Annotated in this window: 141 protein-coding genes, 2 tRNA genes and 1 pseudogene (1 of these 144 cut by a window edge); 90 read left to right on the forward strand and 54 right to left on the reverse strand. The window is 37.6% G+C overall.

The features are described 5' to 3' along the window. Positions 1-92: 92 nt before the first annotated feature. Complete coding sequence (locus O2942_00005; GenBank protein MDA0780630.1) at positions 93-746, reverse strand: OmpA family protein; 654 nt, start codon at positions 744-746, stop codon at positions 93-95. Between the two features lie 94 nt (positions 747-840). On the opposite strand from O2942_00005, the gene O2942_00010 reads away from it, so the two are divergent. Genes O2942_00010 through O2942_00025 form a run of 4 tightly spaced genes read left to right on the forward strand, consistent with a single transcriptional unit; the run spans position 841 to position 5,471 of the window. Beyond that, positions 841-3,246: an ATP-binding protein gene (locus O2942_00010; protein ID MDA0780631.1), complete on the forward strand. Its 2,406-nt coding sequence runs from the start codon at positions 841-843 to the stop codon at positions 3,244-3,246. Continuing rightward, a complete protein-coding gene (gene tsaE, locus O2942_00015) occupies positions 3,236-3,682 on the forward strand; it encodes a tRNA (adenosine(37)-N6)-threonylcarbamoyltransferase complex ATPase subunit type 1 TsaE (protein MDA0780632.1) in 447 nt (148 codons plus the stop codon). The genes O2942_00010 and tsaE overlap by 11 nt, the downstream gene beginning before the upstream one ends. A gap of 18 nt (positions 3,683-3,700) precedes the next feature. Next, positions 3,701-4,738 (forward strand): phosphotransferase, encoded by a 1,038-nt coding sequence (locus O2942_00020; protein MDA0780633.1) that lies wholly within the window; start codon positions 3,701-3,703, stop codon positions 4,736-4,738. After that, positions 4,731-5,471, forward strand: a complete 741-nt coding sequence (locus tag O2942_00025; GenBank protein ID MDA0780634.1) for a nucleotidyltransferase family protein — start codon at positions 4,731-4,733, stop codon at positions 5,469-5,471. The genes O2942_00020 and O2942_00025 overlap by 8 nt, the downstream gene beginning before the upstream one ends. 204 nt (positions 5,472-5,675) lie before the next feature. On the opposite strand, the pseudogene rpoZ reads toward O2942_00025, so the two are convergent. After that, positions 5,676-5,912, reverse strand: a pseudogene (gene rpoZ, locus O2942_00030) (DNA-directed RNA polymerase subunit omega). A 184-nt stretch (positions 5,913-6,096) separates the two neighbouring features. Here rpoZ and O2942_00035 point away from each other — a divergent pair. Then, on the forward strand, positions 6,097-6,912 hold the full coding sequence (locus O2942_00035; protein MDA0780635.1) for an alpha/beta hydrolase: 816 nt from the start codon (positions 6,097-6,099) through the stop codon (positions 6,910-6,912). On the opposite strand, the gene O2942_00040 is transcribed toward O2942_00035, so the two are convergent. Then, positions 6,909-7,544, reverse strand: coding sequence for a 1-acyl-sn-glycerol-3-phosphate acyltransferase (locus O2942_00040; GenBank protein ID MDA0780636.1), 636 nt, complete (start codon positions 7,542-7,544; stop codon positions 6,909-6,911). The genes O2942_00035 and O2942_00040 overlap by 4 nt on opposite strands. A 159-nt stretch (positions 7,545-7,703) precedes the next feature. On the opposite strand from O2942_00040, the gene O2942_00045 reads away from it, so the two are divergent. After that, positions 7,704-7,779, forward strand: a tRNA-Thr gene (locus tag O2942_00045). A gap of 71 nt (positions 7,780-7,850) precedes the next feature. On the opposite strand, the gene O2942_00050 is transcribed toward O2942_00045, so the two are convergent. From O2942_00050 to O2942_00090, 9 genes are all read right to left on the reverse strand, one after another. Further along, positions 7,851-8,885 carry a tyrosine-type recombinase/integrase gene (locus tag O2942_00050; protein ID MDA0780637.1) on the reverse strand — a complete coding sequence of 345 codons (1,035 nt, stop codon included), beginning with the start codon at positions 8,883-8,885 and terminating at the stop codon, positions 7,851-7,853. Next, a complete protein-coding gene (locus tag O2942_00055; protein ID MDA0780638.1) occupies positions 8,878-9,108 on the reverse strand; it encodes a DUF4224 domain-containing protein in 231 nt (76 codons plus the stop codon). Before O2942_00055 ends, O2942_00050 begins: the two co-directional genes overlap by 8 nt. Positions 9,109-9,114: 6 nt before the next feature. After that, positions 9,115-9,387 carry a hypothetical protein gene (locus tag O2942_00060; protein ID MDA0780639.1) on the reverse strand — a complete coding sequence of 91 codons (273 nt, stop codon included), beginning with the start codon at positions 9,385-9,387 and terminating at the stop codon, positions 9,115-9,117. 87 nt (positions 9,388-9,474) lie between these two features. Then, positions 9,475-9,603 carry a hypothetical protein gene (locus O2942_00065; protein ID MDA0780640.1) on the reverse strand — a complete coding sequence of 43 codons (129 nt, stop codon included), beginning with the start codon at positions 9,601-9,603 and terminating at the stop codon, positions 9,475-9,477. A 134-nt stretch (positions 9,604-9,737) separates the two neighbouring features. Further along, entirely contained in the window at positions 9,738-10,643 is a 906-nt protein-coding gene (locus O2942_00070; protein ID MDA0780641.1) for a DUF2303 family protein, read from the reverse strand. Positions 10,644-10,688: 45 nt separating this feature from the next. Then, on the reverse strand, positions 10,689-11,081 hold the full coding sequence (locus O2942_00075; GenBank protein ID MDA0780642.1) for a hypothetical protein: 393 nt from the start codon (positions 11,079-11,081) through the stop codon (positions 10,689-10,691). Position 11,082: 1 nt separating this feature from the next. After that, positions 11,083-11,322: an acyl carrier protein gene (locus O2942_00080; protein MDA0780643.1), complete on the reverse strand. Its 240-nt coding sequence runs from the start codon at positions 11,320-11,322 to the stop codon at positions 11,083-11,085. Between the two features lie 11 nt (positions 11,323-11,333). Then, entirely contained in the window at positions 11,334-11,456 is a 123-nt protein-coding gene (locus O2942_00085; GenBank protein MDA0780644.1) for a hypothetical protein, read from the reverse strand. An 11-nt stretch (positions 11,457-11,467) separates the two neighbouring features. Then, entirely contained in the window at positions 11,468-11,698 is a 231-nt protein-coding gene (locus O2942_00090; protein ID MDA0780645.1) for a hypothetical protein, read from the reverse strand. Positions 11,699-12,265: 567 nt separating this feature from the next. Here O2942_00090 and O2942_00095 point away from each other — a divergent pair. Next, positions 12,266-12,790, forward strand: coding sequence for a hypothetical protein (locus O2942_00095; GenBank protein MDA0780646.1), 525 nt, complete (start codon positions 12,266-12,268; stop codon positions 12,788-12,790). Here the strand turns inward: O2942_00095 and O2942_00100 are convergent. The 3 genes from O2942_00100 to O2942_00110 all read right to left on the reverse strand — a co-directional run bounded on the left by O2942_00100 (position 12,771) and on the right by O2942_00110 (position 13,931). After that, on the reverse strand, positions 12,771-12,926 hold the full coding sequence (locus O2942_00100; protein MDA0780647.1) for a hypothetical protein: 156 nt from the start codon (positions 12,924-12,926) through the stop codon (positions 12,771-12,773). The two genes, O2942_00095 and O2942_00100, sit on opposite strands and share 20 nt — an antisense overlap. 82 nt (positions 12,927-13,008) lie before the next feature. Continuing rightward, positions 13,009-13,548, reverse strand: coding sequence for a hypothetical protein (locus tag O2942_00105; GenBank protein MDA0780648.1), 540 nt, complete (start codon positions 13,546-13,548; stop codon positions 13,009-13,011). Next, on the reverse strand, positions 13,545-13,931 hold the full coding sequence (locus O2942_00110; protein MDA0780649.1) for a helix-turn-helix transcriptional regulator: 387 nt from the start codon (positions 13,929-13,931) through the stop codon (positions 13,545-13,547). The genes O2942_00105 and O2942_00110 overlap by 4 nt, the downstream gene beginning before the upstream one ends. Before the next feature lie 99 nt (positions 13,932-14,030). On the opposite strand from O2942_00110, the gene O2942_00115 reads away from it, so the two are divergent. After that, on the forward strand, positions 14,031-14,273 hold the full coding sequence (locus O2942_00115; GenBank protein MDA0780650.1) for a hypothetical protein: 243 nt from the start codon (positions 14,031-14,033) through the stop codon (positions 14,271-14,273). A 59-nt stretch (positions 14,274-14,332) separates the two neighbouring features. Here O2942_00115 and O2942_00120 read toward each other — a convergent pair whose 3' ends face one another. After that, a complete protein-coding gene (locus O2942_00120) occupies positions 14,333-14,608 on the reverse strand; it encodes a hypothetical protein (GenBank protein MDA0780651.1) in 276 nt (91 codons plus the stop codon). Between the two features lie 105 nt (positions 14,609-14,713). On the opposite strand from O2942_00120, the gene O2942_00125 reads away from it, so the two are divergent. From O2942_00125 to O2942_00155, 7 genes are all read left to right on the forward strand, one after another. Beyond that, complete coding sequence (locus O2942_00125) at positions 14,714-14,953, forward strand: hypothetical protein (protein MDA0780652.1); 240 nt, start codon at positions 14,714-14,716, stop codon at positions 14,951-14,953. A 40-nt stretch (positions 14,954-14,993) separates the two neighbouring features. Continuing rightward, complete coding sequence (locus tag O2942_00130) at positions 14,994-15,329, forward strand: helix-turn-helix transcriptional regulator (protein ID MDA0780653.1); 336 nt, start codon at positions 14,994-14,996, stop codon at positions 15,327-15,329. 27 nt (positions 15,330-15,356) lie between these two features. Next, positions 15,357-15,761 carry a hypothetical protein gene (locus O2942_00135; protein ID MDA0780654.1) on the forward strand — a complete coding sequence of 135 codons (405 nt, stop codon included), beginning with the start codon at positions 15,357-15,359 and terminating at the stop codon, positions 15,759-15,761. Between the two features lie 2 nt (positions 15,762-15,763). Further along, positions 15,764-16,690, forward strand: coding sequence for a helix-turn-helix domain-containing protein (locus tag O2942_00140; protein MDA0780655.1), 927 nt, complete (start codon positions 15,764-15,766; stop codon positions 16,688-16,690). Next, positions 16,683-17,183, forward strand: a complete 501-nt coding sequence (locus O2942_00145) for a hypothetical protein (protein MDA0780656.1) — start codon at positions 16,683-16,685, stop codon at positions 17,181-17,183. The genes O2942_00140 and O2942_00145 overlap by 8 nt, the downstream gene beginning before the upstream one ends. Before the next feature lie 15 nt (positions 17,184-17,198). Next, the gene (locus O2942_00150) at positions 17,199-17,375 is read left to right on the forward strand and encodes a hypothetical protein (protein MDA0780657.1); all 177 of its coding nucleotides are present in this window, start codon (positions 17,199-17,201) and stop codon (positions 17,373-17,375) included. Positions 17,376-17,496: 121 nt separating this feature from the next. Next, positions 17,497-18,546, forward strand: coding sequence for a site-specific integrase (locus O2942_00155; GenBank protein MDA0780658.1), 1,050 nt, complete (start codon positions 17,497-17,499; stop codon positions 18,544-18,546). Positions 18,547-19,125: 579 nt separating this feature from the next. On the opposite strand, the gene O2942_00160 is transcribed toward O2942_00155, so the two are convergent. After that, positions 19,126-19,569: a hypothetical protein gene (locus O2942_00160; GenBank protein MDA0780659.1), complete on the reverse strand. Its 444-nt coding sequence runs from the start codon at positions 19,567-19,569 to the stop codon at positions 19,126-19,128. Between the two features lie 66 nt (positions 19,570-19,635). Further along, entirely contained in the window at positions 19,636-20,523 is an 888-nt protein-coding gene (locus O2942_00165) for an IS1595 family transposase (protein ID MDA0780660.1), read from the reverse strand. Between the two features lie 391 nt (positions 20,524-20,914). Between O2942_00165 and O2942_00170 the strand changes: the two genes are divergently transcribed. The 29 genes from O2942_00170 (at position 20,915) to O2942_00310 (ending at position 44,684) form a co-directional block, all read left to right on the forward strand. Continuing rightward, positions 20,915-21,277: an HNH endonuclease signature motif containing protein gene (locus tag O2942_00170; protein MDA0780661.1), complete on the forward strand. Its 363-nt coding sequence runs from the start codon at positions 20,915-20,917 to the stop codon at positions 21,275-21,277. A 62-nt stretch (positions 21,278-21,339) separates the two neighbouring features. Further along, positions 21,340-22,095, forward strand: a complete 756-nt coding sequence (locus O2942_00175; GenBank protein ID MDA0780662.1) for a site-specific DNA-methyltransferase — start codon at positions 21,340-21,342, stop codon at positions 22,093-22,095. Between the two features lie 78 nt (positions 22,096-22,173). Next, on the forward strand, positions 22,174-22,662 hold the full coding sequence (locus O2942_00180) for a phage terminase small subunit P27 family (protein MDA0780663.1): 489 nt from the start codon (positions 22,174-22,176) through the stop codon (positions 22,660-22,662). Further along, complete coding sequence (locus O2942_00185; protein ID MDA0780664.1) at positions 22,643-24,310, forward strand: terminase large subunit; 1,668 nt, start codon at positions 22,643-22,645, stop codon at positions 24,308-24,310. Before O2942_00180 ends, O2942_00185 begins: the two co-directional genes overlap by 20 nt. Continuing rightward, positions 24,307-26,313: a phage portal protein gene (locus O2942_00190; protein MDA0780665.1), complete on the forward strand. Its 2,007-nt coding sequence runs from the start codon at positions 24,307-24,309 to the stop codon at positions 26,311-26,313. Before O2942_00185 ends, O2942_00190 begins: the two co-directional genes overlap by 4 nt. Before the next feature lie 21 nt (positions 26,314-26,334). After that, a complete protein-coding gene (locus O2942_00195) occupies positions 26,335-26,919 on the forward strand; it encodes an HK97 family phage prohead protease (protein MDA0780666.1) in 585 nt (194 codons plus the stop codon). Between the two features lie 135 nt (positions 26,920-27,054). Beyond that, positions 27,055-28,251: a phage major capsid protein gene (locus O2942_00200; GenBank protein ID MDA0780667.1), complete on the forward strand. Its 1,197-nt coding sequence runs from the start codon at positions 27,055-27,057 to the stop codon at positions 28,249-28,251. Positions 28,252-28,432: 181 nt separating this feature from the next. Next, positions 28,433-28,879, forward strand: a complete 447-nt coding sequence (locus tag O2942_00205) for a hypothetical protein (GenBank protein ID MDA0780668.1) — start codon at positions 28,433-28,435, stop codon at positions 28,877-28,879. Between the two features lie 80 nt (positions 28,880-28,959). Then, the gene (locus O2942_00210; GenBank protein MDA0780669.1) at positions 28,960-29,478 is read left to right on the forward strand and encodes a hypothetical protein; all 519 of its coding nucleotides are present in this window, start codon (positions 28,960-28,962) and stop codon (positions 29,476-29,478) included. A 12-nt stretch (positions 29,479-29,490) separates the two neighbouring features. Beyond that, entirely contained in the window at positions 29,491-29,865 is a 375-nt protein-coding gene (locus O2942_00215; protein MDA0780670.1) for a hypothetical protein, read from the forward strand. Positions 29,866-29,870: 5 nt separating this feature from the next. Further along, positions 29,871-30,263 carry a hypothetical protein gene (locus tag O2942_00220; protein MDA0780671.1) on the forward strand — a complete coding sequence of 131 codons (393 nt, stop codon included), beginning with the start codon at positions 29,871-29,873 and terminating at the stop codon, positions 30,261-30,263. A 2-nt stretch (positions 30,264-30,265) separates the two neighbouring features. Then, a complete protein-coding gene (locus O2942_00225) occupies positions 30,266-30,844 on the forward strand; it encodes a head-tail connector protein (GenBank protein MDA0780672.1) in 579 nt (192 codons plus the stop codon). Further along, a complete protein-coding gene (locus O2942_00230) occupies positions 30,841-31,161 on the forward strand; it encodes a phage head closure protein (protein MDA0780673.1) in 321 nt (106 codons plus the stop codon). The genes O2942_00225 and O2942_00230 overlap by 4 nt, the downstream gene beginning before the upstream one ends. Continuing rightward, the gene (locus O2942_00235) at positions 31,158-31,682 is read left to right on the forward strand and encodes a hypothetical protein (protein ID MDA0780674.1); all 525 of its coding nucleotides are present in this window, start codon (positions 31,158-31,160) and stop codon (positions 31,680-31,682) included. Before O2942_00230 ends, O2942_00235 begins: the two co-directional genes overlap by 4 nt. Further along, the gene (locus tag O2942_00240; GenBank protein MDA0780675.1) at positions 31,679-32,083 is read left to right on the forward strand and encodes a DUF3168 domain-containing protein; all 405 of its coding nucleotides are present in this window, start codon (positions 31,679-31,681) and stop codon (positions 32,081-32,083) included. The genes O2942_00235 and O2942_00240 overlap by 4 nt, the downstream gene beginning before the upstream one ends. A 20-nt stretch (positions 32,084-32,103) precedes the next feature. Then, positions 32,104-32,523, forward strand: coding sequence for a phage tail tube protein (locus O2942_00245; protein MDA0780676.1), 420 nt, complete (start codon positions 32,104-32,106; stop codon positions 32,521-32,523). Between the two features lie 31 nt (positions 32,524-32,554). Next, positions 32,555-32,875 (forward strand): hypothetical protein, encoded by a 321-nt coding sequence (locus O2942_00250; GenBank protein ID MDA0780677.1) that lies wholly within the window; start codon positions 32,555-32,557, stop codon positions 32,873-32,875. A gap of 220 nt (positions 32,876-33,095) precedes the next feature. Continuing rightward, on the forward strand, positions 33,096-34,832 hold the full coding sequence (locus O2942_00255; protein MDA0780678.1) for a tape measure protein: 1,737 nt from the start codon (positions 33,096-33,098) through the stop codon (positions 34,830-34,832). After that, on the forward strand, positions 34,829-35,608 hold the full coding sequence (locus tag O2942_00260) for a discoidin domain-containing protein (protein MDA0780679.1): 780 nt from the start codon (positions 34,829-34,831) through the stop codon (positions 35,606-35,608). The genes O2942_00255 and O2942_00260 overlap by 4 nt, the downstream gene beginning before the upstream one ends. Continuing rightward, the gene (locus tag O2942_00265; GenBank protein MDA0780680.1) at positions 35,608-37,371 is read left to right on the forward strand and encodes a hypothetical protein; all 1,764 of its coding nucleotides are present in this window, start codon (positions 35,608-35,610) and stop codon (positions 37,369-37,371) included. The genes O2942_00260 and O2942_00265 overlap by 1 nt, the downstream gene beginning before the upstream one ends. Beyond that, on the forward strand, positions 37,368-37,949 hold the full coding sequence (locus O2942_00270; GenBank protein MDA0780681.1) for a hypothetical protein: 582 nt from the start codon (positions 37,368-37,370) through the stop codon (positions 37,947-37,949). Before O2942_00265 ends, O2942_00270 begins: the two co-directional genes overlap by 4 nt. A 4-nt stretch (positions 37,950-37,953) precedes the next feature. Continuing rightward, entirely contained in the window at positions 37,954-38,772 is an 819-nt protein-coding gene (locus O2942_00275) for a hypothetical protein (protein ID MDA0780682.1), read from the forward strand. Positions 38,773-38,801: 29 nt separating this feature from the next. Further along, positions 38,802-39,146, forward strand: a complete 345-nt coding sequence (locus tag O2942_00280; protein MDA0780683.1) for a hypothetical protein — start codon at positions 38,802-38,804, stop codon at positions 39,144-39,146. A gap of 8 nt (positions 39,147-39,154) precedes the next feature. Beyond that, the gene (locus O2942_00285; protein ID MDA0780684.1) at positions 39,155-40,447 is read left to right on the forward strand and encodes a hypothetical protein; all 1,293 of its coding nucleotides are present in this window, start codon (positions 39,155-39,157) and stop codon (positions 40,445-40,447) included. Positions 40,448-40,491: 44 nt separating this feature from the next. After that, positions 40,492-41,181: a hypothetical protein gene (locus O2942_00290; GenBank protein MDA0780685.1), complete on the forward strand. Its 690-nt coding sequence runs from the start codon at positions 40,492-40,494 to the stop codon at positions 41,179-41,181. Between the two features lie 2 nt (positions 41,182-41,183). After that, entirely contained in the window at positions 41,184-41,447 is a 264-nt protein-coding gene (locus O2942_00295; GenBank protein ID MDA0780686.1) for a hypothetical protein, read from the forward strand. A 3-nt stretch (positions 41,448-41,450) separates the two neighbouring features. Then, positions 41,451-41,873, forward strand: coding sequence for a DUF5675 family protein (locus O2942_00300; GenBank protein MDA0780687.1), 423 nt, complete (start codon positions 41,451-41,453; stop codon positions 41,871-41,873). Beyond that, a complete protein-coding gene (locus O2942_00305) occupies positions 41,866-42,444 on the forward strand; it encodes a hypothetical protein (protein ID MDA0780688.1) in 579 nt (192 codons plus the stop codon). The genes O2942_00300 and O2942_00305 overlap by 8 nt, the downstream gene beginning before the upstream one ends. 923 nt (positions 42,445-43,367) lie before the next feature. Further along, the gene (locus tag O2942_00310) at positions 43,368-44,684 is read left to right on the forward strand and encodes a tetratricopeptide repeat protein (GenBank protein MDA0780689.1); all 1,317 of its coding nucleotides are present in this window, start codon (positions 43,368-43,370) and stop codon (positions 44,682-44,684) included. 223 nt (positions 44,685-44,907) lie between these two features. Here O2942_00310 and O2942_00315 read toward each other — a convergent pair whose 3' ends face one another. Continuing rightward, a complete protein-coding gene (locus O2942_00315) occupies positions 44,908-45,798 on the reverse strand; it encodes an IS982 family transposase (protein ID MDA0780690.1) in 891 nt (296 codons plus the stop codon). Between the two features lie 148 nt (positions 45,799-45,946). Here O2942_00315 and O2942_00320 point away from each other — a divergent pair, with 148 nt between their 5' ends. After that, positions 45,947-47,779: a hypothetical protein gene (locus O2942_00320; GenBank protein MDA0780691.1), complete on the forward strand. Its 1,833-nt coding sequence runs from the start codon at positions 45,947-45,949 to the stop codon at positions 47,777-47,779. A 49-nt stretch (positions 47,780-47,828) separates the two neighbouring features. Beyond that, positions 47,829-48,140, forward strand: coding sequence for an IS630 transposase-related protein (locus O2942_00325; GenBank protein MDA0780692.1), 312 nt, complete (start codon positions 47,829-47,831; stop codon positions 48,138-48,140). Positions 48,141-48,209: 69 nt separating this feature from the next. On the opposite strand, the gene O2942_00330 is transcribed toward O2942_00325, so the two are convergent. Both O2942_00330 and O2942_00335 read right to left on the reverse strand, forming a co-directional pair. Next, the gene (locus O2942_00330) at positions 48,210-48,377 is read right to left on the reverse strand and encodes a hypothetical protein (GenBank protein MDA0780693.1); all 168 of its coding nucleotides are present in this window, start codon (positions 48,375-48,377) and stop codon (positions 48,210-48,212) included. Then, positions 48,370-48,657, reverse strand: coding sequence for a hypothetical protein (locus O2942_00335; GenBank protein MDA0780694.1), 288 nt, complete (start codon positions 48,655-48,657; stop codon positions 48,370-48,372). Before O2942_00335 ends, O2942_00330 begins: the two co-directional genes overlap by 8 nt. A gap of 312 nt (positions 48,658-48,969) precedes the next feature. Here O2942_00335 and O2942_00340 point away from each other — a divergent pair, with 312 nt between their 5' ends. The 9 genes from O2942_00340 to O2942_00380 all read left to right on the forward strand — a co-directional run bounded on the left by O2942_00340 (position 48,970) and on the right by O2942_00380 (position 57,453). Further along, a complete protein-coding gene (locus O2942_00340) occupies positions 48,970-50,511 on the forward strand; it encodes an AAA family ATPase (protein ID MDA0780695.1) in 1,542 nt (513 codons plus the stop codon). A gap of 736 nt (positions 50,512-51,247) precedes the next feature. Beyond that, the gene (locus O2942_00345; protein MDA0780696.1) at positions 51,248-52,435 is read left to right on the forward strand and encodes a site-specific integrase; all 1,188 of its coding nucleotides are present in this window, start codon (positions 51,248-51,250) and stop codon (positions 52,433-52,435) included. Continuing rightward, the gene (locus O2942_00350) at positions 52,428-53,267 is read left to right on the forward strand and encodes a hypothetical protein (protein MDA0780697.1); all 840 of its coding nucleotides are present in this window, start codon (positions 52,428-52,430) and stop codon (positions 53,265-53,267) included. The genes O2942_00345 and O2942_00350 overlap by 8 nt, the downstream gene beginning before the upstream one ends. A gap of 133 nt (positions 53,268-53,400) precedes the next feature. After that, complete coding sequence (locus O2942_00355) at positions 53,401-53,607, forward strand: helix-turn-helix domain-containing protein (protein ID MDA0780698.1); 207 nt, start codon at positions 53,401-53,403, stop codon at positions 53,605-53,607. Beyond that, on the forward strand, positions 53,591-53,857 hold the full coding sequence (locus O2942_00360; GenBank protein ID MDA0780699.1) for a hypothetical protein: 267 nt from the start codon (positions 53,591-53,593) through the stop codon (positions 53,855-53,857). Before O2942_00355 ends, O2942_00360 begins: the two co-directional genes overlap by 17 nt. After that, positions 53,854-54,804, forward strand: a complete 951-nt coding sequence (locus tag O2942_00365) for a toprim domain-containing protein (GenBank protein ID MDA0780700.1) — start codon at positions 53,854-53,856, stop codon at positions 54,802-54,804. Before O2942_00360 ends, O2942_00365 begins: the two co-directional genes overlap by 4 nt. Then, complete coding sequence (locus O2942_00370) at positions 54,783-56,351, forward strand: YfjI family protein (GenBank protein ID MDA0780701.1); 1,569 nt, start codon at positions 54,783-54,785, stop codon at positions 56,349-56,351. The genes O2942_00365 and O2942_00370 overlap by 22 nt, the downstream gene beginning before the upstream one ends. A gap of 92 nt (positions 56,352-56,443) precedes the next feature. Next, a complete protein-coding gene (locus O2942_00375; GenBank protein MDA0780702.1) occupies positions 56,444-56,992 on the forward strand; it encodes a hypothetical protein in 549 nt (182 codons plus the stop codon). 200 nt (positions 56,993-57,192) lie between these two features. Next, positions 57,193-57,453, forward strand: coding sequence for a hypothetical protein (locus tag O2942_00380; GenBank protein ID MDA0780703.1), 261 nt, complete (start codon positions 57,193-57,195; stop codon positions 57,451-57,453). Positions 57,454-57,479: 26 nt separating this feature from the next. Here the strand turns inward: O2942_00380 and O2942_00385 are convergent, their stop codons facing one another. The 5 genes from O2942_00385 to phaZ all read right to left on the reverse strand — a co-directional run bounded on the left by O2942_00385 (position 57,480) and on the right by phaZ (position 62,293). Then, positions 57,480-59,330 (reverse strand): AIPR family protein, encoded by a 1,851-nt coding sequence (locus O2942_00385; protein MDA0780704.1) that lies wholly within the window; start codon positions 59,328-59,330, stop codon positions 57,480-57,482. Positions 59,331-59,520: 190 nt separating this feature from the next. Continuing rightward, positions 59,521-59,596, reverse strand: a tRNA-Lys gene (locus O2942_00390). 88 nt (positions 59,597-59,684) lie between these two features. Beyond that, positions 59,685-60,116 (reverse strand): Rrf2 family transcriptional regulator, encoded by a 432-nt coding sequence (locus tag O2942_00395; protein ID MDA0780705.1) that lies wholly within the window; start codon positions 60,114-60,116, stop codon positions 59,685-59,687. Positions 60,117-60,119: 3 nt separating this feature from the next. Then, a complete protein-coding gene (dut, locus tag O2942_00400) occupies positions 60,120-60,578 on the reverse strand; it encodes a dUTP diphosphatase (GenBank protein ID MDA0780706.1) in 459 nt (152 codons plus the stop codon). An 11-nt stretch (positions 60,579-60,589) separates the two neighbouring features. Further along, positions 60,590-62,293, reverse strand: a complete 1,704-nt coding sequence (phaZ, locus tag O2942_00405; protein ID MDA0780707.1) for a polyhydroxyalkanoate depolymerase — start codon at positions 62,291-62,293, stop codon at positions 60,590-60,592. A 159-nt stretch (positions 62,294-62,452) separates the two neighbouring features. Here phaZ and O2942_00410 point away from each other — a divergent pair, with 159 nt between their 5' ends. Beyond that, positions 62,453-63,220, forward strand: coding sequence for a serine protease (locus tag O2942_00410; GenBank protein ID MDA0780708.1), 768 nt, complete (start codon positions 62,453-62,455; stop codon positions 63,218-63,220). Here the strand turns inward: O2942_00410 and O2942_00415 are convergent. After that, entirely contained in the window at positions 63,207-64,949 is a 1,743-nt protein-coding gene (locus O2942_00415) for an aminopeptidase family protein P (GenBank protein MDA0780709.1), read from the reverse strand. The genes O2942_00410 and O2942_00415 overlap by 14 nt on opposite strands. A 145-nt stretch (positions 64,950-65,094) precedes the next feature. Here O2942_00415 and O2942_00420 point away from each other — a divergent pair, with 145 nt between their 5' ends. The 3 genes from O2942_00420 to O2942_00430 all read left to right on the forward strand — a co-directional run bounded on the left by O2942_00420 (position 65,095) and on the right by O2942_00430 (position 68,962). Continuing rightward, the gene (locus tag O2942_00420) at positions 65,095-65,853 is read left to right on the forward strand and encodes a prepilin-type N-terminal cleavage/methylation domain-containing protein (GenBank protein MDA0780710.1); all 759 of its coding nucleotides are present in this window, start codon (positions 65,095-65,097) and stop codon (positions 65,851-65,853) included. A gap of 233 nt (positions 65,854-66,086) precedes the next feature. Further along, the gene (gene htpG, locus O2942_00425) at positions 66,087-67,964 is read left to right on the forward strand and encodes a molecular chaperone HtpG (GenBank protein ID MDA0780711.1); all 1,878 of its coding nucleotides are present in this window, start codon (positions 66,087-66,089) and stop codon (positions 67,962-67,964) included. Positions 67,965-68,068: 104 nt separating this feature from the next. Next, on the forward strand, positions 68,069-68,962 hold the full coding sequence (locus O2942_00430) for a J domain-containing protein (GenBank protein MDA0780712.1): 894 nt from the start codon (positions 68,069-68,071) through the stop codon (positions 68,960-68,962). Positions 68,963-69,003: 41 nt separating this feature from the next. Here O2942_00430 and pilM read toward each other — a convergent pair whose 3' ends face one another. After that, the gene (gene pilM / locus O2942_00435; protein ID MDA0780713.1) at positions 69,004-71,115 is read right to left on the reverse strand and encodes a pilus assembly protein PilM; all 2,112 of its coding nucleotides are present in this window, start codon (positions 71,113-71,115) and stop codon (positions 69,004-69,006) included. 129 nt (positions 71,116-71,244) lie between these two features. Between pilM and O2942_00440 the strand changes: the two genes are divergently transcribed. Continuing rightward, positions 71,245-72,081 (forward strand): MBL fold metallo-hydrolase, encoded by an 837-nt coding sequence (locus O2942_00440; GenBank protein ID MDA0780714.1) that lies wholly within the window; start codon positions 71,245-71,247, stop codon positions 72,079-72,081. A 16-nt stretch (positions 72,082-72,097) separates the two neighbouring features. Here O2942_00440 and O2942_00445 read toward each other — a convergent pair whose 3' ends face one another. Together O2942_00445 and O2942_00450 are read right to left on the reverse strand one after the other, a co-directional pair. Continuing rightward, complete coding sequence (locus tag O2942_00445; protein MDA0780715.1) at positions 72,098-72,661, reverse strand: cyclic nucleotide-binding domain-containing protein; 564 nt, start codon at positions 72,659-72,661, stop codon at positions 72,098-72,100. A 24-nt stretch (positions 72,662-72,685) separates the two neighbouring features. After that, positions 72,686-73,207, reverse strand: a complete 522-nt coding sequence (locus O2942_00450; GenBank protein ID MDA0780716.1) for a cyclic nucleotide-binding domain-containing protein — start codon at positions 73,205-73,207, stop codon at positions 72,686-72,688. 171 nt (positions 73,208-73,378) lie between these two features. On the opposite strand from O2942_00450, the gene O2942_00455 reads away from it, so the two are divergent. Beyond that, the gene (locus O2942_00455) at positions 73,379-73,801 is read left to right on the forward strand and encodes a tetratricopeptide repeat protein (GenBank protein ID MDA0780717.1); all 423 of its coding nucleotides are present in this window, start codon (positions 73,379-73,381) and stop codon (positions 73,799-73,801) included. Positions 73,802-73,820: 19 nt separating this feature from the next. Continuing rightward, on the forward strand, positions 73,821-77,084 hold the full coding sequence (locus O2942_00460; GenBank protein ID MDA0780718.1) for a FecR domain-containing protein: 3,264 nt from the start codon (positions 73,821-73,823) through the stop codon (positions 77,082-77,084). A 50-nt stretch (positions 77,085-77,134) separates the two neighbouring features. Here O2942_00460 and rpsD read toward each other — a convergent pair whose 3' ends face one another. From rpsD to O2942_00495, 7 genes are all read right to left on the reverse strand, one after another. Next, on the reverse strand, positions 77,135-77,755 hold the full coding sequence (gene rpsD, locus O2942_00465; protein ID MDA0780719.1) for a 30S ribosomal protein S4: 621 nt from the start codon (positions 77,753-77,755) through the stop codon (positions 77,135-77,137). Positions 77,756-77,921: 166 nt separating this feature from the next. Further along, positions 77,922-78,632: an RNA methyltransferase gene (locus O2942_00470; protein ID MDA0780720.1), complete on the reverse strand. Its 711-nt coding sequence runs from the start codon at positions 78,630-78,632 to the stop codon at positions 77,922-77,924. Between the two features lies 1 nt (position 78,633). Continuing rightward, the gene (gene cimA / locus O2942_00475) at positions 78,634-80,217 is read right to left on the reverse strand and encodes a citramalate synthase (protein MDA0780721.1); all 1,584 of its coding nucleotides are present in this window, start codon (positions 80,215-80,217) and stop codon (positions 78,634-78,636) included. 167 nt (positions 80,218-80,384) lie between these two features. Next, the gene (locus O2942_00480) at positions 80,385-82,436 is read right to left on the reverse strand and encodes a ComEC/Rec2 family competence protein (GenBank protein ID MDA0780722.1); all 2,052 of its coding nucleotides are present in this window, start codon (positions 82,434-82,436) and stop codon (positions 80,385-80,387) included. Beyond that, on the reverse strand, positions 82,420-83,313 hold the full coding sequence (locus O2942_00485; GenBank protein ID MDA0780723.1) for a TIGR01459 family HAD-type hydrolase: 894 nt from the start codon (positions 83,311-83,313) through the stop codon (positions 82,420-82,422). The genes O2942_00480 and O2942_00485 overlap by 17 nt, the downstream gene beginning before the upstream one ends. After that, complete coding sequence (locus tag O2942_00490) at positions 83,303-84,886, reverse strand: lysine--tRNA ligase (protein ID MDA0780724.1); 1,584 nt, start codon at positions 84,884-84,886, stop codon at positions 83,303-83,305. The genes O2942_00485 and O2942_00490 overlap by 11 nt, the downstream gene beginning before the upstream one ends. A 125-nt stretch (positions 84,887-85,011) precedes the next feature. After that, a complete protein-coding gene (locus O2942_00495) occupies positions 85,012-86,025 on the reverse strand; it encodes a zeta toxin family protein (protein ID MDA0780725.1) in 1,014 nt (337 codons plus the stop codon). Positions 86,026-86,119: 94 nt separating this feature from the next. Between O2942_00495 and O2942_00500 the strand changes: the two genes are divergently transcribed. The 3 genes from O2942_00500 (at position 86,120) to O2942_00510 (ending at position 88,559) form a co-directional block, all read left to right on the forward strand. After that, positions 86,120-86,542: a YcgN family cysteine cluster protein gene (locus O2942_00500; protein ID MDA0780726.1), complete on the forward strand. Its 423-nt coding sequence runs from the start codon at positions 86,120-86,122 to the stop codon at positions 86,540-86,542. Positions 86,543-86,622: 80 nt separating this feature from the next. Next, a complete protein-coding gene (locus tag O2942_00505) occupies positions 86,623-87,654 on the forward strand; it encodes a HAMP domain-containing sensor histidine kinase (GenBank protein ID MDA0780727.1) in 1,032 nt (343 codons plus the stop codon). After that, positions 87,654-88,559: a response regulator gene (locus tag O2942_00510; protein ID MDA0780728.1), complete on the forward strand. Its 906-nt coding sequence runs from the start codon at positions 87,654-87,656 to the stop codon at positions 88,557-88,559. Before O2942_00505 ends, O2942_00510 begins: the two co-directional genes overlap by 1 nt. On the opposite strand, the gene thiE is transcribed toward O2942_00510, so the two are convergent. The 5 genes from thiE to O2942_00535 form a co-directional block, all read right to left on the reverse strand. After that, positions 88,546-89,172 (reverse strand): thiamine phosphate synthase, encoded by a 627-nt coding sequence (gene thiE / locus O2942_00515; GenBank protein ID MDA0780729.1) that lies wholly within the window; start codon positions 89,170-89,172, stop codon positions 88,546-88,548. The genes O2942_00510 and thiE overlap by 14 nt on opposite strands. Next, positions 89,173-89,793, reverse strand: coding sequence for a heme exporter protein CcmB (gene ccmB, locus O2942_00520; protein ID MDA0780730.1), 621 nt, complete (start codon positions 89,791-89,793; stop codon positions 89,173-89,175). It abuts the gene before it with no gap. Between the two features lie 5 nt (positions 89,794-89,798). After that, a complete protein-coding gene (gene ccmA / locus O2942_00525) occupies positions 89,799-90,413 on the reverse strand; it encodes a cytochrome c biogenesis heme-transporting ATPase CcmA (protein ID MDA0780731.1) in 615 nt (204 codons plus the stop codon). Between the two features lie 215 nt (positions 90,414-90,628). After that, a complete protein-coding gene (locus O2942_00530) occupies positions 90,629-91,141 on the reverse strand; it encodes a response regulator (GenBank protein ID MDA0780732.1) in 513 nt (170 codons plus the stop codon). Next, a complete protein-coding gene (locus O2942_00535) occupies positions 91,107-91,595 on the reverse strand; it encodes a response regulator (protein MDA0780733.1) in 489 nt (162 codons plus the stop codon). Before O2942_00535 ends, O2942_00530 begins: the two co-directional genes overlap by 35 nt. A gap of 131 nt (positions 91,596-91,726) precedes the next feature. Between O2942_00535 and acnA the strand changes: the two genes are divergently transcribed. Both acnA and O2942_00545 read left to right on the forward strand, forming a co-directional pair. After that, positions 91,727-94,504 carry an aconitate hydratase AcnA gene (gene acnA, locus O2942_00540; GenBank protein ID MDA0780734.1) on the forward strand — a complete coding sequence of 926 codons (2,778 nt, stop codon included), beginning with the start codon at positions 91,727-91,729 and terminating at the stop codon, positions 94,502-94,504. 3 nt (positions 94,505-94,507) lie between these two features. Next, complete coding sequence (locus O2942_00545) at positions 94,508-94,849, forward strand: hypothetical protein (GenBank protein ID MDA0780735.1); 342 nt, start codon at positions 94,508-94,510, stop codon at positions 94,847-94,849. A 2-nt stretch (positions 94,850-94,851) separates the two neighbouring features. On the opposite strand, the gene pyrB is transcribed toward O2942_00545, so the two are convergent. Beyond that, a complete protein-coding gene (gene pyrB / locus O2942_00550) occupies positions 94,852-95,913 on the reverse strand; it encodes an aspartate carbamoyltransferase (protein MDA0780736.1) in 1,062 nt (353 codons plus the stop codon). A 128-nt stretch (positions 95,914-96,041) separates the two neighbouring features. Further along, positions 96,042-96,401 carry an iron-sulfur cluster insertion protein ErpA gene (erpA, locus tag O2942_00555; GenBank protein ID MDA0780737.1) on the reverse strand — a complete coding sequence of 120 codons (360 nt, stop codon included), beginning with the start codon at positions 96,399-96,401 and terminating at the stop codon, positions 96,042-96,044. 295 nt (positions 96,402-96,696) lie between these two features. Between erpA and O2942_00560 the strand changes: the two genes are divergently transcribed. From O2942_00560 to O2942_00575, 4 genes are all read left to right on the forward strand, one after another. Beyond that, complete coding sequence (locus O2942_00560) at positions 96,697-97,926, forward strand: deoxyguanosinetriphosphate triphosphohydrolase (GenBank protein MDA0780738.1); 1,230 nt, start codon at positions 96,697-96,699, stop codon at positions 97,924-97,926. After that, a complete protein-coding gene (ligA, locus tag O2942_00565; protein ID MDA0780739.1) occupies positions 97,926-100,043 on the forward strand; it encodes an NAD-dependent DNA ligase LigA in 2,118 nt (705 codons plus the stop codon). The genes O2942_00560 and ligA overlap by 1 nt, the downstream gene beginning before the upstream one ends. Then, positions 100,013-100,462, forward strand: coding sequence for a flagellar assembly protein FliX (locus tag O2942_00570; GenBank protein MDA0780740.1), 450 nt, complete (start codon positions 100,013-100,015; stop codon positions 100,460-100,462). Before ligA ends, O2942_00570 begins: the two co-directional genes overlap by 31 nt. 241 nt (positions 100,463-100,703) lie before the next feature. Then, complete coding sequence (locus O2942_00575) at positions 100,704-101,099, forward strand: hypothetical protein (GenBank protein MDA0780741.1); 396 nt, start codon at positions 100,704-100,706, stop codon at positions 101,097-101,099. A 146-nt stretch (positions 101,100-101,245) separates the two neighbouring features. On the opposite strand, the gene O2942_00580 is transcribed toward O2942_00575, so the two are convergent. The 3 genes from O2942_00580 to O2942_00590 form a co-directional block, all read right to left on the reverse strand. Continuing rightward, positions 101,246-101,713, reverse strand: a complete 468-nt coding sequence (locus O2942_00580) for a hypothetical protein (protein MDA0780742.1) — start codon at positions 101,711-101,713, stop codon at positions 101,246-101,248. Further along, complete coding sequence (locus O2942_00585; GenBank protein MDA0780743.1) at positions 101,706-101,984, reverse strand: hypothetical protein; 279 nt, start codon at positions 101,982-101,984, stop codon at positions 101,706-101,708. The genes O2942_00580 and O2942_00585 overlap by 8 nt, the downstream gene beginning before the upstream one ends. 424 nt (positions 101,985-102,408) lie before the next feature. Next, on the reverse strand, positions 102,409-102,756 hold the full coding sequence (locus O2942_00590) for a hypothetical protein (GenBank protein ID MDA0780744.1): 348 nt from the start codon (positions 102,754-102,756) through the stop codon (positions 102,409-102,411). Positions 102,757-102,936: 180 nt separating this feature from the next. Here O2942_00590 and O2942_00595 point away from each other — a divergent pair, with 180 nt between their 5' ends. From O2942_00595 to O2942_00680, 18 genes are all read left to right on the forward strand, one after another. Continuing rightward, on the forward strand, positions 102,937-103,185 hold the full coding sequence (locus tag O2942_00595) for a hypothetical protein (protein MDA0780745.1): 249 nt from the start codon (positions 102,937-102,939) through the stop codon (positions 103,183-103,185). Continuing rightward, positions 103,151-103,594 (forward strand): DUF2335 domain-containing protein, encoded by a 444-nt coding sequence (locus tag O2942_00600; GenBank protein MDA0780746.1) that lies wholly within the window; start codon positions 103,151-103,153, stop codon positions 103,592-103,594. Before O2942_00595 ends, O2942_00600 begins: the two co-directional genes overlap by 35 nt. A gap of 80 nt (positions 103,595-103,674) precedes the next feature. Beyond that, positions 103,675-103,926, forward strand: a complete 252-nt coding sequence (locus O2942_00605; GenBank protein ID MDA0780747.1) for a hypothetical protein — start codon at positions 103,675-103,677, stop codon at positions 103,924-103,926. 184 nt (positions 103,927-104,110) lie between these two features. Next, positions 104,111-104,662 (forward strand): hypothetical protein, encoded by a 552-nt coding sequence (locus O2942_00610; protein MDA0780748.1) that lies wholly within the window; start codon positions 104,111-104,113, stop codon positions 104,660-104,662. After that, positions 104,622-104,894 carry a hypothetical protein gene (locus O2942_00615; GenBank protein ID MDA0780749.1) on the forward strand — a complete coding sequence of 91 codons (273 nt, stop codon included), beginning with the start codon at positions 104,622-104,624 and terminating at the stop codon, positions 104,892-104,894. Before O2942_00610 ends, O2942_00615 begins: the two co-directional genes overlap by 41 nt. A 35-nt stretch (positions 104,895-104,929) precedes the next feature. After that, on the forward strand, positions 104,930-105,460 hold the full coding sequence (locus tag O2942_00620; GenBank protein MDA0780750.1) for a hypothetical protein: 531 nt from the start codon (positions 104,930-104,932) through the stop codon (positions 105,458-105,460). A gap of 91 nt (positions 105,461-105,551) precedes the next feature. Then, positions 105,552-105,821 carry a hypothetical protein gene (locus tag O2942_00625; protein ID MDA0780751.1) on the forward strand — a complete coding sequence of 90 codons (270 nt, stop codon included), beginning with the start codon at positions 105,552-105,554 and terminating at the stop codon, positions 105,819-105,821. Positions 105,822-105,878: 57 nt separating this feature from the next. Further along, positions 105,879-106,952: a hypothetical protein gene (locus O2942_00630; GenBank protein MDA0780752.1), complete on the forward strand. Its 1,074-nt coding sequence runs from the start codon at positions 105,879-105,881 to the stop codon at positions 106,950-106,952. 10 nt (positions 106,953-106,962) lie between these two features. Further along, positions 106,963-107,253 carry a hypothetical protein gene (locus O2942_00635; protein ID MDA0780753.1) on the forward strand — a complete coding sequence of 97 codons (291 nt, stop codon included), beginning with the start codon at positions 106,963-106,965 and terminating at the stop codon, positions 107,251-107,253. After that, entirely contained in the window at positions 107,253-107,690 is a 438-nt protein-coding gene (locus O2942_00640; protein MDA0780754.1) for a hypothetical protein, read from the forward strand. Before O2942_00635 ends, O2942_00640 begins: the two co-directional genes overlap by 1 nt. A 4-nt stretch (positions 107,691-107,694) precedes the next feature. Next, positions 107,695-107,940 (forward strand): hypothetical protein, encoded by a 246-nt coding sequence (locus O2942_00645; protein ID MDA0780755.1) that lies wholly within the window; start codon positions 107,695-107,697, stop codon positions 107,938-107,940. Positions 107,941-107,944: 4 nt separating this feature from the next. Continuing rightward, positions 107,945-108,319 carry a hypothetical protein gene (locus O2942_00650; protein MDA0780756.1) on the forward strand — a complete coding sequence of 125 codons (375 nt, stop codon included), beginning with the start codon at positions 107,945-107,947 and terminating at the stop codon, positions 108,317-108,319. Positions 108,320-108,321: 2 nt separating this feature from the next. Further along, positions 108,322-108,963: a hypothetical protein gene (locus O2942_00655; GenBank protein MDA0780757.1), complete on the forward strand. Its 642-nt coding sequence runs from the start codon at positions 108,322-108,324 to the stop codon at positions 108,961-108,963. After that, positions 108,963-109,481, forward strand: a complete 519-nt coding sequence (locus tag O2942_00660) for a hypothetical protein (GenBank protein MDA0780758.1) — start codon at positions 108,963-108,965, stop codon at positions 109,479-109,481. Before O2942_00655 ends, O2942_00660 begins: the two co-directional genes overlap by 1 nt. Position 109,482: 1 nt before the next feature. Beyond that, on the forward strand, positions 109,483-109,848 hold the full coding sequence (locus tag O2942_00665; protein ID MDA0780759.1) for a hypothetical protein: 366 nt from the start codon (positions 109,483-109,485) through the stop codon (positions 109,846-109,848). Continuing rightward, entirely contained in the window at positions 109,849-110,454 is a 606-nt protein-coding gene (locus tag O2942_00670; GenBank protein ID MDA0780760.1) for a transglycosylase SLT domain-containing protein, read from the forward strand. Then, on the forward strand, positions 110,454-110,594 hold the full coding sequence (locus O2942_00675) for a hypothetical protein (GenBank protein ID MDA0780761.1): 141 nt from the start codon (positions 110,454-110,456) through the stop codon (positions 110,592-110,594). The genes O2942_00670 and O2942_00675 overlap by 1 nt, the downstream gene beginning before the upstream one ends. Positions 110,595-110,654: 60 nt before the next feature. Then, positions 110,655-111,032, forward strand: coding sequence for a DUF1353 domain-containing protein (locus O2942_00680; GenBank protein ID MDA0780762.1), 378 nt, complete (start codon positions 110,655-110,657; stop codon positions 111,030-111,032). Here O2942_00680 and O2942_00685 read toward each other — a convergent pair. From O2942_00685 to O2942_00715, 7 genes are all read right to left on the reverse strand, one after another. Next, positions 111,029-111,274 carry a hypothetical protein gene (locus O2942_00685; GenBank protein MDA0780763.1) on the reverse strand — a complete coding sequence of 82 codons (246 nt, stop codon included), beginning with the start codon at positions 111,272-111,274 and terminating at the stop codon, positions 111,029-111,031. The two genes, O2942_00680 and O2942_00685, sit on opposite strands and share 4 nt — an antisense overlap. A 35-nt stretch (positions 111,275-111,309) precedes the next feature. Next, complete coding sequence (locus O2942_00690) at positions 111,310-111,528, reverse strand: hypothetical protein (GenBank protein MDA0780764.1); 219 nt, start codon at positions 111,526-111,528, stop codon at positions 111,310-111,312. Beyond that, positions 111,515-111,790, reverse strand: coding sequence for a hypothetical protein (locus O2942_00695; protein MDA0780765.1), 276 nt, complete (start codon positions 111,788-111,790; stop codon positions 111,515-111,517). Before O2942_00695 ends, O2942_00690 begins: the two co-directional genes overlap by 14 nt. Beyond that, complete coding sequence (locus O2942_00700) at positions 111,783-112,352, reverse strand: hypothetical protein (GenBank protein ID MDA0780766.1); 570 nt, start codon at positions 112,350-112,352, stop codon at positions 111,783-111,785. The genes O2942_00695 and O2942_00700 overlap by 8 nt, the downstream gene beginning before the upstream one ends. A gap of 112 nt (positions 112,353-112,464) precedes the next feature. Further along, complete coding sequence (locus tag O2942_00705) at positions 112,465-112,641, reverse strand: hypothetical protein (protein ID MDA0780767.1); 177 nt, start codon at positions 112,639-112,641, stop codon at positions 112,465-112,467. A gap of 126 nt (positions 112,642-112,767) precedes the next feature. Continuing rightward, positions 112,768-113,286: a mechanosensitive ion channel gene (locus O2942_00710; protein ID MDA0780768.1), complete on the reverse strand. Its 519-nt coding sequence runs from the start codon at positions 113,284-113,286 to the stop codon at positions 112,768-112,770. A 4-nt stretch (positions 113,287-113,290) separates the two neighbouring features. Beyond that, a complete protein-coding gene (locus tag O2942_00715) occupies positions 113,291-114,160 on the reverse strand; it encodes a hypothetical protein (protein ID MDA0780769.1) in 870 nt (289 codons plus the stop codon). Positions 114,161-114,216: 56 nt separating this feature from the next. Here O2942_00715 and O2942_00720 point away from each other — a divergent pair, with 56 nt between their 5' ends. Then, positions 114,217-114,331, forward strand: the beginning of a protein-coding gene (locus O2942_00720) for a glycosyltransferase family 2 protein (GenBank protein MDA0780770.1). It continues 761 nt past the right edge of the window; 115 of the gene's 876 nt are visible here — the first part of the coding sequence; the start codon lies at positions 114,217-114,219; its stop codon lies off the right edge, out of view.

Raw genomic sequence — 114,331 nt, forward strand, 5'->3', positions numbered from 1 at the left:
AGGGAGGGAGGGAGGGAGGGAGGGAGGGAGTGGAGGGAATAATGAGACTAAAAGCCCTCTCCCAAAGGGAGAGGGTATATTAAGTGGGATTTTTATAGAGGGAATAGTTGAATTTCAACTCTTCTATTGGCAGACCTTCCGGCGTCACTATTATTTGCAGCAATAGGAGAAGACTCACCAAAGCCCTGTGATGACAATCTGTTATAACCGATACCCTGACTTGCAAGATACTGAGCTACAGATGAAGCCCTATCCTGAGAAAGTTTCAGGTTATGTGAATCAGAGCCGGTACTGTCGGTGTGACCGTCAACCCTTACACCTGTTTGGTTGAATTTTTTCAAGACGATAGCTATAGAATTTAAAGTGCCGTAAAATTCCGGTTTTATATTACTTTGGTTAGTATCAAATGTGATATTTCCCGGCATGTTAAGGGTAATGTTTTTACCGTTTCTTGTTACGCTAACGCCTGTATTTTGAAGGGTTTGACGCAACTCAGCTTCCTGCCTGTCCATAAAATACCCCGCACCGCCTCCGGCAGCGGCTCCTATACCAGCACCTATCAATGCATTCTTACGCCTGTCTTTGGCGTTATCGGCACTAAGAACGCCAGCAAGAACGCCTACTCCGGCTCCGATGCCTGCTCCTATTGAAGTTTTACTTGCCTGTGACTGTCCCGTATAAGCGTTTTGCGTACATCCCTGTAACAACAAAGATAATCCGGCAAATATAATTATTAAATATTTCATTTTGTAATCCTGATTTATGGTTAATTGTCCCTATTCTTTATATTTATATAATCAATTGTCAATTTGTTTTAAAGATTGTTTGTAGAAAATAAGTATGCTAGTTCTTAAATCAAGTAAATATAATATTTTATTACCTTTTATGATGGAAATATACAGAATTGTCATTGTTACTTTGCTCACAACGACGAGTGTTCTGTTCTTTTTGATATGGAGGGTGGAATTTAAAAGGTCGTTAAGGCTAAAATCAACCATAGAAAAGAATAATATAATTGAAAGTGCATCACTAGGCGGATATTACTACTTTGACAATATTGATAAAATCGAATTCTTTTCCCTAAATCTATTTACTATCTTTAATTATAAAAGTGAGATTCAGAATTTCGAACAATTAGCGGATTTTTTCGGTAGTGATAAGGATAAATTAATAGAAATACGAAAAAAACTATTAAGTTTCGAACAAAGTACATTTGCCGCCGATTTCAACTTTAACACGGAAAATGACGTTAAGATAATACACTGCTACGGAAATGCTATAGAAAACGAATCGAACGAAATTGCGGGCATAGTAATCTGGTTTTATAACATTTCGGAATACTGCAATGAAATAAAACGCCTAAACCACGAAAACTCAAGATTGATAAAAGAATCCAAGGATTATATTAATATATTCAATACTATTCCATTACCGATATGGTGGAGAGATAAAAAATTCGATATCAAGCATTGTAACCTTTCATACAGTAAAATAGCAAATGATAGCCTTGAAGACACGCTTAGAATAAACGAGATACCTGAACTTGACGATAATCTTCAGGAACTTTCCAAAATGGCTGTAAAAAAACACCGCACTCTTCGGATGAAAAAACATATGATAGTCGGCGGGGAACGAAGGTTTTTTGAAATAATCGAACAGGAAACGGAACATTGTGAAGCTATAATAGGTTATGCCGTAGATATAACCAAACAAGAAGAGGTGGAACAAGAACTATCACGGCATATATCGGCACACTCCGACCTGCTTGAAAGCTCATCAAGTGCCATGGCAATCTATGGTGCAAATATGAAATTGAAGTTTTTTAACAATGCTTTTGTAAAATTATGGAATTTCGAGGAAAAGTGGCTTAATACCCACCCGACATATGCCGAGATAATGGAAAAACTGCGTGAAAAAAGAATGCTGCCGGAGCAGGCTGATTTTGCCAAGTTCAGAACCGAGCAACTAAAATTATTTCAGGATTTGATAAGTACACGTGATGAGTTTTTCTACTTGCCTGACGGAAAGGCCTTGCGTGTCATTGTTATACCGCACGCTCTTGGAGGGCTTTTATTCGCATATGAGGATATGACTGACCGCTTTGCTATGGAACGCTCATACAATACGCTTATTGAGGTGCAAAAAGAAACTCTGGATAATTTGAGCGAGGGTATAGCCGTGTTTGGTCGTGACGGTACATTAAAGCTTTATAACCCCAAATATGAAGAAATGTGGCCCTACGAAGCTTCAATGCTTGATAAAAAGCCGAAGAACTATGACCTTATAGAAGTTTCCAAGCCTCTATTCAATTACGGAGATGATTGGGAGGGCTATAAAAAAGAAGTAATGGAAAGACCTACTACTAAAACACCTATTAAAAAACGTATCGAAAGAACCGACGGTAAGGTGATTGATAAAACGATAGTATCTCTTCCTGACGGGAACTATCTGTTGTCATATCAGGATATAACGTCAACTTTTCAGGCACAAAGGAATTTAAAAGAAAGAAATGCGGCACTAGAGGAAGTGGACAAATTAAAAACCGAATTTTTGGCAAGTGTGTCTTACCAGTTAAGAACTCCGCTTACATCTATTATGGGCTTTTCGGAAATGCTGGAGGAAGAATATCTGGGTAAACTGAACCTAAAACAAAAAGACTATGTAAAATCAATCATCAATTCGTCAAGTGAATTAATGACGTTGATTAATGACGTATTAGACCTCGCCTCAATGGAAGCGGGATATATGACTCTTGATGTGAAGGAATTCGATATATGTTCAATGTTAAATTCCATTTCTAAAATCGTTTCCTTAAAATGCAAAAAAGAGGGCATTTCTCTTTCTGTAAAATGCCCTAAAAATATCGGGAAGCTGTTAGGTGATGAAAAACGCTTAAAACAGGTTGTATTTAACTTACTGAGTAATTCTATCAAGTTCACCGATAAAGGTGGTGAAATAATAATATCGGCAGAAAGAGGAGCAAAAGAGGGGCTGGTATTCTCAGTTGCGGATAATGGAATCGGAATAAGTAAAAAAATAAAGAATAAAGTATTCGATAGGTTCTTTACTAGCGACAATAGCTTAAAGTCCAAGAACTCAGGCACAGGGCTTGGACTTTCAGTAGCAAAAAGCATTGTAGAATTACATGGCGGTAAGATAAAAATAGAATCTAAAGAAGGTGAGGGAACAAAAGTTACCTTCACATTAAAAAGGAACAATAAAAAACTACTGATACATGCAAATTGAAATAGACAGCCTTGAACAAACAAAGGCATTGGCAGAAAAAATTGCAAACCACGTCCAAACAGGCGACGTTATCGAGTTAAACGGCGACCTAGGCACAGGCAAAACCACTTTTGCACGCTATTTTATCAATAGCCTGCTTGAAAATGAAGAAGACATACTTAGCCCGACATTCAATATAGTCCACCCATATAATACGAAAAACTTTACTATATGGCACTTTGACCTTTATCGCATAGAAGATATAAACGAAGTAGAGGAAATCGGCATTTATGATGCATTTGATGAGGGCGTATGCCTTATAGAATGGTCTCAAATTATAAGTAGCATAGTTCCTGAAAATAGGTTATTACTGAACCTTGTTGAAACAAACGGTAGGCGTTCGGTGACGGTGGAAGGTTTTGGCAACTGGCGAGAAAAAATGCATAACATTATATAATATAACGGTTTTTTAGTAATGAAGAATAGAGAAAGATTAATATCTGATTATATAGAAAAACATAAACTTAATAATGCTAAAAGAATAAAACTTTCAAGTGACGCTTCTTTCCGCAGTTACGAAAGGTTGGTAGACGGCAATAAAACCATAATGCTGATGGACGCTCCCCCTGAAAAAGAAAATATATCCTCATTTGTAAACATAGATAATTATCTGAGAAGGAGAGGGCTAAGTGCCCCTGAAATATTCGATTTTGATGAAAAAAATGGACTTATGCTGCTTGAAGATTTCGGAAATGATAGCTTTACCAATGTTCTGTCGGGTAAGTCTGATATATCATCGGAATATAACGAGCTTGAACTATATCAGGCAGCGATTGATGTTCTTATCCAGTTGGATAGGTCTACATTACCTCATAAAACCCCTGATTATGACGGCGAATTATTAATGAAAGAGGTCATGCTGCTACCGGACTGGTATCTTCCGCATACCAATCCTGAAGAAAATACAAATACCGTTGTTGAAGAATATATCGCCATTTGGGATAAATTGTTGAGCTTTACCAAGGTGAGTGATGATGTGGTGGTTTTACGTGATTATCATGCCGACAATTTAATGTGGCTGCCTGAAAGGCTCGGTGTAAATAATGTGGGGCTGCTTGACTTCCAAGATGCGGTTATAGGTTCTCCTGTATATGATATCGTTTCGCTTTTGGAAGATGCAAGGCGTGATGTTTCGGAGCAAACCGTAGAGCATTGCACAAACCATTATTTAACAAACAGAAAATCAATTGATAAACATACGTTTGAATCTGTTTATTCGATACTTGCCGCACAAAGAAATTGTAAAATCGTAGGTATATTTGCAAGGCTTGCCGTTAGGGATAATAAGCCCAGATACTTAAATTATCTGCCCAGAGTGTGGAAACATCTTGAAAAAGGGATAAAACACCCTGTGCTTGAGCCTCTTAATAAATGGTTTGAGAGTGTTCTTCCGGCTGATATCAGAAAGCCGAGTGCCTTTATTATAAGCCGCAAGGAGGCTGTAGTTGGCTGATAGCTCTTTTTTCCCCGATACTGCAATGATATTTGCTGCCGGTTTCGGTAAGAGAATGAAGCCTATTACAAATAAGATTCCAAAGTCTTTGGTTAAGGTGAACGGTAAATGCCTGTTAGATTACGCTCTTGATAATGTTGCGGAAGCAGGAATCCAAAAAGCCGTAGTAAACACCCATTATCTTGCCGAACAAATAGAAGAGCATTTGAATAGCAGGGATAAATTGCCCAATGTCCTTATATCGCATGAAGAGGTTATCCTTGAAACCGGTGGTGGCATTGTAAAAGCATTGCTTAGATTAGGCGATAAACCTTTTTTTACAATCAATAGCGATGTGATTATAACAAGCGGGCAAACGCACCTGTTTAAAAGAATGGCAGACAAATGGAATCCTGAAATAATGGACGCACTAATGTTACTTCAGGATACGAAAAAAGCAGTGGGATATGATGGGCAAGGGGACTTCAACCTTGCCGATGACGGACATTTGATAAAACCCGAAAATGATAAATGTGATTATGTGTTTACCGGTGTTATGCTTATAAAGCCGGATATATTCAAGGATGTGGAAGAAAAGCCGTTCTCGGTTTACCGTGATTTTCTGCATCAAAAATACCACCATAATGACGGTAGCCTATCAAGGGTTTTCGGTCTGGCTCATGACGCAAAGTGGCTGCATGTAGGAACGCCTGAAAATATAAAAGAAGCTGAAAAAGCTCTTGTAAAATCATAAAAAAAGGAAGCTGAGAGCTTCCCTTTTTAAATTAATATTCTACTTAACTTCCTAGTCTTCAAAATCTATATCGTCACCACCATATATATTGTCTTCAGACTGAGCCGCAGCTCCTTTTTGAGGTTGCATTGCCGCTAATTCTTCGGTAGCCTCTGAAACAAAACCGCCACTTTCATTATCGATAGAAACTTCTTCAACACCATATTGGTCAACATTAACTTTTTCCTGAGAGCCTTTTATCAATTCTTCTCTTAAAGCATCAATATTAACAGACTCGTTAGCTATTTCCCTTAGGGCTACAACCGGATTTTTATCGTTGTTCCTTGAAACGGTAATCTCCGCACCTGACGATATAGCCTTAGCCCTTTGTGCTGCCAATGCAACCAATTCAAAACGACTATGAACGACCTCTGCACAATCTTCAACCGTAACTCTTGCCATATTGTTTCCCTAATATATTGATTAAAGCACGTAAATATACCGAATTTATATGATATTGCAAGATGAAATCTGTAATAAATAATTTAAAAAATTGCTTTTTAGCTACTTATAAACTTAAATAACATATAATTTTCATAACAAGGTTTAACGAATGAGTAACTTTAATAAGGTAAAATCGTATATTATGGATACACTTATACAAGTTTCGATAGGTCTGGCAATCGGATACGCAATATTGATGGCGGGAATGTTCTTTTTCCAACGCTCATTGCTATATCACCCCGTAAAACAAATGGCGTACCCTAAAAATTACGGCATGGACGTTTATAACACCGAAATAATAACACTCAAAACAGAAGATGACAATGCAACAATAGCATGGTTTACACCTCCCAAGAAAAATAAGCCTATCATGGTTTATTACCATGGAAATGCCGGAAATTTGGGTGATAGGGCGGAGAAGCTGAAAGCGTTCCTTAACAATACCGGCGGCTACGGTCAATTAGCCGTTAGCTGGAGAGGATACGGGGGGAGTAGCGGTAGCCCGACAGAGCAGGGGCTATATAGTGATGCAAGGGCGGCAATTGATTATCTGATAAACAAGGGCTATAAAGCCGAAGATATATTTCTGTACGGTGAATCATTGGGAACGGGTGCTGCTGTGCAAATGGCAACCGAATATCCTGTAAAAGCCCTCATATTAGAAGCACCGTTCACATCTGTATCTAACAGAGCTGCCGAGTTGTATCCGTATATTCCGGCACGTCTTTTATTGAGGGATAAATACTTATCAATTGATAAAATTGACTCGGTAAAAGCTCCGGTGCTTATATTTCACGGCTATTTAGATAATATTATGCCGATTGCACACGGTAGAAAAATGCTGGAAGCTGCCAACGAGCCTAAAGAAGCAAGGTTCTATGAAAATATAGGTCATACAAATTTTAATTTTAATGAGATATCGACAGTTACATACGAATTTATCGAAAATATAAATTAATTATTCAAATCAATTTCATTTTTCAAATTCAGTATAACCCTTTGCAGGTGATCAACCCTTACATTACCGGGATGTATAACATCTCCGCATTTTAATTTTACCTTCCCTCGGATTCCTTTTGGAAGCCATCTAAAGTTGGAATGCCTGTATTTTCTGCTGAACATACTATTCCACAAACCTTTTATAGCTACGGGGTATATAGGTACGGGGTCACGCTCGATTATCCATTCTATACCGGGTTTAAAACGCCCTAAATTACCCGTATATGTTAATTGCCCTTCAGGGAATATACATATTGCATCGCCTGCTTCCAGCCCTTCCGATATTTTATTAAGGGCTTCTTCGACACTATCTTTTTTTGCAAGGATAGGTATTGCTTTGTTAACGGTCATAAAGTAATTAATTATAGGCATTTCATATATAAACTGATCTATAACAAATCTTACAGGGCGTTTTAAAGCCGACTGCAAAACCACGCCGTCAACGTATGAAACATGGTTTGAAATAATTAATATAGGTCCTCTTTCCGGTATTTTTTCAAAGCCCTGATGACTAATGTCATACATCATATTTGTGAGTAAATTCGAGCCTTTACGATATAGCGGCTCAATCTTGGAATATTCTTGTTTCAATTTAAAATACCGTTTGGTTGTACTACTTTTAATTACCTTTATATTATGATGTTTATTAGATTAAAAGATAAATTAAAAATATGTATTTTTAATATTGATATTTTAAAATTTGCCTGTATAAAACTTACTCACACAGCAAATGTGTACTTCTTGCACAGTGCCGCTTTAGCTCAATTGGTAGAGCAACTGATTTGTAATCAGTAGGTTGTCAGTTCAAGTCCGACAAGCGGCACCATTTTTCAATAACTTACAGCTAATTTTAAAAACTCCTTGTCCCATAAAATTGTTGTTGTCCCATAAAATTAATTATCTCGTAGGCATTATTGTAACAAGTTTCCTACGATAAACTTTTTTAGTTAAAAGCACATTTGAGTGGCCGAGTAGCTCTTGAGCTCGTTCATCAGTTTCCAGATCACTTGCAGCTTTTGCTCTTAGATCGTGCTCTGTGAAAGTTTCATTTACATCGGTTTCTACTATCAATCTTTTCATAAATCTTTGCCACATACTATCAAAACCACTGGTAGTGCCATCTTCATTTAGGTAGCTTTTTCCATATTTAGTACAGAATAAATATTTTGAGATATCAACCGGACGCACTGTTTTTGCAGTTTTTATTGCTGCTCGAAAATCATCGGTCCATAAATATAACGCCTTTTTAGAAGTTTTGCTAGTTTGGACATATAGACCGTCATTTGTAATATCGGATAACTCTATTTTCAATAGATCCGTTTTTCTAAGACCGGTAAGTAGTTTTAAGTTGATATATGCCTGTATCATCAAAACACCCCCTCTTTGAGCTCTTTGTGTTAATTTTGAGCATTGTTCTATTTCCCAATCCTCAATATATCTGTCTCTTGGTGCATTGTTTTTAAGAGTAACTTGCCCTTTAAAAGGGTGACGGCTAAGATATCCCCATTCAACTGCAACTGTGAATGCGTGTGATAGTAATGCTATTTCTCTTTTTGCGGCTACCTTAGCAGCTCTTTCATTATAATAACGATAAATGTGCATAGGCTTGATATCAATAAGGTGAGCCTCTCCAAAAACTAACTTCAACCTCTTAAGCTGAGCGTAGTTATCTTTTCTTGTTTTTGGGGCTTTAAACGGAATTATCTTAATGGCATATTCATCAAGTAGATCACCTATGGTATTTGCATTATGTTTTATTTCTACTTTGTTAGCATACTCTCTGTGTGCCTCTGACAGAGTTTTCCCCAACCTATAAATAGTCTTCCAATCCCATAAATGTTCTTGCCCGACAGGAACTCGGTAGTAATAGGCATTGTGTTTGTATTGCCATCTTTTCGGCAGACCTTTATTTTCTTTATTTCTCTTAGGCATTTACCATATTCCAGTTTGCCTGAAATTTATCAGGGTTATTAGATTGTTTTATATCACCGCCCATTACATTATTAAAATGCTTTCGTAAAATAACTATACTTCCGTCAGGTCTACGTTTAAAATCCACCCCCATTTGTGATAAAGCCGTAATCTGGCAATCCCTACGCTTCCTGTTGGTTATCTGTTGTATTTCATTTTCTGTAAGGCAGATGCTGTTTTGCATTTTAATTTACCTCATGGCTTTTTTTAATTTTACTTTTGACATACCAATTACTTTGGCACCTTCTTCAGTTACCCAAAAAACTGTTGAACCAAGTGCTTTGCCTCTTTTCATAAAGCCTTTTTTCACTAAGTTAATACAATGAGGGAAGTCAACCGTATTTTCATCAGTCACAAAATGATTTCTATAAGCTCTTTGCCCTTTTTTATGAGCGTGTCCTACGGAATGTTTTAGTATGTGTTCCTCTTCTTTAGATAGTAGTTCTTTTTTGTTGCGTTCCACGTGTCTTTTCTCCTGTATTTTCTTCCCTATGTTTGGTCGAGGAGCAAGGATGGATACGAAACTTGCCCCCCGATAATAAGAAGTTACTTACTTCTTATTGTATTGCTGATATTTAGCAGTACATTTTTTAATATCGTTATATCCGTCTTTCTCACATTTGGCAGATCCGAATGTGAATACTAAGCCGAATATTGCTGCTATTGCTACTGCGGTCATTTTTGCCTCCATAGTTATTATTTTAAACGCCGTCTCTCCGTGCTGTCACCAATGTTTTTCGGCTATAAGGTCTACCATTTCCCTACACCCCGATTTTTCATCGATATATATTTAAATATACCGACCTTTTAGATTTATTCGGGACAACCTAAAAACAACGGCAGCCCTGTTTCTCGCTTGGCTTTTTCACAGGCACCTTCAAAGGCATCTTCAAAAACATTTTCAATTCGAAATAAATTATAGAACCACGATATAGAGCCGCTGCGAATTCTGTATCTAAGCCTTACCGCAACCCTGTATATGTCGCCGCCAACAAATATCGGCAGTCCTATCAAAAACATGTTGGGAACTTTCACCGGAGCACCTTGGCTGTCGACATGCTCGGTTTCGTATATTAAAGCTCCTTCTCCGGAAGATAAATTATTTGAATTTCTAACTTTTGAGTTCTCATTTACCTCGAGATTTTTACTAAAAGCTACTAATGTAGACGGACCTGCAAACTTTCCGCCCAATAATTCGGCAAGTTCTTTTAATTTCTCATCAGATTCCAAGTCACCGTCATAGGTATGTAGTACATCACCTATTCTATCTTCAATAAAAGCCGCAAAATCGGCTTGTGAAAGCTGTTTTCCATCAAAAGCAAGCCAGCTTTTCCACTCTTTCGATAAAGGGAATTGGTAATGTGTTCTATGCTCACCGAATCTAGGCTCGCCTTCATAGGTTGATTTGTGATAGTCGATTACCGCAGTAAGGCTGGGGTTGCTCATTTCGTTATTCGCAAATATGACGCTGTCATCATCTTTGAAGCGATTCACGTGGTCAATAAAGCTATTTAACTGTGTTACAAATGCCGTGCCTTTTCTTCTTTCGGGAGCCGTCAAATATTTGTCTAAAAACGGTTTTATGTCGCAAGCCTTTTTACCTTCGGGTAATATTAAAACTTCAGCAGATTTGTCACCGTGGGTAACTGTTTTTAGTTCCGGATTATAAAGCTGCTTTACAGATTCTAATATGTCTGCGTATTGATTGTTTTCGGACATTGTTTTTTTCCTTATTTTAATTTAAAAAGTTGAACTTAATATTTATTAAATAGTTTTAATTTTACGGACGTTTACATCACGAAACATGTCGTTTTGTCGAGGATTGTTAGGCAAAAGATTGTAGCTTTTGTCAGCCCACGCTATCGAACGCAATCTTGGAGCTTCAGGCTCGGTGACCTTGAACTTACTACGGATATCGAAGCAACCTTTCTCAAGAATCAAATCAATTTCAATCTTGATTTTTCCTTTTGCCTTACTGCCGTAATTTATACAATGCTCGTTCATCTTTTTTGACAGTTGTCTTAAGCCCTGCGAAAGCTCGCTATTTAATTCCCCGTCTTCAAGAGTTGCCAGAAAGAGTGTGAAACTTCTGGCACTATCATTTGATTCGTTATCGTCAGATTTAACCTCTCCGGTTATTTCGTCAATTTTAGACATTTTAATTATCCCCTTTTTTAGATTGAATTATATTGACCAGATCCTGCATTGTAACCAGACGGTTCATTTCTCTATCTGATATACTAATATTGAATTTTTCTTCCGCTATCATGACTATTTCAACAAGGTCTATTTCGTCGGCACCCAGATCATCAATTATTCTTGATTGAAGCTCAATTACCGGCGGTGTGATTACCAAATGGTCTTTAATTATTTGCTTTACTTCCTGTTCGATTTCCATGTTTATATCCGTTATTTAATACAAAAATCGGCGGTGCATATATCAGCCGCATTATAATGATAGGCAACCATTATGGCGGTCATAAAAAGTGCTAATAAAAAATAGCGAATCTGTATTTCTTGATGTGCTTTCATCGTTACATTCCCTAGATATGATTGCTGTTAATGTTATCGGTGCTTAGGATTACGGATATTGCCGCTTTGCGATTTTCAATTGCGGAAGCATCCCTATTTTCCATTATGCGGACTAATTCATTTTGAGTTTGCTCGGATAGTACGCATGATTCGAAAATTCGATTAACTATGTTCATCTCAAGCGATCTAAGTGCCTGATCGGTTTTTTTTGAGATTCTTTCAAATTCTTTTTTATTACCCATTTTTTATATCCATCTTGTGTTGATGAATATAATTATATATAGGAAAATATTCCTAGTCAATAGTAAAGTAGGAAAGTATTCCTACTTTTTTAAAAGCGAGGGAAAGCCTTTGATATGCTTAAGATTAGCGTATTAGGTTTTTATAAAAAAAGTTTTAAAGTGTTTTTTTTACCTTCGCATTTAAAATAATATTTGCAAGAATAGGGATTTGTTTTATTTGCAAAAAGGCAAGACTTGGTTTTGAGGCAGTAGGTTAGATTATGACGTTTTCTTACATCGTGTATTACAATGTTGTTTGCATAATCTATAATTTGGGCAGGTTTGGGGAAGGTAAGAATATTAGACATTAATCGACCCTTTCTTGTCATAAGTAACTACCTGAAAAGGTTAAGAGGCTAGCTGCCAAGCTCGCTTATAAGTAGAAAAGATTAATAAATCGTTAAACTTTCGAGTGATCTTGGTTGGATTGCTTAGCTTTGTTCGTAATGACGAAAAAATTATACATATTTTTGCACAAATATAAATTTTGTGATAATGGTTTTATATATAAAATATATTGAGGTTTATATGAATTTAGATGAAGAAAAACCGTTTAAAGATTTAGACTGGTCCAAAGTTACAAGAGAATATTCCGAATATGCACTGGAAGAGGCAAAGATTTGTTTAAAAACAGGATTGGAGGCTTGCGGAGAGTTAGATAAGAAAGCCTTTTTTATTATCACAGGTGCAATAGGTTATATTTCTGTGTTGTTTCCATTTGTTTTAAAATCTGATCAGCCTTTGTTTATTATCCCTTCTATTGTAATGATTTTAGGCTTTTTAATTGCCGTATTTATTCTTTCTCATTCAATAAAGCCACAAATATATCTATCATCGGGAAATGAACCGGATAAAACTTTATTACCTGTTAGCTTGAACAAAGATTTTAATCATTTTTTGCATTGGGAGTTATACACACAGCAAGAGCTGATAAAACATAATGCAAAACTAAACGCCAAAAAAGGAAAGCATATTAATCTGGCAATAATCGTAATGCAAATAAGCCTTGTGGTAGCGGTTGGGATTTATATTGTTAGCTATTTCCCTTCGTGACTCCTGTTCCCCCTTTTGAGCCGATTTCTTCCTGACTTGCTATCCCTTCGTTAAGCTTTTCTATCATTTGATTAGTTGTTTGTGGTTTTTCGGCTTTTGTGTTTTGGTTATCATTATCTTGTTTTTCGTCGGTCATATTTTGATTCCTTTTATTTTGTGATTATGATTGACTAATTAATCAAACATTTAATTAGTTTTTTATACAAAAATAAAGAATGTTATTTATTTTGTTCTTCTTGAATTGTATTTAAAAATTTAACCAGTGCAGGTTTTAATCTCATTGCAGAATTTGAATTTATTTCACCTTCACGATAGCCGTCGGCTGTAATTAATTTGACTTTCACGTCATGGGCATCAACAAGACTTTTTAACAACTGAATATCCGTTACAAAATGCTTTTTTGATTGTTTGTAAGAGGCACCATTGATTAAATCACTTTCAAAGTTAGTACTAATATCGGGTGAGCTTAATTTAGTTATTTTATCATCTATGTTAAATTGCAATCCGCCATCAGATTCAATATGTACAATAGATTGAGTTATTTCGCCAACTAGATTAACTTGATCAGGATTCTTTGAATTCCAAAAACCGCCTATTTTAAACCAACCTTTTTCTACAAATACAGGCTCCAGTTTAATTTCTTTTGAACCGTCAAAACTTGACTCATGAACTTTAACTTGCCCCGGTAATGTCATTCCCGGAATATTTGCACATGAGGTGTTAATTAAAATAGCAATAATGCATAATATTTTCTTCATTTTATTGACTCATTATTTATTGATTTAAGATTCTTTTTAATTTTAGTTTTATACAAATCCGCAATATCCCCTGCCATTTGTGAGGGAGTGCTTTTTGTTTTATTTTGTTGATCAGCTGTTAAAATATCTGTAATTGCAGATTCTAATATTATGGTATCTATGTCACTTGGCTTTTGCCATTCAAGCGGTAGTAGTTCTACAGGTTGAACATTTAAAGCTAAACTAAGTTTATAAAGAGTCTCGACTTTTATGCTTCGTGAACTACCGTCAAGAAACTTTCTTACGGTACTAGATTCAAGATTTGCAGAATCAGAAAGGGTTTTCATTCCTGTAACCCCTTTTTCTTGCATTACTTTCTTTAGTCGGTTTCTAAGTATTTTCATAATGGGAATTATTTACCATCTAAAGATTTATAAGTCGCTAGGAAAGATTTCCTACAAAATTATTGACACTAGGAAAGTATTCCTACTATAGTGGGGTTTATGAAAAAATTTATAGAAATTGAACAAATATTATTAAAAGAAATTCACGTCTTTTTGACTGAAAGCAAAATGACACCCTCTGCTTTCGGGGGGCAAGCTTGCAACGACCCTAAAATTGTCATGCGTCTTAAAGAGGGTAGAGAACTCCGTTCCGGAACGATCAATAAAATTCGTAAATATATCGCTGATAACACCCCACTCAAGGAGGATTCGGCAACAAAAGAAGGGGAAGTTTATGAGTAAAGCAAAATCTTTTGATGGCAAACAAATGGATAAAATTATTAAGGATATTAATGATAGAATTAGTCAACCTTGCCTCCCTGTAAAACTTCTACAACCCACTCACCCTTTTGACCTATATTACCCTTTAGCGTGCTTAACGTACTTCTCAAAGCAATACATATCTGTTGAGATTGAGCGCTTTCAGATTCTTTTAGATGATTTATCGCACTTATCAGATGCTTGGAATAGGAATCTAAATCAATTTTATCGGTTATGGATAAGTGACGGATAAGTGATGTTAATACAAATTCTTGAGCAGCCAATTCTGCTTTTATTTTATTATTGGAACTGTTCATAACCAGATACTCCTGTTTTGGATTAAATTTGTGGTGAATTTTTACAATACGGGAGTTGGGGCGTTTTGCAAGATTCGCCCCTGATGTAGGTAGATAGAGGTGTGAATGGTAGTCGACACTGACGGAATGGTTGAATTGTGGCAAGCGGTTATTCTTCAGGCGGTGCTTGATGCCCGAGCCAAGGTGGGGGATTCCAAGCGAGAGGCTAAGAGGTTTGAGCAAAAAAAAGAAGCAATAGGTTGGCTTACCCAAAATAGTGACGATTTCAAGTTGGTTTGTATGTACGCACAACTTGATTCTGTTTGGATAAGAAAAAGGGCAAAAACCATGTTTTTTTTTAAATAAATTTTTCATAACGCTAATTTTTAGCATAGGAGGTAGGTAAGTGTCCTATAACAATTCAAAAGACCTTATAGAAAGGTTTACCAAGGAAGCCTTTAGCAGGTGCATTAGTTTTGCCCATATTAATTCGAAATTATCGGAAGAAAAATTTGCGTCAATTATCGGTGTAAGCAAGGCACAGCTTAGGGATTATAAGAGCGGTATGAGTCTTCCTAGGGTGGATAATTATTTCTATATCTGCTCCGTTTTAGGTGCTGATTTCTTTTGTGACGTATTACCCGCAGCATGTTTGGGTGATGAAGTTTCAATCGTCAGTAATGCAAATGAATCAAAATATCATATATCAGAAGTTGCAATTAAGGAGGGCAATCAATCGTGACCAATAAATTATCAGGAGGATAAAGTTTTGTCTTTAATAGATTTTAAAAGAAAAAAACACCGAGCATTAGACAACATTAAATGCTTGCAAAAGAAAAATAAGCCGGGAACCGAGAGGGATTTAAAAAAGTTCCTTAAAAGCAGCCTGATTGATGACCGGGTTTTCTGGCAGATAGTCGGTACATTGAACAATAGACCGTATCAGCCTGATTTTTATCATATATTGATAACGTATAATCCTGATTTGAGGGCACATTTGAATTTTGTATTACATATAAAATTCGGAAGTCGAGCCGTAAATATAGATTCGATATCCGATAATATAAAATTTTCATCGCTCATTAAAAAGGGGCATTTTGTTGAAAATGCAAATTCAGTTGAGGATATCGCAAAAATTTTACAAACCTACGAAATACCGTTTGTAAGGGGGTGAAAATGAGGATTTGGAGTTGGCGAGATGCCGTTATACAAAGTAGCGAGTTGAAGTCGTACTCAAAGCATATTTTATTAACCTTAAGCGTTTATATGAACGATAAAGGGCAGGGGTGTTATCCGTCAATAGAACGCCTGATTGAAGATACCGGATTAGCAAGGTCAACCCTGATAAAATATCTAAAAGAAGCAGAAACATTAGGTTTTATACAAAAGAAAATCCACGGCTTTTCGGGTCAGGGTTGGAAACAAAATGAATATATCGCTATTTATCCGGAAAATATACAGCAAACATCACCGGAATATAACAAAAAGGTAGTTCGCCAGACGAACCGCCTTAATGAAAAAGGTAGTTTGCCAGACGAACCACGTCACGAAAAAGGTAGTCCGTCTGACGTGCAAAAGGTGGTTCGCCACACGGACACTAACTCTCCACTTAACTCTGATGATGATAATGCGAAAAATGATTTTTCAGAAGTTGAAAAAAATGATGATGATGACTTAAATAAAATTGTCAAAGTTTTGGGATACGAACCTGCAAATCCTCTTAGGGTTGATGAGTGGAAGGTAAAAGGTGCGGATATCGACAAGCACATCATTCCGGCTATACGGGAAGCCATGCGTCGCAATGGAGGCAAGACCGCAAGTTCTTTGAAGTATTTTGACAAGATCGTTGAAGAGTTTTTGGAAAAGAACAAACCGATATCTTACAAAAAATCTAAAAAACAGCCTGAACTAACAGCATTAGAAAAACAAATTGCTAAAATGGGCAGTATCAACTGGTGCATAAAAAATAAAATGTTCGTGACACAATCAGATTTACTTGATTATCAGAGATTTGAGGCCACTCACGGCAAGGTAACGTGGAATAACCTTCAGGATTATTATCAGCAAAACAAACCGCAAAATCAGAGGACGACGAATGTCTAAAAAAAAGCAGGGAGCTAACGTAACACGGGTAAAGGTAAAAGATTTGATACCCGAACATCGTCTTAAAAAAAATGACATAAAATTCAACCGAAATAAGAGCAAAGCAAAAATGCGGGACGAGAATGTTTTTGATTGGTGCTACAACAAAAAAATAATTGACGGGCCTCAATGGGAGGCAGGGCAGGACTTTTATTTTGTGTGGTATAACGGCGTTGTAAAGTTGTACGGCTCGTCGGTGACAGCCGGTTATGAAAGTACGTCCGGCGGTGCCGGTGATAACATCACCGAATTCAGATTAAACTGCTCGGAAGCATATCGTAATTTAGGCTCGTTACTTGAGCCTGAAGGACGTACTCTTTTGGTAGCGGTATGCGAAGGAAAAAAGCCTATTGAACACATACCGGCCCCTAAATATTACGCAAATGAAAGGTTGAGGCGAGCGTTGGACGTTATTGCTATTCATAAAGGATACAAATCTAAACCAAAAATTTAATTAATGGAAACTATCATGAGTTATATGGCTTATCAAAATACAAAAAATAATATCATAAAAATGAATCAGATTTATTCAGAGTATCAAAAGCTCAATCAAGAGGTTAATACCGCTCTTGAATCAGGTGACCTAAGTGACGAAGAGATTGAAAAACTTAGTGATTTAATAAGCCGCTTCAATAAAAGGGATTAGTTTTTAATATCAGATTACATGACATACCGAAAAACAAGGGGAAAGTTAGGCAAGATATAGAATATTCATAATAAAACTTAACAAAAAGGACAAATAAAGGACAATTTATTTTGATTAAATTATGGCAGATTTTGAAAAGAAAATATTAGTTAGCGGCAGGGCTGTTTATCGGGCAAGGGTTAGAATCAAGGGATATCCTGTAGCGTCAGCAACTTTTGACAAAAAAAGAGATGCCGTCGCATGGGCGGCTAAGATAGAAACTGAAATACGTGAGGGGAGATATGACAAGAATTCTGCTGCGAAGAAATATACTATGGCGGATGCGATTGACCGTTATATTAATGACGTATTGCCTATAAAATCAAAGAAAACTCGCTACATATCGCAACAAAAAGGGCAGTTATTATGGTGGAGAGCCAGAATAGGGGCGTACACGCTTATTAATATTACTCCTGCAGTTGTTACTAAGGAGCGTGATTTGCTCAGAAGGAGAGTTGCATCTGCGACCGCAAATAGATATTTAGCTGCACTTAGTCACGTAATGACAAAGGCTTACAAAGAATGGGATTGGATAACGGAGAACCCGATGAAAAAAGCAACAAAATTTAAAGAGCCACGAGGACGTGTGAGGTTTTTGAACGAATCCGAGCGTGATGCGTTGCTAATTGCTTGCCGGCAAAGCTCATGTAAATACCTGCATCTGATTGTTTTAATAGCAATCAGTACCGGAGCTAGAAAGGGTGAAATATTAAACCTCAGATGGGAAGATTATGATTGCATGAGACGGCAAATAGTTGTTCAGGAAACAAAGAACGATGAGCGTAGGACATTATACCTTAGAGGCAGAGCAGCCGAACATTTTAAGGGGCTGTACGTCAGCTTGAAGCAGCCGAAAGAAGGGTGGGTTTTTGCGTCTAGAAACAAAGGACAGCCAATAGAAATAGATCTTTATTGGAGAGCTGCCGTTAAACAAGCCAAGTTAAAGGATTTTAGATTCCATGACCTTCGGCATACCGCTGCGAGTTATTTGGCTATGAATGGAACGTCGCTTGCAGCTATTGCGGAGCTACTGGGGCATAAGACTTTAAATATGGTAAAGAGATATGCACATTTGAGTGAATCACATTCGGCGGAGCAGATTGAGGCGATGAATAAGAAGGTGTTTGGGTGATGAGTGATAAAAAAAAGAAGAAGTTTAAAATACCTAGTCCTGTATAGGCTTTAGTAGGAGTTTTAGTTGGTTCTATTTTAACACCATATGTTAGCGCTAAAATGGCGTACTCCACCCAAAGAGCAGCAATGATAGAAAGGAATAGATCTGATGCAATTAATTCATTGTATGCGCTGGACATTAGTTTAAATAATGATTCGGAATGTCCCATTAATTGGTTGAAGGTTTGACAATATACACTATCCTGTATTTGACAGGGCAGCGTTAAAAGGGCAAGGAGTACGGTAGCCGACACAACTTGCCCTTACATTATTTCAAACTATCCGTTAAGACGGACGGCTTCTGAAATGTTGACAAACATGCTCGAAGCGTTTCATTCTATAACGAATGTACGCATGAACATATACGTCCTTGATGTGCATAACGCACCTCATTTATTACATTTCGGTGAATTTGATTGACTTAGCCAGTAAACACTGTTACACTACGAATCTACGACTCGTAGTGTTTTACTGGTGTGCATAGGTGTCACCGTATCACTGCACTAAAACCCCTCAAAACCGCAAGTAATGAGGGGTTTTATCCGAAAAGTTGTTTAATTCCCCCCTCTGAAATTTCTTGTATAGCTTCAGAGTTATCTGCCCACTTAGATAATAACCACTTATCATCAGTTGCATTATATGTGAATCTTTTATCATGCGATAAATGCGCTGCAAAAACTCGTTTAGGGTCTTTATTATCTAAAGTAACACCAATTGAATCAAAATAGTCGAACAACTCTTTCTTGCTTGCACCTTTGTTTTGTTCAATAAAGTTTTCAGCTATATCTCTTAATTCATATGGTTTTACAAATTTGTGCATCATAACATTTGAATTATCAGACTCTTTTTTGCTCTCTATTTTAACAGTGCTTTGATATGAGTTAATGAGTGCATTTATATGCTCAAGCCTTACATCATGAAGCTTTTTCTCTTCAATTATTTGATTTCTTACTTTGTATAAATCATTTAAGACAGGGTTCATTACGACCTCAAAAATTAATTTAAGGTATATTACTAACGCAATGCAAACATGTCAACAACAAATGCGTTAAGCACGCAACATGCCGTTAAGAACACCGTTAAACACTGCGTTAACATCTTGTTTTCTATTGTTATAGCGATAGCAAAATTCATTTAGATATTTATCAAGATGCTTTGCAGATACTTTATGGAATTGACCAATTATACCACGCTTTAAGATAGCCCAGAACGATTCTATTGTATTAGTATGAATCTGACCGTTAACATAGCCTGATTGGTGATTGATTCTATAGTGCTTAAGGATTGTATGTGCTTTGTTATAACCTCTGTACTCGTCTGTAAGAAGTACAGAACCTTTAGCATTGATGTTTTTTCTTATAAGTTCGTTCAAATCTTTAGATTTAAGGCTATTTTTATCTGCTTTAGATGCTTTCACATTACCTTTACGCTCAACCATGCCGACAACAGGAGTTTTCTTAGTACCACGCCCACGCTTTGAAGGTGGGTTTAAATCGTCATCATCTTTCTTATTGCTTTTACGTGGTTTGCCACCAACGTAAGTTTCGTCCATTTCGATAATGCCAGTTAACATTTGACCATCATCTTTCATTGCTTCACGAATACGCATGTCCATTGACCACGCTGTATCTTTGTTTACCTCTAAGTCACGTGCTAATTGACGTGCTGATATACCTTTCTTTGCATTTAATATAAGTGATATTGCTAAAAACCATTTCTGCAAAGGTAAGCGTGTATCGTGGAATATAGTTCCAACTGTTACAGAAAAAGATTTACGACAACCATTGCAGTGGTGACGCATTTCTTTAGTTAATGGGTTGGTATTCTCTGATTTGCAATAAGGGCAAGTCGGAACGCCACGCCATCTAGCAACCTCTAAATGTTTAATGCAAGATTCTTGTGTTGGAAATTGTCTAGAAACTTGTATAATATTCATCGGTCTAACCTTAGTTATTGTTATGTGGTAATATCAATATACTATGGTTAGGCTTTTGCGTCAACCAATTAATGGGACATTCCGTAATATTATAAGAAAAGATTTGGGGTTAAAAAAGGCTCATGTAGATGATTTGAAAATTATTTTAGGGCCTAGATATCAAAACATACAAAAAACAATTAATAATCTTAATAAAGAGTACGGTATCATCAATAACTTAAAATAAAAAAACTCTTGACTACTGGCACCAGTAAAGCTATGGTTGTAAACATAATCAAATTACTGAATCTATAGCCTGTTTCTAAGCGGGCTTTTTTTATACCATTTTTAAGTTATCAATCGATTGAAATACTTCTGTGTAGCAAGTAGTTATGCAGAAGACGATGAGAATATGCCTTATAAACATAAGAAACCATGTTGTAAGTCGGGATGTCCGGAACTTACGCATAACCGATACTGTCAGCTGCATACAAAAGAAATAGAAGGAAATAGAAAGTCTAAGGTTAATAAAGAACGTCCGGCAGGTTATAATAAACAATATGGTAGAAAGTGGAGAAAGCTTAGGCTTTGGTTCTTAAAGCAAAATCCTCTATGTGTTGTTTGTGGAACTGCAGGAACTGATGTCGACCATATATTGCCGCTTTCTAAAGGAGGCACAAACGAACTTAGCAACCTGCAAACACTTTGCCATAGCTGTCACTCAAGAAAAACTGTGAGTGAGGACGGAGGTTTTGGAAATAAAAAGAAAGTATAGCCTTAAATATTAAGGTTCTTAGTCCATCAGGACATTAGATATAATTCATTAGAATTAGCAACATGAATGAACCTATTAAAAATAACACCATTATCAATGGTGATTGTCTATCTATATTACCCGGCATAGAAGATAAATCAATTGATATGGTTCTATGTGATCTGCCTTATGGCATTACATCGTGCGAATGGGATAAGGTGATTAATCCTAAAGAATTATGGGATAATTATTGGAGAATTACAAAAAACAATGCTCCTGTTGTGTTGACTGCTACGCAACCTTTTGCAACGGACTTGGTCAATGCCGCACGTAAGTTCTTCAGATATGAGATTATATGGTCAAAGACCAGAAGCACAGGCTTTCTCAATGCTAAGAAGATGCCTCTTAGAAAGCATGAGAATATATTAGTTTTCTATAAAGCTCTACCAACATATAACCCGCAGTTTACTGAGGGTAAGGCTTACAAAACTAAATCAAGAAGTGTTAGCCGGATATATCGTAACGCTAAAAGAATTGAAACAGTTAATGAAGGTAAGCGTTACCCTGTTAGCATACAACAGTTTAACCATGATAAGGGTGGCATGCATCCCACACAAAAACCTGTGGCAATGTTTGAATGGTTAATAAATACCTACACAAATGTTGGTGATGTTGTTCTTGATAACTGCTCAGGCAGCGGAACCACAGCTATTGCCTGTATCAACACGCAGCGTAATTATATCTGCATAGAGCAGGATGAAAAATATTTTAACTCCTCCCTTGAAAGAGTTTCTCAACATCTTTCAAAACAAAGGGAGGGGGGGGGCGAATCTCTATAATTAAAGGCGCGGACAGCGCTATGTACAGTAGTGAGTGTGTGATGTCAAAATGAAAGTAAAATGTGGTAATAAAAAATTATGGCAGGTAGGAAAAAAAAACCGACGAATCTTAAGGTAGTTCAAGGGACTTTTCGCAAAGATAGATCTAATCCTAACGAACCAAAACCAGAGCCTGTCAAAAAAGTTCCTCCACCCCCGGCTTGGCTTGATGAAGAAGGTCGTAAGGAATGGAAAAGGGTTGCGAAAGAATTATTTAACATGGGTCTGTTGACCCCTGTTGATATGACTGCTCTTGAAGCGTATTGCACTGTTTACAGTCGTTGGAAAAAAGCTGAAGAGGATATCGACAAAACCGGAATAACCTTTACTTACATCAATCGTGAGGGGGTGGAGATGAGAAGGAAAAATCCTTCAATCGCAATAGCAGATGAATCAATGAAATTAATGAGGTCGTTTTTATCAGAGTTTGGAATGACACCAAGCTCACGAAGTAAAGTCAGCTCAACTTCATCAGGTGACAATGACCCGCTGGACGTATTTTTAAACCGTGGCAAGAAAAAAACCTGATCATGTTGTTACTCGTTATGCAAAGGAAATAGTTAACGGTAAAAGACCTGCATGCAAACTTCATATTTTGGCATGTCAGCGTCATTTAGATGACTTAAAATTAGGAAAAAAACGAGGCATCTATTTTGATGAAAATGCCGCTGATCATGCTATTGATTTTTTTCGATTTCTTAACCACTCAAAAGGTAAGTGGGCAGGAACACCGTTCCAGTTAGAAGATTGGCAGAAATTCGTTATCGGATGTATATTTGGTTGGCTTCGCACAGACGGACTTCGAAGATTTAGAACCGTTTACGAAGAGATACCGAGAAAAAACGGAAAAAGTACGAAATTAGCGGGTGTTGGACTATATTTATTTATCGCTGACGGTGAAGGTGGAGCAGAAATATATGCCGTTGCTACTAAAAAAGACCAAGCTAAAATTGTATTTTTAGAATCTAAGAGGATGGTTCAATCGTCGCCATCGCTTAGAAAAAAGATAAATATTCTAAATTCAAACCTTAATATTGCAGGAACAGCTAATAAATTTGAACCGTTGGGATCTGACGAAGATACAATGGATGGACTTAACACCCACGGTGCTATAATTGACGAAGTTCACGCACATAAGACACGTGGTGTCGTCGACGTAATGCAAACATCAACTGGTGCGAGGGAACAACCTCTAATTTATGAAATAACAACGTCCGGCTTTAACAAGCTGAGTGTTTGTTGGGAACATCATGAATATAGTGAGAAAGTTTTAGAAGGAATAATAACAGACGATTCGTGGTTTGCATTTATTACATCTATCGATAAAGACGACGATTGGACAAGCGTAGATTCTTTTAAGAAGGCTAACCCGAATTATGGCATTTCAGTTAATCCGGAAGACCTTTTAAATAAGTGCAAAAGGGCTCAAGAGATCCTCGGCGAGCAGAATTCATTTAAAAGGTTACACTTAAATGTTTGGACGGAGCAAGCAAGTCGCTGGATTGATATGGACATCTGGAACGAGTGTCCGGCAGTTTTAAATCCTTCGGAGCTTAGAGGTCTTGATTGTTACGGCGGGCTTGACTTGGCAAGTAGAGAAGATGTGGCGGCGTTTGTTTTGTTTTTTCCGGAACTATGTGCATTATTATGTACATTTTGGGTTCCGGAAGAAAATATACATAAAAGGGCAAAAAGAGATAGAGTACCATACGATATTTGGGCAGATGAGGGATATATAACTGCAACCGAAGGAAATGTTGTTGACTATGATCAGATACGCTTGGATATAAATGAGGCATCAAACTTTTTTAATATAAAAGAAATAGCATACGACCGGTGGAATGCTACGCAAATAACAACTCAATTAGAGGGTGACGGACTTACTATGGTTCCGTTCGGACAAGGTTTCGGCAGTTTGTCTGCTCCGACAAAAGAATTTGGTAAAATAATAACAGCCAGACGCTTAAATCATGGCGGCAACCCTGTTTTGAAGTGGATGGCAAGCAATGTTGCCGTAAAAGAAGATCCGGCAGGTAATTTAAAGCCTGATAAAGGTAAATCTGCGGAAAAAATTGACGGTATTATGGCAGGCGTTATGGCGATCGGACGTGCTATTGTTCAAACGGATGATGCCGAAGAGTCCGTTTATGAGCAAAGAGGTTTAATAGTACTATGAGGTTTTGGTTTTCTAAGTCTAAACGCTCAAATAGCAAAAGTTTAGGACACCCAAGAGATCCTGCTTTGGTTAAATGGTTATTTGCCGGAATGCCGAATTCATCGGCAGGAATTAGCGTTACGGCTGATTCTGCTATGACTTTAACGGCTGTTAGTAACTGCGTGAGAGTTATCGCAGAGGATATAGCAACGATACCGCTGATATTATATGAAAGATTGGTAAATGAAGGTAAAGAAAGGGCTGTTAATCACCCTATATATGACCTTTTACATAACAAGCCCAATAGATGGCAAACCAGTTCAGATTTTAGAAGAATGATGCTTGGACATTATCTTCTTCGTGGCAATTGTTATGCAGAAAAAATATATTTAAACAGCGGCAAGTTAAGTGAACTAATACCTCTTCATCCCGATAGAGTTTTTCCTTTTAAAGCTCCGGACGGACATATTGCGTATAAATATACACCTATTAACGGCAAAAGCAGAATTCTTTTGCAGCATGAAATGCATCATTTTGCCGATATTAGTAATGACGGTATCAAAGGTCAGTCAAGAATTGAGCAGGCGAGTGAGGCTCTGGGATTCTCGCTTGCGACAAATCAATATGGCTCCAAAATATTCGCAAACGGGGCTGTTCCCGGATTTTTGTTAAAGCATCCTGCAAAGCTTTCTGAAGAAGCCGCAACCAGATTAATAAAATCGTGGGAAAAACGCCATAAAGGTTCTGAAAATGCGAATAGACCTGCGGTTTTAGAAGAAGGAATGGACTATAAAGAAGTCGGGATAAGTCCTGATGACGCACAGTTTCTTGACAGTAAGAAATTTAGCAGAAGCGAAATTTGCGGAATGTTTAGAGTTCCACCGCATAAAATCGGAGATTTAGAGCGTTCAACTTTTAAAAATATTGAGAGTCAAGCAATTGAATATGTTGTAGATGCTCTGCGACCGATAGCCGTTTCGTGGGAGCAGGCTTATGCAAGAGATTTGTTGTCAGAAAACGATAGACAAAAATATTTTATCGAACATTTGCTTGACGGTCTTCTTCGTGGTGATATAAAAAGTCGTTACGAAGCCTATGCAATCGGACGTGAGAAAGGCTGGCTGTCTGCAAATGACATTCGCAGAAAAGAAAACATGAATCCTATCGGAGAAAGCGGCGATATATATTTAGTGCCGCTTAATATGATACCGGCTGATAAAGTCGGGAATTTTTATGATAGTGATGATACTCCGCCATCAAAAGATGAAAGGAGTTTTGAAAATAGAAAAGCTATATTTCGTGAAAAAAGATCCGTTGAAGAGATTAGCAGAACAAAGGCTGCTTTTAAGCCTATATTCAACGATTCTGCAAGCCGTATTGTTCGTTTTGAAATAAAAGCGTTGCAACGAGCTGTTAATAAATACCTAACAAAAGGTTCTGATATTGAATTTAAAAGCCGGCTTAATGAATTTTACAAGAATTTCGATGTTGATATTGAAAAGAATATGTTGCCGTCACTAACGACATTTGCAGCAAGTATATACGCTATTGCTGCTGATGAAATAGGCTTGGCTTCAAAAACCATATCGCCTGAAATAACGAGGTTTATTAACAAATATTCCAGTAATATGGCTAAAAGATATATATTATCTTCGCAAGAACAAATCGGCAGCATAATAAACTCTAACCCTGATAACTTAGTGCAGTCATTAAATGGCCGCTTTGACGAGTGGAGAGAAAAAAGACCATCAAAAATTGCATTGCGGGAAGTTGTGCAAGGTTCTTCTGCTATTCAAAAAGAAACATACAAGAAAAACGGTATAAGGCAATTGAAGTGGAAAACAATAGGCGATAATTGTCCTTTGTGCAGTTCCTTAGACGGTAAAGTTGTATCTATAGAATCAAACTTCGTTCAAAAAGGCGATGAGATTAATATAGATGGGTCGGCTCCATTAAAAATAAAAAGAAGCATCGGTCACCCTCAGCTACATGAGGGATGTGACTGTCAAATAGTTGCTGCTTAATAATAATTAATAGGTAGAAAAATGAAAGGTGTTGAAAGAAGAGCTTTTAATGTCAGTAATATCGAACTTAGAGCTGAAGGAGAAGGTGAAGATTTAACTAAAAAAATAGTAGGTCATGCTGCCATATTTAATCAACTTTCTGAAGATTTGGGTGGTTTCCAAGAAAAAATCGAACCCGGTGCGTTTAGTAAGTCATTAAAAAATGCAGATGTTAGAGCCTTATGGAATCATGATGCTAATTTTATTTTGGGGCGTAATAAGGCGGGAACTTTAACTTTGAGTGAAGATAAAACAGGTCTTGCTATTGAAATTTTACCACCTGACACACAATTTGCCCGAGACCTAATGGTATCAATGGAAAGAGGCGATGTTACTCAAATGTCCTTTGGATTCAGAACTATAAAAGATAAATGGGAAACCGAAGCGGGAAAGGATATCAGGACTTTATTAGAAGTGGAGATATTTGACGTATCGCCTGTTACATATCCTGCATATACCCAAACTGACGTAGCTTTAAGGTCGTTAGATGTCTGGAAAAAAGACAACAAACCATTTACACCTTCTTTGAAAAGTTACAAAAGAAAACTTGCTTTAGCCAATCTCTAAACACAGTAGGTATGTTAACGTTTGCCAACGGGCCATCGGATTAAATCCGAATTCGTTAACGAATGTCCGTATCTGCTCATCAGATGATGTTTTTAGGACAACAAGTAAAATAAATAATAATTTTAGGAGAAAATAATGTCCCGTATAAATCAACTACGTGAAAAACGTCAATCCATTCTAAATAAATTAGATGAGATGACAAAGACTGCTGACAAAGAAAAAAGAGAATTTGATCAAGAAGAGTCTAATAAATTTGATAAGTTATTTGCAGACAGTGAAAATATAAAATCTGACATACAACGTGAAGAAAAACGTGAGGCTTTGCAGCGTGAAATGGCACAACAGGCTTCAAGTTCTAATAACAATTCTTCGGAAGATTCTAATAATGCAGAGGCTCGGAATAAAAAAATCATCGAATCATTTAGATCGTGGGTTGCATCGGGTCAAGAGAGCCAAGAAATTAGAGCGTTACAAGCTGACTCTGATACACAAGGTGGTTATCTTGTAGCTCCTGAACAATTTGTAATGCAGCTTATAAAAGCTGTTGATGATGTTGTGTCGATAAGAAGGATTGCAAATGTTTTTTCGGTTCCAAATGCAGATAGTCTTGGTGCGGCTTCGCTAGATAATGACCCTGATGACGCAGACTGGACATCGGAGATAGCTACTGGAAGTGAAGACGGTTCAATGAGCTTTGGCAAAAGAGAGCTAAAACCGCATCCGGTTGCTAAAAGGATAAAAGTTTCTAAATCGCTCCTTAGAAAAAGCATGATGAATGTTGAAAGTATAGTGATGGAACGTCTGGCTTATAAATTTGGCGTAACTGAAGAAAAGGCTTTTCTGACAGGTAACGGAAGCCAGCAACCGCTGGGTATATTTGTTGCTTCAAACAACGGAATTCCAACGTCACGTGATGTAAGTAGTCAAAATACTACGACATCAGTGTCGGCGGACGGTTTAATTAATGCGGAAATGTCTTTAAAAGACCAACATAGGGCTAAATCCACGTGGATTTTTCATAGAGACGGAATTAAACAAATTCGTCAATTAAAAGATGGCGAGGGTCGTTATTTGTTGGATCTTAAAAACGGCACAATAAACGGGATTCCATTTGTAACGTCGGAATATGCACCTAACACATTCACTACCGGTCAATATGTAGGAATTATCGGTAATTTTGAATATTACTGGATAGCCGATGCTTTGGATATGGAAATGCAGCGTTTGAATGAGCTTTATGCCGAGACAAATCAAGTTGGGTTCATAGGACGCAAAGAAACGGACGGTATGCCTGTACTTGCCGAAGCATTTGCTCGTGTCAAACTAGCGTAATTCTATAGTATTTCCAAAATTTATTGATAATTGTCATCCCCGACTTGTTCGGGGATCTTCTGTCAATTAAAACAGATCCCCCTATAATTTTCTACGAAAATTCACAGGGATGACATTATTATTAAAAATTAGAAACACTATAGTTTGATTATTTTTTAAATTTTATTACGGAGATTTATCCATGAACTTATTAAAAAATGTGGAATTTCAAGAAGTTCTAGCACCTATAGCAGCCGGAAGTAGTATTAATTCTGACAGCGATATCATTGATATGGAGGGCTTTGAGGGAGTAACTTTTATAACGCCTATTACCGATAGTGCCGATACCGGTGTTGCAACTATGAATATTGAGCAAAATAGTGCTAACTCGGCTTCCGGAATGGCGGCATTATCAGGAGCGATAGCGACAGTTACATCGGCGGCCAATGATGACATTAACGGTCAGTTACTTATTGTTGATGTTTATAGACCAAAAGAGCGTTATTTGAGAGCAAATCTGACAAGTGCTACGGCAAATATTGCCTATGGTAATACTATAGCCGTTAAGTATGGTGCAAAGAAGAAGCCTATTACTCAAGGATCTACGGTAGCAGCATCAACGCAAGTTGTTAGTCCTGCAGAAGCATAATCTTTAATGGTGCCTTATTTAATCGAAGGGCATTAATTTGTCCTTCGTTTTTTTTGATAATATAAAAAACGAGAAGTATTATGTCTAATACAAAAGTATATATGGAACAGGGCGGCAATAAACAGGTTGTAGCCGCCGGTGGTGAGATTAACATTGAAACTGGCGGGGCTTTGAAAATAAACGGCACCGATGTAAGCTCGGAGTTGGCGGAAGCTGCCGGCAAGGCAACAAATGTTACATTTTCATATGCAGCAGCTGCTGCAAATGTGTCCGAGGTAACAATCACGGTTAAAAATGCAGCGGGCACTACAATAGAATCCCCGCACAGCTTAGATGTATATCTGTCTGATGCTGCCACAGGTGCAGGACTGACGGCAACTACTGCAAGCGGTACTGTTACGGCTAAAGCTGCAAGCGGTACTGTTTTGGGTACACTTACGGCTAAAAAGGCTTTACGAGTGCAGACCTTGGCAACCGGTGTTTTTATATTGGAAATAACCGATACTGCTAAAACCGGATTCTATCCGGTAGTATCACTTCCAAATACGGGAGAAACTATTGTCGGTTCTCAAATGGTCACCGGTGATTACGGTGCTTAGAAAGGGTTAATTATGACTTACGCTAAAAAACATATTGTTGAAATTGTTACAAACTCAAGCGGAGATGCTGTTGCTTACACAGAAAAACCACTCAACGGCAAAATCATAAATGCTATTTACGATAAAACAGATTTTGCGGACGGTGTTGATTTTACAATTACATCAGAAACAACCGGACAAAATATATGGACGGAAAGTAATGTAAATGCGTCTAAAACAATATCACCGAAACAACCGGTGCATGATACCGCCGGAGTCGCCGCTTTGTATGCATCCGGAGGAGAGGCGGTTTTGCACGAAATATATGTTGTTGATGAGCGTATTAAGTGCGTAATAGCAAATGGTGGTGACACAAAAACCGGCACAATAACATTTATTGAAGGGTAATTATAATGAAAATCAAATTAAGAACGATGATGTCCGGTCCCCAAGGAACTTTTAACCCGGGATCTGTTTTAGATATTCCGGCTTGCGGCGTTACCGAAAACCAAGCCAATGAGCTGATTGCCTGTAAATATGCAGAACTTATAAGTAATACAGGTGAAAATTTGGCAAGCACATCGGCTAATAACTTAGCAAAAAGCGTTAAAAATATTGAAACTGCAACGATAAATGCTCCTGAAAATACATCAAAAATAAATAATAAAGCAAGTGGTGCCTTTGAAATAAAACATATAGGCGGCGGTTATTACCACGTTTTTGACAGTCAAAATAAACAGGTTACCGAGCAGGCAATAAAAAAATCCGAAGCGATGAAAATACTTAAAGAGCTAACTAAAGGTTAAAAATGATTTATACGGTTGTTACGCCTCCGGAATCCGAGCCTATTTCTATTTCAAAGGCTAAAGATCATCTCCGTGTGGATCACTCCGACGAAGATGATTATATTTTGTCTTTGATAGGTTCCGCAAGGGAATTTGCAGAAAGGTTTACCAGACGGGCTTTAATGACCAAAACCGTTGATTTTAAGATAGATGAATTTCCTATTGATGTAATAGAAGTATCAATGCCTCCTTTGCAGTCGGTTAGTTCTATAACCTATATTGATCCTAACGGAGAATTACAAACATGGGGTTCTTCAAATTATATTGTCGATACAATTAGTCAGCCGGCAAGAATTGCCCCTGCTTATGGCAAAGTTTTTCCGTCAACCAGATGCCAGATGAATGCAGTAACTATTCGGGCTATAATCGGCTACGGAGGAAGTAGCGATATCCCGAAAGAAATTATTCAAGCGATGCTGCAAATGATAGGGCATTTGTACGAACATAGGGAGTCCGTAGATATAGGACGACCGCTTAATGAAGTTCCGATGACAACGAAATATTTGTTAGAGCCTTATAGGGATTTGAGGTTCTTTTCATGATTGCAAATATGAGGGAAAGAGTAAAGTTTCAGACAGAATCTGATGTTGCAGACGGAGGCGGTGGTTTTACAGCCACATGGATTAACCATGTAACGGTTTGGGGGAAAGTTAGTCCCGTTAAAATCGACGAAGAAGCCCAAGCAGACCAGTTGCAAGCCGAAGTTTTGTATAAAATAAAAATAAGATATAGAAGCGATTTAAGTGAAAAAATGCGGATTGTTTGGCAAGGGAAAAACTTGAATATCCGTTCAATTACGAATCCTGACGAAAGAAAAAGATATAATGAGATAATTGCGGAACAGGGAGTAGCAATTTGAAACCGTCAATAGTCGGTATTAGCCGTTTGAAGCAAAGAATAATGAGGATTTCGGCAACGCATGATAGGATAGTAAACGAAATTTTAGAGCAGGCGGCTTTACAGGTTCGCAATAATGCAGTTCATAACGTTCAAAACCGTGCAAAATCAGGCAAGCTTTATGATTGGAGAGCTTTAAGAAAAGGAGAAAAAGCGGATAGATTTGTCAAAGTTAAAGGGCAGATGATACCCGTAAAAGACAGAAAAACGCCGCATAGAGCATCAGCTCCCGGTCAGTCACCTGCCGAGGATGAAGGTGATATGACTAAACATATTGCCTATTTTGTTTCTAAAAAAGGCATGGAAAGAAGGGTTGCAACGATTCGGGGCGGGTATGGAGCTGCTAAGAACCTTGAGTTCGGCTCAAGGGGAATTAAAGCCAGACCGTTTTTGCTGCCGGCGTTTTATAAAGAAAAAAGAAAGTTCCGATTGGAGCTTACAAGGGACGTAAAAAGAAACATCAAAAAATATAGTAAAAAATGACCGGTTATGCTTCTTGGGACATGCAAAAGGCTCTTTATGATGCCTTAACAGGTGATGCAACATTAACGGGTCTTATTACAGGTGTATATGATCATGTCGAGCAGGAAACCGCATTTCCATATGTAACAATCGGGGAGTCGTCAATTAATGCTTTTGATACGAAAGATACTGACGGAATGGAGCATATACTTACTATCAATAGCTGGTCGAGAAAGCGTGGTCGCAAAGAAATAAAACAGATTCATGCGGAAATATATCGAATATTACAAAATCAAAATATAAGTATTTCTAATCAACATATTATTTTGATTCAGTTTGATTTTGAAGAAATTTATTTAGACCCCGACGGTCTGACATATCACGGTGTGTTGCGTTTTCGTTGTTTAACTCAATCTAATTAATTAATTTAGGAGAAATTATCATGGGTGGAATTGCCGGAAGAGGAATGTTGTTTAAAGTCGGTGACGGAGGAAATCCTTCTGAAACATTCACAACATTTGGTGGAGTTCAGAGTGTTTCAGCATCACATTCGAATGGAACGGTTGATGTAACCAATAATGATGATGCAGGGGTTAGGGAGTTGCTTGAGGGCAAGTTCGGTATGGCATCTAGTTTTTCTATATCAGGCGTGACAAAAGATGAGGCTGCGTATGATAGTTTGTTCACTGACTTTCAAGCAGGGACTAAACGAAACTTTCAGATAGTTGTACCCGGCTCAAACGCCGGCGGAACACTTGACTTTGCAGGTATTATAACGGGCTTTGAAGAGAGCGGTGGAACCGATGACCCGTTAGGTTTTAGCTTAACAATTGAGAGCTCCGGAGCCGTAACTAAATCTTAAGGATTAATATAAGGATTAAATATTAAATATTATGAAAATTACTCTTGCAGGTGAAGAAATAGAGTTAAACCCGACATTTGAAAATATCAAGAAAGCTGAGTCAGAAATGGGTACATTTGTAGGTTATGGTACTAGATGCGTCAAAGAAACTGTAACAGTTTCAGATATTGTTAATGCATATTATCATCTTCAATCGACACCATATTCAAAGCCTCAATTATTTGAAAAGATAACGAATGACGGACTAATCAAGCATATGATAAACCTTCGTAATTTAATTGTTCCTCTTTTAACCGGAAAAGAGCCTGAAGAATATGAAAAGGAGGTAGAAGGGCAAGCGGAAAAAAAGTAACTAACGACAGCTATGAAGAGGAACCTTTTCATGCGTATTTTTATGCTGTTGCAATTTTGAACTTTAATATTCAGCCAAGCGAATTTTGGAAAATGCACCCAAAAGAATTTTGGCTTATTTACACCCACGCTACCCGCAAAAAAGAAAACAAAATGAATATCAAAGAGCTTCGAGCACTTATGGATCTTCCTGAAGCACGTCCTTTTGTGAGAAAGAAATAATGGCTACAACAATTGATTCGTTATTAGTAAAATTTGAGGTTAATAACCGACAGCTTAAGGAAGGTTTTGCCGAAGCTAATAACCAAATAACAGGTTTTAGTAATAAGGCTAAGGCTAGTTTTGCATTGATTGCAGGGGCATATAGTGCGGCATTTGCCTTAAAAGGCATGACCGATGTTATTACGAAATTTGAAAAATTAGAAGCCTCACTAATTACAGTGACCGGCAGCTCTGAAAAGGCTGCTAAAGAATTTGAAAAATTACAGGATTTTGCATCTACAACACCTTTTCAATTAGCGGAAGTTGTCGACTCATTCATCAAAATGAAAGCACTCGGTCTTGACCCGAGCGAAAAGGCTTTAAATTCGTACGGAAATACGGCTAGTGCAATGGGTAAGGGCCTTAATCAAATGATTGAGGCGGTTGCAGATGCCTCTACCGGAGAGTTTGAACGGCTAAAAGAATTCGGTATAAAAGCAAAACAAGAAGGAGATAATGTTACATTCACCTTTCAAGGTGTTAGTACTACGATAAGAAAAAACGCAGATGAAATATCAAGTTATCTGCAAAGTATCGGCGATAATCAGTTTGCAGGTGCAATGGAAAGACAGGCAGATACATTAAATGTCGCCTTGTCCAATATGAATGATTCTTTTGACAAATTAATAAAAGCCATCGGAGATGCGGGTCTTACTAACTTGCTGATTAACTCAGCCGATGCTATGAAAGAGCTTGCCGACAACACCCGTGAAAATATACCGTTGATTCAGGAATGGGGAGATAGAATATTATCGACAATGCCTCAAACGGGTGCCGTTTGGAATATGCTCAAATCTTTAAATTCGGAACAGCAAACAAATAATATGCTGGTTAAAGAGGGGATAGATTTACAAACGATGATGGCGGGCAGCGGTATGGGAGGGATTGATCCTAACGCACCGGTTCCTGTTGGTAAGCCTGAAGAAGAGGCGGCTAAAGCGGTAGAAGAGGCTGAAAGAAAAAGAGAATTACTCCAACGGGATTTGGAGATGTTCCAGCAATCTTTAATGACTAAATCTGAATTAGAAGATGAGAATTATGCCGCTAGAATGGAGAAACTTCAAATATTCAAAGAAAATGAATTAATTTCAGAACAGGAATATAATTCATTATTTGAAAATGAGATGATACGGCACCAAGATAAGGCTGAAGAAATTCGCAAGCAAGGTTTAAGCCGATTAGAAAAATTCCAAGAAATGTCATACAAGGATCAGGCTAAAACCGTGTTTGGGGAGCTTGAGAATATAACAGCAGGTGTTGCACAGCATAACAGAGCTTTTTTTGAAGCAAATAAAGTTGCAGCAATAGCAAATGCAACTATAAAAGCATATGACGGTATTAATACGACATGGAACTCATACCCATTTCCAGTTAATGTAGGTATGGCAGCGGCACATGCGGCGGTTGCTTTTCAGCATATTCGGTCTATTAAAAATACATCCTTTTCAGGTGGCGGGGGAGGATCGGCTCCATCAATATCAGGTTCAACACCTGCAGCACCTGTAACGCCAACTACTGGAGCCGGTTCAGGCTCCGGGGGGACGGGTTCGGGCAATGCATCGAGCATATTAGATTTGGTAATAAGCGGAATAACCGAAGATGAATTGTATAGCGGTCGGCAAATCGATAATATTATTAAGGGAATTAATGAAAGAATCGGTGACGGTGCTAGTTTGGGAAGTGTGAGGTTATCGTGAGCGTAGTTATTGACGGAAGTCTTGTCAATCCTGACTATCCGAGGGTCTGTTATAACAATCTTTCTGCTGCAGCTGCTATAACTGCAAGCAGTGAGGCTACCGATTTTGATAAAGAGAATGTTCAGGACGGTTTAACTTCCACATTTTGGAAGCCGACAAGTCAGGATTCTTACCTTGAGTTTGATATGGGCAGTGCCACCACAATAGACTATATAGGCATTGCAGGGCATAACTGTGGAACTCAAGGAAATACTATTAATATACAATATTGGGACGGGGCTTCATGGCAAACTATAGATACGATAACACCGACAGATGATTCGGTTATACTTTTCTTATTTGAAAGCCAAAACAGACAGATTTTTAAAATTGAATTCACAGGCGGAAGCGTACCATCTGTTGCAAGTATATTTATGGGCGTTCAGCTTGTTATGGAAAGGCAGCTTTATGGCGGTCATACACCGATAATATTTGCAAAGCAGCATGTAATAAGACCGAATATTAGTGAGACAGGTCAGTATCTGGGGCGGTCGGTAGTAAGGGAGGGTGCTTTTTTAAGGGCAGACTTTCCGAATTTAACGGCAGCTTGGGTGAGGACAAATATATTGCCGTTTATCGAAGATGCGGTTGACAACCCTTTCTTTTTTGCTTGGAGACCCACAAGTTATCCTGATGAGGTTTGTTATTGTTGGACTGACGGAGACCTTTCGGCTTCAAACATGGGGCAGCGTGATTTGATGCAATTTTCAATTAATGCGAATGCGAAGTTATTATAATGGTTGATGAAAATACTTTAGGTAGAGAGCCTATAACTATTGTAGAAATAGATCAGGATTTTTGCAGCAGAACATATGGGACTTCCCCTTGTACGGCTTCTGTCGGCGTTACGGGTGATTTTAAGTGCTACAATACGTTTGCGACTTGTCAGGATAGTGCGAATTATGAAAAAGGCACGGCTTTAACTTTGAGATTTTGTACTAAGTCGGCAAGCTTCCCCGGTCCTTCGGAAAGTGAGCAATATATATCTATAGTTGAGAGTGTCAGTAGTAATCCTACCGAAATAAATTTAGCAAACGGAAATCCTAATCTAAGCCCTTTAGGCAAAAGAGCAAGTGTTACTATACGCATGAAGGATATCCCTTATAATGATTCGAGGGTTGATCAGTATAAAAGCGATAGGGGGTTTAACCCTTCGGAAAAAAGCACATTTTGGAGGAAGTGGTTAAAAAGGAATCCTTATTTTCAAAACCGATCTTTAAGGGTTCGTGAGGGGTATGTAGGACAAAGTGTTGCAAGCATGAGAACCCGGCATTATATCATCGATAAGATTACAGGTGTTGATAGTAACGACAGGGTGACTATCGTTGCAAAGGATATTTTAAAATTAGCCGATGATAAGAAAGCACAAATCCCGACATCTAACACCGGGTCATTAAATGCAGATATAACGGACGTTGCTACATCTGCCACCCTTTCACCAAGCGGAATCGGTGATGAGGAATATCCGGCTTCAGGCAAATTAAGAATAGGTGACGAGGTAATGAGTTTTACACGTTCCGGGGATAATTTGACATTAACAAGAGCCGTTAATAATACCGAAGCAGATGACCATAGCGAAGGGGATTTAGTTCAGGTTTGTGTTGAATTTGTCGATGAACGGATAGATTCGATCCTTGAAACGCTGCTAAATACTTACGGTAACGTGTCATCTAGCTATTTGCCGACTACAGATTGGGCGGCGGAAGCTGATTCTTGGTTGTCTGATGCAATTTTATCGGCACTTATAACCAAGCCTACCGGTGTAACCACTTTGATAGGTGAGCTTTTGGAGCAAACAGGAAGTGTTTTATGGTGGGACGAGGTAAATCAGGAGGTTAAATTTCAAGCGGTACGACCTGTTCAAGATGAATCAATAACAGATATCACCGAAGAAAATCATATTATAGCTAACAGTTTTAGTATTACCAGAGAGCCGGCTCAAAGGGTGTCGCAGTTATGGTTCTTTTATGATGTTAACGACCCTACGAAAGATTTAAAAGACGAGTCTAATTATAAGAAAGCTCAATTATCTGTTGCTTTGGATAAAGAATCTGAAAATCAATATGACGGTCCAAGTATCCGATCGGTATATAGCAGGTGGCTTACCGAAGACGATGCTGCACTGGCATTATCTACCGCAAGTAAAATTGTTTTGTCATACAAGGATAACCCTGTATATGTGCAGTTTTCGGTAGATGCGAAAGACCGTTCTATCGATGTAGGCGGGGTGTTAAGAATAAGCCACAGGTCGCTGGTTGACCCGCAGGGTGATGAGCTTTCAACTTTATTTTTTGTTATATCTCGGCATGAGGTCGAGAGCGGTCATAAAGTAACATATAAGTGCATTAAGTTCGGCTATATCGGGCGATTCGGGTTTGTTATGGACAACTCGGCAAATGATTATGGCAGTGCGACTCAGGCGGAACTTGATAAGGGGTGTTATATTACAAATGATTCAGGATTGATGTCTGATAGCACCGAGGGTTGGAAAATAATATGACAACTTATACTACTATAAACAACACGGATATTGATGTTGATAGCCCTGTTACAACTAGCTTGATGAATAAACTGCGTGACAATCCTATTGCTATTACTGAAGGTGCGAGCGGTGCTCCTAAAATTCAAGCTGCGGCGTTAGACACCGACAGCGTTACAGCTAATGCCATTGCTGCCGGTGCTGTGGGTTCATCGGAACTTGGAAGTAATGCTGTAAATACGGCAAATATAAATAATGGTGCTATAACGCAAGCGAAGTTAGCATCTGATGTTCAGACTGTTAAGGCGTGGGTTAAATGGAATTCGTCTGAAACGATAGTTGACGATTTCGGAGTAAGTTCTGTCGCGATAGTGACTGGCACAGAGTTGCGTGTTACTTTTGATAGTGCGTTTTCCAACGCTAATTACGTTGGTTCAGGGATACCTTCTCAGCAAGCCGGAGGACAAGGTAATATGCTGAGCATTGGGACTAACAACAGTCAAACGACAACTCAATATTACGTTACTGTGCATCAGGATGATGGCACTGAAAATACCGGTAATACAGAAGTTCACATGATGTTTGCGGGAGATAATTAAGACTATGAATAAGTTAACAAATCAAACTATAATAACTTATAAAAACGATTTTTCCGTTAGTTCCATAATATTTCCTTCAAAAAGTCAAGAAAGATACGGCAAAAGCATTTTTGAAGTTGCCGTAAAGAGTATCGAGGACATAAGGATATTACTAGACAGGATTATGTTGGGCGTATCAGATATAAACGAACTTATAACTTATGAAATTGTTGATGAAAAGGTAGAGCCTACTCAAGAACTGGTTAGAAAAAAAATTAACGGCATTTTTACAGAGGTAATAGTTTACGATAATTTAAATAAAATAATAAAAGTTCAGAAGCCGAACTATAGCAAAATAAGTTCAATACAAGAACAAGTCGACAAAGGTAATATTACTGTAAACTATTTGATAAATCCGGAAAATCAAAAGAAAGAATATTACACTGAAGAAACGGCACTTGCATTTTTAAATAGAAATTCGATAGAAGAATTAAAAAACAAATTCAACTTTGCAATCATAAATCGGTGCGATTTACCAAAAGACTATGCATATTATTTTGATTCACTTTTTTATAATAAAGAAAATAACGTTGTTTTGGTTGATATAAGTAAAGCGAGAGCTATAAAACTGGAAAAAATTCGATTAATCAGAAACCGTAAGTTAGAAGAATTAGACAAGGATTTGATCGTAGCCGAGCGTGATAAAAACAAAGCCAAAATTAAAGAGCTTATGAAAAAGAGGCAGATATTGCTTGATGTTCCTCAAGAATGTCAGATTGAATTGAATAATCTTAGCGATTTTGAAGAGATAAAAAAATTGTCGCATCCGGTATTAGAAAATTAATTTTTATAGATATTAAAACAGTATCAATTATGACAACGAAGCATATCGGTGAACATAGCTTTTCGCTTAAAAAAGGAAGTTTAACTAATAAAAACTTTACGATTTATGATGATTACGCCAATGGTGTAAAAAGGGATTTATCAATTTATAATACCGCTGAAATGTTTGTTACCGATAAAAGGGGAGGTGAATCTTTATTTACCCTTGCAGGCACTATAACACAAGGAACAAGCAATGTTTCTTTCGATATCCCGAAAAGTGACACGGTTAATATAACCCATGATGCGGCTTTTTACACCACGGTTCTTTCTGACAGCGATGATGGTTCGCTTGATTGGAAGTTTTTGGAAGGGACTATTGAGTTTATTGATTAGGGTAGTAAATGTCTAATATTACAATTGTAGTAAATGGTGGTATTGTTGTTGAGGAAGATAGCGATACGATAAATGTTGTTGTCGGTGGATTCAATAACTCAACGACTCTGGTTGATTATAATGCTGTAGGTTCTTATCAAGCGGGTAAAAAGCAAACCTTCAGTCCTGACTCTGATAACGCAGGAATGAATGCAGGTTCTTATGCCGGAAACCCGGCAACATTAGCTAATGCGGATATTTGGTATAATAGCTCGACTAATCAATTATTTGGAAGAATAGGTGGCACTAATGTTGATTTGGGTGCCGGTGGCGGCGATTCTTGGAGTGATGCTGTTGATTCAAATGTTGTACCTGATACGGATAGTGCCTACAATATTGGAAGTGCCTCGTTTAGATTTGCAAACGTTTATAGTGATGCAATAGATATCGGCGGTAATATAACCGTAGGTGGTACGGTAGACGGTCGTGACGTTGCCGCAGACGGCACTAAATTAGATTATATCACCGTAACACAGGCGGTTGATTTAGATGCTATAGAATCAAGAGTTAATGAGCTTGATGCTTCGGTGGTTTTGAAAGGATCGTGGGACGCTTCGGCAGGAAGCTTTCCCGGAGGCGGAACTGCTCAGGCAGGTGATAGCTATATAGTATCAACGGATGGAACGGTCGATAGCGTAGAATTTACGGCAAATGACCGTATAGTTGCTATTACCGATAATGCCTCAACTTCAACATATGCAGCTAACTGGCTAAAACTTGATTATACAGACGCTGTGTTGTCGGTTGCCGGCAAGACCGGAGCCGTAATTTTAGCGGCATCAGATGTCGCAAGCGGAACATTTGCAGATGAGAGGATATCCGAATCAAGTGTTACTCAGCATCAGGCTGCTTTATCTATTGCAGAAAGTCAAGTTTCAGGTCTGGGAACCCTTGCTACCCAAGATTCTGATAACGTATCTATAACAGGTGGCAATGTTGCTGTTAGCGGATTTTTAAATATCGGTGCAGCAATAAATAAGACTATTTCTTCGGGAGCTATATCAATAAGCAGCTCAAATATTATAGTCGATACGGAGAGTGCAGCCGCCTCTGACGATCTTGACACTATAACCGGCGGAACCGAGGGTGACACAGTTTGTTTGCGAGCTTTATCAAGTGCAAGGACTGTTGTTGTAAAAAATGGCACCGGCAATATTTGGTTAGGTGCGGACTTCTCATTAGATAATTTGTTAGACTCTATTAAGTTAATCAAACAAGGTTCCATTTGGCTAAGATATTCCAGTGCAAATAACGGATTGTAAGTAAATTAAGCCGTATTAGAAATTCATTTTTATAGGAGATAATTATGTCAATATTAACATTGCAAGATGCCAATGGTGTTAACCGTGAGAATGTGATTGTAGAGCCTGTCAATCCTAACGGTAAGTGGATTTTATCCCTACACGGAGGCTATGGAAGTCCTGACCAAATGAAGGCTACAACAGCCTTACAAACTTTATTTCCGGAGCATTATATTTGTTTTGCACAAGGAGATAAAATCCTTGCGGACGCAAACGGCAATTTAGTTCACAGAGGTTGGCGGCTTAAAGACGAGGAGAAGGTTGATAACAGATTCTTGAGTGATTTGCTTGAAGAATTTTTAAAACAGTACGGATTGTCATACAAAAACGGGGGTATTATAAGTGCTTCTAACGGTGCTATGGCGGCGATGAGGTTGCTTTCTCATATTGATGAAATGAGTGTTGATTTTCTTGTCAGCGTATCAGGAACTTATAATAGCCCTGAAGATTTTGATTTTACAGGTAGAATTCTGACGATTAACCATCAATTAGATTCTATAGTTCCATATAGCGGAAGTGCTATTTATGAGGCTTTAGATGTGACTATAGAAAAATTTAAAGATTCTGCCGAAGTTTTGGAATCTATTTTGCTAAATAAAAAATTGCAGGATCCGAATTCTACATATCATACTTGGGACGAGCTAAAGTCAATATACCCGAATTTTGACCAAAGGCTTAAATTATTTGTGGGTTAGTAATGAGCGATGAACCTACAAATGCACAACTTCATATATTAATGACGGAAGTAAAAGGTGATATGAAGCTTGTGCTGTCAAAACTTGATGAAATAAATAAATGGCGTGATAACCATGAAAAAAGTGATAAATCCGAACACAATGCAATTCATAAGCGAATATCAGATATGCGTTCGACTATGAGCCATATTGCAATTGTTTCAATCGTTATAGGCTTTGTTGCCGGAGCATTCTCAAAATTAAAAAACATAATATTAGGCGGTTGATTGGTGGAAACATTAATTATTGAAAGGTCGTATTTTAAAGATGCGACAATGGGGCTTATGTACGTGAAAGGTAGGGATAATCCTGTATGGAATACGATAGAAAGGCCTGATTTAAATAATCAGCCTTTTGAAAGCTGCATACCTGAAGGTGAGTATGTTGTTAAGCCTTACTCATCCGATAAATATCCCGATGTTTGGGAGGTTCAGAATGTGAAGAATCGGAGTAAAATACTATTTCATCACGGCAACTGGGCGTTAGATGTAAAAGGTTGTATTGCCGTGGGTCTAGGTTGTGGCTATATGCATCTAAACGGCAATCCTGAAAAGGCAGTATATAGCTCTAAAAATGCCATTAGGCAGATTAAAGACGTAATCGGATATCCTAGTAATTTTAAATTAATAATCAAAGGTAAAAATTATGTATGAAAACGTAAGAAGCAGGATGAAAACCGGTGACGTTATATCTTTTTCCGGAAAAAGTGATATTTCAAATATTATAAAAGCCAAAACCGACAGTGATATTTCACATGTTGCAATGGTCTTAAAAAAACAATTGCTAGACGGCAAGGAAAGAGTTTTAATAATCGAAAGCACATCTTTAAACAACTTGCCCGATATATACACAGGAAAGCTATTCAAGGGCGTTCAGATTCAATATTTAAGTGACCGCATGAATGATTATAGCGGTCAAGTGTATTGGCGAAGGGTACGCAATCCATTATCCGAAGGAGAGAAAGCCAAGCTTGTAATATTCTTGATGATGTTGCATAAAATGCAGATAGAATATGATACACTTGGAGCGATAGGGGCAGGGTGTGACTTATTCGATATATTGTTCGCTAACGTGGAAAATCACGAAAAACTCTTTTGCAGTGAGCTTGTAGCAGCGGCATTTGAACATATCGGGTTATTGCCGAGGGATTATAATACGAGCGAGGCAACCCCTGCTGATGTAATTAAATATCCGTTCTTGGGTGATAGGGTGCAGATTAAATAATTAATCGTTGTTTCTTTTTGATATGTCAACGAAATACATTTCACCGACATGCTAAATAATTACATATAACAAACGGTTACTTATTTGACGGTTATTTGATTGCCTACTTCCTTACTTGCTCAATCAAACCTGACAAAAAATTCTATAGCATTTCAAGATTGAAATGCTATAGGCGTATTGTTACGGAGGCTCGGACTGGCTGGGATTTCTACGCCATACAAGAACAATTCACGCTCTCGCTTATAGGAGGATTCCAGCCCAAGAACGCAAACGGGGCGTTTATCAACTTCGTGAAAAAGAAGGTGGCAACGTCCCCCTGATTTCTTCCTAAGTTTAAGGGCTATTCCTTCAATACTTGGGCTGTTAGAATCCAGTCTTTTCGTGGTTTCAGAAACGCCATGCACAAAAACACTAGGTTTTATGCGGCTTTACACGAGATAAATCCGCGTCAAAAACTCCCCAACTATTACCCATTTGTTGGGGAGTTACACATATTTATTTGCTAATAGTTTTTTTTTCGACTATTTTCTTTACTTCAAGTTATAGCCTCCTCCCCCACCACGAAAGGGAGGGAAATACTTTAAGATAATTTTACGGGGAAAATGAGTTTTATAACTAACATACTAAATTGGTTTTTAGGATTATCCAAAGGGAATAAGGTTGTGCTTATTGCAGCAATTATTTCTGCTTTAGCTACTATCATGGCTCCTTTAGTGGCTGACGATAAGCCTACAATTAAGGCGGAAAAAGGTGGTATTGCAGTTGGTGGTGATATAATTGGCAGTACTATTAACAGTCATAATGGTCTTAAATCAGAGGGCGTTGAAACATTATTAAAACAACAAGAAGACGCCATCAAAACCAAGGATATTGTCATAAACTACAAAGATAAAGAAATCCAAGATATTAGTCAGAAGTATAATGTGTCTGTTGATGCGGTTAAGAGCTTCTTTAAAATTTTGCAAGAGCAGAATGTACCGCCAGAGCAGCATGGGGTAAAATTACAGGAAATTGCTGCTAAATATCTGGAATTAAAGAATCAGCTGGCAAATCTTCCTGCCGATACTTCCACTGCCGTAAGGGCTTTATATAAACAGGCGGAAGAAGCTTTTGAGGCAGGCAGATATGATGAAGCAAAGGAGATTCTAAAACAGGCAGATGATATTGACATTGCCGATATTGAAAAACGCCAGTTGCAATCAGCAGCAAATCTTTCCCGCATTGCCGATATCAGCCTTGTACAACTGCGTTATTTGGAAGCAGCAGACTATTTTGCACAAGCACAAAAACGTGTGCCTGCCAGCAATAATTATATGCGTTGGAGCTATCTTATTGATCAAGCTAATGCTTTACAACAACATGGAGAATATAAAGCTGATAATCAGGCACTGGTTGATGCTATAGCGGTTTATAAGCAAGCTTTGGCACTCGCCCCACAGGCTGACTTTCCCTATGATTGGGCGGAGACGCAAAATAATCTGGGTAATGCACTGCAAACCATTGGAAAGCGTCAAAGCGACAATAAGATGTTAGAGGAGGCGGTCACGGCCTATCGTGAAGCCTTAAAAGAACGTACCCAAGAAGAAGTGCCGCTTCAGTGGGCGAGGACGCAAAATAATCTGGGTGGTGCACTGCAAACCATTGGAGAGCGTCAAAGCGACAATAAGATGTTAGAGGAGGCGGTCACGGCCTATCGTGAAGCTTTAAAAGAACGTACCCAAGAAGAAGTGCCGCTTCAGTGGGCGGGGACGCAAAATAATCTGGGTAATGCACTGCAAAGCATTGGAAAGCGTCAAAGCGACAATAAGATGTTCAATAAGATGTTAGAGGAGGCGGTCACGGCCTATCTTGAAGCCTTAAAAGAATATACCCAAGAAAAAGTGCCGCTTGATTGGGCGATGACGCAAAATAATCTGGGTAGTGCACTGCGAACCATTGGAGAGCGTCAAAGCGACAATAAGATGTTAGAGGAGGCGGTCACGGCCTATCGTGAAGCTTTAAAAGAACGTACCCAAGAAAAAGTGCCGCTTCAGTGGGCGGGGACGCAAAATAATCTGGGTAGTGTTCTTGAGATTATTGGCAAACGTAAGCATGAACCTGCTCTCCTAAAGGAGGCATTACAAGCAACTAATAATACCTATGATGTATATGTTAAAGAGTCTGGGCAGGTGCAGTATGAAGAATATTTCCAGATACGCATCCGCCGATTGGAAGAAGCAATTGCTGAATTTAAGAAATAATTCTTCAAGACTCCCCAACAAATAGGCAGAAGTTGGGGAGTCTGCTATACCGTTTCTGGTGCTTCCGCCTTGGTCTTCTCTTGCGCGGCTCTGGCTTCTTTCTGTGCTTCTTCCTCGGCTTGCTGCGTGTATATAGCATTTCAATCTTAAAATGATTGATTTAAATTGTATTATATAGTTTTAACCAAGTAGGTTTTTATAATGTCATACGCGATGCTCGAGTTTAAGCTGCAATAATATTCTCAAACTGTAACGGAGGCAAACCAAGATTTTTGGCGCATGCCATAGCCACAGTATGGCTGAGGATTTTTCTTGCGATTCTATTGGTCTGGTGCCAGGCATCCCTAGCCCAGACTTTGCTTATATTAAAGCGCTCAGTCAACTGTCCAATGACGGTTTCCACCAGGCGCCTTGTCGATAGTAGCATTTTTACAAATTTTGGATCGCGCTCATCCTGCATGTTGGCTCTGAGGGGCGTTTGCAGGTTTATGCCGATCCCAGCCAGATATTCCTGCAAAGAGGGGCGTATATATCCTTTATCTCCAAGCAGTAGGCCTTTGATATTATTTGTTATTTCAAGCATTGCATCCCGCTCGTCAACATTTGCCGCCGTAAATGTAAATCCAGTTATGCAGCCCTGGCCGCTAATCATAACATGACCGGAAAAACCATAGTATTTTTCCTTCTTACTGGCACAATAGCTATATGCTGCCTCACCTTTAAAGCTTTTGCTCCGCCTAGAGCGGGCATAATGGCAAATGGGCATCGGCACACCATCAACCATGTGCAAATTATCTGCAAATCCGCCAATCTTATGGGCTAATTGTTCCTGAATCATTTGTTTCACAACCCATAAACCAGATGCTTGTTTACCAAATTGTGACCGTGAACCAAGCTTCGGAAACCAGTCATTCCAATGGATTTTAAAGTATTTCCATATTTGTTTATCAGTATCATAACCTAAATATTCTCCTACGATTTCCAGTGTTATTGCCTCAGCATCAGATAATTTAGGCTGTGGGCCGCAACTTCGCAGCCGCTTGCCTGCTAAACAAATTTCTAAATTTTCCGCTACACATAGGTAAACCCATATGATAAAATCCTCTAGTGGCATACTTTGCCTCCTTATTTGTGATGAAATAAGGCTGGAGCACACCACATTCCCTCATTTGTTCAAATTCCATTAGGTATACACAGTATTGTAAAGATTATTTAATATTTAATGTGTATAATAAACTTTACATGATTTTCATGGGGTACATGTGTCTAAAGAAGCAAAAGAACCTCAATTACCTTTAGTGCCGAAGAAAAACGCTGTTTTTCTTAGTTTGGCCAATGGTGCAGCTGATTGGACGCAAGGTTATGTTGCTAGTGTAGCAGAGCATTATGATTTTAACCTCCTTAACAAACCAAATCAGCATCCAGGTTTAGAAAATAGAAGTATTAGTGCTGCGCCAGAAGCTCCTTTTACATTATCCCATACCCATAGCGATAAGGAGAGAGCAGACCAACTTATCCAGTTTTTTAACGACCCAAGTATAAGGATTGGCTTTGATACTGGCGGTGAAGGCATTACCGGCGTATTATATTGGTTTAATAAATATAGGGAAAACCCAGAAGAATATATAGCGGGAAGGAAGGCTGAGGGAAGCAAAATTGATTACTTTACACCCAGACCAGAAACCAAATGGATTACGGATAACAAAATTCTTATTGTATCCAGTGATTCAGAGGAGCTTGGGCCTTATTTCCATAGCAGCGGCATTGCTAATGTGATTCATGCAACAGCTAAAACTCCTACCCATCCGGCAAAGGAGGCTCTCAAGCTGGCGCTTGATGCGCTGTATAATGGCGGCACTTATACTATGGAAAGCAAGCTGGAAGTTGTTGCAGGCGAGCCACTTGCAGCCGTGACCAGTGAGATTGATGTTGCTTCTAGCCGCATGATGGCTAATCAGGATAGGACTGCAACCGGAGCCTTTCAAAAAAGGCAAGGCCATATGTCAATTATTGCTACCGAACTTTATTCTTTTCAAGATTCTTTTATTGGCGGCACTTCCTCTCTTGAGCTTATGCCTGATAAATTAAAGGCCGCGTCCGTTCTAATAATTAATGATGATTATGCAAACCCAAAAGATCCAAAATTACAAGCTGCTAACCCTTCTACTATTGAACAATTATCAAAAAAATATCCTCATTTAACTATTTGCAGCGCTAATTTTGCCCCTTCGCATGGTGATCGCACAGCTTATTCTGTAGGGTTTCCATGCTTATATGGTGCAACCACAGAAATTGGGGTGGATGGTAGCTATAAAATGGAAATTAAGTCCGAGGCTTTAGAAGCGCGGCTTGTGCGAAATACCGAATATCACACATTTATGGAAATATGTAGCCTTGCCAAGGAAAGAGCTCCAAATACAACAGAAGAAGCGCTTTACAAAACCTCACTAGTTGATTATTTAAAGACTTGGCATGGTTGTACGGCCGTTAACCTAGCTGGTAAAGATGTGGTGCTGGATTTAGATAATATACCCAAAACCGCCCCATGGAATAATATAGATATATCATCAGATAACAGAAATTTAGGAAACTTGCTTCTGTCTGGTGGCTTGGATGGTGCAAAATCAATTTCACTAAATGTTAATCTTGAAAATTGGTGGGATGAAAAAACAAAGGCAAAATACCTTGACGGCAAGTATGGCGATGCTGCAAAATCATTCTATACAAAATATCCAACATATGACAATTACGTAATGAGTCCAGATTCCTTATTTAACTCCCCACACAGCCCACTAGTCAAAAGAATCGCCGAACTACAAAAGGACTATGGGCTGAAAGTTAGATTAACTACAGAAATTGGAAGAAAATTAGTAGATGTACAAGAATTTGCAAAGCTAAATACTGATATTAGTGAAGAAAAAAGCCAAAGTGTTACTAAATTATCTGAAGCCAGCCAAGATTCTAAGATAGAAATTGCACATGTAAAGCAAAAATCTGCCACAACTCCCAGTTATATGGCTCCGACCGAATCATGGACTAACAAGATAAATGCTCCACCAGACCCAAAGCCTTTTGCAGATACATTTCGGAGATAGCAACATTTAGCAACAATGACTTTAGATATTCAAACTCGAGCATCGCGTAATGTCATATAGTTTAGATTTGCGCCAAAAAGTAGTTTTATATGTCAACTCTGGTTACAGTCAAGTTTCGGCAGCTAAAGTTTTTGGCCTTGGTGAAAGCACTGTCCGCCGCTGGATTTCAAGGAATAAAGAAACAGGAGATGTCCGCCCTCTGCCGCATGGTGGAGGATTTTCAAGCAAAATAAACGCTGCTGATTTTAAGCAATATGTTGCAGATAATCCTGATAAAACTTTGCATGAAATGGGAGAGTTTTTTGGAATCTCTCACGAAGGTGTCGCATATAACCTACGAAAACATGGTTATCTCTTTTAGTGTCGAAGGGCGGCTCAATAGCCGGAATCATATCCCTCAAACAAAACGGACAATAAGTAACCTTTCCCATCACCTATTCCTTTTTCTTGCTTGCTTTTGCATTTTCCTTTTTTTAGCACGCTTCTTTTGTTCTGCGTTTGTCAGAGTTGACTCATTTGCTTGTCGTGGTGCCGGATCTTTTTGTGGGAGTGATAGTGCCATTATTGTCGATAAAGCCCAAGGGTTCAGTTTATCCATTATCTTTTGCCTCTTTATATGGTATTGAGTTTTCACAGCAGTATTGAGCTATGTTGGTCCAATTATCTGGGCTTAATACCTTTTCATCATCTATAAATTCCATCAAGCCATGTATTTTGCTTTCAGAAATATTTTTATTAAAAACATCTGTTTGGATAGCCTCGATTAGATAATGAAGCTGTCCTAGTGACAGCACATAGTTACCATCTTTGTTTGGTGCATGTTGGTTATCAATCAGTTTCTGTACTTCGTCTATCGGGTAGTATTTGTTGTTTGACATAATTATCCTCATAATTTCTTATTAATATCAAGGACAAGTTTGTTATAGAATTAGAACTGTAAATTTATGAATATTTGTATCATAGAAGATAATCTGATTTATATTAATCAGGCGGTTAATATAAATCAGATTTAATATATAGTGATACAATTTATTTTATTATTTTATTGTATTATAAAACAAATTTAAGTTATACGCTCCTTTTTTGTAATCAGTAGGTTGTCAGTTCAAGTCCGACAAGCGGCACCATTTTTTCTTTTTATATTTCAATGCATTGCTAGCCTTTGTGGTTTTTTCTATAAAAGGTGAGAGATGCTTAGTACCCTTTTTGTGTCTTTTAAAAAACGTAATAATGATTTCAGGAAATATATTATTTATATTAAAAATAAATTTTCTGCATCATTGCAAAAAATGCCTTTTGGAGTTTATTTTATGTCAAATGATAATAAAAAATTTAATATTTGCTTCCCGCAGTCTGATTATATAAATGAATTTAGCGATTTAGAGTTAGAATGGGGTGGCTCAATTGTATTAATTGGCTCTAACGGCTCTGGCAAAAGTCGTTTGGGTTGGTGGTTAGAACAAGATCTTTACAAAAAGCGTGGAATACATACATATAGAATATTAGCTCAAAAAAGTCTTTTTTATAACAGCAGTAATATTAATGTAGATAACTCTAAAAATACCAGTACAAGGTTGATGTATGGCTTAAATAGTTTTATGCCTGAAATATTAGAAAATAAGGAAAACGCTTTTCAGTATCGTATAAGTCATAAATACAAAAATAATCCTATTACAACTTATAGTGATGATTTTATTTTTTCAATAACTAACTTATTAAGTGTAGTGGCAAATGAAAAAGAAAAATTTATTTCTGATCATAAGGCAAAGTACGAGTTAGGAATTAATCTTGAACCAATACAAACATCAGCAGACAATTTAATTGAAATATGGGATTCTATTATGCCACACCGGCAAATACAATTTAAGGAGCAATGCGTATATGCTAAATCTTCAGAAAATGGAAGTATAGAGTATGATGCATCTGCCATGAGTGATGGTGAGAGGGTAGCATTATATTACCTATGTGCATGTTTAAGTATGCCCTCTAATACTGTTATAATTGTTGATGAACCTGAGAGCCATTTGCATAAATCATTAAATGAAAAATTATGGCAAAGTATAATGCGGAAGAGAAAAGATTGTTTTTTTATATTCATTTCTCATGATTTGGATTTTGCAAGCAGCTTTAATCAGGATACAAAGAAAATATGGATAAAAGGCTGCAAAATTAATAAAGAAAACATTAAGGAGCCATTATATGACTGGCAAGAAATAAATAGTGATGAAAATGAGATACCAGAGGATCTTTTACTAAAAATATTGGGTTCAAGAAAGAAAGTTCTATTTTGTGAGGCTGAAGATAAAAATTCATTAGATTACAAGACTTTTTCTAATGTATATGAAGATTTTTTAGTTGTTCCGGTCGGTGGTTGTGAACAAGTAAAGAGATACAATGATAAGAGAGGGTTTTTAAAAAAATTTAATTATGAATCATTCTGTATAATTGATAGAGATTATATGGATAAAGACGAAATATCCTCTTTAGAATCAAAAGGAATTAAGATTACGGACGTATCTGAAATAGAAAATGTTTTCTTAAAAGAGCCAGTCTTAGATTTTGTATGTAAGCAGCTACATATACAAAATATCCAACAAGCTATCAATAAAGTAAAAGAAAATGTATTCCAACTAATAAATGGAGAAATTGAGAGTCAAGCTCTTAAAAGGACTAAAACGCAAGTATTGCATGATTATCAAGATATGAAGTGTCGCAAGATGCTAAAGCGTTAGAAACTAATTACAATGACTTCGTAAAGATTGATATAAGTAAAATCTACAAAGAAAATGAGAAGATATACAATGATATATGTAATAGTAAAAATTATGATAATGCACTAATGTATTTTAAGAATAAAGGTTTATACAAAACATGTGCAAAAAACATTAATACAGACTATTGCACTATTATAGAAAATCTTTTATCAAGTCAAAATAAAGAGTTTATTGATGTACTGAAGGGGATAATTCCAAACCTCTAAGTATTAAATTTTTCTTCGCTTTATAGCACTTCTTTTGCCCATTTCAGACATAACCTTGCGAATGCTTTCTTGGTCAACTGATGAAGTATGGTTATTATTATAGCAGATTCATTTTCAGCATCTAAAACCAACGAGGTCAATAATCAGGCAGTAGTAACTTCGATTATGAAGCAAGCCGGTCAGGAAATGACATAGCTTATCGAGAACTTATCTTTTTCAGAGTAGTTGAATCAAATAGCGATTCTGTTTTATTGGGTACAAACTTCCGAGCTAGGATATTATAGATGGTGATCCCGGCGCGATTCGAACGTGCGACCCACTGATTAAAAGTGAATTTTAATATCAATTTATATTTATTTATTACCATTAATATTTATATATAACACAACAAGTTAATTCACTTTATTGAAATTATTTATTTACATTTATTACTTAATATTTATATCATCAAGGGCACATTTTGGGCACTTTAGATATTTGGTATATAAATGCAAGCTAACAATAAATTTAACTTTACTGTAAATAAAATTAAAAATATACCCATACCACTAGATGGAAAAAGAGGAGTATATTTTGATGAAAGAGTACAGGGACTAAACATTATAATCACAGACAAAGGCAGAAAATCTTATTATGTACGTAGGGTTATAAAAGGACGCTCAAAAAGAATAAGGCTTGGCTTGGTTGAAAACCTTTCTATTGAAAATGCACGTGAAATGGCTAGAAAAATCAATCATAGAATTGATAGAGGAGAAGATCCATTTCAAGAAAAGGTAGATGAAAGAAATGAGCTTACATTAAGGAAATTCTTTCATAACAAATATATTCCGAATCATGCCAAAATTCATAAGAAAACATATCAATATGATGAAAGACAATTCAGTTTATATATTGATAAACAATTAGCACATAAGAAATTATCAGAATTATCTAGCGAAGGTGTGAGAGCATTACATTCAAATCTTGGGGTAAAACGTCCTTACGCCGCCAACAGAGCATTAGCACTTATAAGGTGCTTATATAACAAGGCTTCAGAATGGAAGCTATATAACGGTGTAAACCCTGCTGTTAATATTAAAAAATTTAAAGAAAAGTCCAGAGCTCGCTTTTTGCAGCGTGACGAACTACCTAAATTCTTTGAGTCTTTAGAATTTGAAGAAAACCAAGATATAAAAGATTATATCTGGCTAAGCTTACTTACAGGTGCAAGACGAACAAACATTCTTTCTATGGAATGGAAAGATATAAATTTTGAACGTCAAGAGTGGTTAATACCAGAAACAAAAAATGGTGATTCTCAAATCATATCTTTAGTTGATCGTGCTATAATTATTCTTAAACAGCGTAATAATATCAATCAACAAATTGGAAGTAAGTTTGTATTTTTTGGATGTGGTAAAACCGGACATATGGTTGAACCCAAAAAGGGATGGAAACGGATTCTTGATAGAGCTGAAATAGAAAATTTACGATTACATGACTTAAGGCGTACAGTAGCAAGTTATCAGGCTATATCAGGAGTTGATATAAGCACAATAGGTCAATGCTTAGGGCATAAGAGCTTAGCAGCAACACAAGTATATGCTAGAAGTGATAGAAAGGCTCAAACAGAGGCTATGAACATATCATCTAATGTTATTATTAATTTAGGTAAAGCAGGGGGAATTAATGCCTAGAAAAATTGAAGTTAAATGGAATAAAAAATTACCTGACCTAGTTTATCAGCCTACAATTTTAGGTGATAAACAAAAATTCTATAGTGAGGAGTTTTATGTAGAATTATCAAAAAAGTATGGTTTTGAACTACCCAAAAATAAAAAGGATTTAAAATACTTTAAAAGTAAATTCGAATATGCTGCTAAAGAGTATTTTTCAATGAAACGGCTTATTGATGCCCCTGTAAAAGCAAGGCATGTTGTGGCTGCATTAAATGAGTTATGCAAAGAAAACGATAGTTACATTGACCTTTATAATAGCTTAGATTATCGAACTAAATCATTGTTTGATAAGAAAGTAAATGAAATTGAAAATCTAGCATTATTTAATTTATCAGATAGCAAACGTCTAAAAAACTTTAAGCCTAAGAACGATAATGAAAGGTTATTAAAACAAGCTATAGATGTAGGTATATATACCTCTGCACCAGATAATAAATATATTGTATTTAATTACAACATAGATAATTTATTAGCCATGTTTGAAATGGCTAAGATTGTTTCTAATAATATAATTAAAAACTTACCTCAAGATGTGGGTGGAGCTCCCAGAATTGCAGATGCTATAAGGCGATGGCGAAGGTTAGTAGGCAAAATTTGGGAACAAGATTTGAAAAAAGGTAAAGTAACTTTTGATTATGAGCATATAGTATCAACTGATAATAAAACTTCACAAATAATATTTTTGACCAAATCAGCAGAATTTCTATCCGATGTTCTCATTTCAATAGATAAAGATTCTACAAAGCATTTACCTAGTAGCTTTATGAAGAAAAAAATATCAATTAACTGATAAATACAGTCACTTTTAACAACCCTAACCAAAATGGGGAGAGGTTATTAAAAGCGAGTTAGTTTGAAAAATTAATATTAATTCATCAATAATAATTCCTGTTTTTAATTATTAATTTAACAGGATCATTATTATGACTGAATTACTAACACCCAAAGAAGTTTCTAAGATGTTAGGGGTAACTGAAAGCACCCTTAATGTATGGCGTTGTACTAAACGCTATCCCCTAAATTACGTTAAGATCGGCTTTCATGTTCGTTACAGAAAAGACGATGTAATGAACTTTATTGAATCGCTGCAAAGAAAAGAGGGGAGGAGTGCCGATGCCGATAACTTCTAATAAAGAGGGCACTGTTGAAGCGGATAACAAAAACAGTGCCTTTAAAAACGATTGCGAAATTCAAATTAATGATTCTCACACATTTAATCAAGCATTCAATGAAGTAAGACCACTTAGTGAATTTGTTGATAAGCACTTTCAGAAGGTTGTTAGTAAGATGTCCGAGGGATGTATTGCGTGCAGTGTTATTGATGAATGTTTTTTTTCTATACCTGATTCCAGAATTGAAAAAAAGTGGTGGTTAAAATGAAAAAAACTAAAAATGACTTGCAGCAATTATCATTATTACTAATTAACCGTCTTGATTCTGTACTCGCTAATCTATTTCCGAATAAGCCGATTGTTACCAATGGAGGTCAAATAAGAATAGGCTCAAAGGGAAGTATATCCATCCAGAGAAATTCTAATCACCTTGTATGGCATTGTTTTGAAACAGGAGAAGGAGGAGATATTTTTAAGCTGATACAGCACTCTTTAAGTTGCGACTTCAAATCTGCTGTTGCATGGGCGAAAAGTATTGTAGGCGGTTTAAAACCAGTTTTAGAGCCAGTTAATAAGAAGGAAGTGAGAGATAAATATAAGAATAACAAGTTATACAAAGTTAGTATGGCTCGTTCATTATGGAAATCATCTAATGCACCTAAAAATACTATTGCTGAAAGTTACCTTAAAAACAGAGGGATAAATATTACTCTACCTGAAACTATAAGATTTCATGATAATATTATCAATCCAACAACCGGCATGTATCATCCTTCACTTGTTGCAGCTATTCAAGATATTGCAGGAAAAATAACAGCAATTCAGACTATTTCTTTAAATCCTCATAATGGAGAAAAAATAACAGGAAAAGGAATTAGATCAAAGAGCTTTAAGGGAGCGATAAAAGGAGCTGCTATAAGGCTATCACCTTTATCGGATAAACTTGTTATCACAGAAGGACTAGAGGACGCTCTATCGATATTACAATGCTGTCCTGATCTAACAGTATGGTCTGGATTAGGTGGTAATATTCGAACTGTGCAAATACCTATCAAAATTAGAAATGTTGTTATTGCAGCAGATAATGACGAGGCAGGTGGAAAGCTAGCGGAGAAATTGAAAGAACGGCTTTTAAATGAAGGTAGGTTTGTTTCAATAATTAAACCTCCGTTTGGTTGTAAGGACTTTAACGAATGTTTGAAAAAGGTGTATTAAAAATGACAAGCAATTTACATGTAGTAGACGAAAAAAAGGAAATGGAAAATGCAATTGCGGATTCTGTTAATACAGCAGGTTGGGAACAGCCGATTTTTCCATTTGAGAATCTTAACGCACCTGAAATATCAACCGTATTTTTACCTGATAATTTAAGACAATATGGTAAAGCTTTATCTGATGATCTGGAAGTTCCTGAAAGCATGGTAGTTATGAGCATCTTTGGAGTTCTAAGCTCTATATTTTCAGGAAATTTTGTAGTTTCGCCAAAATCTGGATATAACGAATCAATAAATATTTATGCTATTATAGCACTTCCCCCAGGTAATACAAAAAGTGCAGTTTTTAAAAATGTTACTGCACCATTAAAACGATGGGAAGAGGATATTAAAATTGAAAAAGTCCCTGAAATAAGGAAGCAACATTCAAAGAGAAAGTCAGAAGAAAAAATTATTGAAGGCTTAAGAGGTAAATTAAATAAATCCAACATTAAAGAAGATGAACAATATCGTTTAATTGAGGAAATCGCAGAAAAAGAAGCAAACTTAACCAAACCTGAATATTTACCAGAATTATGGGCAAATAATGCAACACCAGAAGCTATAGCAGATAGGCTATATGAACAGAAAGGGCGTTATGCTGTATTATCTGATGAAGGTGGAATAATTGAGGTAATGTCTGGTCTTTATTCCGGCGGAAAAGCAAATATTGATGTTTTTCTACAAGGTATTGATGGAGGAGATGTAAAAATCCTTCGTAAAAATATGGGGCTTGTAAGTTTTAAAGCTTACCTAACCTTTCTTTTGATTATACAGCCTAAAATAATTAAGAACATGGCAGGCAAGCACGCTTTTCATGGCAAAGGCTTATATGAACGTTTCTTTTATGTAATACCATCAAGTAAGGTTGGTTATAGAAGCTTTAAGAATCAAACAATATCCGACTCATGCAAAAAGACTTATGATTTTATAATAAGAGGTCTACTTGATAAAAGTTACTCTATATCGGATTCAGAGAAACCAGTTACCCTAAAGCTTTCTAAAGACGCTTTAAACGAATGGGAAAAGTTCAGAAATGAAATTGAAATAGAACTCCGTCCAAACGGTAAGTTTGATTCTTGTACTGGTTGGGGTGCAAAAATATGTGGTTACACTCTACGTTTAGCAGGTTTAATTCATTTATGTGAAAATATGGCAGATGATTATGAGATCAGCCTTATATCTATGCAAAAGGCAATTGAACTTGCAAAACTTCTTATTGTGCACGCTTTATACGCTTTTGATGAAATGAAAGAAAATGAAAATGTTGCTAACTCAAAAAGGTTACTCAAATGGATTGTTAACCAAGATTCTGATGAGTTTACAAGAACAGAATTATTGAAGGGAAATAGGAGCGGACCATTTAAAGAAGCAAAAGACCTTGATAAACCTATTCAAACATTAATTGACTGGCATTGTATAAGTTCTCATGAACGAGAAAGTTGTAACACTAACAAGCCGACAACTTACTTTAAAAGAAGTCCTTATATAAAAGATATGAATTTTTAGAACATGTGTTTTTTATGGAATTTATGCAATTTACGAAGTCGAAAAAGCAATAAATTCCTTAAAATACATAAATTACACAGGTGTAAGTTAAAATGAAAAAGAACGAAGTTTCAACGCTACTATATTTAAATAAATTGCCGTTTGTTAGTCTTGATTCTGTACCAGATGAAAAGGGTGAGAACTGTACAATTTCAATTAATATCAGTTGGGAAATGGCTGAAAAAATAGCCATTATGGCAGCTCCATTTTTATCTGCTATTTCTGAATCAGTTGATTGCCGAAGCGATAAGCAAAGAAAACGAGATAACTACATTGCCGAATTAAAAGAAAGGCATAGGCAAAATAATATAATAATTAAAAGATGTTATTATAACTGTTTAAAGTGGATTCACTATAATAATCTTAATTATCATCAATTCTGCGATACGCTTGATACTGAAATTAAGAAACATCCTCTTTATCACTCTGTAAATGGTAAGCAAAGACAATTAATGTATAGGCGTATCAAGATATGGAGTATTCAAAGGTTGCGTAATGAGGGTTTAACCAACGCTCAAATAGCAAAGATTTATAATACATCAAAAACTAATATTTCTGGTTATTATAATAAAAACCGTAGAGCGATAAAGTTATCAGTTTGAACGGTTTTATATATACATTATAGAAATTTTGAACTGTTGGATGTGTAACACTTTTACTGTTAAATGCCTGCCTATACATATAAGGAGAGTTTGTCCGTTAAAGTGTTACACATTGCTTCAACATTTAATATACATATATTTACTGTATAATATTCCCTATATGTATATATAAGGAGCATTATATATAGGGGGGACGTAAGATGCTTAATATAACGAAAGCTTTTATTGCAATTGGAACATTGGGAACACTTCTTTTTTTGACTAAGCACAAAGAAGAAAATAAAATCACAGATGAAACTGTTGATACTGTTATTGATGAACCAGATAGTCTTATTATTGAAAATGAGGCTCAAACAGATAACAAAGATAAATCTACTGTTGACCAAGAAAGCATACGCAAAGTTATGTCTGAAATGGGCAAAAGGAGTGCAGAGAAAAGAAGAACAAATAAAAGCAGCTGATATTTTTATAATAAATATTTCCTATATTATTTTTGTGATTTAACAAATTTTACAATTCTATTATCTAAGTCGGCTTTTCTAACAGAACTTGCTATTGTTTCTTTTTTATTTCCTCCGAAGGTTTTTATTATTTTTTCAAAGTTTTCTAAAGCCTCCATAAAATGACGCTCTAAGTTATTAGATAGCTCACTCTTAATCTTTTGTTCATTTTCAATTATCCCTTTTTTATTATAATCATTTTTTAAAATAGAGCTTAGCAAAAAACAGCCCATATGAAACTTTCCATATGCTAAAATCGTCTTTTTATATGGATCTATAGCATCTGTATTAAACTCTTTTATTGCTTTGTTTAGATGAATATCAACATAAATTGGTATGAAGTATAATATATAATTAATATTTATAACGTTTGGTTCAGGAAAAACTTCATCATAAGTGGAAATAAATAATGTCTTTGGAGATGTTCTTGCTTGAGAGGGTTTAAATAAAATATGCGAGGTAAATAACTGAAATAACTTTTGTATACTATATATGTTCTTTTTTCCTTTATTTCTTAACTCATTTACTCTTCTTTCGTAAGATATATCGTAATCAGAAAGGAATGTTTCAATTAATTTTTGAATGTTATCGTTTGCCCTTAATGAAAAAGCTTTAATTGGAGTTTGGGAATTTGTTGTTTCAGTGATTCTATATATTAAATCATCATCTTTAGTTTCAATTATTTTAACTAATAGAGTAGTATCATCATTAAATTGTTGTTTATCCTTTTTTTTAAGCTCCTCTTGTTCTTTAACTGTTAGTATGACTCCAGAACTCTCTTTTAATTTCAATTCTTGTACTTTTTCTTTATTCTTTACTGCGTTATAAATAGAGTTTGAAGTTTGACATCCATTAACTATTTGAAGATTATGTAACTTATATTTATTGCTTGGCAATTCTTCTACCTTACTACAAGTCATTGTTAAGCCATTATTAAAACTCCAGAAATATTTAGCTTCACTATCATTTGAACTTGTTTCAATTATTTTTGAATTTAAATCACTTCTTTTAAAATAGTCACGAATATTAGCTTCAAATATAGAAGATTGATGTTTTCTAACCAATTCCGCAATTTCCGAACCCTTTATAATACTGATATAACCGTTAAGCTTTTTTGACTGCTCCGTATCAGTAATATACTTAAATGTTTTTTCGTATTCAATAGAATCAACAATGTTTTGATTTTTAGATGGATCTCTTATTAAAAATTGGCAATCCATAACTTTTATTTGTGATTGAACATATCCACCACTTTCTAATTCATTTTTAATGTTATCTAGTTCACCAGAAACGATTGTATCGTTTAGTAAAGTATTTTCCATTCCACCAAAAACTATGTTACAGACTACAGATATATTATCTGTTGGAAAATTTGAAAAAATTTGTTCCTTTATCTCATTTAGAACCCCTATTCGATTATAAAAATAAAGATTATCACGGTCTGACATTTCGCAATCAATTAAAACTTTCTTAATTCCAGCTTTTAATTTTAGTATATCCCCATGAGAAATACCAGTACCACGTTTAAATTGAAAAATCTGTATTTCAAACTTTGTATCATCGTTACATTCCTCCAGATCTTCTGGATTCTCTACAAAACTCTTTGATGCTGTAATGTATATTGCGTCAATACCATGGTCATAAGTTGCCTCTCTATAAGAAGAGTCAACTATACCTGCTTCTATATCTGCAATATCTTTGTCATAAAATATTTTTGACAATGCAAATAACATAAACTTAGAGCCTCTTAATATATCGCCATTAAATTTTGAAAGAAGTTCAGAAACAGAATCAGCATTCTTTTCAATACTCTTATCTAATATCTTATATATACTCATATTACACCCACTCGTTATTTAAAAATGTGATAGAACCTTGCTTTATAGCTCATTTTATCAATAAGTTTACCTTTATCTAAACAATAGTAAAGAGAGATAGAAAAGACAATATTTAGATAAAACAAAAGGCACAAAAAGGGCACTGACTAAATAAAAGTTTTTGATGATTTTTGTAAGAGATTGTATAAGATGGTGATCCCGGCGCGATTCGAACGCGCGACCCACTGATTAAAAGTCAGTTGCTCTACCGGCTGAGCTACGGGATCATATTAAAAATAAACGAGCGGGAAATATAGTGTTTCAATCGTTATAGGTCAAGGCAAAAGTTTCATATATTAACAATAAAATCCCAAATTAGATGTTAAACTCTCCCGAACTATCACTAACAAAGCCTGACTCGGTTATGTTACCGCATAACTGGTCAATCGTTACTGCATTTAATTTTTTATTCAAGCAGTCGTTAATATTATTTGAAAAAGGCACAATTATTTTGTTTTTAAGCATTTTTCCTGAGCCGCACTGAATGCCGTTATCACAAATAGCGGCTTTATAAACGTCCAAACAGGTAAGCTTCCTCTTCTCTTTCGCCAGAGTATAACCGCCCTTTGGCCCTTTTGTGCCTTTCAATATGCCGTGTTTTACTAATTGCTGCATCAAAGGCTCAAGGTGTCTGGGTTTAACCCCCATATAATCACATATATCTTTACTTATAACGGGATTCGCACCGGATTTAACGGCTATGTATAAGACCACCTCAAGACATTCGTAAAACTTAGCAAAAGCCACAGGCTAACTCGCTTCTTTTAGACCTGTCGAGCCAAAACCACCCGCACCACGAACAGTTTCAGAAAGTTCGGTTACCACTTGCAAATCCGCTTTTATATATGGGGCGATAATCATTTGTGCAATACGGTCACCACGACTTATAGTAAATGACTCCTCGCCAAGATTTACCAGTATAACACCGACTTCGCCTCTATAATCGGCATCAATAGTACCCGGAGCATTCAATACGGTAATGCCGTTTTTGTACGCAAGACCGGAACGAGGTCTTATTTGTGCCTCGTATCCGTCAGGTAGGGCTATACTGATGCCACACTTGATAATAGCCCTTTGATTGGGCTTTAACGTTATATCTTCGGCTATAGCCGCCTGTAAGTCCATTCCGGCACTATGCTCGGTTGCATAATAAGGTAGGTCAAGCCCTTGGGCATTTTCAAGCTGTTTTATCTCAACAATTATAGTCATTATTACTCCATTTATTTTTTTGTGCCACCGGTCTTGCCGTTAAAAGGTGTTGGCTTTGCCGTGCTATTCTCTTTACCGGAATTGTTGATAGGAACAACTTTCGGCGAAGAAGATTTAACCTGCACAACAGCTGACGAAACAGAACCCGAAGAAGTTTTTGCGGATTCCGTCCTTTTTCCATAAAGTTTCTTATCGGAGGTTTTTGCAGCAGATACTTTTTTTACCTCTTTTAGAACTTCTTTTTTTGGTGCAGCATCAGAAATTTTGTCAATTTTTGAAGAAGGCTTTGTTTTTCCGCTTTTATTCGCAGTTTTATCATTTTCATTTGCTTGCTTAGGTTTAAGCTTCGGAGCGGGAGCCTTTTTTTGTGAAATAGGCTTTATAGACTCCTCGCTTTTACTAGCGGGATTAACGGAAGGTGAGGCAGTTATAGCCTTTTTTATCTCAACTTTCGCAGAAACGGTTTTAGGCTCAGACTTGTTCAGTGCGTTTTTTTCGACAAAATCAACTATTATAGGAACTATATACTCTCTATATCTTCTGCCGTTAAATATACCGTAATGCCCTACATTTTTTTGCAAGTGATACTTCTTACGAGCGTTAGGGATAGAGGTGCATAAATCAATAGCGGCTTTTGTCTGACCACGCCCGGATATATCGTCTTTTTCACCCTCAATACATAAAAGTGCGGTTTTGTCTATATCGGAAAGCTGAACTTTTTCACCATCTATAACTAACTTACCTCTAGGCAGTAAGTGTTTTTTAAACACCAGATTGACGGTTTCTAAGTAAAATTCGGCATGAAGATCCATAACCGACATATATTCATTATAGAAGTTTGTGTGAGATTCGGCACTGTCACCGTCACCTTCAACCAGATGATTAAAGAAATCCCAATGAGCTTCTACATGCGTTTGAAGGTTCATTGCCAAAAATCCATAAAGCTGCATAAAGCCCGGATATACGGAACGCCCCGCTCCCGCATAGTTAACAGGGACTTTAGTGATAACATTGCTTTCAAACCAGCGTATAGTCCTGTCGGCGGCATAGTCATTTACCTCCGTAGGGTTTTTTCTGGTGTCTATAGGTCCTCCCATCAGTATCATGCTATCGGGAACACACTTATCCTTAGCCTTTGACATCATAGAAACAGCTACCGAAACAGGTACGGAAGGCTGGCAAACAGCCATAATATTAGTATGAGGTCCCAGCTTCCTTAAATAGTTGATTACATAGCTTACAAAATCATCGAAAGTGAAAAAACCTTCTTCAACGGAAATGTCTCTGGCATTAACCCAATCCGTTATATAAACATCAAAATGCGGCAGAAGACCTTTAACCGTTCCCCTTAGCAAGGTGGCATAATGACCGGACATGGGAGCAACCACCAACATTTTAGGCAAATCGAAGTTACCTTCTTTTTCAAAATGCAGTAAATTACAAAATGTATTTGTTGAAACGGTTTTCTGTTTTATTTTTACTTTTTTACCGCCTACCGATGTTTCTTCGATACCGAATTCAGGCTTCGGATAGTTTCTGGTAGCTCTTTCAAATAACTCAAATGAAGCGGATAATGTACGCCCATATTTGTTACCTGAACAATATTTATTTAAAAGTTCTTTGTTTTTTAGAGCGATTTGCCTGTAAGGTTCAAGAGCAAAACGCTGCATTTCTACAATAGAATATAGGTAGTTGTTATGAAAATATGTGTACATTTTTTGACTTCCATTTGTTTAAATATAGAATATAAACGCAGTTCTATTTTATAAACTACAATAAAACTTATTGCAATTAATGGTTTATTTTTTTTGCCTTGCAAATAACTAATTAACCTGTTTAATAAAAAATTAACTAAGTTATATTAAAATCGTTTTATGCAAATAAACAACGATAACAAGAATTTGAAAGTATTAACTTCATGTGTCGCTTTAGCTTTATCAATCGGGCTAGGCTCATATACATTTGCACAAGATAATGAAGACAAAAAACGTTTCACACACTTTACAAGCGGTACGGGGTTTTTTGTCAATCAACATAACATTATTACAAACGATCACGTAGTACAAAACTGCAAATATATTAAAGTGCGAGGTGCTATAGAACCTGATTACGCAACTATTGTTTTAAGGGATAAGGCAAACGATCTTGCACTTTTGCAAACTTCATCGTCTTCAAAGCGTGTCGCTATGCTAAGAGGGGAAGGGCTGCCTGTAAAAGTTGGGGAAAGCGTAACTGTTATGGGATATCCTTTAGAACACGGTATCAAGGGTGATTATATCATTAAAAAGGGGAAAATAACCGACACCGAAGATATCTATCAGGGAATAAAAAGGCTGCAATTTACCGATTCTGTAGAAAAAGGAAATAGTGGAGGTCCTCTGCTAGATGAAAACGGTAGCGTTATCGGGGTGGTGGTCGGAAAAATGAGTTTTTACCTTGCCGATTCGGATATGACGGGTGAGAATTCAAAGCCTGTAAAAACCTCCAGCATGGCAATCAGTCTCGACAGTTTACGGGAGTTTCTAGATAGCAACAGAATAGTACACCGCAGTAGCGGAATTAGAAATACTATGGCAGATAAGTGGATGGAACGCAAAGCTAAAGAATATATAGTTAACGTTCACTGCATTAAAGATGAGTAGTATCTTTTAACCATCTTTTTACATCATCATCTAAACTCTTAGATAAATCATTAATAACCATCTTATGGTAATTATTTAGCCAGCTTATCTCTTCGTCACTTAGCATTTTTTTATCTACGAGTTTCAGGTCAATAGGGGCTTTTGTTAGTGTTTTGAATCCTAAAAATTTCTGCTTTCCTTTACTTAATTCCTCTTTTTTCTCAACAATCACGAGGTTTTCGATGCGGATACCGTATTCCCCTTCTTTATAGAAACCCGGTTCGTTAGAAAGTATCATTCCTTCTTGCAGCGGAACGTTGTTAATTGCTTTACTTATTCTTTGCGGCCCTTCATGAACACTCAAATAACTTCCAACACCATGACCCGTACCATGCTCATAATCAAGACCGTTTTGCCATAAATACTGACGAGCCAGAACGTCAAGCTGAGTTCCCGTAGTACCTTCGGGGAAAACAATGCGTGAAAGTGCAATATGCCCTTTTAACACGAGTGTAAAATGAGTTATCTGCTCTTTTGTAGGCTTTCCTATGGCAATTGTTCTTGTTACATCGGTAGTGCCGCCCAAATACTGCCCGCCCGAATCAAGAAGCAACAGTCCGTTTCCTTTTATCTCTTTGTCGGTATCGTCCGTCGGTCTGTAATGAATAATTGCACCGTTGGAGCCAAAGCCTGCTATCGTATCGAAACTTACCCCTCGAAAATCCTGATGTTCTCTGCGGTAATTCAATAAACGCCTTGATACGGATACCTCCGTAACCCTATTCTTACCTACTTCACATTCCAGCCAGTGTATAAATCTGGTAAGTGCCAGACCGTCTATATTATGTACTTCCTCAGCACATTTTATTTCAACTTTATTCTTAATAGCCTTCGGTAGTTCACAAGGATCTTTGTATCGGACTATTTTTTTCTTACTAAGCAACTCAAAGAAAGCATAAGGCACTGTTTCAGGGTCAAGCATAATGCTGCCCTTATCAAGGGATTTTACTTCTTTTACTAATGCATCTCGCTGGTATATCTGCACTTTTGTATCAAAATGAGACAAAACCTGCTGCCTGACTCGCTCTTTATCAATAAATAGCTTAACCGTCCCGTTTTGAAACACTATTGCAAAGGTAAGAACCGAAGGAGTGGTAGGTATATCCGTACCACGTATGTTTAAAAGCCAGCAAATTGATTCGGGAACTGCTAAAATACACGCACCTGCATCATGTTTTTTCAATATAGCGGTAAAGTCATTTATCTTATCTTCAAACTTTTGCCCCGCATATTTTTGCGGGTAAAGCTTTACAGTTCCGTCAGGCAGGGCAGGGGCATCTTTCCATATAAGATTAATATAATTTTCTTTAGCCAAATGCACCTCGACAGAGGCGGTATATTTTTTTACATTTACCTCAGTATGTAACCAAGGGTCAATAGCAAGCTTGCCCTTCTTTATATTCTCGCTCGCCCATTCCCAAGGTTTTTTATCAGCTATATTATATACCTCAAAGCCTTTGATAAGCTCGTTCCTAGCTTGTATCATATATCTACCGTCCGTGAAAAAGGCGGCTTTTTTTTCAGCTATAACGGCAACACCGGCAGAACCTGAAAAACCGCTTATCCACTCCAGCCTTCCGGCGTGAGCAGGGCAAAATTCGCTCTGGAACTCATCTGACGACGGAACAACGAAACCACACACCTTCTTCTTTTTGAAGATACTTCTTAACTCAACTAACCTGCTTTGCATAAATGTACTTTTAAGTTTTAATTTGTTCAGTGATATAATACCCTAAATATAAGCAATTTCATTAAAAATAAAGTTTTTGTTCCTAAAAATTTATTATTCCTGTATAATAAGATAATTAACTAATTGTTAAACCTATATTTTATAGATGAAAAAAACACAGCATGGCTTCAGTTTAATCGAATTATCAATAGTGATTTTAATAACGGCACTCATTACTGCCGGAGTTATTTCAGGTAGGACTATTCTGTTTCATTCTAAGGTTGTTGCACAGGTTTCGGATCTTACAAGGTATAAGCTGGCTTACAAGACTTTCAAAGAACAGTTTAATGCGGTTTCCGGTGATATGAGAAATGCCTCCGCTTACTGGAACGGCGTGCCGGACGGAAACGGCGACGGATATATTTCGCATGCTGTTGATAATGCTTATATTGTCAGTAACGAAAATATAAAATTCTTTCAACATCTTTCGGCGGCAAAATTAATACCTGAACGCTTTGAAAATGTCTGGGCAATTAATATAGGATATCCCTCACTAAAGATAAACCCTGAATTCGGCATGGTTGCAGGTGGGTTTATCGCTACTAATGCAGTACCTACACAATATCAACTTAGTGTCGAAAATATTTTAAAGCGTTATAATGCCTTGCTGGTAATGGAGGTAACTCGTCCCGACCTACATAGTGTGCTTCATAATGATTACCAAGGAACCGGAAGTGCTAAAACTTATTATGCGGTTGATATGAAAATTGATGACGGTCTGGCAGTAAGGGGGCTTTTTAAAGCTTATAGGGCATGGGATTTGCAAAGAGGCAATATCAACGGAAACTGTCTTGACGGCATAGACGGGCAATATGATTTGACAAACCATAATCCGGCATGTCATGCAATTTATGTAATGGAATAATTAATACCAATATAAGACCTCTGCATAATACGTCATCGCCTGAATTTGTGAAACAAATTATAGGGCGATCTCATGAGATTACCCTATAATTGCCTTTGGCAATTCGGGTAATGACGAGTTTTATTTGCATTATGCAGAGGTCTTAATATTTTTTTCCTCTTATCTCTTGAAAAATTCAATTTAAGTCATATCTAATTAGTTAACATGAAAAACTAATTAATGAGGAAATAATAATGGCAAAAGAGAAAATGGTTGAAACTCATGAATTCGGTGCTGAAACAGGCAAAATACTACAATTAATGATTCACTCTCTTTATGCTCATAAAGATATCTTCCTGAGGGAGTTAATATCAAATGCTTCCGATGCGTGCGACAAGCTGCGTTATGATTCGCTTACAAACAAAGACCTGAAAGTAAGCGGTGAGTTTAAAATAAGCATAACCGCTAATGAAAAAGACAAAACCCTTATAATTGCCGATAACGGTATCGGTATGAATAAAGAGGATATGATACGGAATTTAGGTACTATAGCTAGTTCGGGTACTCAAAGATTCCTTGAAAATGCAACGGGTGATGCAAAAAAAGATATCAAATTAATAGGTCAGTTCGGGGTTGGCTTCTATTCATCATTTATGGTTGCCGATGAAGTATCGGTAATAAGTAAAAAAGCCGGTGAAAAAGAAGCGTATAAATGGACATCAAAAGCCGATGGGAAATATTCTATAGAAGAAGTTAGTGAAGATAGTTCTTCAGGAACGGTAATCACCCTGTTTTTAAAAGAAGATTCCGAGGAATTTTTAGATAAACACAGAATAAAACACATTATACGCACATATTCCGACCATATATCGTTCCCTGTTGAATTTACCGATTCGGAAGGGGAAATATCCGTTATAAACACAGGCTCGGCACTTTGGGCGAAAAACAAGTCCGATATTACTAAAGAACAATATAACGAATTTTATAAACACGTAGCACATGCAGGCGATGAGCCTTGGTTGGTGCTTCACAATAAAGCCGAAGGTGCTTTGGAATATACGAACTTGTTATTCATTCCGTCGGCAAAACCTTTTGACCTTTTCCACCCCGACAGGCAAACAAGGGTAAAATTATATGTAAAAAGGGTATTCATTTCGGAAGAAAATAACAAGTTAGTTCCCGAATACCTTAGATTCCTGCGTGGTGTGGTAGATTCGGAGGATTTGCCGCTTAATATTAGCCGTGAGACATTACAGCATAATAATGTAATACATAAAATCCGTAACGCTATAACAAAAAAAGTCCTGAACGAGTTGAAGAAAAAGGCTGAAAAAGAGCCGGAAGAATATACTAAATTCTGGGATTTGTTCGGTTCTACCGTAAAAGAGGGATTGTGCGAGGGTATAGACGCTAACCGTGAATTGTTGCTGGAAGTATGTCAGTTTAAAACGACAAAGTCGGGTGATAAATATGTAAGCCTTGATAAATATATAGAAAATATGAAGGAAGGGCAGGATAAGATATATTATCTGGCGGCAGATAGCATTGAGGCGGCAAAAAACAGCCCGCAGCTTGAAGGCTTCTTAAAAAGAGATATTGAAGTTATCCTGTTGACCGATTCGGTTGATGATTTTTGGGTAAATGTTAACGGTGAGTATAAAGGAACTGAAATAGTACCTATAACCCGTGCAGGTCTGGACTTGGACAAAAAAGAGGAATCCGCCGATTCGGACGAAAACAAAAAAGATAAAAAACCGTCTGCGGAGCTTGAAAAAACCATCAATTACTTCAAGGAAATACTCGGCAGTAAAGTATTTGACGTTGTCGAGTCCAAAAAACTAGCCGATAGCCCTGTTTGCCTTACTACGCAAGAAGGCGGTATGGATATGCGTATGGAACGCTTTTTGGTTGCACAAAAACAACTTGTGTGCGCCTCTCCTAAAGTTCTTGAGATTAACCCGTCACATTCAATCATACAATATATCGGAGATAATATAGGCTCGGATAAGTCGAAGGATTTAGTCGAACTGCTGTTAGATCAGGCATTTATAGTCGAAGGTGAGGCTATTACGGACACAAGTGCATTTTCAAAAAGATTCAGCAGCTTTATAGAAAAGGCTCTTGCGGCTTAGTTTAGAAGCTGTTTTCCTAACAGCTTCTAATAAATGTAACCGTTATAAAAATTCTTACGAATAAACCTCCGTGCAATTAATTTATTAACCATTCGGAGGACTAGATGGAAAAGAATCAAGAACAAAACAACTACGAAATTTTAGGTGTCGAAAGAAATGCCGATGACCAAACAATTAGGCGTGCATATAGGGAGTCAGCTAGAAATAACCATCCGGACAGAGGTGGAGATGCAGAACAATTCAAGAAAATCAGTAATGCATACCAAACACTTGGCGACCCGGAAAGAAAAGCTGTATATGATACAAATTTAAGACAGCAAGACTTGAAAATCCAAAAAGAGCAGGAGGAGTACCGGCAATTTAAAGCTGAAAAAACCCTTAACAGCCTCCTTAACCAGCCGGATGAACGAAAAGTAGATAGTAAAATCACTACTCAATCAGACGAAGAATTGGAATATCTACAGAAAGCCGCAGCAAACAAAAAGAGCAACGAAGTTGAGCTAAGCAAACAAAATGCAAAAAATAATCCTGAGTACCAAAGGGAGCTAGCAAAATATAGTAACGAATATGATGAGTGGGAAGATCTGGCAACATTAATTGGAGGATATGGCGATCCGGGGCCGGAGCCAACTAAACCAAGTGAGCCTAACAGAAAAATTTCCGCTACTGAAAGAAAAGTAGACGGTATTAATGAAAAAATATCAAGAGAGCTGCAAGAACGTGAAAGCGGTAAAGAGCAAGATATTTCAAAAAGGATTGAAGGATTGTCTATTAAAGGAGTGCAACCTTCTCAGAGACAACTAGATCGGAACCTCGAACAGGAAGTGCCTCCACTCGGACAATGGAGCAGTGCAGTTCGTTCACAACAGCAATCAAATACTCGTCAAAATAACCGGCAAGATGAACGCAATGATGCCGGCGAAGAACAAGTAAGAGCTGAAAGACGTGTTAGATGGGCTGATGATGTTCAGCAAGGAAGAGGTCGTCAGTTGGGTTAGTAGTAATAAAAAAAAGACCGTACAGGTAGTACGGCTTTTTTTTATGAACCGGAATTTATTTCGCCTGCCACTTTGTTTACGTCATGGAAGTTATATACGGGAATGTTTGAAAGGGTACTTTCTAATTTAAATGTTTTTACATTTACAACATCAGCGTGATGAAGACTTACTTCTCTAATTTCTTTCATGCCTTTTAATGAAACTTTGCTGAATTGATTGCCTTCATTTAAAAGCTGCATGAACTCTAAAATACTTCTGTCATTGTCGGAACCGCCGGTTATTTCAATCTTATCCGGTGCAGAAAATTTAATTTCTCTTAGCCAGACATCATCAAGGATAACCAAATTCAAATATTTATATACGGATAAAATACGTTGTTGGCTTTCTCCGGCATCTCTCATCAATGCTATCATAGAATTAATTTTGCGGTTTTCTTTATGTATTTCATTGTAATCATTTAATATTGATGAGTATTTTTCCTGAACACCATCAAATTTTGCAAGTTCTTTTGATAGGTTAGTGCGTTGCGTATCTAGCTCTAAAGTCAGTGTGGTGGCGATAAACGTTATTGCTATAGTTGCAACCATTGCTATGGAATTAAGACCGTAATTAGCCCTCTTTACATAGGCATAGCGACCCGCATCGGGCAGCATATTGGGATATGTTTTATTTGCAGTGCTATTGCCGAAAACATCAATGTTCCTGAGTGCCGTACCTATCGCCGCAGCCCACGATGATAAATTCTGCTTTGCACTTACACCGCTTATTGTAAAATCGTCATTTATCTTCATGCAATCAAAGAAATTACACTCTACTATAGAGTACTCGGTCATAAAATCAGATAATTTATTGATTATATATGTAACCTGAGGAACTGCCGACAAAACAAATAAGGTGGAAATATGCCCTGCTTCATGTTTATTTCGGTATTTGTTAATTATTTTTCTGACCTGAGATGAATAATCCGAGGCAAACTCGCTTATCAGCTCATCGTCAAGATTATCTTCAATCAAAGCTATGCGGTGTATTTCCCTTACATTAATCTGCTTAATGCTCGCCATGCCTGAATTTATCAGCATAGCGTAATTTTCTTCAAGTCCGAATTCTAAAAATACACTTGTATCTGACGCGTCATTATTGCTTAACTTGTGATTAAAAGCATTAGAAATTGCAAAACTTCTAACATCGACAATAACAGGATTAAGTCCGCTTTTTCTAACCACATCGGTATAAATATCAACATCGGATAATCTGGTTGCAACAAACAGTACGTCCATTGATTTTGATGCTTTATTACGTCTGATTACCTGATAAAATATCGAATAATCCTCAGGTTTGCTATCACGGCTCATTATATTATTCCATAGAGAGCCGTATTTAAGTGCCTTTTCAATTTCTTTGTCTTTTAGAGCTGGTATTGTAACTGTTTTAACAATTGAATTTGAAACGGGTATGGATAAAGCTACATTTTTTGTCTTAACGTTACTTTCATTAGCCAGTTCTTTTAAGCTTTGTGCATATTGATCCGAATATTCGGCAATATCCTGAGTGAGGAACTTTCCCTCCATGCAAACAGATGTGAGGCTTGTTAATACACGCTTGCCGTTTAACGCATCTATTTGACATAAATATATACAATTCGGCGTAATATCTATACCTATTAAACTTTCGTACCTGAAGTCACATAAGCTAGCGTGATGCATGGTAAGGTCATAACATCTTTCAATTTTATCGGATATTTTTTTTGATGCACCAAGCACCGCATTTTTTATATCCTTGTTTATAATCTCAGGTTTCTTAATTGAAGGGGCTTTAATTTTATTCTTGAGCCTGTCTAACTTTATATCTATATCAGGTAGTTTTAATTTGTTTTTTCTTAATTTTAATATTCTTTCCTTTAAAGTTTCAGTGCCTGCTTCCTTGGCATTAGAAGGGGTGATATATTTATAATTATAACCTGATGTATTTCCTAAACTAACGTTTTTAACATTCTTAACCTTACTATTTTTCTTATGGGTAATTTTCTTGTTATAGCGCTCATTTAAACGGGATTTATTTATTTTTAAATCACAAGAATCGGAACGGTCAATATCTCTATCAATATTTGACTTAATAGAATTTAATTTATTTTTTACTTTTGTTAGTTTATTCATTGTTCCTCACTAAAAGTATTTATATTTAGTAACCTTTAGTTGTCACAATGATACGAAATATGTGTTAATATTCGGTTAATAATTCCATGATATATTAAATTATTGATTGAAACAAAAAGTGCGTAAATAATGACCGGTAATTTTACTGTTAAATTTTGGGGAGTTAGGGGAACAGTACCCGTTCCCGGCAAAAACACTATAAAATATGGTGGCAATACCTCCTGTGTGGAATTAATGTGTAATAAAAGGCAAATTATTTTTGATGCCGGAACAGGCATAGTGCCTTTAGGAAATCAGACCGACAATTATCACACAGATATCCTTATGAGCCATACGCATCTTGATCATATATCGGGCTTTCCTTTCTTTAAACCGCTCCATACGCCGGATTCTATGGTTTCCATATGGGCGGGTCATTTAAAACCGGAAAATACCGTAAAAAAGGCAATGGGACACCTGATGATGTCACCCGTATTTCCGCTTGCACTGCAAGATGTGCAATCACGTGTATTATTTAATGACTTTATGGCGGGTGAAATGCTTTTAAATAAGGGCTTCCAAAAAGACGGAATAACAATAGATACCCTGCCTCTTAACCACCCTGACAGGGCAACCGCATACAGGGTGGAATTTAATAATAAGTCGGTATGCTATGTAACTGATGTTGAGCATGAAATTGATAGTATTGACCATTCTTTGGTAAAATTCATAGAAGATGCCGATGTGTTTATTTATGATTCGACATATGATGATAATAACTTTGATAAGTATAAAGGCTGGGGGCATTCAACATGGCAGCAAGGGGCAAGGCTTGCAGATGCTGCACATGTTAAAAACTTTATAGCATTCCACCACGACCCGAACGCCACAGACGAAGACCTTGACAAAAGAGCTGAAGAATTAAAGGGTTACAGAAAGAACGGAAAATCCACTATGGCAGCCGAAGGCTTGACACTAGAGCTATAAAAATGCAAAAAAACGTTTATTTGCAGGCAATTTGAACCAAGCTTTTATATAACTTACGCATGAATATATCCATCTCGTCCACTTTCTTCAATACTTCAGGGTTCTTTGTAAGATAATCGTAAGGGTGGCTTGGTGCAATTATATCCAATGAGTTATTACTTCCAAATGCGTTTAATTCCATTTCGGTAAGTTCATCAAGGGGTTCTGTTATTATTTCCCCATGATCAACCACAAGTGCGGCTTCACTTTTCTTACGTATAGTTTCAACAAGATCATCAAAAATATTCTTGATTGTAGGATCCATACATTTAAGCCTGCTGTTAAAAGAGTCTTTATTGACAGAATAACACCACGTGTTCTGACTTGCCATAACGGTAGCAGAACGAGGTCTTTCGGAAATGAAAGCCATTTCTCCAAAAATAGAATCCTTCTCCAACTCTGCCAGATGTATTTGTTTATTATCACGTTTTTTAAACACCTGAACCGCTCCTTCACATATTAAATAAACGCAATCCGCAGGATAACCTTCCTCAAAAATCAATTGTGATTCATTAAAATGTATATTCGGCATTAATTCCATAATATTCCTTTAATTTTTTTATTGCTATTTAAAAGCTGTCGACATTAAAACTCTAAACAGACTACGTATAAAGGGATTTTTTAAATTTTCAACCTTAGACTGAACAAATGGATCCTTTATTTCATCTTCATTCATCATTAAATCACCTTTAGCATTCCTTGTTTCAACCAAAACACCGTCAGGCGGAGGGTTCTTATTAATTAATGCATGATTCTTTTCCCTTATAATTTCAGCCATGCTTTCTAATGCTATACGCAACTCATTATCCAGCTTATTAATCTCGGCAACAATTGCTACGCTATTGCACACGTAACAATATGTGTCTTCCAGTGCCGTAACGGTAGCAGAGCGCCTTTTACCGTCAACTAAAGCCATTTCTCCGAAAATTGAATTTTTCCCCTGTTTAGCCAAAACAACTTTATTTTCTCCATATCCCTTGGAAATTTCTACAAGACCGCTTATCACAAGATACACACTCTTTGAATTATCTCCCTCGGTTACAATCCGTTCACCGGCTTTAAAATGCTCTGTAGGTACTGTTTCCATTTTTTCACCTTTAATTAATACTAAATCATGGAGGCACTCAATAACTTGTCACAAAAAGTTAACCATTTGTTAACCATATTCATGTAACATTAGCAGTATAAATAGGTAAAATTACCTATCGATTTTTATGCGTAAAATTAGTTAAAACATAATTTAGAGTTAGATATAATCATGCTTTCATACATAAACTTCAACTATAAAATTAGTTTTTTCACATTATTTTTAATCAGTGCTATCATATTATGTACACCATCTTACGGTACGGCTACCGACGCAGGCAATGAAGCTCTTAAAAAACAGTTTGATATGACGTTCAATAAAATGTTGGACGATCCGTCCGATATAGATATCACAATGGAATATGCAAATATTGCTATACAGATGGAAGATTATGAATCGGCAATACCCGCCCTTGAAAGAATATTATTGTTCAATCCTGAACTACCAAGAATAAAACAGGAGTTGGGTGTATTATATTACAAACTAAAATCATACGAAATGGCAAAATCATATTTTAACGATGCCTTGTCAAGCAAGAACGCTCCGCAGGAAGTAATTGATAATGCTAATAAATATCTAGCAAAGATACAATAATAAAAGGTTGGAAATGCTTATGTTCAGAAAAATAATAGTTTATGCATTTTGTTACGTCTTAATCGGTACAAACTTTTCCGTTGCCGCAGAGAAAATAGGCATTGTCGGGGCAGTAAATGAAAACATTACCTCCATAGACTCGGACGGCAATAAAAGAAATATGAATATCGGCGATCAAGTATTTTTCAAAGAAACCATTAAATCAGATAGTACGGGTAACGGTCAGTTGATGTTTATGGATAAATCCGCATTAACTATAGGTCCTAATTCCTCGGTAGTTATAGATGAATTTGTTTATAACCCGGATAACTCAAGCGGAAATTTGATAATGAGAGGTACAAAAGGTACATTCCGCTTTATCGGTGGAGCATTAAGCAAGAACAACGCAGTTAAGATTAAAACTCCCGTAGGAACGATAGGTATTCGAGGCGGTATTGCCATAGTAGATATTAATCCTATAAACGGTGCAACAAACGCTACTTTCGTATATGGTGACGTGCTTACATTCGAAAACTTAGCCGGAGATATGCAATCAATCAATGACAGGGGAGCCGGTCTTTCCGTACAAACACCGAATGATATGCCGCAATTATTCCGTGCCACTACCGAACAGATGGCTATGCAGGTTCAAAGTTTAGCAGGACGTCCGGGTACATCGGGTGGTGCTAAAATCATACCGACCGATTCTATAATTGATAATAAAATCAAAATAAGATTAGAAGACGAAACCTCATCAGATACGCCTGAAGGTGACGTTGAAGAAGGCGGGGAAGAAGGAGACGATCAGCAAAGCGATAAAAAAGACAAGGGTGATAAAAAAGACTCAAAAGTATCTGATAAACGTAACCCTACTAAAGACAAAGATTCTAAGGAAAAACAGGATTCTGCGTCCGGTAAAAATGAAAAAGGCAAGCCGACAGCAGCTCGCAGCGGAGAAAAAGGCACTGAAAATGCGGGCAAGAAACCTATGACAGGAAATAATACCGCAGATGCTACGGGACGTAAACCGAATCCTGCAGGAGGCACTCTACCTGATGACGGCGGATATATGACAGAAGACGGAGGTTATGTTGACGGCGAAGGTAAGTACCATAGCTCGACTGAAGTAAAATCCTACATGGACGGTCAAAAAGGCGGGCAAATTACATTAACAGACGATGGCGGATATGTTGACTCCGAGGGTAATTACCACGATGCAACCGAATTGGCGGCATATAGAGCCGGTCAAACCGATGGAACTGACGGCGGATATGATAACCCGAATGGTGAATATCATGATCCAAATGGAGGATATTACACAACAGACGGTACTTACAGAGATCCGGCAACAACAGGAGGAGATGGTGGAACTTACTATGGTGACGGATATGGCGGAGATTATTATGGAGACGGTGGATATGGCAACTATTATGATGAAAATAGAGATATAGGCGGATATTTAACCGCAGACGGAGGTTATGTTGATGGTGAAGGCATTTACCACAATGCTAACGATGTTGCGAATTACTTAGCTGAAAACGGAGGCACTTTTGACCCTGTAACAGGGGAATATGTCGGTGGTGTGGTTGATAGCACCGTTAATGCTGCAAATCAAAATAACACCAATAATACTAATAGTTTAACAAACGTAACACACCGCGGGCTATATTCCTTTGTTGATAGTGCGGGCGTATATGATGAAGGGGATATAAATGCCGAAGCACTTTATGACCAATTTAAATTAGAACTATATAGTCTTAATAATACCAATGTTAGATCGGGCGTTTTATCATCGGATACTTATACTAATCTTGTACCGCAAACGGGATATATACCGATTAACTATGAATCCGGTTATAGCTTCGGTAGCTCGGCATCGGGTTGGAAATATATATCACAAAACCGTAATATGTATGTGCAAAGACTTGAATTAGGCAGGCTGCCGTTTACAAACTTCGGAGTTGGACCGCAACATAACTTTATTATAGGTAAACAAATAGGAACATTACCGACATCCGGTCGTCAGTTCTTTAGCTTCCTGCCTGATAATGAGCTTTACCTTTCAAATTCCGCTGACTTAGGTTTTTTTGACTGGAATATAATTGATGGCCAACTGTTAAATAATACGGGTATTTCATCGCCTTCGGTAAGCAGTAAGGGAATGTTAGTTGATTGGGGAAAACGTTCATTTTTAGGAGGGCAACTGGAGTGGGGCAGCGGAACATTAAAGGTTGCCTACGGTAAGATTTTCCCGGGAACTTCCGTAGGAAGATTATTCCAATATGAAGGATTAACAGGTACAAACGCAGGTGGAACCATGAATATCTTCGATGATGAAATTTATGGAAGTGGAGGAGTGGTTGACGGATTTATAGCAAGTGGTGATATAAATGATGCTAATCTGTCAATTGAAACGCCGATGATGCAGTCTGGGCACTCATATACGAATAATTATATAAACGGTACTAACGGAAATCTGCCGTTCGGCTTTATGTCGGGATTCATCGTTAACAATAATAACGGTACTTTAAGCTATAACCGTTATTGGCAACAGGGCTTTTCTTTCACAAAAAATGCTGACGGTCAGATTGACGGAGCATCATTAAGTTTAAACAAGATTAGCGGTACAGGTCCTACAAGTGCATACGCTAGCTTCGGCAAAACAAGTACTTCCGGGGTGTACTCATATATCGACGATTCCACATACGCTCTTGAGCAGGTTAACATACCCAATGGCGGTCAAGGTGTGATGGTATCAGGTAACCTTGTATCTAATCTTGGCTGTTCGGATTGTAAATATGTACATTGGGGTGTATGGGCGGCTGAAACAAATGTAACAGCGGGTACTAGTACAAACGTTGATATAGCACATATGATGCCGTATGTTGCGGGAACAATTACAGATAATGTAAATCTTCCTAATTTAGTAAGTGCAACTTATTCAGGTTCCGTTTTCGGAAATATCCTAAACGGAAGCAGTCTGGGCGGTCATACCGGGGCTATGAATGCTACGATACAATTAGGAAACGGTAGTGCTGCAACTATCAATAGCGGTGATTTGAATATAACCGGTTTTGGCGGATACAGTTTTCAAAATAGCGGAAGCATTGCTTTTGATACGGCAGGGCAGGTAAGATTTGACAGTGCACCTATAACCGGTGCAAATATTACCGCCGGATCAATCAATGGTGCTTTATTTGGCCCTTCTGCGGAAAATTTCGGAGGAAACTTCAAATTTGACGCAACCGGCGGTGTGCAAGGTACGGGTGTTTACTTAGGCAACCAAACTTCAGCAACGCCTTAATGTTAATTATTTACAAAAAAAGCCTCCGGAAGGAGGCTTTTTTTATTGAATTATCTTGAGTAGAACTCGATTACTAAGTTAGGTTCCATTATAACAGGGTAAGGAACATCTTCCAATCCCGGTATCCTAGCTAGTTTTACCGTCATTTTCTTAGGGTCAACTTCCAGATAGTCGGGAATATTTCTATCCTGATTCTGAGTAGCTTCAATAACCATAGGGATTTGTTTAGCTTTTTCTTTTACCTCAATAACATCACCGACTTTTAGGCGATAACTAGGAATGTTAATTGCCTGACCGTTTACTTTAACATGTTTGTGGTTCACTAACTGACGTGAGCCGTACATGCTCGGAACAAAATTAGACCTGAAAACTACGGTATCAAGACGGCTTTCTAATAGTCCTATCAAATTCTCCGAAGTATCACCTTTTCTACGGGAGGCTTCTTTATAAACTTTCTTAAAGCTTTTCTCGCTTACGGTACCATAGTGCTTTTTAAGCTGCTGTTTAGCCCTTAATTGCTTACCGTAGTCGGAAAGGATACCTTTCATTCCTGTAGGACCGTGTTGACCCGGTGTGTAATTCTTGCTGTGTACAGGGCATTTAGGGCTACCGCACACGCTAGCCATCTGACGACGGCAGATTTTATGTTTTGCATTTATAACATATGACATACTGATTTCCTTTATATAAATTACAGTTTTTTACGCTACTTCAGCCGATTCTGACCTTTATTAACCAAATAAAGCCTTGAGATTACCCAAGGATAGCGATGCCTTAATAAAACTTTCAAATGTTAGACCGAAAGCTCTTAAAAATAAGGAGGGTTTAAAATACAGATTATCTATTATTTGTCAAACTTTTTATAATCCCTCTAAGGGTTCTTACTTCTTGCTCGGTTAAGTCGTTTCGGGAAAATATGTTGCGTATGTTCCTTACCATCTTCGGGCGTTTGTCCTCAATGCGGAAAAAATCCGTTTTATCAAGCTCGGTTTCAAGATGTTCAAACAAATTTGCAACCTCTTCTTTGGTGGCAAAACCTTGACTGTCACTTACACCGTTTGAACATTCACTTGTTGCCACAAACCACTCATAACACATAATATTAACAGCCTGAGCAAGATTGAGTGACGTATATATAGGAGCTACGGGAATAATAGAAACGGCATCGGCAAGAGTGATATCGTCATTATTTAATCCTGAGCGTTCCGGACCGAACATTATTGCCGACTTGCCGTTATTTTGTATTATATTGGCGGCGGTTTCTCGTGCATCGTAAACTTTTTTTACCATATCCCTTGTTCGGGCTGTGGTGGCATATAGCCTTGTTATATCATGTGTGGCATCTTTTAAAGATGTAAATATCCGTGCTTTTTTTATAACGTCCTTAGCACCTTTTGCCATATCAACAGCTTTAGGATTGGGCCAGCCGTCACGGGGATTTACTATACGCAAATCAGTCAGACCGAAATTCAACATACCGCGTGCAGCGGCTCCGATATTTTCTCCAAGCTGGGGAGCAATTAGTATTATTACAGGCTTATCAGGCATTTTACTTACGCATTAAACGGTAAGTTATGCTATCCCTTAAAGCGTTGTAAGATGCGTCAATTATATTCGCTGAAACGCCAACCGTAGTCCAGCGATTGCCCTGACAATCCTCACTTTCGATAAGAACCCTTGTGATTGCCTGAGTACCCACACCTGAATTTATTATACGCACCTTATAATCAACAAGCCTTAGGTCGTTTAACTGAGAATATTTATCCGACAGTGCTTTGCGGATAGCTTTATCAAGAGCGTTTACAGGTCCGTTACCGTCTGCCGCTATTATTTTTTCCTCTCCGTCGATAACTATATGAACGGTAGCCTCGGATAATGTGACCAGTTTGTCGTTAGAATCCCAACGGCGTTCATCGATTACCCGAAAATTATTCATACGGAAGAAAACAGGAATATCGCCTAAAACACGATGTGCTAAAACTTCAAAACTAGCGTCTGCACTCTCATAAGCGTAACCTTCGCTTTCTTTTTGCTTAATAACGTCAACAAGCTTGGATATTTTATTTTTATCTAATTTATCGGTTTTAAAACCCGCATCATTAAGCCTTGCGATTATGTTTGAACGCCCTGCCTGATTAGAAACCAGTATATTACGGCGGTTGCCGACTAACTCCGGCTCTATATGTTCATATGAGGAAGGGTTTTTCACAACTGCCGACACATGCAGTCCGCCTTTATGGGCAAAAGCCGACGCACCTACATAAGGAGCAAATCTGTCGGGATTTTTGTTCAAACGCTCGTCAAGGTAATGCGATATCTTGGTTATTTTCTTTAAGCCGTCTTTGGTGATTCCTGTTTCAAACCCCATTTTTAATATCAGGGTAGGGATAATAGATATAAGATTGGCGTTACCGCATCTTTCGCCCACACCGTTTAGCGTTCCCTGCACATGCCTTGCACCGGCTCGCACGGCAGCTAGTGAATTGGCAACGGCGTTATCGGTGTCGTTGTGGCAGTGTATGCCGATATGGTCACCGGGGACATGAACGGTAAGATCGCTTATTACGTTTTCTATTTCATGAGGTAATGAGCCGCCGTTGGTATCACAAAGAACAATCCATCTTGCACCGGCTTCATATGCTGATTTTACAACCTTTACAGCATATTCTTTATTGGCTTTATAGCCGTCAAAGAAATGCTCTGCGTCAAATATTGCCTCAATCCCTTTATCAACTATGTGGGATATACTTTCAGATACCATTTTCACATTTTCATCTAAAGTAGTACCCAATGCTTTTGTAACATGAAAATCCCATGTTTTACCGACAACGCATATATTTTTAACACCGCTATTTATCAAAGCTGCAAGACCGGGGTCATTCGTTGCGGTAGTGGAAGGTCGTCTGGTCATTCCAAAAGCGGTTAACTTAGACACCTTCAATTTTGGTGGTTTTGCAAAAAAATCATCGTCGGTAGGGTTGGCACCGGGCCAACCTCCCTCTATGTAATCAATACCAAGTTCATCTATCTTTTTTGCGATATCATATTTATCGGCAGGACTAAAATCCACACCCTCTGTTTGTGCACCATCTCTTAAAGTGCTGTCATATAAATATATACGTTCTGTCATCATTATAATAATAATTTCATTAAAGACCGCAAATTGTAAGTAAATACAAGCTATTTATCAAGGAAAATAACTTGTTTTTGATTCGGGAGCGTTCGATAAATATAGATTTTGTACAAATTGTACTGCAATCTTTAATTTTATGTCATGCCGAATGTATAGTAACCTTGAATCTAGTCGTTTTGCCAAGCTCTGCCTTTGTTAAGTGAGCTGACATTATATACTTCAAAAGTGCCGTCGCCATACTGTATCACATTAGCTCCTTGTTTTCTAATGTCTTGTTTGTTAATGATTAATTTTTTATTTTTACATCTTTTCTTTATGTAGGTCAGGTTTATTATTATATCTGCATTTTCGCAATCTTCTTCAAATGCGATAGGGTGTTTTATAAATGAGGCTAGTGTATTTTCGTATTTGTAATGGCAACGTGTCGAGTCGCATTTTATTATATCTCCTTCGGTTTGTGCGAAAGTTATAGGATTTTCTATTGCATAGCGTTTTTGCCATTGTTCCCTTGAATATCGCTCATGGAATTTTGATGAAAATGCTAAATTGTCAGGTGATGTCTTTACGGCGATTAATTTAGTATCTTCTCCGATTATGATATTGGGTATATTCGGACTTAGTGAAAATAATGTGCCTGATATCATAACTAAAATACCCGCATACCTTATTTTGGTTTTCAGGAATAAAAATATAACACCTCCAACGGTGAGCATTGCAAGTGTGATATCTGACATTTGACCTATGTTTCCTACAGGTTGGGGGAGGGACGATATATAGCTAGCGGTTTTTACAATAATATCAATTCCGAATATCATCGGTATAAGACCTATCTGCTCTAATCCGAAAGGCATGAGCAGTAACGTTAACACGCCGAACGGCATAACGAATAATGACGTTAAAGGTACTACGATCAGATTTGTAAGAATGCCATATGGTGCAAAGTTATTAAAATGATACATGGCAAATGGAGCCGTTGCTATGCCTGCTACTGCCGATGAAAATATTATACCGAACAAATAAATACCTATTTTTTTGAATATTCCGAACTCGGAGTAATATTTAAAAAAAGGCTTGGCTATTTCATACAGCGATATCAAGGCAAAAACGGCAGCGAATGACATTTGAAAACTTGGTGTTAATATACTTTCAGGAGTGAGAATAAGTATTATTAATGCAGCTACGGCAACCGAACGCATCGGGGTTGCCAGCCTGTCAATGATTATAGCCGTTAGTATAAGTGAAGTCATAATAAATGCACGTTGGGCGGAAATCGGTGTGCCGCTTATTAACAGGTAAATAAAGCTACCGATTATTGCAACAAAAGCCGCCCATTTTTTTATATTGTAATTTAAGGCTAGTTTTTTACTTAACGCAAATATAAATCGACCGGAGAAAAAGAATATGGCAGCAACTAGCGATAGGTGCATTCCCGATATGGCTAATATATGTGCTATGCCTGAAAACCTTATTTCATCTAATGTTTTTTTATCAATGCCGCCTTTATCACCTACTAATAATGCAACCGCTATATTGCCGTTTTTACTGTCCGATGATTTTAGGATATTTTCTTTGATAGATTTGCGTAAATTCTCAAGTGACGCATTGAAACTCAAACTTTTCGGTGAGTATATGATTTCACCGTCTGAAACCGAATATCCTATAGCACCGATTTGCTGATAATATGCGTGGCGTGGAAAATCATATCCGCCCGGTATTACCGGTCTTGGAAGCGGTAATAAGTTTGCTAAAATAGATATCCTGTCGCCTATAACTGCACCGGAATCATTTTTGTTTATATTTACCCGAACCTTTTTCGGAGTGTTTTCTTTAGCAACTCCTTCTATTTCAATTTCTGTTAATACAAATCTTTTGCCTGTAGTTCTTGATGAGATGCTCTCAATAGTGCCTGTGATTTTTTTGATACCAGTTTCTTTGCTTATTACAGGGGCTTTTACTAAAATCGTGCGAAGGTTCGCCGATAAAAAACCACAGGATATTATTAACGATATTATGAGTAACCAAATTAGGTATGTGTTTTTTCTATATATAAATATTCCTACTAAAAGTAGAGCCGTTAATAAGATGCTGATTTTTATATCTGGCTCGAAAGGGATTTTGAAATACGCAATTACCCCTATCCCGAACAGAACGGGAATCCACAAAAAGTACGAATCTTTTTCAGCTATTACAATATCTTGCAGCTTACTTTGTGAAGACAAAAGACGACAATACCCCTGTTGGTCTTACATTATAATTATCGCATAGCTGTACCAGTCTTTTATATTCAGGTATCTCGCCATGTTTTATGCCTAAATCGTAACCGTGAATACTTCCTGCGATTAGATAAGTATCTATATCTAAATTATTACCACCTTTTATGTCCGTTTCAAGGTTGTCGCCTATTACACAGATATTCTTTTTCTCAATATCAGGGAACATTAAGAAGGCTTTTTTGTATATCTCGTTATGAGGTTTGCCGAAATACAAAACTTTACCGCCCATTTTTACATATTTCTTTGCCATAACACCGGCACACATTGACTGGTTTCCTTTTTTGTCAACAATAACCGTGTCAGGGTTAGCACATATCATCGGATTACTCTTTCTTAAGGATTGACAAAGGGTTGTCTTTAATTCTTCAAGTGATGGATTAGGTCTGTTGAAGCCTATAGCCAGTATAAAATCAGACTCACTTACCGAATCAACTCTTTTGTATTCGTTATTTTCCAGAAATAGAAGGTCGGATTCCTGCTCTTCGAATATAAAGTATTTTTTACCTAAATCATGTTTGTTTGAAATTATATATTCACGGGCTATTTCGCCTGATGTTATAACCCCGTCATATAAGTCTGAGGATATACCTAGTTTCGTTAGTATTTCCCTAGTAGTTTTTTCTCTTTTAGGGGCGTTAGACAAAAATATAATTTTCTTATTTGCCGCCCTAAGCTCTTCAAGGCAGTTTTTTACACCGTCATATAGTTCCGCACCATCATGAACCACACCCCATAAATCAACCAAGAACAATTGATATTTGTCTACAAGCTGTCCGATAGAATCATATTTTAGAATTTTATCTGTAAAGGCTTTATGCTGCAAGATCTTCACCCCTTAATACACGTTGAATAAGTCCGGCGGTTTTATCCTTACCGTAAAGTTCAATAAATGAGCCGAATCGTGGTCCCTGACTTTGCCCTAACAGGACTTCATAGAGGGCTTGAAACCACTCACGCAAATTTTCAAATCCGTGTTCTTTACCTACCGCAAATACAATGTTCCCGATAGGCTGCTCATCGCTTGGTGTATAATCAAGCAACCTTTTCGCCAAATCTGCCATTGCAGCACGCTCTTGTTCATTTGGTTTTCTATATTTCTTATTTGGTTTTACAAAATCCTGATAATAATGCAATGCATGTTTTACCAACTCATCTAAATACGGTGAATTTTCAGGAGTTGCACCCTTGGCATATGTCTCGATAAAGCCCCAAAGAATAGAAGAATCTTCTGCATGACATGCACTTGCAAGGTTCAATAACAAAGCAAATGTAAGGGGCAATTCAGGTTTTGGCGGATTGCCGTTGTGAATATGCCACACAGGATTTTTAAATTTTTCCTCGTCACTTTGCTCCTCAAATTTAACTAAGAACGAAATATATTCATCAACTGCTTTTGGGATTACATCAAAATATAAACGTTTTGCTTTTCTTGGACTTTGGAACATGTAATAAGCAAGGCTTTCGGTCGGGGCGTATCTAAGCCATTCTTCCATTGAAAGACCGTTGCCTTTGGATTTTGATATTTTCTCGCCTTTGTCGTCCAAAAATAGTTCAAACATGAACTGCTCAGGGGCTTTTCCACCTACTATATTGCATATGTCGCTATATATCCTTGCATTGGCATTGTGGTCTTTGCCGTACATCTCAAAATCAACGTCTAATGCCGCCCATCTCATTCCGAAATCAGGCTTCCATTGTAATTTACAATTACCCCCTGTTACGGCTATCTCTTTTATTTCCCCGTCTTCGTCCTTAAATTTGATAGTGCCTTTATCGGGATTGCATTCTAAAGTAGGCACTTGCAATACGTTCCCCGTAGCCGGAGATATGGGCATGAAAGGACTGTATGTTTTCTGACGTTCTTCACCGAGGGTAGGGAGCATAACTTTCATTATGGCATCGAATTTTTTCAGTACCTCAAGCAGCTTTTCATCATAAATACCGCTTTTATATAGCTGTGTCGCACTTTTAAATTCATATTCAAAACCGAATTTATCCAAAAAATTGCATAAACGGTTATTCATATGAGAGCCAAAGCTATCATGAGTTTCGAAAGGGTCGGGTATGTTTGTAAGCGGCTTACCCAGATTTGCCGCTATCATTTCCTGATTAGGCAGGTTTTCGGGAACTTTTCTAAGACCGTCCATATCGTCTGACACGCAGAACAATTTTGTAGGTATTTGGGGTGCTATAAATTCAAAAGCACGCCTTACCATTGTTGTTCTGGCAACTTCGCCGAAAGTACCTATATGGGGCAGACCTGAAGGACCATATCCGGTTTCGAACAATACATAGCCCTTATCGGGAGTTTTGCCTCCGATTCGCTTATATATTTTCTCTGCTTCAATAAACGGCCATGTTTTTGAGTCTATAGCCTGTTTTGCCTGTTCATTCATGTCGGTTCAAATGGTTTTTTTATTATATAATTAAAACTGAAAATACAAATAACTTCAGATTATTAGTTTTGTAAATCAAAAATTACTATTTTGCAAATATGTTAGCGGTATATTTGTAAGAATATTTATACTCCGTACAAATGTTCAGTTTTTAAATCTCTGCCTGAACTTCTAGATACCAATTCGACAAAGTCTGTTTGTTTACCGTAATCTTCATTTTTCCTGAATTTTATGAGTTCTCTGCTGTTGTGGACTTTGGTATTACCTTTTTCTGCGGTAAGAATAGTTTTATATTGCTCGTTATCCGTATTAACCAATACAGCCTTATCAGCTATCTTGGCAAGGGTTTCAAAAGATTCAGGCTTGCTAAAAGTCCTTATGGCACGTACCACCTCCTCATCTTTCATAGGGTTTTCACGTTCCTGAACACGCTTCCTTGTGGTTTCGGGGTCGGAAGTAGTTACACCTATTACAGTCAAATTGCTACCTTCAAGTTCTTGTAGGACGTTTTTATTTTTTGCAATGTCAACATCCATTAGCTGCTCCCTAATGCTAGGTAGCTTTGCGTCCTTTGCCATTTGCAGTATAGCTTCATTAAGACCGCTTGCCTCAGATCTTATAACGGCATACATATCACCGTATTCTTGTTTATGTTTATCGTTTGACTCGCTGTATTCAGGTAGTTTTGCTTTGAATATACCGAAATCAACCGACACGGCTGATTTTGCATCTTCTTTAAACTGTTCTCTCAATGCTTCAAGAGGGTGGTTTTCTCCCAGAGGCTCGCCGGATTCTATTTTTTTTCTCAAAGTTGATTTACCTGCTCCCGGAGGACCTGCAAAAAGATATATATTTTGCTGTCCGTCTTCAGGAACTTTTTTGCCGCCTATCATATCCATTATGATTTCTCTGTGAAGCTCCCTTCTTTCAGGTGAATCTACTTTTTGATGAGTTGATATATCTTTGATAGTTTCTTTTGCTTCTTGACTATAAGCACCTAGAAGACGTTCCTGACTGTTATTAAAATAGTCTTTTGCTCTTTGTGCGACCATATCAAGTATATAATCCGGTACGTCCGTTATTTTACCGTCTTTTATAACCGATTCAAGCTGTTGTTGTTTTTCTATATCAGTTGTCATTTATAGTTACCTTTTGTTTTATTGCTTACCCATACTGAATGTGTATAATATTATACAGTTTGTTGTCAATAGTAATGGTTAAAATATTAATAATATGTCCGAGCAATTCTGGAAAGAGAAGAAACTTGAGGAAATGAGCAAAGATGAATGGGAGTCTTTGTGCGACGGTTGCGGTCTTTGCTGCCTGATAAGGCTTGAAGATGAGGATACGGGCGAAATCGTGCAAAGTAATATTGCCTGTAAATATCTCGATCTTGATACATGCAAGTGTACCGATTACAAAAACAGAAAGAAGAATGTTCCTGATTGTTGGATTATCACGCCTGAAAATATTCATGAGATATACTGGATGCCTGATACATGTGCCTATAAACTGGTCTATCAGGGGCAAGATTTATATGACTGGCACCCTCTAAAATCAGGGGATAAAAATTCAACTCATAAGGAAGGTATTTCCTATATAGGAGAAATGGTTTCCGAAGATGAGGTTGATATCGACGATGCAATTCAAGGTTGAATAAATTATTGAAATCTGCAATTTAGTATGCTAGAGCTTAAGTGATTTTGTAAGTTATTTATTATTTAAGGTATATGAGCTTGAGTCTTATTCTAACTGCGTTTTTATTTATATTTTTTACTGCGACTCCCGCTATTTCGGATAGCTTTTCAAAGGTTGTAAACGAAAATTATGCTTATAATCCGCTATATTTTTTTCTGCTTGTAACCGTTCTGGCTTTATCGGTAATCTTATTTGTGCTGAGAAGAAAAATAAAATACGGCTTTATCTATATAAGCTCTTTATTTGCTACAAAAAAGCAGTCCGAGGAACTTGTTGAAGCTTTTGATAAACTTGTAAATGTAATACGATGCAGAGATGTCAACTTTAGGGAAGACTATAATAACCTTAAGACCGTTAGTGATAATAAAACAAATTTATTGGTAGGTGTTTCGCATGAAATACGTTCGCCTATGCATGCTATATTGAATTTTGCCGAGCTTGGAAAAAAGAAGACCCGTGAAGGGAAGGCGGATAGTGTAGCTTCTTACTTTAATAATATAGAAGATAGCTGCACCAGATTACTTAAGGTTGTAAATTCAATTCTCGATATATCGGCAATAGAGTCGGGTAATGTAACTTACAAAATCGAAAAGAACAGTATTATTGATTGTATCGACAATGTAATTTCAGACTTAGACCCGTTGATAAAAAAGAAAAAAATCAAAGTAGATACAGTCAGACTCCAGAAAAAAAACGATTACTATTTTGACATGGTGAAGTTATCCGTGGTATTAACGAACCTGATATCTAATGCCGTTAAATTCTCTCCAAATGAGGCAAACATAACGGTAAAGGTAGAGGATTTAGTTTGTTTTAAAGCTATACAAGGCAAATGCCTTAAGGTATCGGTTATAGATGAAGGGGTGGGGATTCCTAAAGATGAATTGGATATTATATTTAACAAATATAACCAAAGTTCGGTTACAAAAAATAACGCTCTTGGTTGCGGTATCGGGCTTGCGATATGTAAAGAGGTTATTGAGGCACATAAAGGCTATATATGGGCGGAGAAAAATGTGCAAAGCGGCAGTAAATTTTCATTTGTTATACCTATCGGGGAGTTGAAATAGTGATAAAAGTACTTGTTGTAGATGACGATGCGATTAATGTTGAACTTTTAGAGGAGCATTTAAAAATAGAAGAATATGAACCCGTTAAGGCTTATAGCGGCGAAGAGGGGTGGAAGATTCTAGAGAACAGGAGTGATATTTCATTGATATTACTGGATAGAATGATGCCGGGCATTGACGGTATCACATTCATGGAAATGCTGAATGAAAGCAAAAAAAATATACCGGTAATCATGCAGACCGCAGCGGCAGATCATGATAGCATTATTGAGGGCATAGATTCCGGTGTTTATTATTATCTTACCAAGCCTTTTACACATGATATGCTGATATCAATAATGCGTTCTGCATTAAATGATTTAAGATATAAAAAAGATTTACTAGAAGAGCTTGATAAAAACAACGCTTCAATATCTTTGATAAGAAATATTGAAATGAGATTGAGAAAGCCAAAAGAGGCTTATGATGCCGCATATTTTCTAGCAAGGTCTTATCCTGACCCCGAAAAGGTTATTTTGGGAATGATAGAGTTGCTGACCAATGCAATAGAACATGGAAACCTGAATGTAGGCTTTGAAAGAAAAAGCGAATTGTTATCTTCCGGTAAGCTGGCTAATGAAATAAACAGGAGATTGCATTTGCCTGAAAACCTGAATAAGTACGTTACGGTAAAATTATCAAAAAATGCAGATGAAATCGTACTTAGCATAAAAGATTGCGGCAGGGGATTTGACTATGAAAGCTTCTTTGAATTAAAGCCTGAAAGGGCTGATAAGCCCAATGGGCGTGGATTGCTTATGACCCGCATAATAAGTTTTGATGAATTAGAATACTTAAGCGGAGGCTCGGAAGTGGTTTGCAGGCATAAATTAAGTGAAGATAAATCCGATGCTAACGTTGCTTAATAGCCTCATAAAGTTCATTTGTTGCAAATTCGCAGCCTTCGGGGTGTTGCCATATAGCCGAGACTACGGCGATAAAATCCGTACCCGTTTTTGATATTTCATTACAGTTATCGGCTTTGATACCGCCTATAGCAACGCACGGTATGCTACAATTTGTAACCCACCATTTTAAAATATCAGGTTTCGGTCGGGCTTTGGGTTCTTTTGTCTGTGTCGGGAAAAAAGCCCCGAATGCTACGTAGTCGGCTCCTGCTTCCGCCATTTCTAAAGCTCTGTCTGTAGAGCCGTAACAGCTTACGCCTATTACCTTTTTATTCCCCAGCAATTTCCTTGCGGTTGCTACCGTACCGTCCTGTTCTTCTCCTATATGCACTCCGTCGGCATTTACTATTGCTGCCAGATCGGGTCTGTCGTTCAGTATAAACTGAACATTGTATTTGTGACATATAGGAATTATTTCTTTTGAATAGCCGATTATTTTCTCATCATCTGTGTTTTTGAGCCGAAGTTGAAAAACCGAAACTTTGCCTGTTGCAAGTGACTTTTCTAGGTCGGTTTTGAACTTGGCAAGTTCAAATTTTTCAGGGCTTATAATATATAATTGCGTGTTCATCTACTCTCCTAACGCTTCCTTTATCGCTGTGCCTGTTGCAAGAATCGCTATAGGCAGCATAAGCAGCAATACGGACAGCAGCATTGTAATATTTGCACCGACACCGAAAATCAGTGTGGGAATATATAGCGGCAATATAATTATTCCTATAAGGTTTCCTGCTCGCTTTACACCCAAAGTCAAGGCGGCTCCCATTATACCTATCGAGCATAATATCGGTGTTCCTATCGCCAGCGATAACATAATCGAGGGTACGTTATTTTCAATATTAAAAAGCATTGCTATAAAAGGGGTAATTAATATTAACGGAAGGCAGCTTATTATCCAGTGAGAGATAATTTTTGATAAAATAACAATCTCGGTCAAGTGTCCCTGAAGGAATATTTGAGCCAGTGAGCCGTCTTCGTAATCCTCATCGAAAATTTTCGGTATTGCCATCATTGAGGATAGCAAAGCACAGACCCATATAGTACCGGCTCCGATGTTTTTTAGCTTATCAGGTTCTGAGCCTGCGCCAAAAGCAAAAAGAAGCGAGGATATAATAAAAAAAGCGATTATATTACCTGTTCCGCTGCCTTTTTTAGACGCAAGCAGTAAATCACGCTTAATTAATATCAGCATTATATTCAATTTACAAAATCCTCCGGATTAAGCTCTACGGAGTTACTTATCTGTACGTCATCATGCGTTGCCACTATTACCGCACCGCCATTTTCACATCTTGTTTCTATAAGGCTACGCAGTTTTAACCTTGAATCATAGTCAAGATTGGTAAAAGGCTCGTCCAGTAGCCATATCTCGGACGGACATGCCAGCAATTTTGCCAGAGATACTTTTTTCTGCCAGCCTTGTGATAGCTTGGCACACAGGGTGTTTTCAAAATCATTGAGGTCAAAAAATGATATGGCTGCATTTAGTCTTTCTTCCGAATCTCTAAGGTCTGTCCAGAATTTCAGGTTTTCCCTTACCGTGAGTTGCGGTTTTAATGCATTTTTATGCCCGATATACTGTATCATGCCGCAATATTCCCTCCGGTGTTCCCCGGTTACGGATTCGTTTGCGTATAATATCTCGCCTTCATCGGGTGTTGCAAGGCATGCTATTATATTTAACAGGCTTGTTTTACCCGAACCGTTAGCCCCCCTTATTATAACCGCACATCCGTCTCCTAGGGTAAAGCTCAAATTCTTAAAAAGTATTCGCTCACCTTTTTTGCAGGTGATGTTGTTAAGTGTAAGCATCTTTATAAATTGACAGTTTGTTTCTGTGTTTAGTAACTTTAATTTAGTTATTTTTGTCATTCCACGAATTTTGTTAGTAGAACAAAATTATAGTGGAATCCACATTCTAAAAAGTTAGGAAACTTTTTAGAGAGGTAAAGTAAATTCAAAGTTACTATATATATAGATTTTTTATATAATTTTGCAACTGTCTATTGGTGCGGCGTTTTTTATCGTTAGCGTTTATTGCGTTTATCTTCTTTTACGCCCATATTTTCATTTCTTCTGTCGGGACCGATATAGTTATCGGTCATAATGAAGTTTTTCGGGTTATTTATTATATCTAAAATATTGTTTTTTAATGTTTGGTGGTCGAAAGGTTTTATTATGCATTTTGACGCACCTGCGTTAAGCACGTCTTTAGCTGTTATATCGGTATTATTTTCAATAAAGGTGAGAATAGGAAGTTTGTAGTTTTTGCCCTCTGTTTCGGAACGTATTGCTTTGATAAAGTTTAGACATTCATCGTTATTATATAAAAAATTGATAATAATAAACACCGCATCATTTTTGTCCATTACGCTTTTTGCCGCAGTTATTGTTTCGGTCACAATTACATCATTTGAACAGAGTTGTTCCAGAATATCTTTTGATAATCTTGCCGAACTCTTGTTCATATCTACAATCAGTAATACGCCGTTTTCATTCATTTTCTTACTCTTTTTGTTTAGCCATGTTTCTTTTTTCATTTCCGTCCGGAGGGGCTTGAGTTTTCCTCCTTCTGTCCGGTCCGGCATAATGTCTTGTTATTATAAAGTTTCTCGGTGACCTTGTCGCACTTATTATCGCCGATGTAAGAGTGGCTTTTGTAAAGGGCTTTATCACAAATTCGGTAACTCCGGTATCACGTGCCATTTCAACCAGATTTTTAGTGGCATTCCTTGTCAAGGATATTACGGCAACGGTTTTGTTCGGATTGTTTATCTTTCTTAGCCAGTTTACCAGAGCAAGCCCCGACTCTCCGTTTATTAGTGTTTCGGTTATTATAAGGGATAGCTTTTTAGTAAGAATCTCTTCTTGAGCCTGCTCTATCTTATTACTTATATGAACCGGTTTTATACCCAGTGATAATACTATATCCCTTATCATTTCTGCCGACTGTATATTTTCATCTATTATTAAAGCAATTTTTTCTTCAGGCATTATTATGCTCCCTACCTTGATTTTAGCAAAATTTGCTTAATAAATAGTAAATATGTATTTATTTTCGAGGATTTTATGTGTACAAATAGGTGTCGGTATAAACATCATATAATTCTAAAAGGTATTTAAGAATGAGCAAAAAATCTATAGATAGTTTTTCTACTAAAAGCACCCTCACTTCGTCAGGTAAGAAATATAGCTACTACAGCATAAAGGAAGCTGAAAAATCAATCGGTAACAATATATCAAGGTTGCCTTTTTCTCTAAAGGTTCTGTTGGAGAACCTGCTAAGATATGAAGATGGCGATATTGTAAAAAGCGATGACATAAAAGCTTTTTCACAGTGGATAAAGGATAAAAAGAATAGCAGAGAAATCGCATATAGACCGGCAAGGGTGTTGATGCAGGATTTTACGGGCGTGCCTGCGGTTGTAGACTTGGCGGCGATGCGTGACGCTATGAAAAATTTAGGCGGTGATCCAAAAAAAATAAACCCTTTAAGTGCGGTTGATCTGGTTATCGACCATTCGGTTATGGTTGATAAATACGGCACGGCAAGCTCTTTTGAAGAGAATGTGCAAAAGGAGTTTGAAAGAAACCGTGAGCGTTATGAATTTTTAAAATGGGGTCAGAAAGCCTTTAACAATTTCAGGGTTGTGCCTCCGGGAACCGGTATTTGCCATCAGGTAAATCTTGAATATCTGGCAAAAGTCGTGTGGAGCAAGGAAATTGAAGGCGAAACCTATATATTCCCCGATACGGTAGTAGGTACGGACTCTCACACTACCATGATAAACGGCTTGGCAGTTTTAGGCTGGGGAGTGGGGGGCATTGAGGCGGAAGCGGCTATGCTGGGGCAACCTGTTTCAATGCTAATTCCTGAGGTTGTAGGTTTTAAATTAACCGGAACATTGAAGGAAGGAACTACGGCAACAGACGTTGTGTTGACCGTTACACAAATGCTACGTGCAAAAGGTGTGGTAGGCAAGTTTGTTGAATATTTCGGTTCCGGCTTGTCGGCTATGCCGCTTGCAGACAGGGCAACGCTTGCGAATATGGCTCCCGAATATGGTGCTACATGCGGATTTTTCCCTATTGATAAGGAAACAATTAAGTATATGAAGCTTTCTTCCCGTGATGCGGCTCAAATACAACTGGTTGAAGATTATGCAAAAGCCCAAGGCATGTGGAACGATGAAAATAGTCAAGAGCCTGTATTTACCGATATACTTGAGCTTAATTTGGGTGACGTTGAACCTTGCATATCCGGGCCTAAACGTCCACAGGATAAAATAAGCCTTGCGGCGGCATCTTCCGAATTTAAAAAAGTTATGTCCGAATCTTTTAAGCACCCTTCAAAGGAGATTGACGAGCTTAAACCTGTGGCAGGTGACGATTTAGACCCTAATAAGGATAAGGTAGGTAAAGATACGTTTTTACATACCAGAGTGGGCAATATTGATAACCATACTGCTATTTTAGGCAAAGATTATGAGATTAGGCATGGAGATGTTACGATAGCTGCTATAACCAGTTGCACTAATACTTCCAATCCTTCCGTAATGATTGCGGCGGGGCTTGTCGCAAAGAAAGCCGCTGCACGTGGAATTAAGGTAAAGCCTTGGGTAAAAACTTCCCTAGCTCCGGGTTCTAAGGTTGTTACCGAATATCTTGAGGCGGCAGGTTTAGATGATGAGCTTGATAAACTTGGTTTTAACCTTGTGGGATACGGCTGTACTACCTGCATAGGTAACTCAGGGCCTTTATTGCCTGAAATTGAAGAGGCGGTAAAGGCAAGCGATATAACTGTTTGTTCGGTTCTCTCGGGCAACAGGAATTTTGAGGGCAGGGTACACGCCCTTGTTAAGGCTAATTATCTGGCATCACCTCCTTTGGTTGTGGCATATGCTATAGCAGGCAGCATGAATATTGATATCACAAAAGATGCTATTGCTAACGATAATAACGGTAATGATGTTTATTTGAAAGATATCTGGCCGACTAATGCTGAAATTGCCGAGGCTGTTTTGAAAAATGTTACGCCTCAAATGTTCGCTGCAAAATATGCCGATGTATTTGCCGGAGACGAACACTGGCAAAAAATAAAAGTGGAAGGTGGCGATACGTATGCATGGTCGAATAGTACTTACATTAACAATCCGCCTTATTTCACTGATATGAAGAAGGAAGTTGACAGCATCGAAGATGTGAAAGGGGCTAGTATCCTTGCAATATTCGGTGACAGTATCACAACAGACCACATTTCTCCGGCAGGTTCTATAGCAAAAGACAGCCCTGCTGCAAAATATCTGAAGGAAAAAGGCGTTGCGGTTGAAGATTTCAACTCTTACGGTTCTAGACGCGGCAATCATGAAGTAATGATGCGTGGAACTTTTGCCAATATCAGAATACAAAATGAAATAACCCCTGAAAAAACAGGTGGCTACACAAAATGTCCTGATAGCGGTGAGGCGGTGACTATTTACGATTTTGCCATGAAAAAGAAAGAGCAGGGCGTTCCTCTGGTAATTTTTGCCGGAAAAGATTATGGAATGGGTTCATCACGTGACTGGGCGGCAAAAGGTACTATCCTTTTGGGTGTAAAAGCAGTTATATCGGAGAGCTTTGAGCGTATTCACCGTTCAAATCTTGTCGGAATGGGCGTTTTGCCTCTTAACTTTAAAGATGGTGTTACACGTAAGTCCCTGAATTTAAAAGGTGATGAAAAGGTTGATATCCTCGGTATAGAAGGTGGTATCAAGCCCGGTATGGATGTTAGTTGCGTTATTACACGTTCTAACGGTGAAACTGAAAAAGTTCCGTTATTATGCAGGATAGATACCGGTGATGAAGTGGAATACTACAAAAATGGCGGAATACTCCATAATGTAATAAGGGATCTGTTATAAAAAATGAAATTTAAGACAACATGCCCCTCTTGCGGTAATGATATCGGGATAATAACTATCCTTGCGGCTTTATCACCTTTTTCATTTAAGTGTTCAAGCTGCAAAACACGTATCCGTATCAGGGGCATTTTGAAGCTGATTTTCATTAATTTTGTGGTAACGGGGCTTTGTGCGGTTTTTACATTGCAATACTTTGTCGGTATCGGTGTGTTAGATACAGGTGAATATGCATATTTATTCATTCCTGTTTTCATTATTATCCTGATGGAAGTTATCAGAGCCTTGCTGGTTTGTAATAAGGCAACTCCGGTTTATGATAAAAAGGACGAAGATGTCGAAGGTTAAGATTAATAACTGTAAACAACGCTATCACGGTTCATTACCTTTAGAATAAGGGCTATTCTTATCCACATTCCGTTTCTGCCCTGTTTCCAGTATGCTGCCCTTGGGTCTTTGTCTACTTTTACATCAATTTCGTATCGACGAGGGAAGGGGTGCATGATTACCGCATCTTCCTTCATTTTTTTTACCAAATCTTCCGTTATACAGAATTTGCTTATATCTACGGTTGATGATTCCCCGTTTTTATCATGTTCGTCCTGAATTCTGGTGCAATAAACCGCATCAACCTCATGTATTACCGATTCAAGGTTGTCGGTAATTGTGTATTTTACATTTTTAGAGTAAAGAAATTCCAATATATCCTTTTTCATCGCAAATTCTTTGGGGGACACAAAGCATATCTCGTTATCGTCATATAATGACAGAAGGCGGCATAAGGAACGTACCGTGCGTCCTCGTTTAAGGTCACCTACCATAGCGATTTTCTTCCCCTGTATCTGTCCGGCTCTTTTTAGGGTGTACATATCCAGTAGGGCTTGTGTAGGGTGCTGGTCTTTTCCCGAACCGCCGTTTATGACCGGTATTGTGCGGCTAGCGTGAAAATTTAATGTCCATGCAGCACGTTCTGCAAATCCCTCATTGTGATGCCTCACAATTATAAGGTCTACATAACTGGAAAAAGTCCTAATCATATCTTCGGGTGACTCGCCTTTTACCTCCGAAGATGTTGAAGAATCACGTATTTCGGATATCTGCATACCCACAATCTGGCATGCGTTCAAAAATGACAGGAATGTTCTGGTTGAAGGCTGCACGAAGAAAAGCATAGCCCTTTTATCCGATAATATAGTTCGCAAAAAATTCATGCCTTTTTGAGTTTTTGCTATTTGACGTACGGTATCCGCAAGAAAAAACAATTCTTCCAGATGTTCCTTGGTAAATTGTTGTGCATATATTACATCGAACAGGCTGCCTTTTTCACCGGATAATATTGAGGCTTTTTCATCAACGGATTTGTTCTTAAAGTCTTCCCAACCTTCGTATTGCTGCATTTGAGTATGTGTCATATTGAGTTTATGATAGCAGAATATAAGCTTTTTATTGGTACGGGCAAGTTTTTTCTATTTTGAAGAAACGCTACAGCCGATTTTGTATATTTAGGCGGGCAGAATTAAGATTAAATCCAACAATATGATTATACCGAAAAGCTATTACCGCAGCCGCAGTTAGCCGTTGCATTAGGGTTTTTTATTTCAAATGCGGCACTACCGAGAGTTTCTACAAAATCAAGCATTGAACCATTTACATACTCAAGTGACATTGAGTCGATAACAACCTCAACACCGTCTTTTTTGAAGATGTTATCATCATCTTGCTGTGAAGAATCAAAATCATAATTATACTGAAAACCTGAGCAGCCCCCACCTAAGACGGAAATTCTTAGGCGAACGTCTTTATTTTTTTCACCTTGTATCAATTCCGATATACGTTTTGCTGCATTTTCGGAAATTATAAAGTTTTCTTGTAAATTTGGATTTGTTTTTGTTGTATCCATAATAAAAATTGTTATCTTAAAGTTGTTAATTAAAATAGTAGTAATTTTGAATTTGATATACGCAGATATGTCATTCCACGAATTTGTTTAGTAAAACAAATTATAGTGGAATCCACTTTTAAAAAAGTTAGGAAACTTTTTTAAATATTGAAAAGTTTTCCTAAACTTTTCAAATTGGATCCCATGATAAAAAATTTTACTAAATTTTTTATCATGGGATGACAGAACTAACAAATTCAAATTTATAATATAACATCAGGCGGGCAATATGACAAAAGAAAATAACATCGAAAACATGGAAAATGTAGTTCCTTTATCAAAATTAATCAATATAGGACAGCATAACCTAGCCCCCTATGCCTGTGATTTTTTAAAAAGCAAAGGCAGGATATACCCCGAAGAGAGAAGCAATAACCGTTCGGACTTCAGGCGTGACTGCGACAGGATAATCCATTCAACCGCATTTAGGAGGCTTGAATATAAAACGCAGGTGTTCGTAAATCATGAAGGCGACCACTACAGAACAAGATTAACTCATAGCTTGGAAGTTGCTCAGATAGCTCGTTCAATTAGCCGTAACTTATCCCTGAATGAAGATTTAGCCGAATCACTGGCACTTGCCCACGACCTTGGTCATACACCTTTCGGTCATGCAGGAGAAGAAGCCCTTCGTGAAGCTGCAAAAGATTATTGCGGATTTGACCATAACGCACAAACATTAAAGGTGCTAACGCACTTGGAAGATAAATACGCAGCATTTGACGGGTTAAACCTGACATGGGAGTCACTGGAAGGTATTGTAAAACATAATGGGCCGATAACAGGTAAATATCGTGATAAAGAACGCTATGACGGCAATGTACACCCCGTAATTTCAAAGATAGACGACCAATTTAATCTGCAACTTGATAAATTCCCGTCAGCCGAGGCACAAATAGCATCATTCGCTGATGACATAGCATATAACAACCACGATATTGATGACGGTATCAGGGCTAGACTATTTACTGTTAACGACGTAAAAAAACTGCCTATCGTCGGAAATATGTTCAGGGAGCTTGCAAATGAATTTACAAACCTTTCCGAATCAAGGCTTATACATGAAGCAAACAGGCGAATGATAAACCGTATGGTTGTTGACCTTACCCGTCATACTTTAAAAAATATTAAGGATTTTAATATTGAAACCGTTGATGATATCAGAAATCTTGACCGACCTGTAGTAGGTTTTTCAAAAGGTATGCATGAAAATGTCAAAACCATAAAAGAATTTCTGAATGAAAATATGTACAAACATTATAAAGTCAGCAGAATGACCAGTAAGGCTAAACGCATAATTCAGGATTTGTTTGCGATATTAAATACCGAGCCTGAATGTTTGCCTAATGACTGGAGGGAAAAGGCTCTTAATGCCGAAAATGCTAATAAACGCTCTGAAGTGGTAGTGGATTATATAGCAGGAATGACCGACCGCTATGCTATTGATGAACATAAAAAATTGTTTGACTTAGATTTATCTTCGTAATGGAAACCTTATTCGACTTTAACAGTCAAAAAGAAACATCTGATATCTCGTTAGAAAGTATAACCGAGAGTCAGGCGATTGTTGAACTTGAAAGGCTTGCGAACGAAATCGCAAAGCATGACGAACTGTACCACAAAGAGGATAATCCTAAAATATCCGATGCCGAATATGACGCATTAAGAAAAAGAAATGAAGGAATTGAAGAAAAATTCCCGAATCTTATAAGGGGGGATAGCCCCACAAATAAAGTCGGGTATGCTCCTAGTGAAAAATTCGGGAAAGTAAAGCATACTGTTCCGATGCTTTCCCTTGCAAATGCGTTCTCAGAACAAGACATAAATGACTTTATCGATAGAGTCAGGCGGTTTTTGGGATTAAATGAAAGTGATGAAGTTGATATTTTCGCCGAGCCAAAAATTGACGGGCTTTCTTTTTCCGCACGTTATGAAAAAGGTGTGTTTGTCCGTGGAGCAACAAGAGGGGACGGAACTACCGGAGAGGACATAACAGAAAATTTAAAACAATTCCTGCCGACAAAACTTCAGGGGGAATTTCCCGACATATTGGAGGTGCGTGGCGAGGTCTATATGTCACATAAAGATTTTCAAGCACTCAATAAAGAGCAGGAAAAAAACGGCGGCAAAATATTTGCAAATCCACGAAATGCCGCAGCCGGTTCATTGCGTCAGCTAGATGCTAGGATAACTAAAAGCCGTAATTTAAAATATTTTATGTATGGCTGGGGTGAGGTTAGCGAACAAATAGCCGATAAACAATCTGATATGATTGAATCTTTTAAAAAGATGGGGCTGTCGACAAACCCTCTATCTAAAATAATTAAGAACACCAAGCAAATACTTGATAATTATGGCGATATATATGCGAAGCGTCCGAATCTGGACTATGATATTGACGGTATCGTCTATAAAATAAATTTAATTGAGCGGCAACAAAGGCTGGGCTTTATAAGCCGTAGCCCACGCTGGGCAATTGCACATAAATTCCCCGCTGAACAAGCCAAAACAATCTTGGAAAAAATTAATATACAGGTCGGGAGAACGGGAGCATTAACTCCGGTTGCCGAGCTGACACCTATTACGGTGGGAGGAGTTGTAGTATCAAGAGCGACTTTGCATAATAAAGATGAGATTGAACGAAAAGACATTAGGGAAGGGGATACCGTTATAATTCAAAGGGCAGGGGACGTAATCCCCCAAGTAGTAGGAGTTGATATTGAATTACGTTCGACAGGCTCTAAAGCCTTTATTTTCCCTGATAAATGCCCTATATGCGGCAGTATCGCAAAGAAAGAAGAGGGAGAGGCGGTAACTCGCTGCACAGGTGGGTTAATTTGCAATGCGCAGGCAGTTGAAAGTTTAAAACACTTCGTATCCCGTGACGCATTCGATATTGAAGGATTGGGAGAAAAGCAGATAAAATCTTTTTGGGAGGACGGAATAATCTCCAAACCGTCGGATATATTTCAATTAGAAGAAAATGAAAAAAATAGCCTGAAATCTATCGGTAACCGTGAAGGTTGGGGCAAGAAATCGGTTGAAAATTTATTTAACGCCATCAACGAAAAACGTAAAATTGAGCTAAACAGATTTATTTATGCTTTAGGCATACGTTTTGTAGGAACTACAACCGCAAAATTATTGGCGTTTAGTTATAATAACTTCAAAAATTGGGAAGAAAATATGAAAAAAGCCTCCGATGTATCGTCGGAGGAGTATAACGAGCTGTTATCAATTGACGGAATCGGCGAAAAAGTAGCCCGTTCAATTGTGCAATTCTTCCGTGAAGAGCATAATATAGAAGAAGTTAACAAGCTGGCACAAATATTAGATATACAAAATGCGGAACGCCCCAAGTCAAATTCTCCGGTTGCTGGAAAAACAGTTGTATTTACAGGAACGTTAATAAAAATGACACGGTCTGAGGCAAAGGCAAAAGCTGAAAGCCTGAATGCCAAAGTTTCCGGCTCAGTATCTAAAAAAACCGATTATGTAGTGGCAGGAGAAGAAGCAGGTTCAAAGTTGAAAAAAGCCGGCGAACTTGGCGTGAAAATATTAACTGAAGATGAATGGATAAACCTGATAAATCAAACGGTATAGTCATGCAAATAACAAAAATAGCAAATAATAAGTCCGTCTCAAAAAAATCATCTGCACAAAAAACAGGCGGCACATCATTTTCATCTCACTTGTCGCAAAGCAGCGAAGCTAATGTTGCAAGCCCGTCATCTTCGGTATCTGGAGTTATGCAGCTTGATTCATTACTAGCCCTACAGGAAGTAGGAGATGAGCCGTCAAGCCGCAAAAGGCAAATACAACACGGGTTCAATATAGTCGAGCATCTTGACCAAATAAGAATAGGGTTGCTTGAAGGAAAAATATCCCAATCCGTATTAAATAACCTTGATGACCTTATAAATAGCTGGCGTGAAGCCGATACGGACAATCAGCTAAAAGAACTTATTGATGAAATTGAGCTTAGAGCGGCTGTGGAATTGGCTAAACTTGAGCATAGTTAAATTTGTCATTAAATATAGTTATAATTGTCATCCCCGACTTGTTCGGGGATCTGAATAAGTTTAAATGAGATCCCCCTATAATTTTCTTCGCAAATTCGGGGGATGACAGTTATTTGGCTTGTCATGCTGAATTTATTTTAGCATCTTATCATTCAAGCCAACAAAAGAACTTGATAAAAGCATCTAAAACAAATAGTATCATTTTCCCATTCAAAGAAACAACAACGCAAGGGAGAGGCAATTGGAAGTTTCAGGAGAAAGGGTAACCGTCAGCTCTGCTGTCGGAGACCGTGATGCCAACCCAAAATGGCAAATGAATGCAAATGGAGAGAGAGTCGAGGATTTCGAGTCGTTCTTCCGTGCATTTGCTAAACGAATAACCAATAATAACGGTGTGTTTAAGGTTGATGGTAGCCTTGTATTTGAATTTGTCCCGAATGCTCGCATTAAAAATGAAAAGCTGATTTCACCGGAAACCGCATTCTATTTTCACAGAATGGCAGAAGGTGTTATTTATAGTGACAAGGGGATGGTTACCGGCAACAAGCGTAACCCTGCACTAGACAGCTACAATTACCAGAAAAATATTACTCCTTTAATGATTGAAACATTAGATCGTTATATGCCTCCGGTTTAAATAAACCCTACAAGAAGAACGTCATTACCCGAAAATATAAACTCTCATAGTCGCCCTGTAATTTTCTAAAGAAAACGCAGGATATTGACGTATCGACCATATGGCGATACTCCGTAAAACTCCATATAAATGACCACAACCCCATTTTACATAATATAAATTCCTCGGTCTTTCGTATCCTTTTTATCAACAATAATGTCATTTTCTCGTAACCATTTTAACGACTGATAAACCATATTAATGTGACAATCAAGCTTTTCAGACAATGACTTAGCGGTGTATAAGCTTTTTCCTTTTCTATCAATTGAGTTGAGCAAAAGATTAAAGATTAAAAGAGTTTTGTGTTTGTATGGGGCTTCAGCTTCAATTTTAAACACAACTTCCTCAAAACCTTTGCAATCAAGTTGAATAAAATTGTTCCATTTTTCAAGGTGATCGGCTTGCTTTTCATATTTTAGCAAAAGGGCTTCAGCTAATTTTTCTTTTTCTTCAGGCGGAATGATATCGTCTGGAGCAGATAAGATGTAATCCATTTCTCTTGTACGCTTCTTATCCTCGTTGTTCATTGCGATAAATGCTGGTAGTTTTGGACTTTGAGTAAGTTCTTTAGCCATTGAATATTTCCTCCATTTTGATTTTATAACCATCTTCTAGTTCATTTTCATGCTGTGCATAAAAAATCATTAATTCGTATATTTTCTCCATTTTTTCATGCGGAGAAAGGATATCATCTTCCACCTCTTGAATTAAAGATATTTTTCTAAGAGCCGAATTTGCAAAGCCTTCCCTTCTACAAGCCAATTCAATACGATATTGCTTTAATTTTTTGAGGGATATTTTTTCGATGCTTTTTGTAATTTTGCCTTTTTGTCTCTTTTTTAACATGTGGATAACTCTGTGTATAACTTGTGTATAATCTATTTTTACCGCTCGTTGCTTATGATATTACAAGCACAAGTGGTTGTCAACAACAAACACAGATGGTTGTTGCTAGTGGGTTAACAAACTGTTTTATAAGTCCAATCCTTCCCATCTCGCGCGTGTATCAGAAATTACTACGTAATTAAGTAAGAATGAGCTCGCTAATCGCTCACAGGTCAATAATTCGTATTAAAAATAACACAGCTGACGGAAAAAACCGATTTTCGGGTTAGGGCGGTAAGAAGCTCGGCAAAAACTAGAATCTAGAATCAAATTCTAGGCACTAAATGTGCCCTCTGGTTGCCGTTTTTGATTTTTTGGGTACTTGCTATATAAAAAAAATCTTCGCCCCTCTATGGGCTTTAAAATTGGATTTCTTTATGGGATTTTATTTTATTTCTATAATTTTTTTATGCAGCTCGTAAATTTCCTTTTGATACTCCAGCTGGAGCCTTGTATTATCCGACTGATATATAACTGTTAATGCAAATCCCATTATAACAAATATTGCACCTGCAAGGCAGTAGGCAATAAGATTAAATGATATAACCTTACTGTTTAGAGTTTTTATTTTCTCTTCCTGAACGGCTATTTTTGTACCTAATTCGTATAATTTAGAATCCATCTTTTTATACCTCTTTGTAAGTTCTGAAACTTCACCTTCTAAAATTTTAATTTTATATTTCGGCTCAGCCTCAAGTGCTGCCTGAATAGCAGAGTTTTTTTGTTCAGTCATGGAAAACCTTTCATTTTCGTTAACTTAATAAAACATTTTCAATCAGTTTTCCAGCCTTTTTCGTGATTTCAGAAAATGGTTATATCCCTGTTGCGTAAACTTTAAAAACGTGGTATTTTTGCTAATTATAATAAAAAACGTGGTCTTTTTGCTAATTATTAATAAAAAAACAGTACTTTTATGAACGATTTTTTTAAAGGGTTTTTATTAGGGTTTAGTGCGGCTTTTGCATTCGGCTATTTTGTAAGGGGACAGAACTCTATTAACGATAACGCTTCAGCTGAAAATGACTTTAAGTACAACAGTTACGAGGAAGATTTTGGAACTGACGCAGAAATGGTTGCCCAAGATTTAAACAAATCTTTTAGTCAATATACAAAAACATATATTTTAAATGAACAGCATCAAAAAGACAACAGAATCCACTAAAAAAATCGGTAAGAGAGAACATCAGCACAGGGTAGAAGGTGCGATTGCAGCTTTTACAAGTCCTTTGCCTCCACCTGAAACTCTAAAACATTATGAAGATATCCTACCGGGTACAACAGAAAGGATTTTGTCTTTAACTGAAGCACAATCAGAACACCGCCAAAAGCACGAGAATGAATATTTAAAAGCACATGAGCGGATAAGGAAAATGGAAATAAGCACAAAAAGCTCCGAAATAAAGAGGGGGCAAATATTTGGCTTTGTGGCTCTATTGATGTGGATTGCCTGTATAGTTTTTTTTGCATTAAGCGGTAAGGATACGCTGTCTTATATCATGGCAGGAGCTGCCGCAGTTACGGGAATAATAGGTGCATTTACAGGCAATCAAAAGAAAAAATCATCAGAATAATCTGATATCCCTAAAATACTCCCTTAAAATAGATAAAATAATGGTTTATAAACGGTTATGTAATCGTAAGTGAGGTAGTTATGCCGGTTTATCATATGACGTGGGCGGATTTAAGAAAGGTTTTAGAGTTTCTGAAAATTAAAACGCTTACCGATTTATGTGCGGTTCACATAACTGTTACAGGTTATAGACTTTGCGAGCCGAAAACAATGTATAACCAGCTTTCGGAAAACGGTGAATTGAGCATGACCTTGTCACGTTCAATATATATGCTTAAACAGAATGTTACTTTGTCTAGGCAATTAGAAAAGGTGCAAGAAAATGAAAAATAGAATTCAAACATATTTTTGGAATACAGGTAGTTATATAGGTTTTAGCAGCTGCGTTTTTCTGTCATGCGTTTTTCAGGTTATATTAAGAATAATATCAATACCGTTTATTATTTTAAGCGTTTTTTTTGGTTTTGTTGTTATGTCATTGGGGCTGACAGCATGGTTTTTAAACAGAAGGTTTTAAATGTCGGATAAATTCAATTTCGATGATTTGGGAAAGGAGGCGGCACGCAATGAGCCGCCTCGAAGCTCTGATGAGACGGTGCAAAAAGTTTGCGTGCAGCAATATACCCCCGAAGAAGAAAGCGAGGGCGTAAAGTTTGAGTTTCAGGCAAATTTTGTAGCGTCTTCTGTTGTTGAAGGATTTGCGTCTTTATGGCGTGCGGCGTGGGGAGCTTCAAAAGGTGCGGAATTGACCGAGAAGGAGAGGGAAGGGTTAAACTCTCTTTTGGATCGTGGGGCGGAGCATTTTGGCTTTACGACTTATATATCGGGTGGCAAGGGCTTTTTTGTTGAGCTGCTCGGCAGGATACTTGCTGCTATAGTGCCAAGGGCTGCAAATTCTACAACAAGGAATCATTTTAGAGATACGGTTTTTTACGGTAAAAAAACCGATAAAAAAACGGAAAATACACAGGAGAAAAACGACGATGAACCAATTTCTAGAGGCGACAAGCCAGCCGCAACCGCAGACTATGGAAACGGACTTACAGCCAGCAACTTCAGTCAGCTCTAGGGCTTCAACTATATTTTTATCATTACTTACGCTGGCAGTTGGTGGTGCAGGTGCTTATTTTGCATTCAAGCCTAAAAAAGCGGAAGCAGATGCAGAAAAAACACCGGAGGCTTTGCCGGTAACAAAAGGACAAACGTTAATAGATCCTCAAACAGGTGAAGAACTTATCGTTACCAAAAAAGGCGGTCGTAAAAAAAAAGTGACTACCGAGCAAGTAACGCCGCCAGCGTAGAAGTTTGTCACCGTGGTGTTTTAGGTGCAACCGGCATGGGTAAAACTTGGCTTGCAAAACAGGCTTTGCATAAGGTAGCGACTTACTCGGACGCTGAAATTTTGATATATACGCCCGTTGATTTTGACGGGTGGCCCTCACGAGCAAAAATTTATAACAATCCTGATAAATTCGTAACAGCAATTAATCAATATATAGCCTCCGGCAAGCGTGCCTGTCATGTTTATATTGATGAAATGGGAAAAATAAATACTCATTACGGGCATTATAAGCGGTATCCTCAAACATTACAGGAGCTTACATTTATGTTGAGGCATATGGGTATAACCGTTTGGATATCGTCACAAAGGGCAACTATGATTCACCCAGATATCCGAGAAAATCTCGGTGAAATATATTGTTTTTATTTAAAAAGACCCAGTGACAGGCAGGCAATCGAAGATGAAAGTTATATCAAGCAATATAACGGAAAACCCTTAAATGTTGCTATCGGGGAACTGCAAAAATTAGAGTTTTTTGTTATTAATCCAAAAAAAAGAACCCTAGAAAAGAAACGTTTGAGTTAAATATCCCTTAATACCTCACTTCTATTTATAACTTTTTTACGACACAATAAAACTCACGAACATATATCAATTTCTTATCAGGGTTTTAAAAATGTCACTAAACATGATTCTTGAGTATCTGACAAAAGCAATTATAGGGGCTGTTGCTCTTTTTATAACTGTAAAAGGCGGCGGAGCTTTTGCAAAAACTTTCAAAGTTGGAAACAATTGGATTTCCAGCACTTCCATAAAGGGGCTAGCATATAAGCTTGCAGCGGGTTTTGCTCTTATGACGGCACTACCATTCATAAATGACCTTGTAACCTCACTTATGAGGCAGTTGCCTATATCAAGTGGTAACACAAGCAATACGTCTTCATAAGTAATGCAATAAGTACTGCAACTTCCATAATTATAATTTTTTTTAGAGGATATAAAAATGCCTAAAAATACAACACCAACCGGTCTTGCAACTGCAATTATTCCAAGGCAATACCGTAGTTTCTTGCAACAAAATTTTGAGCTAAAAAGCGGTTCATCAATGCAAATGCAAATGCCGGAGCGTACTATAGTAAATGGTGCGATGGTTTATATAACTGTGCCTTACGAAGTGGGTGCTTCCGCACCCACGGGCTTACAAGAAGCACAGGCGTATAGCATATTAAACAGGCTTGTTGTTGAAAGTTCACGCCCTGACGGCAAAAAATGGGATATTAATAATGTTGCTATCCGCAAACATTGCAGCAAATTCAAAGGTATTCAACTGCCGGAGCCGGCGTTTGACCTTGCAACAAGCGGCGGTGCAAAAGAATTGATTATTCCTATTTACCTTGATTTTACAATGCCGGGGAATCCTTTTTCAGTTTATCATTGCGGAGCAAATAACTATACGCAACGTTATAAAATTCGTTTGGATTGGAACGAAAATATGAACGGTGATGCCGGTATATTTACGGCTGTAAATGATTTTGCGATTGATAAGCAAAACATTAAGGTGCAGATAAAATATGATCAACATGTTTTGCCTGAAAATCACGACATAATGTTGAATCCTTCACGTTTGTTAATGAGAAACCTTAACCAGATTGTCAAGGACTTCACGCAAACAGGTAAAGTTTTTGATAAACTTGAAGAAAAAAGGGATTACGTAGCTATTCATATCGCCGCTATCAAGCAAGCAACTTCAGGCGGACTTATTACGGCAACAGATGAGATTTTTAGTAATTTCGAGCAAATATCAATAGCAAGTGACCAAGGTTCTAATGCCAGCACCTTTTTAAGGTCTTCGTGGTACGATTTGCGTGATCATACGGTTAAATGGCATAACGATCAGTATGCTGACTTAGAAGCCGGTTACAGGACTTTTGCTTTGATAGATGACAAAAGGCTAGCTCAATCGGTAACGGTTGCCGCACAAGGTGATGTTAACTTAAACTTTGACGAAGCAAAGGTTGTGTCAAGTCATGATACAAGGCTAGAACTTACGTACGAGTACCTAACCAAGCAAGATTAGTGAGGTAACGGTGAGCATTTTTGACAGCATAATAGAAGGCGTTGGCGATATTGTTGAGGTCGGCAAAGATATTTTTGGTTTCATAAATCAATCAGAAATTGCCGCACAAGAAACAGGCGTTAAGCAGGTAGTAGCTGAAACTGCACTTGCACAGCAGCAGCTGGAGGCTGAACGTATTAAGGCTGAGGCAGACGCAGCTTTTTTTAGTTCCAGTACAATTTCACAAGTTGCAATGATAGTAGGTGTCGCTGCAACTGTTATTGCTGGCTTGTTTTTAATTTTTGGTGGGGACGGTGATTAATGGCTGTTCAAGCATTATTAGCCGCATTGCCGGCTATCACAGGAGGTCTAAAGGGGATAGGAGATTCAGGTATACTTTCAGCCTTGACCGGCGGAGGTACTGAGCAAAATGTCAGCCAAACATCGAGCAATAGCTCGGTAACTAATACTTCTGTTGGTATAAGCAATTCCTTTGGTGGTGATAGTTCGGGTTCTCCTTCAGCCGATTTTGCTACGGAACTTTCAAACCAACTCAGTTCTGCAGCAACATCTTTGCCGCCTACGCCGGTGGGTTCCACACTAAGCGGTTCTAGTGTTCCGCAAATAATTGGAATTCCAAACACGGTTAGCAATCAAGCAAATAGTTTTTTATCGCCCACTAATATTGCAATCGGTGGCGGTATTATTGCGGCGTTTACCTTGGTATTGGCTCTAACCAAGAAGAAAAAGAGGAAGTAATGTTATGTGGGGATTAATTGGTGGTGCGGCTATAGGTTTGGTGTCATATTTTGGCGGCTTCTTTTCGGGTGTGGATACGGCAACGCCGGCGGTTGTTATTAGCGGCAATCCTACAGCATCAAGCTCAAGCTTTAACATATTGGGATTTGAGTTAAATAAGGTTTCCACGATAGTTTGGAGTGTAATAATTTTGTTTGTTTTTTGGCTGGTTTTAAAAGTAAGTGGGGAATTTAAAAGGTTAATAAAGTAGCGATATGGGGTTATTTGGCGGATTATTTGGGGGTGGTTCTAAACAGACGGTAAACCAAACTACCACGAATGAAACCGAGGTAAATACTGCTGTTGAAGTTAAAAATGATTTTATAATTGATACGGATCCTATAGCCAACGCATTTAATGGAATTCAGCAGGCTTTAAGTGAGTTGGGTATTTTAAGTATTATAGGTCAGGAATTGCAGACAAAGGCTAATACCGAAACTCAACTTGCACTTGGTATTTTAGATGCAGAAAGTAACAAAATTATTGCAAGCGGTGTTATAGAATCGGGTTTAAGCGTTCTTAAAAATATAGGCATTTTTGCCGCCGTCACTTTTTCCGTATGGGCGTTGTTAAAAATTATTAAGGGGTAAAAATGGCTTACGAATTTAAGAATGCAATAAAATACGAGCTTGATACAGCGTATGTGCGGCATGATATAATAGCCGATTGCTATCGCATTGAAATTTCAGATGCATCTACGGTTAACGCAATTGTCACCGTACAGCTTATTTTGGAGGACCGGACAAAAGTTGATGATATCCGTTTGAAAAAAGGTGCATTTTACGAAAGTCCGATAAAAATAGATTACCTGAAGCTAACATCTTCTGCCCAGCCTCTGGAATGGGTTGAATTCAGATTTACGGACATGTCAAACCCTCCTGATCGCCCTGAATATGACAGCGGTGTGAAAGAAGTTATTGATTCTGTAGGTTCTGTTGATGAGATAAAGGGCAGTGTCAAAACAAAGTCAGGAGACACGATAGTCGCAACTAAAGTAACGGTCGGTACAACTGAGGTAACATTGTTAGCGGCTGATACGACAAGGACACGAGCAACTATATACAGCTACGGGAATATAGGTAAGGTTTGTTTTATCGGTGAATCAGGCGTAGATACGGCAAGCAGTTTTCCCTTGGTTGCCGGTGCTTCAATGACTATTGAAAGCGGTGCTGAAGTTAAGGCTATAGGCGATTCTACGGGCATAGACATTAGAATTTTTGAAGAGAGGTTATAATGTCAGGACTTACTATACCTGTACCTAGTGCTACTTCGACCATAGAGGGAAAACAGGTTCTTGTTGAGCAAGCAAGTCAAACGCTCGCTGGAAAGTCTGAAATAGCGTCTGTGGCTGAAGTTAACGCAGGACTTGACGGGCAGCGAATAGTTACACCTGCGGGGTTGTTATTCGGCATGGGAATTTGTGATATATATCAATCAGGTGAAATCACAATGACACCCGGAAGCTTGTCAACAAATGCTCACGGCTTCGGGCGGACTCCAAAAATTATACAATTGTCGGCAATATGCAAAACCGTAGAAGACGGCTGGAGTATTGGCGATGAGTTTTTAATTCACCCGACAAGCCCTAATGGTTCTAGTTCAAGAAGGCCCGGTGTTTATTCTGACGCTTCAAATATATATTTGCGTTTTCCCAATTCTTCGCCCGTCCTCCAATACATGAACAAAGGCTCGGGTGCTTTCGTTGATTTAACAGACGCAAACTGGCGTATAAAAATTAATGCGTGGGGTTAGAATGGAAAAATATTATGTAGATTCAAACGGTAATTATTTAGGGGCTTTTCAAGGACGTATAGTCAAAGATGACAAGGGAAAGATACTAAAGACGATAGTTAGTAAACCAGCTAACGGAATTGAAGTTCCTGAAGCCCCACAACATGGAAGCCAGATTTGGGATTCTGTAAATGGCAAATGGTCGCCTTATAAGCCTTATTACAAAGATTTACGCAGAGATGAATATAACAGGCGAGGGGCAACGCTCGAAGCCTTAACTATTTTGCTATGGAAGAAAGAAGAAGGTGAGGAGGTGCAGGCGGAAATTGACGCTATACGTCAGATTCGGGCGGAAGTTGAAACAATGTATCCAAAGGAGATTGAGTAAATGCCGTTATTATTCATGTTTATCAGCGGTATAACCGCTTATTTTGCCGGACTAACATCAGCAAAAACAGGCAAGCTTACAAAAGAAAAAGTTGATAGTATCAAAAATCAAACGATTGCTGCTTTTGATGAGGCAATAAAGTTTACGCCTGTGCCGGTTTTAAAACCAATAATGCAAAAAGCAAGGCTTGCAGAGGCGGAAGTCAAAGACTTAGCAGAAAAAATTACCACGTTATATTTTCCTGTTGTTGATCCGATGATGGTCAGGGCAATTATTCAGATTGAAAGCAATCGCAAGCCCGATGCAACAAGATACGAGCCGCACCTTGAGGAAAGTTCCACAGGTTTAATGCAAACATTGCTTTCAACTGCCGTGGATATGGCTAAAAACTGGGGTGCGACTAGATACGGAATTCCTACGGAAAAGGATTTGTTAAATCCTGAAATAAGCGTTTATTTTGGTGCGGCATATCTTAACTGGCTACGCAGATACGGGACTGAAGAACAAAATATTGTGCGTAATTATAATGGTGGTCCTAAAGGTTATCAGCGTTCGGCAACGTTGGATTATTGGGAAAAATATAAGAAAGCAAAGGCGGGGCTTTAATGGATATTGCGGTTGCTTCGATATTGGTTTCTTTGGGTCTGGCAAATTTGGGTTTTGCCGCAAGAATTCTATGGTTGCTGTCGGATTACGGGGCAAGAATTAAAAATTTGGAAAGAGAAGTTTTTACAAATGCTAGGTAATAAAATTTTTTGTCGGATATCGGGAATATTTTTAATAATCAATTCAATTTGGGGTGTAATATGAAAATTAAATATGACAATATAAAACATTATAAATACAGAATATTAGAGGGGTTTCAATTACAAACTGAAATAATTCCTCCTAAGGCAATAAAATCAAATTTTTCAAGTTTATCAGAAAACGGCTTGTTAAGAATCGAAAAAGGCTTTTGTATTGACGGTGCTACAGGGGGGCTAGATACTGAAGATGTTATGAGAGGTGCGGTTATACATGACGCTTTTTGCAACTGGCAGCATCAAGGTTTATTAGATGTTGAGCATAGGAAAGAGGTTGACAAGCTTTTTAGAAAAACACTCCTTGAGGACGGCGTTAGTGATTTTCGAGCAGGCTACATGTATGCTGCGATAAAAACTTATGTTGAGATGCGGTATAATTAAGATGTTACCGACATTGACGTCGGTAACATAAACATATCAACGGTTTTTGCACATCTGTAGGGCTGATTCTTATCTGAAGACTCTAGCAGTACGCAACTTCCTATTTCGGTTTCCGAATAATGTGCAAAATAAGGATCGGGATCTCCATCTGCTTTGTTTAAAGCCAGTTCTTCAGCTGAATCTAAATCTTCAGCAGAAACCGTGATTTGTATGTTTTCCGTATGAATAAACGTGTGGTTCATCTCGATACAAAAAGTATATTTATTCATGATACCCCTCAATTCAAATGTTTCTTTTCTAATTTAGTCAAATCTTGATCAACCAACAATTCGATTATTGAGGTTAGCCTTGCCGCTATTTTTAAAGCTTCCAGCTCTTGGATTGCGTGCAGCTCACGCAATCCGATGTGGTTTTTGTTAAGTGCCTTAATTTCAAAAACTATCGGCTCTAAACGCTTGATAAGCTCTGCCTTATCTACCTGATTATTTTTGTTCATTGTCTTTTGCCTCCTGTAATAAAGGGTTTAAAATTTCGACTATTATATCCGACATTGGTTTAACAATATTTTCGGGTAAAAAGACGCTTATTTGACAATCTTTTGTAGTTATAACAGTTTCACAGCAAACAGGCAGCAATCCGCTGTCGGAATGCTCAACAACTCCTACATGCAAGCTTATGTTTTTTATCGGCTTTCTGTCTTTATCTTTTAGAAATTTAAGAAGCCTTGCAAGCTCCTTGCTTATTTGATTGTTATTCATAATTTTTCCCTTTATTTAAAATGGTGGAAACTGTCGTTTTCGCAATACCGTAGTGCTTTCCTATCTGCGGCAATGATAAGCCTTTAGCACGCATTAATATCATGCTAAACAGGCGTATTCTGTTGTATTTTTGTTTCAGCTCTTTAGGTGTTATAAAGGTTCTGTAATTTTCCGAGCCGTGATAATAATCAGGCTCTTTTTGTATCATTGCAGCGTCCAGAAAGTCCTTGAATTGGTTGTAGCTGAAGCCGGACTTGTGAATCTGCCTTAAAGCCTCCCATAAGCTGACATTAAAACCTTTTTGCAAGCGGTTATAACGCAACCGCATTTTTATTGCGTTGTTGTCCCTGCGGCGTTCCCAATCTGTGCGAATTTCTACAGATTTTGCGATACTGGCAAGGGCAGGGGCTGCGATATTTGCCACTTGCTCGGCAATGTTCCAAGGCACGTTAAACGTAAGTTGACACATGCCTGTTTTTGCGTCGGGGATCTTATCAACGGTTATTAACGGTTGAATTGCCACTTGATTATTTAAATGTTCTTGTGTTAAGATGTCGAACATAAGGTATTCCTTTCATTTTGTTGCACCGAATTAAGTTTGACGGCTTTTCGGTGCATTTTTTATGACGAAACAGTTAACGAACGGTTAACATTCGCCTTAAAAGTGCTGTTTTCTATGAATAATTTGCTTTTTTCTTGAAAAAAGAAGGTTGTTTATCGAAAGGATTAATTCCTTTCTCATCGTTGTTTAGTTTAAGAACCTGTTGAAGCTTTTGTTCTTGGTCACGCTTGAAGGATCGGCGTTTGCGGACAAGCCAGTCTGATAGATATATATCTCCCCGATTTGACATAATATAAATTATCAAACAATTGGATTGGGAGTAGTGAGTCTATTAAGGGGTGTATTGAGATCCCCCTATAATTTTCTACGAAAATTCGGGGGATGACAGCAGATAACATCTGGTAACAATTCCAGCCTAACGCCCTGATATCAGAACCTTTTCCGAAATAAGCTTAGAGTTTGGAATAAGATGCCTAACCCCATTTGATTCTATTGTGGTATATCGCAAGTCAATTGAGGTAACTATTCCTTCAGAGCCGCAGGTGCTTATAGTATCTCCCACTTCAAAAGGCTTATATACGTGAATCATAATGCCTGCCAAAACACTTGATAAAGCATCTTTTAACGCAAAACCAAGGGCAAACCCCGTCAGCCCCAAACCTGCAACAATGGCACTTATGTCGATACCCCATGTGCCGAGCATGGTTATAAAGCCGAATATAATTAAAAACAGGCGTATGAATTTTTTTAGGAATTTTACGGAATGCTGCCTGTTGCTTTCCCTGCCGTTTATCAGCCTCTTGAAGATAACTCCCGTAGCTATGTAAAGCACACAAAATAAAAGGAATATCAACAAACCGCTGATAAACTGCGGCCAGAACATAATAGTTGCCCCCAACATCTCCTGATATAGGCTACTTAAATAAAATTCCATATAATTACTTACGCACTTTAATTTTCATTTCGTTTACATTACAGACAAAATTATTTTTTTCAACTTTTTCCTGAATTAATACAGCCAAGGCGACATTTTTAATTGTAGAAAATACCTGCCCTATTTTTTCATCGCCCGACTTTACCTCCTGACCGGACGACAATTTATTTTCTTCATTAGACTCAACTACATATAGTCGCTTTCTAATGTTTCCTTTGTGATGAACTCTAGCAGTAACCTCCTGCCCTACATAGCACCCCTTATTATAATCAACGGCATTCAAGCTATCCATGCCGAAATCATGAGGGAATGCACCTCCGCTTTCTAAGTCCGCTCCCCCTTCGGGAACACAAGCATTTATCCGTGCATATTCATAATCAACAAACGCTCCCAACTGAAAATCAAAAGCTTCAAATGATTGATAATCATTATCTATTTCAATAAAGCTGCGTGCAAATATTTTATCATTCCTTGGGTCGATATACGCAACTCCTTTACAAAATTGCCTTACATTATTTTCCCTGCCCTCCATCACCTCAAAGACTTTATCACCTAAAAGAGCCGCAATCTCATATTTTTGCGAAACATCTTCTATCTGCACATCGGAACGCAACTTATACATACTTAGCTTCTTTATTATCTGAGGTAACAATTCCTTTTGGCAATCAAGTAAGTACGCCCCTTCCCTATGTGCTATAAAGAAATCATAAAGAAATTTTCCTTGCGGTGTAAGCATTAAAGCGTAAATAACTTTATCATCATTTACCTTGTTGATATCATTTGTTATCAGACCTTGTAAAAATTGCTTGGAGTCCTTGCCGCTTATTTGTATTGTAGCTCTTTTTGTTAACGGTATATAAAGATTGTTTGTCATTCTTCTATTTTTTTTATAAAGTTACGCATCTGCCAATAATCAATTAGAGGAATTTAATGCAAAAACACTCGGCTAGCAAGAAGGTTTCTGTTGTTATAGTTACATATAACAGTGCAAAAGTGATAGAAGAGTGCCTTAAATCTATCCCCGACGGCATGAAAGTATATGTTA

This window comes from Pseudomonadota bacterium (genome assembly GCA_027620075.1).
Lineage (GTDB): Bacteria > Pseudomonadota > Alphaproteobacteria > Rickettsiales > UBA6187 > 1-14-0-20-39-49.

Coding starts and splice junctions, on each gene's coding strand:
- O2942_00005 (MDA0780630.1), bottom strand. CDS start 746: ATGAAATATTTAATAATTATATTTGCCGGATTATCTTTGTTGTTACAG.
- O2942_00010 (MDA0780631.1), top strand. CDS start 841: ATGCTAGTTCTTAAATCAAGTAAATATAATATTTTATTACCTTTTATG.
- tsaE (MDA0780632.1), top strand. CDS start 3,236: ATGCAAATTGAAATAGACAGCCTTGAACAAACAAAGGCATTGGCAGAA.
- O2942_00020 (MDA0780633.1), top strand. CDS start 3,701: ATGAAGAATAGAGAAAGATTAATATCTGATTATATAGAAAAACATAAA.
- O2942_00035 (MDA0780635.1), top strand. CDS start 6,097: ATGGATACACTTATACAAGTTTCGATAGGTCTGGCAATCGGATACGCA.
- O2942_00050 (MDA0780637.1), bottom strand. CDS start 8,885: ATGCCTAAGAGAAATAAAGAAAATAAAGGTCTGCCGAAAAGATGGCAA.
- O2942_00055 (MDA0780638.1), bottom strand. CDS start 9,108: ATGCAAAACAGCATCTGCCTTACAGAAAATGAAATACAACAGATAACC.
- O2942_00065 (MDA0780640.1), bottom strand. CDS start 9,603: ATGACCGCAGTAGCAATAGCAGCAATATTCGGCTTAGTATTCACATTC.
- O2942_00070 (MDA0780641.1), bottom strand. CDS start 10,643: ATGTCCGAAAACAATCAATACGCAGACATATTAGAATCTGTAAAGCAG.
- O2942_00075 (MDA0780642.1), bottom strand. CDS start 11,081: ATGTCTAAAATTGACGAAATAACCGGAGAGGTTAAATCTGACGATAAC.
- O2942_00080 (MDA0780643.1), bottom strand. CDS start 11,322: ATGGAAATCGAACAGGAAGTAAAGCAAATAATTAAAGACCATTTGGTA.
- O2942_00085 (MDA0780644.1), bottom strand. CDS start 11,456: ATGAAAGCACATCAAGAAATACAGATTCGCTATTTTTTATTAGCACTT.
- O2942_00090 (MDA0780645.1), bottom strand. CDS start 11,698: ATGGGTAATAAAAAAGAATTTGAAAGAATCTCAAAAAAAACCGATCAG.
- O2942_00095 (MDA0780646.1), top strand. CDS start 12,266: ATGAATTTAGATGAAGAAAAACCGTTTAAAGATTTAGACTGGTCCAAA.
- O2942_00100 (MDA0780647.1), bottom strand. CDS start 12,926: ATGACCGACGAAAAACAAGATAATGATAACCAAAACACAAAAGCCGAA.
- O2942_00105 (MDA0780648.1), bottom strand. CDS start 13,548: ATGAAGAAAATATTATGCATTATTGCTATTTTAATTAACACCTCATGT.
- O2942_00110 (MDA0780649.1), bottom strand. CDS start 13,931: ATGAAAATACTTAGAAACCGACTAAAGAAAGTAATGCAAGAAAAAGGG.
- O2942_00115 (MDA0780650.1), top strand. CDS start 14,031: ATGAAAAAATTTATAGAAATTGAACAAATATTATTAAAAGAAATTCAC.
- O2942_00120 (MDA0780651.1), bottom strand. CDS start 14,608: ATGAACAGTTCCAATAATAAAATAAAAGCAGAATTGGCTGCTCAAGAA.
- O2942_00125 (MDA0780652.1), top strand. CDS start 14,714: ATGGTAGTCGACACTGACGGAATGGTTGAATTGTGGCAAGCGGTTATT.
- O2942_00140 (MDA0780655.1), top strand. CDS start 15,764: ATGAGGATTTGGAGTTGGCGAGATGCCGTTATACAAAGTAGCGAGTTG.
- O2942_00145 (MDA0780656.1), top strand. CDS start 16,683: ATGTCTAAAAAAAAGCAGGGAGCTAACGTAACACGGGTAAAGGTAAAA.
- O2942_00150 (MDA0780657.1), top strand. CDS start 17,199: ATGAGTTATATGGCTTATCAAAATACAAAAAATAATATCATAAAAATG.
- O2942_00155 (MDA0780658.1), top strand. CDS start 17,497: ATGGCAGATTTTGAAAAGAAAATATTAGTTAGCGGCAGGGCTGTTTAT.
- O2942_00160 (MDA0780659.1), bottom strand. CDS start 19,569: ATGAACCCTGTCTTAAATGATTTATACAAAGTAAGAAATCAAATAATT.
- O2942_00165 (MDA0780660.1), bottom strand. CDS start 20,523: ATGAATATTATACAAGTTTCTAGACAATTTCCAACACAAGAATCTTGC.
- O2942_00170 (MDA0780661.1), top strand. CDS start 20,915: ATGCCTTATAAACATAAGAAACCATGTTGTAAGTCGGGATGTCCGGAA.
- O2942_00175 (MDA0780662.1), top strand. CDS start 21,340: ATGAATGAACCTATTAAAAATAACACCATTATCAATGGTGATTGTCTA.
- O2942_00180 (MDA0780663.1), top strand. CDS start 22,174: ATGGCAGGTAGGAAAAAAAAACCGACGAATCTTAAGGTAGTTCAAGGG.
- O2942_00190 (MDA0780665.1), top strand. CDS start 24,307: ATGAGGTTTTGGTTTTCTAAGTCTAAACGCTCAAATAGCAAAAGTTTA.
- O2942_00195 (MDA0780666.1), top strand. CDS start 26,335: ATGAAAGGTGTTGAAAGAAGAGCTTTTAATGTCAGTAATATCGAACTT.
- O2942_00200 (MDA0780667.1), top strand. CDS start 27,055: ATGTCCCGTATAAATCAACTACGTGAAAAACGTCAATCCATTCTAAAT.
- O2942_00205 (MDA0780668.1), top strand. CDS start 28,433: ATGAACTTATTAAAAAATGTGGAATTTCAAGAAGTTCTAGCACCTATA.
- O2942_00210 (MDA0780669.1), top strand. CDS start 28,960: ATGTCTAATACAAAAGTATATATGGAACAGGGCGGCAATAAACAGGTT.
- O2942_00215 (MDA0780670.1), top strand. CDS start 29,491: ATGACTTACGCTAAAAAACATATTGTTGAAATTGTTACAAACTCAAGC.
- O2942_00220 (MDA0780671.1), top strand. CDS start 29,871: ATGAAAATCAAATTAAGAACGATGATGTCCGGTCCCCAAGGAACTTTT.
- O2942_00225 (MDA0780672.1), top strand. CDS start 30,266: ATGATTTATACGGTTGTTACGCCTCCGGAATCCGAGCCTATTTCTATT.
- O2942_00230 (MDA0780673.1), top strand. CDS start 30,841: ATGATTGCAAATATGAGGGAAAGAGTAAAGTTTCAGACAGAATCTGAT.
- O2942_00240 (MDA0780675.1), top strand. CDS start 31,679: ATGACCGGTTATGCTTCTTGGGACATGCAAAAGGCTCTTTATGATGCC.
- O2942_00245 (MDA0780676.1), top strand. CDS start 32,104: ATGGGTGGAATTGCCGGAAGAGGAATGTTGTTTAAAGTCGGTGACGGA.
- O2942_00250 (MDA0780677.1), top strand. CDS start 32,555: ATGAAAATTACTCTTGCAGGTGAAGAAATAGAGTTAAACCCGACATTT.
- O2942_00255 (MDA0780678.1), top strand. CDS start 33,096: ATGGCTACAACAATTGATTCGTTATTAGTAAAATTTGAGGTTAATAAC.
- O2942_00265 (MDA0780680.1), top strand. CDS start 35,608: ATGGTTGATGAAAATACTTTAGGTAGAGAGCCTATAACTATTGTAGAA.
- O2942_00270 (MDA0780681.1), top strand. CDS start 37,368: ATGACAACTTATACTACTATAAACAACACGGATATTGATGTTGATAGC.
- O2942_00275 (MDA0780682.1), top strand. CDS start 37,954: ATGAATAAGTTAACAAATCAAACTATAATAACTTATAAAAACGATTTT.
- O2942_00280 (MDA0780683.1), top strand. CDS start 38,802: ATGACAACGAAGCATATCGGTGAACATAGCTTTTCGCTTAAAAAAGGA.
- O2942_00285 (MDA0780684.1), top strand. CDS start 39,155: ATGTCTAATATTACAATTGTAGTAAATGGTGGTATTGTTGTTGAGGAA.
- O2942_00290 (MDA0780685.1), top strand. CDS start 40,492: ATGTCAATATTAACATTGCAAGATGCCAATGGTGTTAACCGTGAGAAT.
- O2942_00295 (MDA0780686.1), top strand. CDS start 41,184: ATGAGCGATGAACCTACAAATGCACAACTTCATATATTAATGACGGAA.
- O2942_00305 (MDA0780688.1), top strand. CDS start 41,866: ATGTATGAAAACGTAAGAAGCAGGATGAAAACCGGTGACGTTATATCT.
- O2942_00315 (MDA0780690.1), bottom strand. CDS start 45,798: ATGCCACTAGAGGATTTTATCATATGGGTTTACCTATGTGTAGCGGAA.
- O2942_00325 (MDA0780692.1), top strand. CDS start 47,829: ATGTCATATAGTTTAGATTTGCGCCAAAAAGTAGTTTTATATGTCAAC.
- O2942_00330 (MDA0780693.1), bottom strand. CDS start 48,377: ATGGATAAACTGAACCCTTGGGCTTTATCGACAATAATGGCACTATCA.
- O2942_00335 (MDA0780694.1), bottom strand. CDS start 48,657: ATGTCAAACAACAAATACTACCCGATAGACGAAGTACAGAAACTGATT.
- O2942_00340 (MDA0780695.1), top strand. CDS start 48,970: ATGCTTAGTACCCTTTTTGTGTCTTTTAAAAAACGTAATAATGATTTC.
- O2942_00345 (MDA0780696.1), top strand. CDS start 51,248: ATGCAAGCTAACAATAAATTTAACTTTACTGTAAATAAAATTAAAAAT.
- O2942_00350 (MDA0780697.1), top strand. CDS start 52,428: ATGCCTAGAAAAATTGAAGTTAAATGGAATAAAAAATTACCTGACCTA.
- O2942_00355 (MDA0780698.1), top strand. CDS start 53,401: ATGACTGAATTACTAACACCCAAAGAAGTTTCTAAGATGTTAGGGGTA.
- O2942_00360 (MDA0780699.1), top strand. CDS start 53,591: ATGCCGATAACTTCTAATAAAGAGGGCACTGTTGAAGCGGATAACAAA.
- O2942_00365 (MDA0780700.1), top strand. CDS start 53,854: ATGAAAAAAACTAAAAATGACTTGCAGCAATTATCATTATTACTAATT.
- O2942_00370 (MDA0780701.1), top strand. CDS start 54,783: ATGTTTGAAAAAGGTGTATTAAAAATGACAAGCAATTTACATGTAGTA.
- O2942_00375 (MDA0780702.1), top strand. CDS start 56,444: ATGAAAAAGAACGAAGTTTCAACGCTACTATATTTAAATAAATTGCCG.
- O2942_00380 (MDA0780703.1), top strand. CDS start 57,193: ATGCTTAATATAACGAAAGCTTTTATTGCAATTGGAACATTGGGAACA.
- O2942_00385 (MDA0780704.1), bottom strand. CDS start 59,330: ATGAGTATATATAAGATATTAGATAAGAGTATTGAAAAGAATGCTGAT.
- dut (MDA0780706.1), bottom strand. CDS start 60,578: ATGACTATAATTGTTGAGATAAAACAGCTTGAAAATGCCCAAGGGCTT.
- phaZ (MDA0780707.1), bottom strand. CDS start 62,293: ATGTACACATATTTTCATAACAACTACCTATATTCTATTGTAGAAATG.
- O2942_00410 (MDA0780708.1), top strand. CDS start 62,453: ATGCAAATAAACAACGATAACAAGAATTTGAAAGTATTAACTTCATGT.
- O2942_00415 (MDA0780709.1), bottom strand. CDS start 64,949: ATGCAAAGCAGGTTAGTTGAGTTAAGAAGTATCTTCAAAAAGAAGAAG.
- O2942_00420 (MDA0780710.1), top strand. CDS start 65,095: ATGAAAAAAACACAGCATGGCTTCAGTTTAATCGAATTATCAATAGTG.
- htpG (MDA0780711.1), top strand. CDS start 66,087: ATGGCAAAAGAGAAAATGGTTGAAACTCATGAATTCGGTGCTGAAACA.
- O2942_00430 (MDA0780712.1), top strand. CDS start 68,069: ATGGAAAAGAATCAAGAACAAAACAACTACGAAATTTTAGGTGTCGAA.
- pilM (MDA0780713.1), bottom strand. CDS start 71,115: ATGAATAAACTAACAAAAGTAAAAAATAAATTAAATTCTATTAAGTCA.
- O2942_00440 (MDA0780714.1), top strand. CDS start 71,245: ATGACCGGTAATTTTACTGTTAAATTTTGGGGAGTTAGGGGAACAGTA.
- O2942_00445 (MDA0780715.1), bottom strand. CDS start 72,661: ATGGAATTAATGCCGAATATACATTTTAATGAATCACAATTGATTTTT.
- O2942_00450 (MDA0780716.1), bottom strand. CDS start 73,207: ATGGAAACAGTACCTACAGAGCATTTTAAAGCCGGTGAACGGATTGTA.
- O2942_00455 (MDA0780717.1), top strand. CDS start 73,379: ATGCTTTCATACATAAACTTCAACTATAAAATTAGTTTTTTCACATTA.
- O2942_00460 (MDA0780718.1), top strand. CDS start 73,821: ATGTTCAGAAAAATAATAGTTTATGCATTTTGTTACGTCTTAATCGGT.
- rpsD (MDA0780719.1), bottom strand. CDS start 77,755: ATGTCATATGTTATAAATGCAAAACATAAAATCTGCCGTCGTCAGATG.
- O2942_00470 (MDA0780720.1), bottom strand. CDS start 78,632: ATGCCTGATAAGCCTGTAATAATACTAATTGCTCCCCAGCTTGGAGAA.
- cimA (MDA0780721.1), bottom strand. CDS start 80,217: ATGATGACAGAACGTATATATTTATATGACAGCACTTTAAGAGATGGT.
- O2942_00490 (MDA0780724.1), bottom strand. CDS start 84,886: ATGAATGAACAGGCAAAACAGGCTATAGACTCAAAAACATGGCCGTTT.
- O2942_00495 (MDA0780725.1), bottom strand. CDS start 86,025: ATGACAACTGATATAGAAAAACAACAACAGCTTGAATCGGTTATAAAA.
- O2942_00500 (MDA0780726.1), top strand. CDS start 86,120: ATGTCCGAGCAATTCTGGAAAGAGAAGAAACTTGAGGAAATGAGCAAA.
- thiE (MDA0780729.1), bottom strand. CDS start 89,172: ATGAACACGCAATTATATATTATAAGCCCTGAAAAATTTGAACTTGCC.
- ccmB (MDA0780730.1), bottom strand. CDS start 89,793: ATGCTGATATTAATTAAGCGTGATTTACTGCTTGCGTCTAAAAAAGGC.
- ccmA (MDA0780731.1), bottom strand. CDS start 90,413: ATGCTTACACTTAACAACATCACCTGCAAAAAAGGTGAGCGAATACTT.
- O2942_00530 (MDA0780732.1), bottom strand. CDS start 91,141: ATGAAAAAAGAAACATGGCTAAACAAAAAGAGTAAGAAAATGAATGAA.
- O2942_00535 (MDA0780733.1), bottom strand. CDS start 91,595: ATGCCTGAAGAAAAAATTGCTTTAATAATAGATGAAAATATACAGTCG.
- acnA (MDA0780734.1), top strand. CDS start 91,727: ATGAGCAAAAAATCTATAGATAGTTTTTCTACTAAAAGCACCCTCACT.
- O2942_00545 (MDA0780735.1), top strand. CDS start 94,508: ATGAAATTTAAGACAACATGCCCCTCTTGCGGTAATGATATCGGGATA.
- pyrB (MDA0780736.1), bottom strand. CDS start 95,913: ATGACACATACTCAAATGCAGCAATACGAAGGTTGGGAAGACTTTAAG.
- erpA (MDA0780737.1), bottom strand. CDS start 96,401: ATGGATACAACAAAAACAAATCCAAATTTACAAGAAAACTTTATAATT.
- O2942_00560 (MDA0780738.1), top strand. CDS start 96,697: ATGGAAAATGTAGTTCCTTTATCAAAATTAATCAATATAGGACAGCAT.
- ligA (MDA0780739.1), top strand. CDS start 97,926: ATGGAAACCTTATTCGACTTTAACAGTCAAAAAGAAACATCTGATATC.
- O2942_00570 (MDA0780740.1), top strand. CDS start 100,013: ATGGATAAACCTGATAAATCAAACGGTATAGTCATGCAAATAACAAAA.
- O2942_00580 (MDA0780742.1), bottom strand. CDS start 101,713: ATGGCTAAAGAACTTACTCAAAGTCCAAAACTACCAGCATTTATCGCA.
- O2942_00585 (MDA0780743.1), bottom strand. CDS start 101,984: ATGTTAAAAAAGAGACAAAAAGGCAAAATTACAAAAAGCATCGAAAAA.
- O2942_00590 (MDA0780744.1), bottom strand. CDS start 102,756: ATGACTGAACAAAAAAACTCTGCTATTCAGGCAGCACTTGAGGCTGAG.
- O2942_00595 (MDA0780745.1), top strand. CDS start 102,937: ATGAACGATTTTTTTAAAGGGTTTTTATTAGGGTTTAGTGCGGCTTTT.
- O2942_00600 (MDA0780746.1), top strand. CDS start 103,151: ATGAACAGCATCAAAAAGACAACAGAATCCACTAAAAAAATCGGTAAG.
- O2942_00605 (MDA0780747.1), top strand. CDS start 103,675: ATGCCGGTTTATCATATGACGTGGGCGGATTTAAGAAAGGTTTTAGAG.
- O2942_00610 (MDA0780748.1), top strand. CDS start 104,111: ATGTCGGATAAATTCAATTTCGATGATTTGGGAAAGGAGGCGGCACGC.
- O2942_00615 (MDA0780749.1), top strand. CDS start 104,622: ATGGAAACGGACTTACAGCCAGCAACTTCAGTCAGCTCTAGGGCTTCA.
- O2942_00620 (MDA0780750.1), top strand. CDS start 104,930: ATGGGTAAAACTTGGCTTGCAAAACAGGCTTTGCATAAGGTAGCGACT.
- O2942_00625 (MDA0780751.1), top strand. CDS start 105,552: ATGTCACTAAACATGATTCTTGAGTATCTGACAAAAGCAATTATAGGG.
- O2942_00630 (MDA0780752.1), top strand. CDS start 105,879: ATGCCTAAAAATACAACACCAACCGGTCTTGCAACTGCAATTATTCCA.
- O2942_00640 (MDA0780754.1), top strand. CDS start 107,253: ATGGCTGTTCAAGCATTATTAGCCGCATTGCCGGCTATCACAGGAGGT.
- O2942_00645 (MDA0780755.1), top strand. CDS start 107,695: ATGTGGGGATTAATTGGTGGTGCGGCTATAGGTTTGGTGTCATATTTT.
- O2942_00650 (MDA0780756.1), top strand. CDS start 107,945: ATGGGGTTATTTGGCGGATTATTTGGGGGTGGTTCTAAACAGACGGTA.
- O2942_00655 (MDA0780757.1), top strand. CDS start 108,322: ATGGCTTACGAATTTAAGAATGCAATAAAATACGAGCTTGATACAGCG.
- O2942_00660 (MDA0780758.1), top strand. CDS start 108,963: ATGTCAGGACTTACTATACCTGTACCTAGTGCTACTTCGACCATAGAG.
- O2942_00665 (MDA0780759.1), top strand. CDS start 109,483: ATGGAAAAATATTATGTAGATTCAAACGGTAATTATTTAGGGGCTTTT.
- O2942_00670 (MDA0780760.1), top strand. CDS start 109,849: ATGCCGTTATTATTCATGTTTATCAGCGGTATAACCGCTTATTTTGCC.
- O2942_00675 (MDA0780761.1), top strand. CDS start 110,454: ATGGATATTGCGGTTGCTTCGATATTGGTTTCTTTGGGTCTGGCAAAT.
- O2942_00680 (MDA0780762.1), top strand. CDS start 110,655: ATGAAAATTAAATATGACAATATAAAACATTATAAATACAGAATATTA.
- O2942_00685 (MDA0780763.1), bottom strand. CDS start 111,274: ATGAACCACACGTTTATTCATACGGAAAACATACAAATCACGGTTTCT.
- O2942_00690 (MDA0780764.1), bottom strand. CDS start 111,528: ATGAACAAAAATAATCAGGTAGATAAGGCAGAGCTTATCAAGCGTTTA.
- O2942_00695 (MDA0780765.1), bottom strand. CDS start 111,790: ATGAATAACAATCAAATAAGCAAGGAGCTTGCAAGGCTTCTTAAATTT.
- O2942_00700 (MDA0780766.1), bottom strand. CDS start 112,352: ATGTTCGACATCTTAACACAAGAACATTTAAATAATCAAGTGGCAATT.
- O2942_00705 (MDA0780767.1), bottom strand. CDS start 112,641: ATGTCAAATCGGGGAGATATATATCTATCAGACTGGCTTGTCCGCAAA.
- O2942_00710 (MDA0780768.1), bottom strand. CDS start 113,286: ATGGAATTTTATTTAAGTAGCCTATATCAGGAGATGTTGGGGGCAACT.
- O2942_00715 (MDA0780769.1), bottom strand. CDS start 114,160: ATGACAAACAATCTTTATATACCGTTAACAAAAAGAGCTACAATACAA.